The sequence below is a fragment of the Microbacterium sp. NPDC057741 genome (assembly GCF_042798735.1).
GTDB lineage: Bacteria > Actinomycetota > Actinomycetes > Actinomycetales > Microbacteriaceae > Microbacterium.
Map to the genome: position 1 here is coordinate 506,315 of NZ_JBHVJW010000002.1, position 110,490 is coordinate 616,804.

106 protein-coding genes and 1 riboswitch (2 of these 107 only partly in view) are annotated in these 110,490 nt (G+C 69.9%); of the genes, 51 read left to right on the forward strand and 55 right to left on the reverse strand.

The window, feature by feature from the left end; all coding sequences use genetic code 11:
* On the reverse strand, window positions 1-441 hold the 5' portion of the coding sequence (locus ACFVDO_RS09360) for a glycosyltransferase family 4 protein (protein WP_378858249.1). The gene continues 711 nt to the left of window position 1, outside the view; only the first 441 of its 1,152 coding nucleotides appear in the window; its start codon is at window positions 439-441; its stop codon lies beyond the left edge, outside the window.
* 208 nt (window positions 442-649) lie between these two features.
* Between ACFVDO_RS09360 and ACFVDO_RS09365 the strand changes: the two genes are divergently transcribed.
* Both ACFVDO_RS09365 and ACFVDO_RS09370 read left to right on the forward strand, forming a co-directional pair.
* The gene (locus tag ACFVDO_RS09365; protein WP_378858250.1) at window positions 650-2,377 is read left to right on the forward strand and encodes an ABC transporter ATP-binding protein; all 1,728 of its coding nucleotides are present in this window, start codon (window positions 650-652) and stop codon (window positions 2,375-2,377) included.
* Entirely contained in the window at window positions 2,374-4,626 is a 2,253-nt protein-coding gene (locus ACFVDO_RS09370; RefSeq protein WP_378858251.1) for an ABC transporter ATP-binding protein, read from the forward strand. The genes ACFVDO_RS09365 and ACFVDO_RS09370 overlap by 4 nt, the downstream gene beginning before the upstream one ends.
* 66 nt (window positions 4,627-4,692) lie before the next feature.
* Here the strand turns inward: ACFVDO_RS09370 and ACFVDO_RS09375 are convergent, their stop codons facing one another.
* Window positions 4,693-7,071 carry a D-alanyl-D-alanine carboxypeptidase gene (locus ACFVDO_RS09375; protein ID WP_378858640.1) on the reverse strand — a complete coding sequence of 793 codons (2,379 nt, stop codon included), beginning with the start codon at window positions 7,069-7,071 and terminating at the stop codon, window positions 4,693-4,695.
* Between the two features lie 62 nt (window positions 7,072-7,133).
* Window positions 7,134-7,243: riboswitch (TPP riboswitch) on the forward strand.
* Between ACFVDO_RS09375 and ACFVDO_RS09380 the strand changes: the two genes are divergently transcribed.
* The 11 genes from ACFVDO_RS09380 to ACFVDO_RS09430 all read left to right on the forward strand — a co-directional run bounded on the left by ACFVDO_RS09380 (window position 7,237) and on the right by ACFVDO_RS09430 (window position 16,412).
* Window positions 7,237-7,884 (forward strand): ECF transporter S component, encoded by a 648-nt coding sequence (locus tag ACFVDO_RS09380; protein ID WP_378858639.1) that lies wholly within the window; start codon window positions 7,237-7,239, stop codon window positions 7,882-7,884. (Overlaps the previous riboswitch by 7 nt.)
* Window positions 7,885-7,886: 2 nt before the next feature.
* Complete coding sequence (locus tag ACFVDO_RS09385) at window positions 7,887-9,341, forward strand: ABC transporter ATP-binding protein (RefSeq protein WP_378858638.1); 1,455 nt, start codon at window positions 7,887-7,889, stop codon at window positions 9,339-9,341.
* Complete coding sequence (locus ACFVDO_RS09390) at window positions 9,338-10,126, forward strand: energy-coupling factor transporter transmembrane component T family protein (protein ID WP_378858637.1); 789 nt, start codon at window positions 9,338-9,340, stop codon at window positions 10,124-10,126. Before ACFVDO_RS09385 ends, ACFVDO_RS09390 begins: the two co-directional genes overlap by 4 nt.
* A 34-nt stretch (window positions 10,127-10,160) precedes the next feature.
* A complete protein-coding gene (locus ACFVDO_RS09395; RefSeq protein WP_378858636.1) occupies window positions 10,161-10,751 on the forward strand; it encodes a hypothetical protein in 591 nt (196 codons plus the stop codon).
* 34 nt (window positions 10,752-10,785) lie between these two features.
* A complete protein-coding gene (locus tag ACFVDO_RS09400) occupies window positions 10,786-11,391 on the forward strand; it encodes a hypothetical protein (protein ID WP_378858635.1) in 606 nt (201 codons plus the stop codon).
* Between the two features lie 119 nt (window positions 11,392-11,510).
* Window positions 11,511-12,110, forward strand: a complete 600-nt coding sequence (locus ACFVDO_RS09405; RefSeq protein WP_378858634.1) for a copper resistance protein CopC — start codon at window positions 11,511-11,513, stop codon at window positions 12,108-12,110.
* An 11-nt stretch (window positions 12,111-12,121) separates the two neighbouring features.
* Window positions 12,122-12,637, forward strand: coding sequence for a copper chaperone PCu(A)C (locus ACFVDO_RS09410; RefSeq protein ID WP_378858633.1), 516 nt, complete (start codon window positions 12,122-12,124; stop codon window positions 12,635-12,637).
* Window positions 12,637-13,854, forward strand: a complete 1,218-nt coding sequence (locus ACFVDO_RS09415) for a Dyp-type peroxidase (protein WP_378858632.1) — start codon at window positions 12,637-12,639, stop codon at window positions 13,852-13,854. The genes ACFVDO_RS09410 and ACFVDO_RS09415 overlap by 1 nt, the downstream gene beginning before the upstream one ends.
* Window positions 13,855-13,964: 110 nt before the next feature.
* Window positions 13,965-14,702 (forward strand): phosphotransferase, encoded by a 738-nt coding sequence (locus tag ACFVDO_RS09420; RefSeq protein ID WP_378858631.1) that lies wholly within the window; start codon window positions 13,965-13,967, stop codon window positions 14,700-14,702.
* 103 nt (window positions 14,703-14,805) lie between these two features.
* Window positions 14,806-15,561, forward strand: coding sequence for an SDR family NAD(P)-dependent oxidoreductase (locus ACFVDO_RS09425; RefSeq protein ID WP_378858630.1), 756 nt, complete (start codon window positions 14,806-14,808; stop codon window positions 15,559-15,561).
* 20 nt (window positions 15,562-15,581) lie between these two features.
* Complete coding sequence (locus ACFVDO_RS09430; protein ID WP_378858629.1) at window positions 15,582-16,412, forward strand: SDR family oxidoreductase; 831 nt, start codon at window positions 15,582-15,584, stop codon at window positions 16,410-16,412.
* A 120-nt stretch (window positions 16,413-16,532) separates the two neighbouring features.
* Here the strand turns inward: ACFVDO_RS09430 and ACFVDO_RS09435 are convergent, their stop codons facing one another.
* The 5 genes from ACFVDO_RS09435 to ACFVDO_RS09455 all read right to left on the reverse strand — a co-directional run bounded on the left by ACFVDO_RS09435 (window position 16,533) and on the right by ACFVDO_RS09455 (window position 19,357).
* Window positions 16,533-17,264 (reverse strand): sulfite exporter TauE/SafE family protein, encoded by a 732-nt coding sequence (locus ACFVDO_RS09435; RefSeq protein ID WP_378858628.1) that lies wholly within the window; start codon window positions 17,262-17,264, stop codon window positions 16,533-16,535.
* A complete protein-coding gene (locus ACFVDO_RS09440; protein ID WP_378858627.1) occupies window positions 17,261-17,854 on the reverse strand; it encodes an ankyrin repeat domain-containing protein in 594 nt (197 codons plus the stop codon). Before ACFVDO_RS09440 ends, ACFVDO_RS09435 begins: the two co-directional genes overlap by 4 nt.
* 92 nt (window positions 17,855-17,946) lie before the next feature.
* Complete coding sequence (locus tag ACFVDO_RS09445) at window positions 17,947-18,309, reverse strand: hypothetical protein (RefSeq protein ID WP_378858626.1); 363 nt, start codon at window positions 18,307-18,309, stop codon at window positions 17,947-17,949.
* A 129-nt stretch (window positions 18,310-18,438) separates the two neighbouring features.
* A complete protein-coding gene (locus ACFVDO_RS09450; RefSeq protein WP_378858625.1) occupies window positions 18,439-19,077 on the reverse strand; it encodes a bifunctional 4-hydroxy-2-oxoglutarate aldolase/2-dehydro-3-deoxy-phosphogluconate aldolase in 639 nt (212 codons plus the stop codon).
* Window positions 19,078-19,099: 22 nt separating this feature from the next.
* Window positions 19,100-19,357 carry a hypothetical protein gene (locus ACFVDO_RS09455; RefSeq protein WP_378858624.1) on the reverse strand — a complete coding sequence of 86 codons (258 nt, stop codon included), beginning with the start codon at window positions 19,355-19,357 and terminating at the stop codon, window positions 19,100-19,102.
* Window positions 19,358-19,416: 59 nt separating this feature from the next.
* On the opposite strand from ACFVDO_RS09455, the gene rlmN reads away from it, so the two are divergent.
* Window positions 19,417-20,697 carry a 23S rRNA (adenine(2503)-C(2))-methyltransferase RlmN gene (rlmN, locus tag ACFVDO_RS09460; protein WP_378858623.1) on the forward strand — a complete coding sequence of 427 codons (1,281 nt, stop codon included), beginning with the start codon at window positions 19,417-19,419 and terminating at the stop codon, window positions 20,695-20,697.
* Window positions 20,698-20,920: 223 nt separating this feature from the next.
* Here rlmN and ACFVDO_RS09465 read toward each other — a convergent pair whose 3' ends face one another.
* Window positions 20,921-21,313 (reverse strand): hypothetical protein, encoded by a 393-nt coding sequence (locus tag ACFVDO_RS09465; protein WP_378858622.1) that lies wholly within the window; start codon window positions 21,311-21,313, stop codon window positions 20,921-20,923.
* A 19-nt stretch (window positions 21,314-21,332) separates the two neighbouring features.
* Here ACFVDO_RS09465 and ACFVDO_RS09470 point away from each other — a divergent pair, with 19 nt between their 5' ends.
* Window positions 21,333-22,781, forward strand: a complete 1,449-nt coding sequence (locus ACFVDO_RS09470) for a PLP-dependent aminotransferase family protein (protein ID WP_378886854.1) — start codon at window positions 21,333-21,335, stop codon at window positions 22,779-22,781.
* Window positions 22,782-22,790: 9 nt separating this feature from the next.
* On the opposite strand, the gene ACFVDO_RS09475 is transcribed toward ACFVDO_RS09470, so the two are convergent.
* Together ACFVDO_RS09475 and ACFVDO_RS09480 are read right to left on the reverse strand one after the other, a co-directional pair.
* On the reverse strand, window positions 22,791-23,309 hold the full coding sequence (locus ACFVDO_RS09475; RefSeq protein ID WP_378858620.1) for a DUF4279 domain-containing protein: 519 nt from the start codon (window positions 23,307-23,309) through the stop codon (window positions 22,791-22,793).
* Window positions 23,302-23,919, reverse strand: coding sequence for an NAD(P)H-dependent oxidoreductase (locus tag ACFVDO_RS09480; protein ID WP_378858619.1), 618 nt, complete (start codon window positions 23,917-23,919; stop codon window positions 23,302-23,304). Before ACFVDO_RS09480 ends, ACFVDO_RS09475 begins: the two co-directional genes overlap by 8 nt.
* Window positions 23,920-23,984: 65 nt before the next feature.
* On the opposite strand from ACFVDO_RS09480, the gene ACFVDO_RS09485 reads away from it, so the two are divergent.
* Window positions 23,985-24,551, forward strand: a complete 567-nt coding sequence (locus ACFVDO_RS09485; RefSeq protein ID WP_378886855.1) for a TetR/AcrR family transcriptional regulator — start codon at window positions 23,985-23,987, stop codon at window positions 24,549-24,551.
* Between the two features lie 3 nt (window positions 24,552-24,554).
* Here the strand turns inward: ACFVDO_RS09485 and ACFVDO_RS09490 are convergent, their stop codons facing one another.
* A complete protein-coding gene (locus ACFVDO_RS09490) occupies window positions 24,555-25,031 on the reverse strand; it encodes a SixA phosphatase family protein (RefSeq protein ID WP_378858617.1) in 477 nt (158 codons plus the stop codon).
* Window positions 25,032-25,134: 103 nt separating this feature from the next.
* Here ACFVDO_RS09490 and ACFVDO_RS09495 point away from each other — a divergent pair, with 103 nt between their 5' ends.
* The 3 genes from ACFVDO_RS09495 to ACFVDO_RS09505 are packed head-to-tail and all read left to right on the forward strand — an operon-like array spanning window position 25,135 to window position 27,940.
* Window positions 25,135-26,847 (forward strand): DUF4407 domain-containing protein, encoded by a 1,713-nt coding sequence (locus ACFVDO_RS09495; protein WP_378858616.1) that lies wholly within the window; start codon window positions 25,135-25,137, stop codon window positions 26,845-26,847.
* Window positions 26,848-26,859: 12 nt separating this feature from the next.
* A complete protein-coding gene (locus ACFVDO_RS09500; RefSeq protein ID WP_378858615.1) occupies window positions 26,860-27,369 on the forward strand; it encodes a hypothetical protein in 510 nt (169 codons plus the stop codon).
* Window positions 27,370-27,379: 10 nt separating this feature from the next.
* A complete protein-coding gene (locus tag ACFVDO_RS09505) occupies window positions 27,380-27,940 on the forward strand; it encodes a HEAT repeat domain-containing protein (protein ID WP_378858614.1) in 561 nt (186 codons plus the stop codon).
* Between the two features lie 40 nt (window positions 27,941-27,980).
* On the opposite strand, the gene ACFVDO_RS09510 is transcribed toward ACFVDO_RS09505, so the two are convergent.
* The 6 genes from ACFVDO_RS09510 to ACFVDO_RS09535 form a co-directional block, all read right to left on the reverse strand.
* Window positions 27,981-28,760, reverse strand: a complete 780-nt coding sequence (locus tag ACFVDO_RS09510) for an FAD:protein FMN transferase (RefSeq protein WP_378858613.1) — start codon at window positions 28,758-28,760, stop codon at window positions 27,981-27,983.
* On the reverse strand, window positions 28,757-29,311 hold the full coding sequence (locus tag ACFVDO_RS09515) for an FMN-binding protein (protein ID WP_378858641.1): 555 nt from the start codon (window positions 29,309-29,311) through the stop codon (window positions 28,757-28,759). The genes ACFVDO_RS09510 and ACFVDO_RS09515 overlap by 4 nt, the downstream gene beginning before the upstream one ends.
* 30 nt (window positions 29,312-29,341) lie before the next feature.
* Window positions 29,342-30,778 carry a ferric reductase-like transmembrane domain-containing protein gene (locus ACFVDO_RS09520; RefSeq protein WP_378858612.1) on the reverse strand — a complete coding sequence of 479 codons (1,437 nt, stop codon included), beginning with the start codon at window positions 30,776-30,778 and terminating at the stop codon, window positions 29,342-29,344.
* Between the two features lie 83 nt (window positions 30,779-30,861).
* The gene (locus ACFVDO_RS09525; protein WP_378858611.1) at window positions 30,862-31,458 is read right to left on the reverse strand and encodes a hypothetical protein; all 597 of its coding nucleotides are present in this window, start codon (window positions 31,456-31,458) and stop codon (window positions 30,862-30,864) included.
* A 99-nt stretch (window positions 31,459-31,557) separates the two neighbouring features.
* Complete coding sequence (locus tag ACFVDO_RS09530) at window positions 31,558-32,553, reverse strand: sensor histidine kinase (RefSeq protein ID WP_378858610.1); 996 nt, start codon at window positions 32,551-32,553, stop codon at window positions 31,558-31,560.
* Window positions 32,550-33,221, reverse strand: coding sequence for a response regulator transcription factor (locus ACFVDO_RS09535; RefSeq protein WP_378858609.1), 672 nt, complete (start codon window positions 33,219-33,221; stop codon window positions 32,550-32,552). The genes ACFVDO_RS09530 and ACFVDO_RS09535 overlap by 4 nt, the downstream gene beginning before the upstream one ends.
* Window positions 33,222-33,275: 54 nt before the next feature.
* On the opposite strand from ACFVDO_RS09535, the gene ACFVDO_RS09540 reads away from it, so the two are divergent.
* Entirely contained in the window at window positions 33,276-34,289 is a 1,014-nt protein-coding gene (locus ACFVDO_RS09540; protein WP_378858608.1) for an aldo/keto reductase family protein, read from the forward strand.
* 109 nt (window positions 34,290-34,398) lie between these two features.
* On the opposite strand, the gene ACFVDO_RS09545 is transcribed toward ACFVDO_RS09540, so the two are convergent.
* The 4 genes from ACFVDO_RS09545 to ACFVDO_RS09560 all read right to left on the reverse strand — a co-directional run bounded on the left by ACFVDO_RS09545 (window position 34,399) and on the right by ACFVDO_RS09560 (window position 38,715).
* Window positions 34,399-35,787, reverse strand: coding sequence for an FAD-binding oxidoreductase (locus tag ACFVDO_RS09545; protein WP_378858607.1), 1,389 nt, complete (start codon window positions 35,785-35,787; stop codon window positions 34,399-34,401).
* 61 nt (window positions 35,788-35,848) lie between these two features.
* Window positions 35,849-37,084 (reverse strand): aminotransferase class V-fold PLP-dependent enzyme, encoded by a 1,236-nt coding sequence (locus ACFVDO_RS09550; RefSeq protein WP_378858606.1) that lies wholly within the window; start codon window positions 37,082-37,084, stop codon window positions 35,849-35,851.
* A 55-nt stretch (window positions 37,085-37,139) separates the two neighbouring features.
* Window positions 37,140-37,649 (reverse strand): glycine cleavage system protein R, encoded by a 510-nt coding sequence (locus ACFVDO_RS09555; RefSeq protein WP_378858605.1) that lies wholly within the window; start codon window positions 37,647-37,649, stop codon window positions 37,140-37,142.
* Between the two features lie 16 nt (window positions 37,650-37,665).
* The gene (locus ACFVDO_RS09560) at window positions 37,666-38,715 is read right to left on the reverse strand and encodes a PLP-dependent cysteine synthase family protein (RefSeq protein WP_378858604.1); all 1,050 of its coding nucleotides are present in this window, start codon (window positions 38,713-38,715) and stop codon (window positions 37,666-37,668) included.
* A 78-nt stretch (window positions 38,716-38,793) separates the two neighbouring features.
* Here ACFVDO_RS09560 and ACFVDO_RS09565 point away from each other — a divergent pair, with 78 nt between their 5' ends.
* Window positions 38,794-39,156 (forward strand): VOC family protein, encoded by a 363-nt coding sequence (locus ACFVDO_RS09565; RefSeq protein ID WP_378858603.1) that lies wholly within the window; start codon window positions 38,794-38,796, stop codon window positions 39,154-39,156.
* A 1-nt stretch (window position 39,157) separates the two neighbouring features.
* On the opposite strand, the gene ACFVDO_RS09570 is transcribed toward ACFVDO_RS09565, so the two are convergent.
* Genes ACFVDO_RS09570 through ACFVDO_RS09580 form a run of 3 tightly spaced genes read right to left on the reverse strand, consistent with a single transcriptional unit; the run spans window position 39,158 to window position 41,298 of the window.
* Window positions 39,158-39,940, reverse strand: a complete 783-nt coding sequence (locus ACFVDO_RS09570) for a GntR family transcriptional regulator (RefSeq protein ID WP_378858602.1) — start codon at window positions 39,938-39,940, stop codon at window positions 39,158-39,160.
* Between the two features lie 2 nt (window positions 39,941-39,942).
* Window positions 39,943-40,341: a D-ribose pyranase gene (rbsD, locus tag ACFVDO_RS09575; protein ID WP_378858601.1), complete on the reverse strand. Its 399-nt coding sequence runs from the start codon at window positions 40,339-40,341 to the stop codon at window positions 39,943-39,945.
* A gap of 12 nt (window positions 40,342-40,353) precedes the next feature.
* Window positions 40,354-41,298 carry a ribokinase gene (locus tag ACFVDO_RS09580; protein WP_378858600.1) on the reverse strand — a complete coding sequence of 315 codons (945 nt, stop codon included), beginning with the start codon at window positions 41,296-41,298 and terminating at the stop codon, window positions 40,354-40,356.
* Window positions 41,299-41,410: 112 nt separating this feature from the next.
* On the opposite strand from ACFVDO_RS09580, the gene ACFVDO_RS09585 reads away from it, so the two are divergent.
* On the forward strand, window positions 41,411-42,067 hold the full coding sequence (locus tag ACFVDO_RS09585) for a transaldolase family protein (RefSeq protein ID WP_378858599.1): 657 nt from the start codon (window positions 41,411-41,413) through the stop codon (window positions 42,065-42,067).
* A 6-nt stretch (window positions 42,068-42,073) separates the two neighbouring features.
* On the opposite strand, the gene ACFVDO_RS09590 is transcribed toward ACFVDO_RS09585, so the two are convergent.
* The gene (locus ACFVDO_RS09590; protein WP_378858598.1) at window positions 42,074-42,754 is read right to left on the reverse strand and encodes a FadR/GntR family transcriptional regulator; all 681 of its coding nucleotides are present in this window, start codon (window positions 42,752-42,754) and stop codon (window positions 42,074-42,076) included.
* Between the two features lie 48 nt (window positions 42,755-42,802).
* On the opposite strand from ACFVDO_RS09590, the gene ACFVDO_RS09595 reads away from it, so the two are divergent.
* Together ACFVDO_RS09595 and ACFVDO_RS09600 are read left to right on the forward strand one after the other, a co-directional pair.
* On the forward strand, window positions 42,803-43,684 hold the full coding sequence (locus tag ACFVDO_RS09595) for an amidohydrolase family protein (protein ID WP_378858597.1): 882 nt from the start codon (window positions 42,803-42,805) through the stop codon (window positions 43,682-43,684).
* A 16-nt stretch (window positions 43,685-43,700) separates the two neighbouring features.
* Window positions 43,701-45,218 (forward strand): arylsulfatase, encoded by a 1,518-nt coding sequence (locus ACFVDO_RS09600; RefSeq protein ID WP_378858596.1) that lies wholly within the window; start codon window positions 43,701-43,703, stop codon window positions 45,216-45,218.
* 382 nt (window positions 45,219-45,600) lie between these two features.
* On the opposite strand, the gene ACFVDO_RS09605 is transcribed toward ACFVDO_RS09600, so the two are convergent.
* Complete coding sequence (locus ACFVDO_RS09605) at window positions 45,601-46,149, reverse strand: hypothetical protein (RefSeq protein WP_378858595.1); 549 nt, start codon at window positions 46,147-46,149, stop codon at window positions 45,601-45,603.
* A gap of 24 nt (window positions 46,150-46,173) precedes the next feature.
* On the opposite strand from ACFVDO_RS09605, the gene ACFVDO_RS09610 reads away from it, so the two are divergent.
* Complete coding sequence (locus tag ACFVDO_RS09610) at window positions 46,174-46,551, forward strand: hypothetical protein (RefSeq protein ID WP_378858594.1); 378 nt, start codon at window positions 46,174-46,176, stop codon at window positions 46,549-46,551.
* Between the two features lie 474 nt (window positions 46,552-47,025).
* Here ACFVDO_RS09610 and ACFVDO_RS09615 read toward each other — a convergent pair whose 3' ends face one another.
* Complete coding sequence (locus ACFVDO_RS09615; protein WP_378858593.1) at window positions 47,026-47,778, reverse strand: SDR family NAD(P)-dependent oxidoreductase; 753 nt, start codon at window positions 47,776-47,778, stop codon at window positions 47,026-47,028.
* A complete protein-coding gene (locus tag ACFVDO_RS09620) occupies window positions 47,775-48,635 on the reverse strand; it encodes a fumarylacetoacetate hydrolase family protein (RefSeq protein ID WP_378858592.1) in 861 nt (286 codons plus the stop codon). Before ACFVDO_RS09620 ends, ACFVDO_RS09615 begins: the two co-directional genes overlap by 4 nt.
* An 89-nt stretch (window positions 48,636-48,724) precedes the next feature.
* On the opposite strand from ACFVDO_RS09620, the gene ACFVDO_RS09625 reads away from it, so the two are divergent.
* Genes ACFVDO_RS09625 through ACFVDO_RS09635 form a run of 3 tightly spaced genes read left to right on the forward strand, consistent with a single transcriptional unit; the run spans window position 48,725 to window position 51,363 of the window.
* Window positions 48,725-50,011, forward strand: coding sequence for an L-fuconate dehydratase (locus tag ACFVDO_RS09625; protein WP_378858591.1), 1,287 nt, complete (start codon window positions 48,725-48,727; stop codon window positions 50,009-50,011).
* Window positions 50,001-50,951: an aldo/keto reductase gene (locus tag ACFVDO_RS09630; protein WP_378858590.1), complete on the forward strand. Its 951-nt coding sequence runs from the start codon at window positions 50,001-50,003 to the stop codon at window positions 50,949-50,951. The genes ACFVDO_RS09625 and ACFVDO_RS09630 overlap by 11 nt, the downstream gene beginning before the upstream one ends.
* A complete protein-coding gene (locus ACFVDO_RS09635) occupies window positions 50,944-51,363 on the forward strand; it encodes an RbsD/FucU family protein (protein WP_378858589.1) in 420 nt (139 codons plus the stop codon). The genes ACFVDO_RS09630 and ACFVDO_RS09635 overlap by 8 nt, the downstream gene beginning before the upstream one ends.
* Window positions 51,364-51,384: 21 nt before the next feature.
* Here the strand turns inward: ACFVDO_RS09635 and ACFVDO_RS09640 are convergent, their stop codons facing one another.
* The gene (locus ACFVDO_RS09640; RefSeq protein WP_378858588.1) at window positions 51,385-52,260 is read right to left on the reverse strand and encodes a sugar phosphate isomerase/epimerase family protein; all 876 of its coding nucleotides are present in this window, start codon (window positions 52,258-52,260) and stop codon (window positions 51,385-51,387) included.
* Between the two features lie 194 nt (window positions 52,261-52,454).
* Between ACFVDO_RS09640 and ACFVDO_RS09645 the strand changes: the two genes are divergently transcribed.
* Genes ACFVDO_RS09645 through ACFVDO_RS09655 form a run of 3 tightly spaced genes read left to right on the forward strand, consistent with a single transcriptional unit; the run spans window position 52,455 to window position 56,042 of the window.
* Window positions 52,455-53,957, forward strand: coding sequence for a sugar ABC transporter ATP-binding protein (locus ACFVDO_RS09645; RefSeq protein WP_378858587.1), 1,503 nt, complete (start codon window positions 52,455-52,457; stop codon window positions 53,955-53,957).
* Window positions 53,957-55,000: an ABC transporter permease gene (locus ACFVDO_RS09650; RefSeq protein ID WP_378858586.1), complete on the forward strand. Its 1,044-nt coding sequence runs from the start codon at window positions 53,957-53,959 to the stop codon at window positions 54,998-55,000. The genes ACFVDO_RS09645 and ACFVDO_RS09650 overlap by 1 nt, the downstream gene beginning before the upstream one ends.
* A gap of 46 nt (window positions 55,001-55,046) precedes the next feature.
* Window positions 55,047-56,042, forward strand: coding sequence for an ABC transporter substrate-binding protein (locus tag ACFVDO_RS09655; protein WP_378858585.1), 996 nt, complete (start codon window positions 55,047-55,049; stop codon window positions 56,040-56,042).
* A 200-nt stretch (window positions 56,043-56,242) separates the two neighbouring features.
* On the opposite strand, the gene ACFVDO_RS09660 is transcribed toward ACFVDO_RS09655, so the two are convergent.
* Genes ACFVDO_RS09660 through ACFVDO_RS09670 form a run of 3 tightly spaced genes read right to left on the reverse strand, consistent with a single transcriptional unit; the run spans window position 56,243 to window position 57,846 of the window.
* The gene (locus tag ACFVDO_RS09660) at window positions 56,243-56,896 is read right to left on the reverse strand and encodes a hypothetical protein (protein WP_378858584.1); all 654 of its coding nucleotides are present in this window, start codon (window positions 56,894-56,896) and stop codon (window positions 56,243-56,245) included.
* Window positions 56,897-56,944: 48 nt separating this feature from the next.
* Entirely contained in the window at window positions 56,945-57,241 is a 297-nt protein-coding gene (locus ACFVDO_RS09665) for a putative quinol monooxygenase (protein ID WP_378858583.1), read from the reverse strand.
* Window positions 57,241-57,846, reverse strand: a complete 606-nt coding sequence (locus ACFVDO_RS09670; protein WP_378858582.1) for a glucose-6-phosphate isomerase family protein — start codon at window positions 57,844-57,846, stop codon at window positions 57,241-57,243. Before ACFVDO_RS09670 ends, ACFVDO_RS09665 begins: the two co-directional genes overlap by 1 nt.
* Window positions 57,847-57,928: 82 nt before the next feature.
* Between ACFVDO_RS09670 and xylB (ACFVDO_RS09675) the strand changes: the two genes are divergently transcribed.
* From xylB (ACFVDO_RS09675) to ACFVDO_RS09690, 4 genes are all read left to right on the forward strand, one after another.
* Entirely contained in the window at window positions 57,929-59,419 is a 1,491-nt protein-coding gene (gene xylB / locus ACFVDO_RS09675) for a xylulokinase (RefSeq protein WP_378858581.1), read from the forward strand.
* Between the two features lie 115 nt (window positions 59,420-59,534).
* Window positions 59,535-60,491: an NAD(P)-dependent oxidoreductase gene (locus ACFVDO_RS09680; protein ID WP_378858580.1), complete on the forward strand. Its 957-nt coding sequence runs from the start codon at window positions 59,535-59,537 to the stop codon at window positions 60,489-60,491.
* A complete protein-coding gene (locus ACFVDO_RS09685; RefSeq protein ID WP_378858579.1) occupies window positions 60,488-61,411 on the forward strand; it encodes a shikimate dehydrogenase family protein in 924 nt (307 codons plus the stop codon). The genes ACFVDO_RS09680 and ACFVDO_RS09685 overlap by 4 nt, the downstream gene beginning before the upstream one ends.
* Window positions 61,411-62,367: a phosphotriesterase gene (locus ACFVDO_RS09690; RefSeq protein ID WP_378858578.1), complete on the forward strand. Its 957-nt coding sequence runs from the start codon at window positions 61,411-61,413 to the stop codon at window positions 62,365-62,367. The genes ACFVDO_RS09685 and ACFVDO_RS09690 overlap by 1 nt, the downstream gene beginning before the upstream one ends.
* Here ACFVDO_RS09690 and ACFVDO_RS09695 read toward each other — a convergent pair.
* Window positions 62,274-63,341 carry an acetylesterase gene (locus ACFVDO_RS09695; protein WP_378858577.1) on the reverse strand — a complete coding sequence of 356 codons (1,068 nt, stop codon included), beginning with the start codon at window positions 63,339-63,341 and terminating at the stop codon, window positions 62,274-62,276. The two genes, ACFVDO_RS09690 and ACFVDO_RS09695, sit on opposite strands and share 94 nt — an antisense overlap.
* Before the next feature lie 98 nt (window positions 63,342-63,439).
* Here ACFVDO_RS09695 and ACFVDO_RS09700 point away from each other — a divergent pair, with 98 nt between their 5' ends.
* Window positions 63,440-64,228 carry a DeoR/GlpR family DNA-binding transcription regulator gene (locus ACFVDO_RS09700; protein WP_378858576.1) on the forward strand — a complete coding sequence of 263 codons (789 nt, stop codon included), beginning with the start codon at window positions 63,440-63,442 and terminating at the stop codon, window positions 64,226-64,228.
* Between the two features lie 26 nt (window positions 64,229-64,254).
* On the opposite strand, the gene ACFVDO_RS09705 is transcribed toward ACFVDO_RS09700, so the two are convergent.
* From ACFVDO_RS09705 to ACFVDO_RS09730, 6 genes are all read right to left on the reverse strand, one after another.
* On the reverse strand, window positions 64,255-65,160 hold the full coding sequence (locus ACFVDO_RS09705) for a LacI family DNA-binding transcriptional regulator (protein ID WP_378858575.1): 906 nt from the start codon (window positions 65,158-65,160) through the stop codon (window positions 64,255-64,257).
* A 68-nt stretch (window positions 65,161-65,228) separates the two neighbouring features.
* Window positions 65,229-67,478 (reverse strand): FAD-dependent oxidoreductase, encoded by a 2,250-nt coding sequence (locus tag ACFVDO_RS09710; protein WP_378858574.1) that lies wholly within the window; start codon window positions 67,476-67,478, stop codon window positions 65,229-65,231.
* Window positions 67,479-67,546: 68 nt separating this feature from the next.
* Entirely contained in the window at window positions 67,547-68,947 is a 1,401-nt protein-coding gene (locus ACFVDO_RS09715; RefSeq protein ID WP_378859883.1) for a BNR-4 repeat-containing protein, read from the reverse strand.
* Window positions 68,947-70,272: an extracellular solute-binding protein gene (locus ACFVDO_RS09720; protein ID WP_378859882.1), complete on the reverse strand. Its 1,326-nt coding sequence runs from the start codon at window positions 70,270-70,272 to the stop codon at window positions 68,947-68,949. Before ACFVDO_RS09720 ends, ACFVDO_RS09715 begins: the two co-directional genes overlap by 1 nt.
* 51 nt (window positions 70,273-70,323) lie before the next feature.
* Window positions 70,324-71,238 carry a carbohydrate ABC transporter permease gene (locus tag ACFVDO_RS09725; RefSeq protein ID WP_378859881.1) on the reverse strand — a complete coding sequence of 305 codons (915 nt, stop codon included), beginning with the start codon at window positions 71,236-71,238 and terminating at the stop codon, window positions 70,324-70,326.
* Window positions 71,235-72,089: a carbohydrate ABC transporter permease gene (locus ACFVDO_RS09730; RefSeq protein ID WP_378859880.1), complete on the reverse strand. Its 855-nt coding sequence runs from the start codon at window positions 72,087-72,089 to the stop codon at window positions 71,235-71,237. The genes ACFVDO_RS09725 and ACFVDO_RS09730 overlap by 4 nt, the downstream gene beginning before the upstream one ends.
* Window positions 72,090-72,434: 345 nt before the next feature.
* Here ACFVDO_RS09730 and ACFVDO_RS09735 point away from each other — a divergent pair, with 345 nt between their 5' ends.
* The 3 genes from ACFVDO_RS09735 to ACFVDO_RS09745 are packed head-to-tail and all read left to right on the forward strand — an operon-like array spanning window position 72,435 to window position 77,767.
* Window positions 72,435-76,472, forward strand: a complete 4,038-nt coding sequence (locus ACFVDO_RS09735; protein ID WP_378859879.1) for an Ig-like domain-containing protein — start codon at window positions 72,435-72,437, stop codon at window positions 76,470-76,472.
* An 8-nt stretch (window positions 76,473-76,480) separates the two neighbouring features.
* On the forward strand, window positions 76,481-77,098 hold the full coding sequence (locus ACFVDO_RS09740) for an SGNH/GDSL hydrolase family protein (RefSeq protein ID WP_378859878.1): 618 nt from the start codon (window positions 76,481-76,483) through the stop codon (window positions 77,096-77,098).
* Between the two features lie 18 nt (window positions 77,099-77,116).
* Window positions 77,117-77,767, forward strand: coding sequence for a GntR family transcriptional regulator (locus ACFVDO_RS09745; protein WP_378859877.1), 651 nt, complete (start codon window positions 77,117-77,119; stop codon window positions 77,765-77,767).
* A 252-nt stretch (window positions 77,768-78,019) separates the two neighbouring features.
* Here the strand turns inward: ACFVDO_RS09745 and ACFVDO_RS09750 are convergent, their stop codons facing one another.
* The 8 genes from ACFVDO_RS09750 to ACFVDO_RS09785 form a co-directional block, all read right to left on the reverse strand.
* The gene (locus tag ACFVDO_RS09750) at window positions 78,020-78,325 is read right to left on the reverse strand and encodes a GIY-YIG nuclease family protein (RefSeq protein WP_378859876.1); all 306 of its coding nucleotides are present in this window, start codon (window positions 78,323-78,325) and stop codon (window positions 78,020-78,022) included.
* A gap of 178 nt (window positions 78,326-78,503) precedes the next feature.
* The gene (locus ACFVDO_RS09755) at window positions 78,504-79,325 is read right to left on the reverse strand and encodes an amidohydrolase family protein (RefSeq protein ID WP_378859875.1); all 822 of its coding nucleotides are present in this window, start codon (window positions 79,323-79,325) and stop codon (window positions 78,504-78,506) included.
* On the reverse strand, window positions 79,325-80,272 hold the full coding sequence (locus tag ACFVDO_RS09760; RefSeq protein ID WP_378859874.1) for an aldo/keto reductase: 948 nt from the start codon (window positions 80,270-80,272) through the stop codon (window positions 79,325-79,327). Before ACFVDO_RS09760 ends, ACFVDO_RS09755 begins: the two co-directional genes overlap by 1 nt.
* Entirely contained in the window at window positions 80,242-81,042 is an 801-nt protein-coding gene (locus tag ACFVDO_RS09765; RefSeq protein ID WP_378859873.1) for a ribonuclease activity regulator RraA, read from the reverse strand. The genes ACFVDO_RS09760 and ACFVDO_RS09765 overlap by 31 nt, the downstream gene beginning before the upstream one ends.
* Window positions 81,039-82,961 carry a hypothetical protein gene (locus ACFVDO_RS09770; protein ID WP_378859872.1) on the reverse strand — a complete coding sequence of 641 codons (1,923 nt, stop codon included), beginning with the start codon at window positions 82,959-82,961 and terminating at the stop codon, window positions 81,039-81,041. Before ACFVDO_RS09770 ends, ACFVDO_RS09765 begins: the two co-directional genes overlap by 4 nt.
* A 4-nt stretch (window positions 82,962-82,965) precedes the next feature.
* Window positions 82,966-83,820, reverse strand: coding sequence for a carbohydrate ABC transporter permease (locus tag ACFVDO_RS09775; protein WP_378859871.1), 855 nt, complete (start codon window positions 83,818-83,820; stop codon window positions 82,966-82,968).
* Window positions 83,820-84,734 (reverse strand): carbohydrate ABC transporter permease, encoded by a 915-nt coding sequence (locus ACFVDO_RS09780; RefSeq protein ID WP_378886856.1) that lies wholly within the window; start codon window positions 84,732-84,734, stop codon window positions 83,820-83,822. Before ACFVDO_RS09780 ends, ACFVDO_RS09775 begins: the two co-directional genes overlap by 1 nt.
* Window positions 84,735-84,840: 106 nt before the next feature.
* Window positions 84,841-86,112, reverse strand: coding sequence for an ABC transporter substrate-binding protein (locus tag ACFVDO_RS09785; RefSeq protein ID WP_378859966.1), 1,272 nt, complete (start codon window positions 86,110-86,112; stop codon window positions 84,841-84,843).
* 112 nt (window positions 86,113-86,224) lie between these two features.
* Between ACFVDO_RS09785 and ACFVDO_RS09790 the strand changes: the two genes are divergently transcribed.
* Window positions 86,225-87,193, forward strand: coding sequence for a DMT family transporter (locus tag ACFVDO_RS09790; RefSeq protein ID WP_378859965.1), 969 nt, complete (start codon window positions 86,225-86,227; stop codon window positions 87,191-87,193).
* A gap of 133 nt (window positions 87,194-87,326) precedes the next feature.
* Complete coding sequence (locus ACFVDO_RS09795; protein ID WP_378859964.1) at window positions 87,327-88,397, forward strand: hypothetical protein; 1,071 nt, start codon at window positions 87,327-87,329, stop codon at window positions 88,395-88,397.
* A 78-nt stretch (window positions 88,398-88,475) separates the two neighbouring features.
* On the opposite strand, the gene ACFVDO_RS09800 is transcribed toward ACFVDO_RS09795, so the two are convergent.
* Window positions 88,476-89,624 (reverse strand): epoxide hydrolase family protein, encoded by a 1,149-nt coding sequence (locus tag ACFVDO_RS09800; protein ID WP_378859963.1) that lies wholly within the window; start codon window positions 89,622-89,624, stop codon window positions 88,476-88,478.
* 61 nt (window positions 89,625-89,685) lie between these two features.
* On the opposite strand from ACFVDO_RS09800, the gene ACFVDO_RS09805 reads away from it, so the two are divergent.
* The 4 genes from ACFVDO_RS09805 (at window position 89,686) to prpB (ending at window position 93,895) form a co-directional block, all read left to right on the forward strand.
* Window positions 89,686-90,642: a helix-turn-helix transcriptional regulator gene (locus tag ACFVDO_RS09805; RefSeq protein ID WP_378859962.1), complete on the forward strand. Its 957-nt coding sequence runs from the start codon at window positions 89,686-89,688 to the stop codon at window positions 90,640-90,642.
* Between the two features lie 70 nt (window positions 90,643-90,712).
* Window positions 90,713-91,378, forward strand: a complete 666-nt coding sequence (locus tag ACFVDO_RS09810; protein WP_378859961.1) for a GntR family transcriptional regulator — start codon at window positions 90,713-90,715, stop codon at window positions 91,376-91,378.
* Window positions 91,375-92,901, forward strand: coding sequence for an MmgE/PrpD family protein (locus ACFVDO_RS09815; protein ID WP_378859960.1), 1,527 nt, complete (start codon window positions 91,375-91,377; stop codon window positions 92,899-92,901). Before ACFVDO_RS09810 ends, ACFVDO_RS09815 begins: the two co-directional genes overlap by 4 nt.
* A gap of 94 nt (window positions 92,902-92,995) precedes the next feature.
* On the forward strand, window positions 92,996-93,895 hold the full coding sequence (gene prpB / locus ACFVDO_RS09820; RefSeq protein WP_378859959.1) for a methylisocitrate lyase: 900 nt from the start codon (window positions 92,996-92,998) through the stop codon (window positions 93,893-93,895).
* 129 nt (window positions 93,896-94,024) lie between these two features.
* Here the strand turns inward: prpB and xylB (ACFVDO_RS09825) are convergent, their stop codons facing one another.
* The 3 genes from xylB (ACFVDO_RS09825) to ACFVDO_RS09835 form a co-directional block, all read right to left on the reverse strand.
* A complete protein-coding gene (gene xylB, locus ACFVDO_RS09825) occupies window positions 94,025-95,404 on the reverse strand; it encodes a xylulokinase (RefSeq protein WP_378859958.1) in 1,380 nt (459 codons plus the stop codon).
* A 136-nt stretch (window positions 95,405-95,540) separates the two neighbouring features.
* A complete protein-coding gene (gene xylA / locus ACFVDO_RS09830; protein ID WP_378859957.1) occupies window positions 95,541-96,731 on the reverse strand; it encodes a xylose isomerase in 1,191 nt (396 codons plus the stop codon).
* Window positions 96,732-96,806: 75 nt separating this feature from the next.
* Window positions 96,807-97,805 (reverse strand): LacI family DNA-binding transcriptional regulator, encoded by a 999-nt coding sequence (locus tag ACFVDO_RS09835; protein ID WP_378859956.1) that lies wholly within the window; start codon window positions 97,803-97,805, stop codon window positions 96,807-96,809.
* Between the two features lie 150 nt (window positions 97,806-97,955).
* Here ACFVDO_RS09835 and ACFVDO_RS09840 point away from each other — a divergent pair, with 150 nt between their 5' ends.
* From ACFVDO_RS09840 to ACFVDO_RS09865, 6 genes are read left to right on the forward strand one after another with little or no spacing between them, the layout of a single operon-like run.
* Window positions 97,956-99,248 (forward strand): extracellular solute-binding protein, encoded by a 1,293-nt coding sequence (locus tag ACFVDO_RS09840; protein WP_378859955.1) that lies wholly within the window; start codon window positions 97,956-97,958, stop codon window positions 99,246-99,248.
* Window positions 99,249-99,256: 8 nt separating this feature from the next.
* Complete coding sequence (locus tag ACFVDO_RS09845; RefSeq protein WP_378886857.1) at window positions 99,257-100,282, forward strand: carbohydrate ABC transporter permease; 1,026 nt, start codon at window positions 99,257-99,259, stop codon at window positions 100,280-100,282.
* On the forward strand, window positions 100,279-101,169 hold the full coding sequence (locus ACFVDO_RS09850) for a carbohydrate ABC transporter permease (RefSeq protein WP_378858859.1): 891 nt from the start codon (window positions 100,279-100,281) through the stop codon (window positions 101,167-101,169). Before ACFVDO_RS09845 ends, ACFVDO_RS09850 begins: the two co-directional genes overlap by 4 nt.
* 35 nt (window positions 101,170-101,204) lie before the next feature.
* The gene (locus ACFVDO_RS09855) at window positions 101,205-103,592 is read left to right on the forward strand and encodes a glycoside hydrolase family 3 N-terminal domain-containing protein (protein ID WP_378858860.1); all 2,388 of its coding nucleotides are present in this window, start codon (window positions 101,205-101,207) and stop codon (window positions 103,590-103,592) included.
* Window positions 103,593-103,644: 52 nt separating this feature from the next.
* Complete coding sequence (locus tag ACFVDO_RS09860; RefSeq protein WP_378858861.1) at window positions 103,645-104,799, forward strand: ROK family protein; 1,155 nt, start codon at window positions 103,645-103,647, stop codon at window positions 104,797-104,799.
* Between the two features lie 23 nt (window positions 104,800-104,822).
* Window positions 104,823-106,070, forward strand: coding sequence for a D-arabinono-1,4-lactone oxidase (locus ACFVDO_RS09865; protein WP_378858862.1), 1,248 nt, complete (start codon window positions 104,823-104,825; stop codon window positions 106,068-106,070).
* Window positions 106,071-106,094: 24 nt separating this feature from the next.
* On the opposite strand, the gene ACFVDO_RS09870 is transcribed toward ACFVDO_RS09865, so the two are convergent.
* The 4 genes in view from ACFVDO_RS09870 to ACFVDO_RS09885 are tightly spaced (at most 19 nt apart) and all read right to left on the reverse strand, a layout consistent with a single transcriptional unit that may run on beyond the window.
* Window positions 106,095-106,907, reverse strand: a complete 813-nt coding sequence (locus tag ACFVDO_RS09870) for an HpcH/HpaI aldolase/citrate lyase family protein (protein ID WP_378858863.1) — start codon at window positions 106,905-106,907, stop codon at window positions 106,095-106,097.
* Window positions 106,904-107,371 carry a MaoC family dehydratase gene (locus ACFVDO_RS09875; protein WP_378858864.1) on the reverse strand — a complete coding sequence of 156 codons (468 nt, stop codon included), beginning with the start codon at window positions 107,369-107,371 and terminating at the stop codon, window positions 106,904-106,906. Before ACFVDO_RS09875 ends, ACFVDO_RS09870 begins: the two co-directional genes overlap by 4 nt.
* Before the next feature lie 5 nt (window positions 107,372-107,376).
* The gene (locus tag ACFVDO_RS09880; protein WP_378858865.1) at window positions 107,377-108,525 is read right to left on the reverse strand and encodes an acyl-CoA dehydrogenase family protein; all 1,149 of its coding nucleotides are present in this window, start codon (window positions 108,523-108,525) and stop codon (window positions 107,377-107,379) included.
* Window positions 108,526-108,544: 19 nt separating this feature from the next.
* Window positions 108,545-110,490 carry the 3' portion of an acetyl/propionyl/methylcrotonyl-CoA carboxylase subunit alpha gene (locus ACFVDO_RS09885; RefSeq protein WP_378858866.1) on the reverse strand. 58 nt of this gene lie beyond the right edge of the window, so 1,946 of the gene's 2,004 nt are visible here — the last part of the coding sequence; its start codon lies off the right edge, out of view — the gene reads right to left on this strand; the stop codon is at window positions 108,545-108,547.

The window sequence follows — 110,490 nt, forward strand, 5'->3', positions numbered from 1 at the left end:
CAGCGAGCGGTGCACGCGCCCCACCACGGCTGCGAACGGGGCGAGCGCGGCGGGCGCGGTCCAGAAGAAGGTGTGCACCGTGTGCAGAACGGGGATGCCGAGGCGGCGGCCCACAGCGAGGGATGCCGCGGCCAGGGCGAACTCGGAGTGCACGACGATCGCTCCGACGCCGTGCCGGCGGACGGTCGCCGCGACCAGAGGCTCGAGGTCCTCGGCCTTGCCGAGCAGCGGCAGGTCGAGCACGGGGATCGTGCCGCGCCGCGGCGGCGCGACCAGAGTGATGCCGGGGACCTCGGCCACCTGATCGGCATCCGGGGCCAGCACGACCACCCGCACATCCTCCGAGGCGAGCGCCTCTGCCTGTCGGAGGAAGGCGGTCTGCGCCCCTCCGAGGTAGCGGAGCGAGTAGTCGCAGACCAGCAGCACGGCGTCGTCTCGCATGGCTTCCCTTCGGCGGTGGATCGTCTCTGAAAGTCTAGGAGGACGCATCCGGCCGATACTTCGATGGCGTTCAGAAACCCGGCCCCACCCGGCATTCGTTTCGCTCTCAGCGAAGGTTCCGTCACTCGCCTACCAAATGTCGGAGGCCCGTGGCACTCTGTCATGTGGCCGATTATCGATCGACCCCAACACCTTAAGGATTCCGCTCGTGCTGGGAAAGCTCCTCGTCCGATATCTCTCTCGCTACAAGTGGCTGCTGCTCGGCGTCCTGGTCTTCCAGTTCGCCAGCGCGATGGCCACTCTCTACCTGCCCACGCTGAACGCCGACATCATCAACTTCGGCGTCGCGAAGGCAGACACCGGCTACATCTGGACGCACGGTGCGTTCATGCTGCTCGTCTCGCTCGGGCAGATCATGTGCGCGATCGTCGCCACGTACTTCGCCGCCCGCGCTGCCATGGCGCTCGGACGTGACATTCGCGCCGACGTGTTCGCGCGCGTGAGCGGCTTCTCCGAGCGCGAGGTGTCGCAGTTCGGCGCCGGCTCGCTGATCACCCGCAACACCAACGACGTGCAGCAGGTGCAGATGCTGGCGATGATGGGCGCCACCATGTTCGTCACCGCCCCGCTGCTGGCGATCGGCGGCGTCATCATGGCCGTCCGCCAGGATGTCGGGCTCAGCTGGCTCATCGCCGTCGCCGTGCCCGTCCTGCTGGTGGTGGCAGTGCTCGTCATCGGCCGGATGGTGCCGCTGTTCCGCACCTACCAGGGCCGCCTCGACACGATCAACCGCGTCATGCGCGAGCAGCTCACCGGCGTGCGCGTCGTGCGCGCGTTCGTGCGCGAGCCGATCGAGGAGGAGCGCTTCCGCGCCGCGAACACCGACATCATGACCGTCGGCCGCAACGTCGGCTCGCTGTTCGTGCTGCTGTTCCCGCTGTTCATGCTCATCCTGAACGTGACCGTCGTCGGCGTGATCTGGTTCGGCGGCGTCGAGGTCAACGCCGGCAACGTCGAGATCGGCACGCTGTTCGCATTCATGCAGTACGTCGGCCAGATCATGGGCGGCGTGATCATGTCCAGCTTCATGGCGATGATGATCCCGCGCGCCGCGGTCTCGGCCGACCGCGTCGGCGAGGTGCTCGACGCCGAGTCGAGCATGGCCCGCCCCGAGAACGGCGTCAAGGAGTTCGCCGCTCCCGGCCAGGTCGTCTTCGACGACGTCGAGTTCACCTACCCCGGAGCGGATGCCCCGGTGCTGACCGGCATCGACTTCCGGGCGGAGCCCGGGGAGACCGTCGCGATCGTCGGATCGACCGGAGCCGGCAAGACCACTCTGGTCTCGCTCATCCCTCGCCTGTTCGACGTCACCGGCGGTTCCGTGCAGGTCGGCGGCGTCGACGTGCGCGAGGCCGACGTCGACGAGCTCTGGAAGGGCATCGGCCTGGTGCCGCAGCGTCCGTTCCTGTTCACGGGCACGGTCGCGTCCAACCTGCGCTACGGCCGGGAGGACGCGACGGACGAAGACCTGTGGAAGGCGCTCGAGATCGCCCAGGGCAAGGACTTCGTGTCTGAGATGCCCGACGGCCTCGAGTCGCACATCGCCCAGGGCGGCACCAACGTGTCAGGTGGGCAGAGGCAGCGTCTGGCGATCGCGCGCGCGATCGTGCACCAGCCGCGCATCCTCGTCTTCGACGACTCGTTCTCGGCTCTCGACCTCACGACGGATGCGAGGTTGAGGCAGGCCCTCTGGAGAGAGCTGCCGGACGTGACCAAGGTCGTGGTCGCGCAGCGCGTGTCCACGATCACCGACGCGGACCGCATCGTGGTGCTCGACGGCGGCACGATGGTCGGCGTCGGCACGCACGAGGAGCTGCTCGCGTCGAACGACACCTACCGCGAGATCGTCGAGTCGCAGCTGGGGGTGGACGCATGAGCGAGCAGAACGCACCCCAGGGACAGCCCCAGACCCGGCGCGAGCGCGCCATGGCCGCCCGCGCGGCGAAGGGCGGAGCCGCTGCTGTGGCCGAGCCAGAACTGACCGAGGCGCAGAAGGCCGAGGAGGAGGCAGCCGAGAAGGCGCGCCTCGCCGGCGGCGGCATGTTCGACGGCCCTGCCCCCGGCAAGGCCGACCACTTCGGCCCCAGCTTCAAGCGCATGATCGGACTGCTCAAGCCGTCCGCCCTGTGGTTCGTGCTGGTGTCGTTCTTCGGCGCCATCGGCGTCGTCCTCGCCGTGATCGCGCCGAAGGTGCTCGGTGAGGCGACCAACGTCGTCTACGAGGGCTTCATCTCGAAGATGCTCGGCGACAACGGGTTCCCGCAGGGGATGCCGCAGGACCAGGTGGTCGAGGCGCTTCGCGCGGCCGACCAGGGCACGTTCGCCGACATGGTCGCCGCGATGGACAACTTCACCGTCGGTGCCGGCGTCGACTTCGATCGCCTGCGGTACATCATCGTGGCCGTGCTGGCGATCTACGTGGCATCCGCGTTCCTGAGCTGGATCCAGGGCTACGTGATCAACGTCATCATGGTGCGCACGATGTGGCGCCTGCGTGAAGACGTCGAGGCGAAGATCAACCGTCTGCCGCTGTCGTACTTCGACAAGGTGCAGCGCGGTGAGCTGATCTCGCGCGTCACCAACGACATCGACAACATCACTCAGACGATGCAGCAGTCGCTCTCCGGCGCCCTCACCTCGGTGCTCACCGTGGTCGGCGTGCTGGTGATGATGTTCTCGATCTCGTGGCAGCTGGCGCTGGTCGCCCTCGTGGCGCTGCCGCTGATGGGCGTCATCTTCGGCGTCATCGGCCCGCGCTCGCAGAAGGCCTTCGGCATCCAGTGGCGCAAGGTCGGCCGGCTCAACGCCCGCGTCGAGGAGGCCTTCTCGGGTCACGCCCTGGTGAAGGTGTTCGGTCGCGAGAAGGATGCGCTGAACAGCTTCCAGGAGGAGAACGAAGAGCTCTACCAGGCCAGCTTCAAGGCGCAGTTCCTCTCGGGTGTGATCATGCCGGCCATGCAGTTCATCGGCAGCCTCACCTACGTCGGCATCGCGGTGCTCGGTGGCCTGATGGTCGCCAACGGCAGCCTGCGACTCGGCGACGTGCAGGCGTTCATCCAGTACTCGCAGCAGTTCACGCAGCCGCTCAGCGAGCTGGGCGGCATGGCCGCAGTCGTGCAGTCCGGCACGGCCTCGGCCGAGCGGGTGTTCGAGTTCCTCGACGCCGACGAGCAGGAGCCGGACGCCGAGGATGCACCGACCGTCACCGACGGCAAGGGCGTCATCGAGTTCGAGCACGTCGCGTTCTCGTACACGCCGGATCGTCCGCTGATCACCGACCTGTCGTTCCGGGTGGAGCCGGGGCAGACCGTCGCGATCGTCGGCCCGACCGGTGCGGGCAAGACCACGCTGGTGAACCTCATCATGCGGTTCTACGAGCTCAGTGGCGGCCGTATCCTGCTCGACGGTCAGGACATCGCGGAGATGACCCGTGAAGACCTGCGCTCGCGCACCGGCATGGTGCTGCAGGACCCGTGGCTGTTCGCCGGAAGCATCCTGGAGAACATCCGCTACGGTCAGGCATCCGCCACCGACGAGGAGGTGCTCGCCGCGGCCAAGGCGACGTACGTCGACCGCTTCGTGCACGCCCTCCCCGAGGGATATGAGACCAAGCTCGACGAGGATGCCTCGAACGTGTCGGCCGGTGAGCGCCAGCTGATCACGATCGCCCGTGCGTTCGTGTCGCAGCCGTCGATCCTCATCCTCGATGAGGCCACGTCGGCGGTCGACACCCGCACCGAGCTGCTGCTGCAGCACGCGATGGCGGCACTGCGCGAGGGACGCACGTCGTTCGTGATCGCGCATCGTCTGTCCACGATCCGCGACGCCGACCTCATCCTGGTGATGGAGCACGGTGACATCGTCGAGAAGGGCAACCACGAGGAGCTGATCGCGGCGCAGGGCGCCTACTGGCGTCTGTACCAGTCGCAGTTCGAGCAGGCCGCGTCCGACATCGACGCCGAGGACGCCCTCACCGCGTCGACCCCGGTGATCGTCACCGGCGAGGCGGAGGAGGTTCCGGTTCCCGGTACCGGCGCCGCACCGGTGCTGCCCGTGACGGAGTTCGTGCACGAGGTCGCCGAGGGCGAGGATCAGCGGGCTTCCGAGTCCGACGACCGGGCCTGACCCCAACGCGAGAGCGCCCGTCCCCGAGAGGGGGCGGGCGCTCTCGCGCAGCAGCGGCGGCGGTGATCAGTCGTTCAGACCGAACAGATCCAGCGGATGCGTCAGGCGCCACCACGCTGAGGGGTCCTCGACCGAGCTCTTCAGCGAGACGTTCGTCTTCGCGGTGTCGACCGCCCCGGTCACGGTGAGCGAGCCGACCTTGGTGCCGGCCTTCTGCGCATCGCCCAGCTTCAGCGCGGCCTTGGCCCCGGCCGGCGATCCGTTCCACATGACGACCTTGGCGTCGGAGTCGGTGATCACATCGCTGCGCTCGCCCCAGACCGTGTCGACCGTGCCCACCACCGTGCCCTTCGGCACGGTCACGGGCTGATCCGCGAGCGTCTTCTCGACCTGGGCGTACAGCGCCCGGTTTGCGGCGACGCGCTTGTTGTTGCTGCCCTGACCGAGGGTGACGGCGAACAGGCGCACGGTGGAGTCACCGATCTTCACGTCCTTCGCCGTGACCAGGTTCCAGTCGTCGCCGAGAGTGCCGGTCTTGATGCCGACCACTCCTGCGTCCTCCGCGAGCATCTTGTTCGTGTTCTTCACCTCGCCGGCACCGGGGAGGTTCACCGACTTGGTGGCGACGATCTCCGCGAACACCGGGTTGCGCATCGCGATCTGGCTCAGGTCGATCAGGTCGGCCGGCGTCGACCTGTTGCGGTCGTCGCGCCCGGAGGGCGAGATGATCGTGGTGTCGTCCAGGCCCTGGTCCGACAACCACTGGTGCGCAGCCGAGGCGAAGGCATCCTTCGAGCCCCAGATCTCGTCCGCCAGCCGGTCGATGTAATTGTTGGCGGAGCCGAGCAGGATGCCCTGGAGCATCTGGTACTCCGTGAGCGAGCCTCCCACCGGCACGTCGAGCGCCGACTGGTTCGACCGCAGGTACTGCCAGTACTCGCGCCCGTCGCTGCGGGTGAAGTCGAAGGACGGGCCCTGCTCGCCGGGCTTGAGCGGCATCTTCTCGAGCACCATCATGACCGAGGCGATCTTCGAGATGCTGGCGATCGGCGTCTTCTCACCGCTGGAGGCAGCGGTCGCGAAGCCCTGCACATCGATTCCCGAGTTGCCGCCCTTGGGCCAGGTGATCGCCGCGGCGGGAGCCGGATCGATCTTCACGGCCACCGGGTCGATCGTCGGTGCGATGTTGTCGAGCGGTGCGAGCAAGGTGGTCGCACAGTAACCGCCGACGAGGGCGCCGACCAGCCCGAGCGGGATGAGCACGCGCGGGCGCAGCCAACCCGACTTCGTGTGCAGGTCGCTGAGCAGATCGGGCTCGTCGTCTGCGGCCGTCCGCACCGCGAGCGTCGGCGGCCTGGTCCGTGCCTGTACCGCGGCGGTGTCGATCCAGGTCAGGGCGGAAGCGGTGTGCGATTCGTCTGCCCACGCGGCGGGCGTCAGAGTCGCAGGCTCTTCGTCCAGATCGGGGTCATCATCAGGGTCGAGGCCGAGGCCCGCCAGATCGAGGGGGGCTGTGGATGCGGGGGTCTCGGCGGATGACACGGCAGCCGCACCGACGAGGGCTGCGCCGGCAGCGGCAGATGCTGCGCCCAGATCTGCGGTTGCGTCGACGGTCCCCGCAGATGCTGCGGCGGCGACGTCTGCGGATCCGGCGAGGCCGGCGTCTGCGAGGCCGACGGTTGATGCGGCGGATGCGGCATCCGCGGCGGCGAAGTACGCCAGGCTGGCGGACAGGCGAGCGGCGTCATCGTCGGCCGTCTGCAGCGCGGGGTACGCGTCACCGGCACCACCGACGGCGGCCTGAGTGGCTTCGTCGTTCCATCCCGGAATCCCCGTGACGACCGGAGCGACCCGCGTCGCGTCGTCGGCAGGGTCGAACTGTTCAGCTGCGTAGGACACGGGGTCGGCCGGCGCCGAGCCGGGCATCGCAGCGACGGGGGGTGCCGGGACGGGCGTCGTAGAGACGGGCGTCGCAGCGACTGGCGTCGCAGAGACGGGCGTCGCAGCGCCGAACCGCGCGTCCAGTCCTGTGGCCGTGCGCGCATCGGCCGCAGATGTCGGCTGCACCGGCTGAGCCGGTGACGAGGGATCCGAGGTCGTCGGCATCCCGAACATGGCGCGGCTGAAGGCGTCGTCCCCGACAGGTCCGGTCTCCTCGGGCTCGCCGTCCTGGTCAGGCTCGCCGAACAGGGTGCGCAGCATGTCGGTGCTCGATGGGGGCTCTTCGTGGCCTTCCTGACCCTGGCCGGGAAGCACAGGGTCACCGCCACCGGGCAGCTCCGTATCGTTCCGGGTCGCCGATTCGCGGCCGGCGCCGTGGGGAGCGCCGCCGGCGCCCTGGAAGAACGCGTTCATGCCGGACGGTTCGACGCCCCGGTGGGAGCCGGTCTGCGCCCGCGCCTCGCGACGCGTGCGCGGCGGCGTAGAGGGATCGTCGATGGTCACCCGCTTACGCTACCCAATGAGTCTGAGACTCGCCCCTCCGTGTCAGGAGGTGGCTATGATCGAGGCACAACCACGGGAGTCCGGCGTGCCGGGCTGAGAGGAAGCGAACCGCGCTTCGACCGTCGAACCTGATCCGGATCATGCCGGCGCAGGGAGGAGTTCCATATGAGTGCGTCCACATCCGTCCCGAGCGAGAAGATCGTCGAGAAGGCCGCTCCGTCGCGCAACCTGCGCTGGCGCGTCGTCGACATCGTCGTCGCCGCAGTTCTCGGCGTCGCCGTCGGTCTGCTGTTCTGGGCCTGGAACATCGTCGGTGGCGCCTGGTTCGGCGCCGCCGACGCGCTGACCCCCGGCCTCGGCGGCATCGCCGTCGGGATCTGGCTGATCGGTGGCGTGATCGGCGGGCTCGTCATCCGCAAGCCCGGCGCCGCGCTGGTCGTCGAGGTCGTCGCCGCGATCATCTCGATGCTGATCGGCAACGTCTGGGGCGTCTCGACGGTGTTCTCCGGCATCGTGCAGGGCCTGGGTGCGGAGCTGATCTTCGCCCTGTTCGCATACCGACGGTTCGGCATCGGCGTCGCTGCACTCGCCGGCGTCGGCGCGGCCGCAGCGGCCTGGGTCTTCGAGCTGTTCTATGGCAGCTCACCGAACATCCTGAAGTCGTTCGAGTTCAACGCCATCTACCTCGGCACCCTGATCGTCTCGGGCGCGCTGCTGGCCGGTGTGGTGGGCTGGTTCCTGGTGCGGGCGCTCGCGTCCACCGGTGCGCTCAGCCGCTTCGCGGCCGGCCGAGAAGCGCGCCGCGAGGTCTGAGCATGAGCGCAGGTCCCGCCAGGGTCACCGCGCGCGACTGGGGCTGGCGATACGCCGGACGCCGCCTTCCCGCGGTCAGCGCCACGACCTTCACGATCGAACCGGGGGATCGCGTGCTGCTGCTCGGCGCCTCCGGCGCGGGCAAGTCCACGCTGCTCGCCGGTCTCGCCGGTCTTCTCGGCGACGCCGACGAGGGCGAGCGCACCGGCAGCCTGCTCGTCGACGGCGAGCTCCCGGAGCGCAGCCGCGGACGCATCGGCCTCGTGCTGCAGGATCCGGATGCCGGTGTCGTGCTCTCCAAGGTCGGCGACGACATCGCCTTCGGATGCGAGAACCTCGGCGTCCCGGCATCCGAGATCCCCGGCCGTGTGGCGGAGGCGTTGGACGCCGTCGGCCTGGATGTGCCGCTGCAGCGGCCGACGAAGGCTCTGTCCGGCGGGCAGAAGCAGCGGCTGGCGCTCGCCGGCGCGCTGGCGATGCGGCCGGGGCTGCTGCTGCTCGATGAGCCGACGGCGAACCTCGATCCGGCGGGCGTCGCCGAGGTGCGCGAGAGCGTCGCCCGCGTCGTCGCCGAGACCGGGGCGACGCTGGTCGTCGTCGAGCATCGCACCGAGGTGTGGTCCGACCTGATCACCCGCGTCATCGTGCTCGCCGCAGACGGCGGGCTGCTCGCCGACGGCCCGCCCGCCGACGTCTTCAGCCGGTACGCGCAGACGCTGGCGGATGCCGGCGTGTGGGTGCCGAACCTTCCCATCGATCTTCCTGCGCTGCCGCGCTCGGAGGGCGACCCGGTCCTGGAGGCGCATGGGCTCGCGATCGGGCGCGAGCGCCGCACGGTCGTGCAGGCCGGTCTCGAACTGGCTCTGCCGCAGGCATCCGCGACGGTGATCACCGGACCGAACGGTGCAGGCAAGTCCACGCTGGCGCTCACGCTGGCCGGTCTCCTGCCCGAGCTCGCGGGCTCGGTGACCGCGGCCGAGCAGCTGCGCGGCAGGAGCGGGCTCCGTCCGTTCCGCTGGACCTCGCGCGAACTCCTTACCCGTATCGGCACCGTCTTCCAGGAGCCGGAGCACCAGTTCCTCGCGCAGACGCTCCGCGAGGAGCTCGCGGTCGGACCCCGTGCCCTCGACTGGTCGGCGGATCGGACGAAGGCCGTCGTGGACGGACTGCTCGAGCGGCTGCATCTGGATCACCTCGCCGAGGCCAACCCGTTCACGCTCTCCGGCGGCCAGAAGCGCCGGCTGTCGGTCGCCACCGTGCTGGCCGCGACGCCCGAGGTGATCGTGCTCGACGAGCCGACGTTCGGACAGGATCGGCGTGGATGGATCGAGCTCGTCCTGCTCCTTCAGGAGGAGGTCGCGCGGGGGACGTCGATCGTCGCGGTCACGCACGACGAAGCCGTCGCAGGGCACCTGGGCGACCGGCGCATCGTGCTGGGTCAGGCGGTGTCGGTATGAGCGCCGTCATCGCCCCGACCGAGACCCGAGCCGCGTGGCTCGACGGAGTGAATCCGGTCACCCGGATCCTGCTCGCGCTGCTGCTGTCGATCCCGCTGTTCGCCTCGATCGACGTGGTCAGCGGCCTGGTCGCGATCGCGCTGCAGCTGCTCTGCATCCCGCTGACCGGGCTGCCGCTGCGCACCGTGCTGAGCCGGATGGGGCTGCTCGCGGCGATGTCTCCGATCGCGGGTCTGAGCATGCTGCTCTACGCGGAACCCGAGGGACAGGTCTACTGGAGCTTCGGCGTCGCCACGATCAGCGAGGAGTCGATCCGTCTGGCCCTCGCGGTGAGCCTGCGTGTGATCGCCCTGGGACTGCCGACGATCCTGCTGTTCGGTCGTGCCGATCCGACCGAAGTGGCCGATGCACTGGCACAGGTCGCCCACTTGCCCAGCAGGTTCGTGCTCGGTGTGCTGGCCGGCACCCGGATGCTCGGGCTGTTCCTCGACGACTGGCGCACGATGGGTCTCGCCCGCCGTGCGCGCGGCGTCGGCGATCACGGCGCGGTCAGGCGGTTCTTCTCGATGGCGTTCGTGCTGCTGGTGTTCGCGGTGCGCCGCGGCTCGAAGCTGGCGATGGCGATGGAGGCGCGCGGGTTCGGCTCCGACATCCCGCGCACGTGGTCTCGGCCGTCCCGGCTGCACCCGCGGGACGCGGTCGCGGTGCTCGGCGGCATCCTGATCATGGCGGCGGCACTCGCCGCCGCCGTCGCCGCGGGAACGTTCCGCTTCATCGGGTCGTGATGACGCTCGCGACGCGCCCGCTATGGTGGGCGGCATGACGCGACAGCTCGGCACCCGGATGCCACGGGCGGCGGCGCTGCTCACAGCGCTGCTGCTCGTGCTGTCCGTGACCGCGTGCAGCGCCGGAACGAGCGAGCGGTACGGCCCCGGCGATGAGTTCCCGCCCAGCGGTGTGCCCGTGGCGATCGCCTGGCCGTCGGACTGGCTCGAGGGGACCGCGGGGGAGGATATCCCCGGCATCGGCGGGGAGATCGTCGCAATCCGCCTGGAGTACCGCGAAGGCCACTGGATGTGGCGGGTCACGAGCGCCGATCCGGCATACGACGGACTGGATGACGGGCTCTCCGACCCCACGCGCGGCCGTGAGGCGCTGCTCGAAGCGGACACCAGGGAACTGGTGCAGGAGCACTACGTGACCCTCACCGAGGCCGAGCTGAAGGGCGCCGAACCCGGCATCCTCATGGCGGCGCGGAACTCGGGCGAGACCTGGCCGAATCCTCGCGTCATCGAACTGCGCGTCGTCGAGGCGGACGGCTCTCCGGTGTGGGAGGCGACGATGTACGACGCGAACACTCGCGAGATCTCGGTCATCCACATCGATCCCGCAGCGCCCGATCGGCTCTGATCGAGCCGGCCGCGGGCTCTGACAGAATGGAGCCGTGCGCCCATCCAGGAGACCCGCGGTCATCCGCGGGTTCGCCGCCGCCTCGACGGCGACGTTCGTCGCCCTCGCCGCGCACGTCACCGCCGGCGGCGCGATGCCGGGCCCGCTGGGCATCCTCGTGCCATGGCTGCTCTCGCTCATGGTCAGCGTGCTGCTCGCCGGACGCAGGCTGTCGGCGTTGCGCCTGTCGATCTCGGTGATCGTCAGCCAGCTTCTGTTCCACGGCCTGTTCGTGCTCGGCATGATCACCCCGACCGGAACGATCGGCGGGCACGTGCACGGCGCGGCCCTGCAGCTGCCCGAGACCACGGGCGTCGCCGCGCAACTGGTCGCCGACGGCAGCATGTGGTTCGGCCACGCGTGCGCCGCACTGCTCACGATCCTCGCGCTGCATCGCGGCGAGCGGATGCTGCTGGGGCTGCGCGATCTGGCCGTCCTGGCCGTGCGCTGGCTGCGCAGTCGCCTGGATGACGCGACTCCGGTGGCGCTGCCCCGGGTCTCGTCGCCGCGCTGCGCATCGTCGGCGCAGGAGACTCTCCCCGCCGCACCCTTCCTCTCTCTGCTCCGCGGCCGCGCGCCGCCGCTGCATCCGGCGATCTGATCCGCATCGGCGGCCGACCTCGGCCGACCGGTGATCTTCGCGCGGGTGCCGTTCCGGCATCCGGCGCTCTCCGCATGCTTATTCGGCGTCGTACGACGCCCGACGAGAGGTCTATCTCCATGTCTCCCATCCGAACCATCACGGCGGGGATCGCGGCGGTCGCGCTCGCGATCCTCGCGACCGCCGTTCCCGCATCCGCGCACGACGAACTCCTCTCCAGCGATCCGGCCGCAGGGGCCGTCCTCGCCTCCGCGCCGAAGGAGGTGACCATGACCTTCTCCGGCGAGCTGCTCGTGCTGGAGGGATCCGACGCAGGGGCGCGCGCCGCCGTCGTCGACCAGTCCGGCAAGGACTGGATCGACGGCGACATCGTCGTCCGCGGAGAGACCGTCACGATCCCGCTCGCCGACGGGATGCCCGACGCCGGCTACCAGGTGCGCTGGCAGGTCGTCTCCGAGGACGGGCACCCGATCGCCGGCGTCATCCCGTTCACCATCGGTGACGCGAAGCCCATGACGACCGAGCCCCAGGCATCCGCAAGCCCGTCGCCCGCGGCAGCCGACGTTCAGAAGAAGGAGGATGCCGCAGGCGGACCCCCGCGCGCGCTCCTCTTCGGCATCGGCGGAGCAGTGATCGCCGCAGCCGGATATCTGCTGTACCTCGTCCTGCGCCGCAAGAAGAAGAAGACGACAGCCGTCGACGCGGCAGAAGAACTGTGAAAGGCATCACGATGAGCACCACCATTCGCACGACCACCCGATTCGCCGCTCTGCTCGCCGCCTCCGCGCTGCTGATCACCGGCTGCTCGAATGCGACCCCCGACCAGGCGGAGACGAAGCCGGCCGGCCAGACGGTGACGATCGAGGATGCCTGGGCGAAGGCCGCCGACGAGGGCATGACCGCCGTGTTCGGCACCCTCGTCAACAAGGGCGGCGACGATGTCACCGTCGTCTCGGCGAAGACCGATGCGGCCGAGATGAGCGAGCTGCACGAGACCGTGCAGAACGACGCGGGCGAGATGACCATGCGCCCGATCGAAGGCGGGCTCGCGCTGTCGCACGACGCCAGGGTCGCGCTCGAGCCGGGAGGTGACCACATCATGCTGATGGGGCTCACCGCGCCGCTGAAGGCGGGCGACGAGGTGACCGTCACGCTCACCTTCTCTGACAAGTCGACCTACGAGTTCACGGCTCCGGTGAAGGACTACTCCGGTGCGAACGAGAACTACGACGAGGGCGGTGAGTGATGACCCGCTCCGGTGCGGGTGACCGCTCCGGCACCACCCGGCGACAGCTCCTGATCGGAGGGGCTGTCGCCGGGGTCGGCGCCGCCGCGGCGGTCGGTGCGGACCTCCTGCTGAATCGAGCGGATGCCGCGGACGAGGCGCCGTCCGCGACGATGAACGGCGAGCAGGTGGTGCCCTTCCACGGCGTGCATCAGGCCGGGATCGACACGCCTGCGCAGGCACACGGTGTGTTCCTCGGGCTCGACCTGCACGACGGCGTGGACCGCGCGGCGCTGGTCCGGCTGATGCGCATCCTCACGGATGACGCCGCACGGCTCACCCGGGGGACACCCGCCCTGGCCGACTCGGAGCCCGAGCTGGTCGGGGCGCCGGCCAGGCTCACCGTCACGTTCGGCTTCGGACCGCGGTTCGTCGCCGTGGCTGGTGGGGCCGGGCCGACGTGGCTCGCCCCTCTTCCGGCATTCGGCATCGACAGGCTGCGGCCGGAGCTGTCCGGCGGCGACCTGCTCATCCAGGTCGCCGGCGACGACCCGCTGACCGTCGCGCATGCCGTGCGGATGCTGCTGAAGGATGCCCGTGGCTTCGTCGCGCTGCGCTGGACGCAGCGCGGATTCCGCCGCGCCTACGGCACCGAGCGTCCTGGCACGACGATGCGCAACCTGTTCGGTCAGGTCGACGGCACCGTGAACCCCGAGCCGGGCACGAAGGACTTCGACCGCGTCGTCTGGTCGGAAGGCGGGTGGCTGGCCGGCGGCACAGGCGTCGTGATCCGCCGCATCCGGATGGACCTGGACAAGTGGGACCGTCTGGACCGCGGCGGGAGGGAGGCTTCGGTCGGGCGCAGACTCTCGAACGGTGCGCCGTTGACCGGGGAGCGCGAGCACGATGAGCCCGACTTCGAGGCGAACACGTCGCTCGGCTTCCCCGTCATCCCGTCGTACGCGCACATCCGCCGCGCCCGTGGCGAGGACGGGGAGCGCATCTTCCGGCGCGCGTACAACTACGACGAGCATCCGGAAGGCGCGGGCGTCTCGGAGTCCGGGCTGATCTTCGTGGCCTTCCAGGCCGACGTCGAGAAACAGTTCACGCCGATGCAGCGCCGGCTGGACGAGCTCGATCTGCTGAACGAGTGGACCGTGCCGATCGGCTCTGCCGTGTTCGCCGTGCCGCCGGGATGCCACGAGGGCGGGTTCATCGGCGAGACGCTGCTGGCCTGACGACGCGCCCTCAGCGAGGAGCGCCAGCGACCAGGGAGTCCCGCACCCTGAGCGAGGAGCGCCAGCGACGAGACGAAGGGGCGCATGCCCGGGTCGGCGAGGATGGACTTATGAGCATCCCTGCCGATCCGGTGCCCGTCCCCGAGCGCGTGCGCGACCTCGCCCGCGGCGCCGCGCTGGATTGCGTGTGGATCAACGGCGTCGGCGGGCTGACCTTCCGCGCGATTCCCGCCGGCGGCGACGTCTTCTACGTGAAATGGGGGCCGCGGGGCGACGAGACCACGATGCGCGCCGAGGCCGAGCGGATGACATGGGCCGGGCGCTGGATCCGCACGCCAAGGGTGCTCGACCAGGGCGAGGATGACACGCACGAGTGGCTCGTCACCGCCGCCGTCGGCGGTGAGAGCGCGGTCGCGCCGCGCTGGATCGGCGAGCCCGCCACCGCGGTGCGCGCCGTGGGTCAGGGGCTCCGGATGCTGCACGATGCGCTTCCGGTTGACGAATGCCCCTGGGACTGGGGCGTGCCGTCGCGGATCGCGAACGCCGCAGTCCGCGGCATCCGGGTGCCCGAGCATCTGCACGATGCGCCGCCGATGGACAGGCTGGTCGTCTGCCACGCCGACGCCTGCTGCCCGAACACGCTGCTCGATGACAACGGGAACGCGCTGGCGTTCGTCGATCTCGGCGCGCTCGGGACGGCGGATCGCTGGGCCGACATCGCGGTCGCGTCGATGAGCACCGAGTGGAACTACGGCCCCGGCTGGGAGGACGCGCTGATCGAGGCCTACGGCGTCGAGCCGGACCGCGAGCGTCTGGCGTACTACCGCGATCTGTGGAACGCGACGTGAGGATCGGCCTGCCGTAGGCTCGCATCGACAGGTTCCTCGCGGTAGTACTCAGAACCACATAAGCTGGAACTCAGTCGCACGCCGCCGTTCGAAGGAGAACAAGATGCAGATCAGCGGAGCCGGCGCCCTCGTCACGGGCGGCGCCAGCGGACTCGGGCTCGCCACCGCCCGTCGACTCGCCGCCGCGGGCGCCCAGGTCACGATCGTCGACCTGCCGAACTCGGCCGGTGCCGAGATCGCCGCCGAGCTCGGCGGATTCTTCGCGCCCGCCGACGTCACCGACGTCGACCAGGTGCGCGCAGCGGTCGCAGAGGCGCTCGACCCGCTGCGCATCGTGGTCAACTGCGCGGGCATCGCCCCGCCCGCGAAGGTGCTCGACCGCGACGGCAACCCCGCCGACCTCGCGGCGTTCGAGCGGATCATCCGCATCAACCTGGTCGGCACCTTCAACGTCATCTCGCAGGCGGCCGCAGTGATCTCGAAGACCGAGCCCACCGAGAGCGGCGACCGCGGCGTGATCATCAACACCGCCAGCGTCGCCGCGTTCGACGGCCAGATCGGGCAGCCCGCCTACTCCGCGTCGAAGGGCGGCGTGCACGCGATGACGCTGCCGATCGCCCGTGAACTGGCGCGCTACGGCATCCGCGTCTGCACGATCGCCCCGGGCATCATGGAGACCCCCATGCTCGCCGGCCTCCCCGAGGCCGCGCAGGAATCCCTCGGCCAGCAGGTGCCGTACCCGGCCCGCCTGGGCAGGCCCGACGAATACGCCGCCCTCGCGCAGAGCATCGTCGAGAACGGCTACCTGAACGGCGAGACCATCCGACTCGACGGCGCCATCCGCATGGCGCCGAAATGACCCACGACCAAGGAGCATCCATGAGCCTCGCAGGCAAGACCATCCTGATGTCCGGCGGCAGCCGCGGCATCGGCCTCGCGATCGCCCTGCGGGCGGCGGCCGACGGCGCGAACGTCGCGCTGATGGCGAAGACCGACACCCCGCATCCGAAGCTAGAGGGCACGGTGCACTCCGCCGCCGAGCAGATCCGCGCGGCGGGCGGCCAGGCGCTGCCGATCGTCGGCGACGTGCGCAACGACGACGACATCACCGAGGCCGTCCTGAAGACCGCAGGCGAGTTCGGCGGCATCGACATCGTGATCAACAACGCCAGCGTGATCGACCTGTCGGGATCGCTCGACCTCGCCGCGAAGAAGTACGACCTCATGCAGGACGTCAACGTGCGCGGCACGTTCATGCTCTCGCGCACGGCCGTGCCGGTGCTGCGGGAGTCGGCCAACCCGCACATCCTGTCGCTCTCGCCGCCGCTGAATCTGTCGCCGCGCTGGCTCGGCGCGCACACCGGCTACACGATGGCCAAGTACGGCATGACAATGGCGACGCTCGGTCTGGCGGCCGAATTCGCCGATGCCGGCATCGCGGCCAACACGCTCTGGCCGCGCACCACCATCGCGACCGCTGCCGTGCAGTTCGCCCTGGGCGGCGACCGCATGATGAAGGTCAGCCGCACGCCCGAGATCTACGCGGATGCCGCATACGCGGTCATCTCCGCGCCCGCCGCGCAGCGCACAGGCCAGACGCTGATCGTCGAAGACGTGCTCGAGGAGGCCGGCGTGACCGACTTCACCGGCTACGCCGCCGTGCCCGGCACGCCCGATGAGGCGCTGTTCCCGGACATCTTCCTGGACTGACGCGCCGTTCGGCGGCCGCGACCCCGCACACTTCGGGGGCCGACACGCCAGATGAAGGACCGATCCCCACGGGGTGTCCGACATCTGGCGTGTCGGCCCCCGTTCTGTGTCGGCCGCCGGTCAGAACAGCAGGTACACCGCGCCCAGCACCGTGAGCACGATCACGATGCGGTCGAACAGCTGCTGCGGCATCCGCTTCGCGAGTGCGATGCCGGCGAGCGCACCGGCGACCACCAGAGGCGCGAGCACGAGGTCCATCAGCAGCACCTGGGGCGTGAAGAGGCCGAGCCCGGCGAGGAACGGGACCTTCATGGCATTCACGATCGCGAAGAACCACGCCGAGGTGCCAAGGAACACCTGCACGGGCGTGCGGGTCGCGAGGAAGTACATCGACATCACCGGACCGCCGGAGTTCGCGACCATCGTCGTGAACCCGGCGAGCCCGCCGTAGGACAGGCCGAGCAGCGGGCCGGCGGGCTTGCCCGCAGCACGACGACGCCGCCACAGGGTGACGGCGATCATCAGCAGCAGGATGACCCCGATCGCGCGGCGTACCGTGGTGTCGCCCGCGACCATCAGGAACAGGAATCCCGCCAGCAGCCCGACGATCACCGCCGGCGCGAGCCGCAGCAGCGTCGGCCAGTGCGCGTGCCGCCGGTAGGCGATCAGCGCGAACACGTCGCCGACCATGAACAGCAGCAGCATCGCCGCCGTCGAGGTGCGCGCCGGCAGCACCGCCGCCAGCAGCACGACGGAGATGGTCGCGGCGCCGGGTACGGCAGTCTTGCCCAACCCGGCGATCAGGGCCGCGACCGCCAGCATCCCCCAGGCGAGCGGGGCGAGCTCCATCATCCGGCGGCGTCGATGACGGCGACGATGTTCACGTAGCCGCGCTGCGCCGCCATCTGACGGGGCAGGTCACCGTTGCCGTCGCGGATGCTCAGATCGGAACCGCCCTCGATGAGCACGCGCACGACCTCGGCGTAGTGATCGGAGCCGTCCCCGAGCTCGATCGCCTCATGCATGGCCGTCCAGTGCAGCTTGTTGATGTGGTTCGGGTCGACGCCCGCCTCGAGCAGGATCTCGATCGTGGGGATCAAGCCGCGCTCGGATGCCGGGATGAGGGCGGTGCCGCCGAAGCGGTTGACGCTCTTCAGGTCGGCACCGTGGCCGAGGGTGAGCCGCAGGATCTCGTCATGACCGCGGGCGCCGGCGTAGAGGTACGCCGAGTCCTGGATGTCGTCCTTCGCGTTCACGTCGGCACCGGCCTCGATCAGCACGCGCGCGGCCTCGACATGGTTCGCCTTGGTGGCGGCGATGAGCGCGGTCATGCCGCCGCGGCCGCGCACCTCGATGTCGGCGCCTGCGTCGAGGGCGGTGCGGACGGCGTCGGCGTCACCGGCGGATGCGGCGGTGAGAAGGTCGGCGGATGCTGCAGACATGAGGGCTCCTGGGGATGCGAGGGAGCCGGCGGTCGCCGGCATCCTTCTGGTATACCAAACTGCTCGATTGATTGTGGAGCTAAGCGTGCCTGTCAGGATTCTCTCGCGCGCTGATCGCGCCTTGGCAACCGAACTGATTCGGCCGGATGACCGGGAGCCCACGGCACGCCGGGAATCCAGGCCTCGATGATCGCCTCGGCCTCTTCCGCAGTGTGCGCACGCAATTCGCAGATTCGCTGCACGGCTCGATCCTCGTGGCCGGCCGCGAGGAGCGTGTCGATCTCCACGCAGTCCGTGGTATCAAGTGGGCGAAGCCAGATCGATGCCGCAGCCGGGTCGTCAATGCTTGCAGATCGCGCCGCGACGATGAAGACAGCGAGAAGTCCGAGGAACAGCAGTAACGGGACCAGCAGCATCGCCGGCAACAGGAACTCGATTCCTTGCAATCCGTCCATCGCGTCATCGTACGTCGGAGCGCGTCGCCGCTCCATGTGGCCCGCAGGCGCCACCAAATCGTCACGTCGATCGGCTCGCGTGCTCGGCCGGCCCGGTGTGGTGCGGGCTGCTCGCCTCGCTCCGCTCGCTCAGCCGCGCACCGCGGTCAGCGCCGCGGCGAAGCGCGCGGCCCGCGCCTCGAGGTCGGCCCAGTCCCCGGCCTTGATGGATGCGCCGTTCGCGAGATCCCCACCGGCGCCGACGGCGACGGCGCCCGCGGCGAACCAGTCGGCCAGGTTGCCGGGGTTCACGCCGCCGGTCGGCATGAGCGGGGCATCCGGGAACGGGCCGCGCAGCGCGCCGAGGTACGACGGCCCGCCCAGCGAGGCGGGGAAGATCTTCACCACGTCGACGCCGAGGTCGAGCGCCGACATCACCTCGGTCGGGGTGAGCGCGCCGGTCATCACGACGCGTCCGGTGCCGAGCATCGCGCGGGTCAGGTCGGGCAGCGTTCCCGGGCTGACCAGGAACTCGGCCCCAGCCTCGGCGGCGGCATCCGCCTGAGCGGGCGTGGTCACGGTGCCCGCACCGATGACTGCGGCATCCCCGTGCCGGGCGATCAGCTCGCGGATGACGGCAGGAGCATCCGGCGTCGAATAGGTCACCTCGATGCCGTTGACGCCGCCGCGGATGATCGCCTCCGAGGCGTCGATCGCGGCCTCTGGGGAGGGTGCGCGCAGCACGGCGAGGACTCCGGCAGAGCGGGTGCGGGCGAGGCGGTCGGTCATGAGAACTCCTTCGGGGTCGCTCTCATTCTGCCCGCTTCGCCCAGCTCGTGACGGTGTGGGCGGCACGGCGCGCGGACATCGGATGCGCCTGGCGCAGCAGCTCGGCGGCGAGCTGCTCATTGCCGAGGTCGATCTGCGCCCTGATCTCGTCGCGCGCCTCGGCGGGCACCTGTTCCTGCGGGAGCGGTGTTCCACCGGTGCGCAGAACGGGGAGTACCACGTTCCAGAAGAGGACCACGGCGAGGATCACGGCGATCAGAAGGAAGAGCCAGTCCGGCATCGCTCCAGAATAGGGTGCGGCCAGGTTCTTTCCATCCGGCACCCCGTACCCTTGGGGGTATGACCGAATCGCCCCGCACGCGCCAGACGCGACCCGTTTCCGCGTCCACCCCGGGGAAGGTCCGGGAGACGAAGGCTCCGCAGGTGCGCCCTGCGACCGAGGGCTGGACGCAGAAGAAGGATGCCGAGGGGCGGCCCCTGCTGCAGTTCGCGAGCCCGCGCCGCGGCAAGCCGCCCGTGCACTTCGCTGACTTCACGCCCGCTGAACGCATCGAGAAGGTCAAGGAGCTGGGGCTGCCCGGCTTCCGCGCCAAGCAGCTCGCGACGCACTACTTCACGCACTACACCTCAGACCCGGCCGAGATGACCGACCTGCCCGCCGCCCAGCGCGACGAGCTCGTGGCAGGTCTCATGCCGCCGCTGCTCACCGAGGTGCGGCGTCTCGAGACCGACCGCGGCGACACGATCAAGTTCCTCTGGCGCCTGCACGACGGCGCCCTCGTCGAGTCGGTGCTCATGCGTTACACCGGCCGCATCACGCTGTGCGTGTCGAGCCAGGCCGGATGCGGCATGAACTGCCCGTTCTGCGCCACTGGTCAGGCGGGGCTCACGCGCAACATGTCGACGGCCGAGATCCTCGACCAGATCGTGCGCGCCAACCGGCTGATCGCCGACGGCGGCCTCGGCGACCCGCGCAAGGTGGGCCACGAGGGCGAGCGCGTCACCAACATCGTCTTCATGGGCATGGGTGAGCCGCTGGCCAACTACAAGCGTGTCATGGACGCCGTGCGCACGATGGTCGCCCCGCAGCCCGAGGGCCTCGGCATGAGCGCGCGCGGCGTCACGGTGTCGACGGTCGGCCTGGTGCCGGCGATCCGCAAGCTCTCCGACGAGAACATCCCGGTGACCTTCGCGCTGTCGCTGCACGCTCCGGACGACCAGCTGCGTGACGAGCTCATTCCGGTGAACTCGCGCTGGAAGGTCGACGAGGCGCTGGACGCCGCGCGCGAGTACTTCGAGAAGACCGGACGCCGCGTCTCGATCGAGTACGCGCTGATCAAGGACATGAACGACCACGCCTGGCGCGCCGACCTTCTCGCCGAGAAGCTGAACGCCCGCGGGCGCGGCTGGGTGCACGTGAACCCGATCCCGCTGAACCCGACGCCCGGCTCGATCTGGACCTCGTCCGACAAGGACGTGCAGGACGAGTTCGTGCGCCGGCTCAACGACGCCGGCATCCCGACGACCCTGCGCGACACCCGCGGCAAGGAGATCGACGGTGCCTGCGGCCAGCTGGTCGCCACGACCGAGGACGAGGCCGCCGCGGCAGCGATGGCCTGAGCCTTCATCGGCCGGAACCGGGCTGAGCGACCACACGAAGCCTGGTTGTCGAGACCCGGTTTGACTGTCGAGCCCCTGCCTTCTTCGCCGAGACCGGGCCGGGTTGATGTCGCCCAGCCGGGGTCGCGGCAATTCTGACGCCGCCTTCGCGCGCGGCACAGCTGTTCCGCAAGGGGCGGAATGTGCGGCATCCGAGGTGCCGGACCCGACGTTCTCTGACCCCTCATGTGGTGACACCGCGTGTACCGGTGGTCTGCGGCGTCGAGGCGGGTGAGGTGTGCGACGTGCGCGAGGCGTGAGGTTCGTGCCACCGTGCGCGTTCCTGCCCGTTGCGCTTCGCGCGCGGGGCATCCAGCAGTCGGCTGATCCGGATGCCGCCCTTCGCGGGCTCCGCGTGCACCTGCATCACCAGCGACCGGATGAGCGCCTCGGCGCGGGCCTGGTGATGCCACTGCACGCCGGGGGTGAGCGCCTCGTCGATCCGGCGGAGCATCTCCGCCTCGAGTCCGGCGGGAAGAGCGTCGTGCACGGCGTAGTGGTCGAGCACGTCGGCGATGGTCCAATTCGGCGTGAAGCGCCCGGAAAGCGGACCGATGGTGGTGTTGTCGTGTCTCATTGGACCAGAATGTGACGGTATGAGCACCGTTGACAGGGCCAATCCACGGCTGGTGGACCAGAGAACGGCCACAGTGGACTCCGCCGCGCTGGCTGCACGGCTGGGGCGCTGGTCGCAGGGCGACGGAACACTGTCTGCGCAGCTGTCGTCGCGCATCCGCGCCCTGGTGGACACCGGCGAGCTGCGTCCTGGCGACCGGCTTCCTGCGGAGCGAGCGCTCGCCGCGGCGGTCGCGGTGTCGCGCGGCACCGTCGTCGCGGCCTATGCCGATCTCGCGGAGCGCGGGGCGGTCGAGCGCCGGCAGGGCAGCGGCACCCGCATCGCCGGGACGGCGGTGTCGCAGTCCGGGCGTGCAGCCCGCGGCGAGGCGCTGTTCTCGGCGCTCCCGAACTCGATCGACCTGCTGCGCACGGTGCCGCAGATCCCCGAGCTCGGGGTGCGTCTGATCCGCGAGCATCAGCCCGACCTCGCGCTCGCCCTGCTGCCCGAGACCGATCCCGCCGGGCTCCCGATGCTGCGCGACCTGATCGCCGGACTCTACACGGCGGAGGGCGCGCCGACGACGTCCGAGCAGATCCTCGTGACCCACGGCGCGCAGCAGGCGATCAGCCTGGTCATCCACGCGCTCATCGAGCCAGGAGATGTCGTTCTCGCCGAGGAGGTCACCTGGCCCGGCGTCACCGACACCGTCCGTCTGCGCGGCGGTGTGGTGCACGGCATCCCGATGGGCGAGGACGGGCTCGATGTCGTCGCTCTCGAGGTCGCCATGGCGCGGATGCGCCCGGCGCTGGTCGCGCTGAATCCGCACCACCAGAACCCCACCGGCACCCGGCTGCCGGCGGCCGCCCGCCGCCGTGTGGCCGAGCTCGCCGCGGAGTACGGCGTGCCGGTGATCGAGGATCGTGTGGTCGCGGGGATCGCCTTCGACGGAGTCGTGCCGCCACCGCTGGCCGCCGAGCGACCGGATGCCCCTGTGATCGTCGTCGAGTCGGTGTCGAAGTGGGTCTGGGCGGGACTGCGGATCGGCTGGCTGCGCGCCGACCCGGTGCTCGTGCGGCGGCTGCGCGGCGCCCGCCAGCTTGCGGATCAGTCCACGAGCGTCCCTGCACAGCTGCTGGCGATCGACCTGCTCGCGCACGCGAACGAGCTGCGGCGCGAGGTCGCCCGTACTCACCAGGCCCGGCTCGACCTGCTGCTGGCACTGCTGGCCGAGCACCTGCCGGACTGGACCTTCACGCCGCCACGCGGCGGGCTGTCGCTGTGGACGCGGATGCCGGCCGGCTCCGCCGATGCCCTCGCCCGTGTCGCCGCGGTGCACGGCGTATCGGTCGCCGGCAGCGGCGAGTTCGCGGCATCCCCGTCGCCGGACGACCACATCCGGATCCCGTTCACCGCTCCCGACGAGGTGCTGACCGAGGGCATCCGGCGTCTCGGTGCCGCCTGGGCGGAGTACCGCGCGACACTGTGAGGCTGCGGCTCAGGCGCCGTACTCGTCACAATCGATATCGGCTCCCAGATGGGCGAGGAATGACAGCGTCTCGGCGGAGAGGTGCCATCCGAGGAGTTGATGCTGTCCGGCGAGTGGGCGGAGCATATCGCCGTCGGAGACCCGGAGATTCTCCTCTTCGCCGTCTTCGGCATCGAAGTCGCGCACGATCTGCAGCACAGCCTCGATGGGCGCGTCCGCAATGAGCTCCCGGATCTGCTCCGCAAGCGGGCGCAGTCTACGGACGACGTGGTCGATCTGATCATCGACAGTCAAGCCCGCCGTGCTGCAGCACAGCTTCCAGGAATGCTGGACCGGGCGGGGCGGCACACTCTGTCGACTGCCCCGTACGGAGAATTCGTCAGGCTCGGTCCGTAGCGCGCCCGTGATGGTCGCCGTCGAGATCGGGTCGCTGGACAACGAAAAACATACCTTCTGTCGGATGCGCACGATCCCAGCATGACCTTGGGGACGCTCGTCGACAAAGTTGTTCTGCAGCGCCTCAGGCACCGACCGCCACGGTCGCGGCCGGCGCAGCGGCGCCATCCTGCTGATCCCGTGCGCCGTCGGAGGCACCCAGACGTGAGGCGCGCTCCAGCCAGCCCTCGATCTTCGCGGCGGACGCGGTCTTCACGCCCAGCATCCGGTGCGTCTTCACGGGTCGGATGCCGCAGAGCTTCATCGTGTTCCGCGCGACCTGTGTCTGCGCGGGCAGGCCGGTGATCGGCGCGAAGAACCACGGGGTGTCGGCGAGCAGCAGCAGGCGCCCGCGGTCGGCACCCACCATGCCGACCGGCAGGCCGGCGGGCGTGTAGCGGTACTCCTGTTGGGGGAGCAGGGCGCGGTCGAAGAAGCCCTTCAGCACGGCCGGAACCGAGCCCCACCACAGGGGAGTGGCGATGACGACGTTCGTCGCTTCGTGCAGGGCGGCCTTCGCGTCTTCGAGGTCGGGTTCGAGCAGCATCCGCTCGCGATAGCCGAACCGCAGGTGCGGGTCGAAGTCGAGGTCGCGCAGGGCGAGCAGTCGCGCGTCGCCGTGCGCGGCGGCGTAGCGCCGTGCGAGCTCTGCGGTGAGCGACTGGGAGTCGGGGTGGCCGTCGATGACGAGTGCAGTGGGCATCGGATGCTCCTATCTTGACAGTGTCTATTTGGTGGACACTGTCAAGATAGGGAACAATGTTGCTCGTGTCAAGTTCCCGTTCCGGCTATCACCACGGCGATCTGGCGCATGCGCTCGAGACGGCCGCGATGCAGCTGCTCGCCGAGAAGCCTGCGCAGGAGATCAGCCTGCGCGAGGTCGCGCGTGCGGCTGACGTGAGCCACAACGCGCCCTACCACCACTTCGCCGATCGCCGCGGACTGCTGAAGACGCTCGCCGAGCGCAGCATGGCCGACCTCGTCGCCGCGGTGCGCGCCGCGCTCGAGAGCGCCACCGACCCGGTCGCCGCGCTCATCGCCGGGGGACAGGCCTACATCCGCTTCGCCGTCGAGCGTCCGAACGCCTTCGATGTCGTCTACGACCCGGCCGTCTGCATCCCCGGCTCTCCGACCGAGACCATGGCGCCGCTCATCGACGAGCTCGAGTCGCTGCTCGGCGGCGGCGTCATCGCCGTGGGGCTCACCGAGGACGACGTGACCGCGACCTGGGGGCTCGTGCACGGACTCGGCACGCTCGCCGCGGCCGGGCACTTCCCGCTCGAGACGGCGCTCGCGTCCTGCGATTCCGCGGTCCGGCGGATGCTGCCCGCCTGACGGTCAGTCGCCGGGCGTCCGAACCCGGACCAGGCGCCCCGAGCCCTCGATCAGCTCCGCCCACGAGTCCACGTCGACAGTGCACTCGACGACCGCGCAGGTCGGCAGCTCGACGAACTCGCCGGTGAGCTCGCCCACGGCATCGCTCATCCCGGGATTGTGGCCCACCAGCATCCCGACTGCGCAGTCGTCCGGCAGGCCGGATGCGATCTGCAGGATCGAACGAGCGGATGCCGCATAGAGCAGCGGATCCTCGTGGACGGTCAGCCCGAAGGCCGCCGCGTACTCGGCCGCTGTCGTTCGCGCACGGGTCGCGGTGCTCGACACGATCCGGTCCAGCGCGATGCCCTCGGCGATGAGCCGGCGAGCCATCGCCGGGGCATCGCGGCGTCCGCGCGCGTTGAGCGGACGGTCGTGATCGGAGTAGCCCGGCATCCCCCAATCGGACTTCGCGTGGCGGGCGAGCAGCAGCGTCTTCATGCGTCCAGCGTGGCACCCGACGGGCCGGGGCGCACCCCGAACCTGGGAGCGCTTGCAGGTTTCGTCGGGCCGCTCCACAGGCGGCCTTCCCTACCGTGGAAGGATGTCCTACTCTGCTCACCGCCCTGGACGGATGGATTCCCAGGGCCGTATCGAGTTCGACGTCGACGACCCGAACAGCGACCCGAACGCTGCGGCCGACGTCCCCGAATACTTCACCCGCGAATACCGTCCCGCCGGCCCAGACGCCGAGGCCGGCATCGACGCGACCGCTCTGAACGACGTCGTCGAGACCACCACGCGTCCGAACCCCGTCGTGCACGACGAGCAGGAGACCGAGTCGTTCGACGTCGAGGACTTCCCGTTCCTCGACGAGCCGGCGCAGGCTCAGGCCCCGACACAGGTGATCATGGACGAGCCTCAGGTCGAGGCATCCGAGCCGGAGTCGGTGTCTGCCCCCGCACCGCGCGCGACCAAGCCGCCGCGCGAAAAGCGCGAGAAGCGTGAGCGGGTCCCCGGGTCGCGGCTGCGCACCCTCGCCATTCTCGGTGGCGCCGACGGCGAGATCCTCGACCGCGTGCCCGGCGAGACGCCCCGCTTCGTGCAGATGTTCTTCGTGCTGCTCGGCACCGCGCTGGTCTCGGCACTGTCGATGATGTTCGCCCTGATGACCGGTGTGCAGGTCGCCGTCTGGCTGGCCGTGCCGCTCGCGATCGTCTGGGCCGCGATCATCTTCAACCTCGACCGCTTCCTCACCTCGACGATGACGGCGACCCGCAGCGTCGGGAAGCTGATCGCCATCGCGATCCCGCGTGTGCTGATGGCCGCGCTGATCGGCTTCGTCGTCGCCGAGCCCGTCGTGCTGCAGGTGTTCCACAACGACATCGCCCGCGAGGTCGCATCGACCAACATCACGCAGGCGCAGTCCGACCAGAACGGCCTCGAGAAGGGTCCTGAGAAGAAGGCGCTGGACGCCGCGACCAAGCGCGTGGCCAACCTGGAGAACCAGGCCGCGACCGGCATCGTCGCGGGCACGTCGAACTCCTCGGCATCCGAGTCGGCCGCGCAGGGCACGGTCGACGACCTGACCAAGAAGATGGCCGACCAGCAGAAGACCATCGACAGCGCCCGCGCGCTGTACCAGTGCGAGCTGACCGGCGCGGGCGCGGGCACCGTGCCCGGCTGCACCGGCGTTCACGGCAAGGGCACCAGCTCGGATGCTGCGAAGGCCCAGCTGACCGAGGCTCAGCAGACCTACGACGCTCTGGCAGCTCAGCTGCGCACCGCGAACGCCGAGCTCGAGAGCGCGGGCACCGCCGCGAAGGGCGAGCTGTCGGCGTCCGAGTCGGCCAATCGCAAGCAGGCGAAGGCCGAGCTGCCCGCCGCGAAGAAGACCTACGACCAGGCACTCGCCGCGTACAACGCGCGGGCCGATTCGGTCGCGCAGGGCAATGCCGGCGCGATCGGTCTGCTCAGCCAGATCAGCGGTCTGAACCGCCTCGGCGAGAAGGAGCCCACGATCTTCTGGGCGCACTGGCTGATCGCCGCGCTGTTCTTCATGATCGAGCTGCTGCCGGTGCTGGTGAAGGTGCTGACCAGCTTCGGCGACCCGTCGCTCTACGAGAAGACCGCGGCGATCCGCAAGCAGGTCGAGGAGGATCGCGTCTCGGCCGAGGGGTTCCGCGACCGCGCGGCCATCATGGCGACGGGATCGCTGCCGCCGGCCGAGCCTCCTGCATCCGCGCCCGCTGACACCGGCGATGCGCCGACAGTGCCGATCACGCGCGCCGACCTCCGCGAGGGCGCCACGGTCTGACAGGATCGCGGCATGGGCTCGCTGCGGAAACACACGACGACGGTCGCGATCATCGGCGTGTGCGCCGTGGTCGCCTATGCCGCGTGGGCGGCGGTGCAGATCCTCGTGCTGAACCCGCTGGCCGCGGTTCCGGATGCCGGGCTGCGCGAGATCTACGCGCAGATGGCGGCCGCGGGCGAGACGATGCCGATCGCGATGCCGTCGAGCATCCTCGCGATCGGCGTCGGACTGGCAGTGACCGTGGCCGTGGTGAGCATCAGGCGGCGGCTGGAGCCCTCGCTCGTCGCGGTGCTGTTCCTGATCCTGCTGGCGCTCGGGTCACCTGCCTACTTCATGGCCTCGTTCGGACCCGGCATGAACCTCGCCGACGCCTTCGGCATCAGCGGCGGCGACCACTCGCCGGGAGCTGTGCCGCTGTACGTCGTGAGCCTGCTGGCTGCCGGTGCCGCCGTGGGGCTGACGGTGCGCGCCAGCCGCCGGAAGGATGTCGCGACCGCCGTGAGCGGGCGGGCTGCGGCGTAGCGTAAGCGCCATGGATCTCGGCGAGGCGGCTCATGCGCACCCCGGGCGCCGGGCGCTCGCTGCAGCGGAGCACCTCGGCGAGGGCGAGCTCGTCCAGTGGTGCGCCGAACTGATCAGCGGCCGTCGCGTCTACGGGGCGCCGGATGACCCGGATCCCGCCTGGCTCGGCGGTGCGGCGGCCTCCGGGTGGGGCGCACCCGATCGGCTCACTGCCGAGACGGAGTACTGGCCACGCGTCTGGGCCGCTCGCACGCTCCTGTACGTCTGGGAGGATGCCGCGATCCCGGCGGTGCTCGACGGACTGCACGACCGTGCGTGGCGGGTCCGCGAGATGAGTCTCAAGGTCGCGCTCCGGTGGGAAGTCGCAGAGGCGCTCGAGCCGTGTACGGGCCTCATCGACGACAGCACGCCGCGGGTGCGCCTCGCGGCGATCCGGCTCCTCGGCGAGCTGGGGGAGGCCGAGCATCTCGAGGTGCTCGGTTCAGCCGCATTCGACGAGCCGGGGGAGCGCGAGGCCGTGGATCGGGCGGTCCTCCGGGCGGAGCGACGCCTCGATCGACCCTTGCGATGACGACGGGGCTGGGTGTCTCGGCTCGCTCCGTCACCGTTCCTCATCGACCGGAGGGTGTGACCTCGAGGCCGACTCCGGCGAGCCATCGGTGGACCTGACCGGTGCTGTCGACCGTCATGCCGGTGCCGGGAAGACGGATGCTCGTGTCCGGGCCGGCGACGACTGCCGTGGTCGCCCAGACATCCGCCTGCGTGAGCGACGGCGCGATCACGGTCGCCGAGACGATCCCGGTCGCGGGCCGACCGGTACGCGGGTCGATGATGTGGGAGCCGCGCTCGGCGCTGCCCGACGTGGCCACGGCGCCGTTGCGGACCGGAACGGTCGCAAGCAGGCGACTGCGATCGGAGGGGTCGACGATGCCGACGTTCCACATCCATTCCGCGGCATCCGCCGTGAACAGCTGCATGTCGCCGCCCACGTCGAGCCCGGCCGCCACGACGCCGGGCATCCGCACCAGGTCGGCGAGTCGCTCCCGCGCGGCGAGCTCCGTCGCCCAGCCCTTCACATAGCCGGTGGGATCGAACCAGCCGCCCACATGTGCGCTGAACAGTCCGCCGGTGGAGGCTTCGGCTTCCCGGCATCCGTCCTCGACCTCCGCGACCCACGGGTCGGCATCCGCGCCGGCGAGTTCGCCGCGAGCGATCCGACGGATGTCGGAGCGCTCGTCGTAGGTCGAGAAGACGCGATCCGCGCGGTGCAGGACGTCGAAGGCGGCCTCGGCCGCAACCGTGAACTCGGCGTCCCGGATGCTGCCGATGACGTGCACACTCGCCACGGTGCCCATGACCTCGCGCACCGCGACGTGCCGGGCGGCGTTCATGACTGCGCCTGATCGAGCGCGCTCTGCAGCGACTGCGTGTAGCCCTGGCTGGTGTACGTGGCACCGGAGATCATCGAGATGCTCGCCGACTGCGCCGACGTCGTCTCGGAGACCAGCATCGGCACCGCCTGCGAATTGATCTGCTGATCACGGGGGCTCTCGCTCGGGTACTCCGGGACGTTCACCTGCGTGATCCGTCCGCCGCTGATCGTGATCTGCACCTGCACGGGGCCGTAGCGGGTGTCCACGGCGCTGCCGGTGAAAGTGCCGTCCTTGAGAGCCGATGACGAGGAACCGGACGACGAGGACGAACCATCGGATGCATCGGACGAGCCCGACGACGACGAACCACCGGATGTCGCATCCGATCCGCTCGATGAGTTCCCGGTGCTTCCCGACGCCCCGCTCCCACTCCCGCCGGACGACGTCGTGGTCCCCGTGCCCGTGGCCTGCGGCTGCGCCGCGATCATCTCGCCGTGCGAGGTGCGGTAGCCGAACAGCAGCACGAGTCCGCTGATCGTGGCGAGACCGGCGTAGACGATCCGCTTCATGGGGCTGCTCTTCATGATGTCTCCTCGCTCTCAGACGGTGAAGGATTCGCGATGCACCTGAGACGGCGGGAACCCTGCGGCGCGCAGGTCGCGCAGCACGGCATCCATCCACTCGGGTGGACCGCACACGTAGACGTCGTGATCGGCCGGGTCGGGGGCGAGCCGCCGAAGGGCGGCGACGCCGTTCCAGCCCGCGTGACTCTGCGGCAGCCAGACCGGTCCTGTGCTCGCGCGGCGACCGATCAGCGGGACGTGCTGCACACCGCGATCCCGCACGAGCGCGGCGATGGCGTCCGTCCGCAGCGCGACCTCCGCCACGGTGTCGCGGGTCACGAGCGTCGCCGAGCCGGGGGCGTAGTCCTCGCCCTCGAGCAGCGCCACGAGGGGCGCAACGCCGGCGCCGGCGCCGATGAGCAGCATCCGTCGCCCCTGCCGGCTCTCACCGGTCAGCTTGCCGTAGGGACCCTCGATGAGCACGCGCGTGCCTGGGCGCAGCGTCGTCAGCCGTGAGGTGCCGTCGCCGACCAGGCGCGCCGAGATCGCCAGCTCATCGCCTACCGGTGCGGCGGACAGCGAGAACGGATGCCCGCGGGTCCAGCCAGGACCGTCCAGGAAGCGCCAGACGAAGAACTGCCCGGGCTTCGCGCCGAGGTTGGAGACACCGACGCCCCGCATCCGCACGGTCACGCCGTCGGCGCCGTCGGGCGTCACGGACGACACCCGCAGCAGGTGCCGGCGGGAGTGCGCGAGCGGCACGATCACACGGTAGATGACGATGGCGACCGCGGCGGCGATCCAGAGTCCCCACCAGTACACGGTGGCGACGGGCGAGGCCGTGAAGTCCGACCCGGTCCACAGCTGATGCGGCAGCGCGAGACCCGCGCCGAGGTAGCCGTACAGGTGCAGAAGGTGCCAGGACTCGTAGCGCAGCCGGCGCCGTGCCCGCCGTGCCGACGTCACCGCGACCATGATCACCAGCAGGGTGCCCGCCGTCGCCAGCAGCATGCCGGGGTAATCGACCACGAACTGCACGAGCTGCGTGATCGGGTTGAGGTTCGCCTCGACCGCGTAGCCGAGGGTCTGCAGCACGATGTGCGCGAGCAGCAGCCACAGCGACCAGAAGCCGGTGAGGCGGTGCATCCGCGTCATCCCGTCGCGGCCGAAGCCGCGCTCGAAGAGCGGGATGCGCGCCATCAGAAGCACGAGCAGGAGCAGCAGATTCGACGACACCAGGCCGGTGAGCCGGCCGAGCGCGTTCAGAGCGGATGCTCCGCCGCCGAGCAGATCGTCGACGCCGCCGCCGTCCACCCACAGCGCCGCGACGAACAGGCACGTCGCCCACACCACGATCACCGCACCGAGGTTCCAGACGTCGGTGCGCCGCGTGCCTGTGGGCGCGGTCCCGGTTCCCGGGGCGTGCCGGATGCCGGTGGCGCCGCGCTGGACGGGGCTGTGGACCGTGGCCATGGTGTGCTCCTCTCGGCTCCGGTCTCACCCGATGGGGCTGTGCGGGGGGACCCGCATCAGGCGAGACCGGAGGTGTTGGGCGATCAGTCGGACGGGGTGGTGCTCTCGGGCGCGGGCGACTGGTCGGGTGAGTTCGGGCTGCCCGGCCGAGTGCCGTTCTGGCCGGTCCCGCTGTTCTGGCCGTCCTGACCGTCGGATGAGCCGCCGTTCTGCCGGCCGCCGTCACCGCGGAACCCGTCGCCACCGCGGAACTCGGAGCCGCCGTGGCCGCCGCGGTCACCGTGTCCGTCGCCAGGGCCCTGCGACCACTCCTCGCTCTGGGCCTCGGAGTGTCCGAAGCCGCGGAGCTCGCCGTGCGCGGCCCAGCCGCCGCCGAACCCGACACCGAGCAGGACCACGCCCGCCGCGACTCCGGCGACGACGCGTGTGCCGGTGCGCGACCAGAACGGCTTGGCGGGGGCCGCGGGGACGGGCTGCGCAGCCGCCGCCTCGGCGACGGGCTGCGAGGGAAGCGCGGTGGTGGCGGCCTCGGCGGCCGGGGGAACCGCCGCAGCTTCGGCAGGCGGAGCCGCCGGAGGATGAGTCGCCTGGGCCGCGGCATCAGTGGCGGGCGTCTGGGCGCCCTGCCCCGCGGCATCCGATGAATCGGGCGCGAGGGGAGTCTCGTTGTTCTCTGTCATGCCGGAACTGTCCCGCGCGCGCACCAAGAGTGCGCCAAGAATTCGCCCCTCACCGGCACTTCATAGCCGGCGGATCGTCGATTCTCAGCGGATGCCCGGTCAGCGGGCCGGCAGAGAGAGCAGGAACGTCGTGCCCGCGGGTGACGTGCTCTCGACCTCGACCGAACCGCCGAACCGGTTCGCGACGTCGCGAACCAGCGCGAGTCCCAGCCCGAAGCCGCGCCGCTCCGACGACGACGTCGAGCGCGCGAACCTCTCGAAGAGGCGGGACGGATCGATGCCCGAGAGGCCCGGTCCCTGGTCGGCCACGCGGATCTCCACGCGGCGGCCGTCCGCCCGCGCCGACAGCTGCACCGTTCCGCCGTCCGGGCTGAACCGCACGGCGTTGTCGAGCAGCGCGATCACCGCGCGCACCAGCGCCGTCGGCTCGGCCGCAGCGCGCAGCTCGGGTGCAGCATCCGCGACGATCCGCACGCCGCGCTCGGCACCCTTCGGCGCGAGCACCGTGGCCGCGTCGTCGAATGCCGCCCGCACGGATGCCTCGGCACCGGCATCGTCGGCGCGCACTCCGGCCGTCTCGGCGGCCAGGAGCAGATCGGTGAGCACGGCGTCCATCACCTCGGCATCCCGCCGCATGTCCTGCAGCACCGGCGCGACATTCTCGCCGCCGCGCAGGCGGTGCTCGGCGAGCTGGATGCGGCTGTTCAGCGTGGTCAGCGGCGTGCGCAGCTCATGGCTGGCGTCCGCGACGAAGGCGCGCTGCACGCCGAGCGCCTCGGCCAGAGGCTCCGACGCGCGACGCGAGGCGTACCAGGCGAGCACTCCGAGCAGCAGCACGCCGATCACGCCCACCGCGATGACGATCGGCAGCACGTCGTCGAGATCGACGACCCGGTCGTAGGGCGGCTCTCCGGGGCGGCCGTCGTGCGGCCCCCGCTCCGGCCTGCTCGCGGTGAACAGCGCCGTCACGATCACCACGATCACCACTGTCACGACGGCGGCCGAGGCGAGCCCGACCCACAGGCCGGTTCTCACTGCCGAGCGCTGAACGCGGGCGCGATCCGCGGCGACGGCGTGGTCGGTGCGGCGGCTCATCGTGGCATCCCGCTGCGGTAGCCGCGTGCGCGGACGGTGTCGATGATCTCCGGCGTCGACTTGCGGCGCACGTAGTGCACCAGAGCATCGACGCTGCCGGCGGAACCTCCGGGGAAGGCGCTGGCGACGATCTCCTCGCGCGAGAACACATGCTCGGGGCTCGAGCTGAGCAGCTCCAGCAGATCGCCCTCAGCCTGGGTGAGCGGGATGCGGGCGCCGTCCGGCGCGTACAGCGCCAGCGACTCCGACGAGAACAGCCAGTCCCCGATCTCGCGCCTGCTGCCGGGGCCGCGTCCGCGACGCAGGGCGCGCAGGCGGGCACGCAGCTCGTCGAAGTCGAACGGCTTCAGCAGATAGTCGTCGGCCCCCGCATCCAGCCCGCTGACGCGGTCCTCGACGGCGCCGAGCGCGGTGAGCATGATCGCCGGCGTCGTGATGTGCGCGGTGCGCACGGCCGAGAGCAGCTCGGTGCCGTCGAGGCCGGGGAGCCGGCGGTCCACGACCATCACGTCGTAGCGGCGGCCGAGGGCCAGCTCGATGCCGGCCTCACCGGTGCGCGCATGGTCGACCTGGTACTCGTCGGAGAGCATCTCTGTGACGATGGCGGCTGTCTCCGCCTCGTCCTCGACATACAGCAGGCGCGGCAGCGGGTCGTCAGCGGCGGACATGGGTCAAGTGTCGCACCGGCCCGACCGCCCTGGGAACGCGACTAGCGTTGGATCATGGTCAACTATCGCTATCTGGGCAACAGCGGGTTCAAGGTCTCCGAGATCACCCTCGGCAACTGGGTGACGCATGCGTCGCAGGTCGGGGACGACGCCGCGGTCGCCACGGTGCACGCCGCGCTGGATGCCGGCATCACCACCTTCGACACCGCTGACACCTACGCCAACACCGCTGCGGAGGTCGTGCTCGGCAAGGCCCTCGAGGGGCAGCGCCGCGAGAGCCTCGAGATCTTCACGAAGGTCTACTTCCCGACCGGCCCGAAGGGCCCGAACGACACAGGTCTCAGCCGCAAGCACATCCGCGACTCGATCGAGGGCTCGCTGCGCCGCCTCGGCGTCGAGTACGTCGACCTGTACCAGGCGCACCGCTACGACTACGAGACGCCGCTCGAGGAGACCATGCAGGCCTTCGCCGACGTCGTGCGGCAGGGCAAGGCGCTGTACATCGGCGTCTCGGAGTGGACCGCAGAGCAGCTGCGCGAGGGGCATGCACTGGCCCGAGAACTCGGTGTGCAGCTGGTCTCGAACCAGCCGCAGTACTCGATGCTGCACCGCGTGATCGAGGGCAGGGTGGTTCCGGCATCCGAGGAGCTGGGCATCTCGCAGATCGTCTGGTCGCCGATGGCGCAGGGCGTGCTGAGCGGCAAGTACCTGCCCGGTCAGCCGGTGCCGGAGGGGTCGCGCGCGACCGATCCGCACTCGGGCGCGCACTTCATCAAGGGCTTCCTGCAGGACGACATCCTCAGCGCAGTGCAGAACCTGAAGCCGATCGCCGAGCAGGCGGGCCTGACGATGCCGCAGCTCGCGATCGCGTGGGTGCTGCAGAACTCCAACATCGCCGCCGCGCTCGTCGGAGCTTCGCGCCCGGAGCAGCTCGCCGACACCGTGAAGGCGTCCGGAGTGGTGCTCGACGCCGACACGCTCGCCGCGATCGACACGGCCCTCGCCGGCGTCGTGAACGACGACCCCGAGGACACGTACACGGTCTCGCCGAAGGAGCGCCTGGTCTGAGGCATCCTGCCTCCGCACCTTGAGGGGTCGGAGAACGCGGCATCCGGGCATCCGGACCCGACGTTCTCTGGCCCCTCGTCCTGTATTCGCTTCGCCCCGGTCGCTGTGCTCAGAGCGCCCCGAACACCGCGCCGGGGTTGAGGATGTTCTGCGGATCGAGGGCCTTCTTGATGCGCAGGTTCAGGTCGAGCACGTCCTCGCCGAGGTAGTCCCCGAGCCAGGGCTGCTTCAGCCGGCCGACGCCGTGCTCGCCGGTGATCGTGCCGCCGAGCGCGATCGCCAGGTCCATGACCTCGCCGTAGGCGACGTCGGCGCGCTCCTTCTGACCGGGGTCGTTCGGGTCGAGCACCAGCAGCGGATGCGTGTTGCCGTCGCCCGCGTGCGCGACGATGGAGATCTCGGTGCGGTGCCGCGCGGCGATCTCGGCGACACCCAGCACCAGGTCGCCGAGGCGGGGGAGCGGCACGCCGACGTCCTCCAGAAGCAGCGCGCCGCGCTTCTCGACCGCGGGGATCGCCTGGCGGCGCGCCTCGATGAGCGCCTCGCTCTCGTCGGGGTCGTTCGTCGAATAGCACTCGGTGGCGCCGTTCGCGCCGCAGATGACCTCGACCGCGGCGATCTGCTCCTGAGCCAGCGCCTCCGGCTCGTCGGACTGCACGATCAGCATCGCGGCGGAACCGCGGTCCAGCTCCATGCGCATCATGTCCTCGACCGCGTTGATCGCGACCTGGTCCATGAACTCCAGCATCGACGGGCGCATCGCTCCCTTGATGTCCAGCACCGCCTGGATCGCGCCGGACAGCGTCGGGAACATCGCCACCAGCGTGGTGGGCGTGCGCTGCTCGGGCACCAGCCGCAGCACGATCTCGGTGATGATGCCGAGCGTGCCCTCGCTGCCGACGAAGAGCTTGGTCAGCGACAGGCCGGCGACGTCCTTCAGCCGCGGCCCGCCGAGCTTCACGACCTTGCCGTCTGCGAGGACCACCGTGAGGCCGAGCACGTAGTCGGTGGTCACGCCGTACTTCACGCAGCACAGGCCGCCGGCGTTCGTCGCGACGTTGCCGCCGATCGAGCAGAACTCCTGCGAGGACGGGTCCGGCGGATACCAGAGGCCGTGCTCGGATGCCGCGGCCTTGACCTCGACGTTGAACGCGCCGGGCTGCACGGTGGCCATCTGCACGAGCGGATCGATCGTGATCTGCCGCATCCGATCCAGCGAGACGACGATCGCGTCGTCCTGCGCCGAGCTGCCGCCGGAGAGCCCGGAGCCCGCGCCGCGCGGGATCACGGCGACGCCCTCGCGGGCGGCGATCTTCATCGCGGCCTGCACGTCCTGGGTCGACGTCGCACGCACGACGGCGAGCGGCACCCCGGCATCAGGGTCGTTGGCGCGGTCCCAGCGGTACGCATCGAGCGAGTCGCGGTTGGTGACGAGCACGCCCTCGGGCAGGTCGGCGTTCAGAGCGGCGAGCACGCGCTCGCGGCGGTCGGGTTCCATCACACGAGCGTATCGCCGTCGCCCGCTCCTGCACCGCCCGGAGGCGAGTTCGGCTGGTGCCTCAGATGACGTGCGCGGATGCCGAGGAGCGGATGCCGGCGCGCCGCAGGATCTCCGGCACGCAGCGCTCCACGAACGCCTCGAAGTCGGATGCCTCGGTGTACAGGTGCGCGGAGAGCCGGAAGTACCCGACGCCGTCGAAACTGGTGAAGGCCGTCTCGACGCCGACCGCGTCGAGCAGCTGCATCCGCAGTCCGTCCGCCGCCTCTCGATCGCGGCCGAGAGCATCCGGCAGCCGGATGAGCCGCATCGACGGCACAGGGGCCGGCGACGCGGTGAGCGCCTCCGCCTCGGTGTACGGCTGCAGGGCGTCGGCGATGACCCTGGCCCCGTGGTCGGCCATCGCGGAGATGGCTTCGCGGGCGGCATCCCACCCGATCTCCTCCTCGACGAAGGAGATGGACGCCGGGGTGCTCAGGTACGAGGTCGCGTCGATCGTGCCCTGACCGTCGAATCGCGTCGGATAGGGATCCCGCGCACCCCAGGAGTCGATCAGCGGCCACAACTCATCGCGGTCGGATGCCGTGGTCACGAGCAGCGCGGAACCGCGCGGCGCGCAGGGCCACTTGTGCATGTTGCCGAACCACCAGTCTCCACCGGCGACCGTGGCCGCATCGGGGACGAGGCCGGGGGCGTGCGCCCCGTCGACCAGAGTGCGGACACCCCGCCCGGCGGCGACGTCGGCGATGCGTCTGGTGGGCAGCATCCGGGCGGTCGGGGAGGTGATCTGGTCGACCACGATCAGGCGGGTGCGGTCGGTGATCGCGTCGGTGAAGCGCTGCACGGCCTCGTCGTCGTCGGCGAGCAGGGGGAGGTGCACCACGCGCACCGCGGCGCCGAAGCGCCGTGCCAGGCGTTCGGCACCCATGGTGATGGCGCCGTAGCCGTGGTCGGTGACGAGGATCTCGTCACCGTGGGAGAGCACGAGGGAGTTGTAGACGACTGTCGCGGCGGCCGACGCGTTCGGCACGAACACCGTGTCCTCAGGGCGGGCGCCGACGAAGGGCGCGGTGGTCTCCCGCGCCTCGCGCACGAGCTCGGAGACTCGGGGGAACCACCCCACCGGGCTGAGGTCGGCGCGACGGCGCAGGGCGTCCTGGTGGGCGACGACCGCTGTCGGGACGGCGCCGAACGAACCGTGGTTGAGGTGGATGACCGCCGGATCGAGCGGCCACGCGTCGCGGGCGCGCTCGAAGGACTTCAGCCTGATGGGAGGCGGCGTCGTGGCCGTGGTCATGCGTCCTCGCAGCGTGTCGGGGAAGGAGATCAAGGGCGAGCCTGCGGCCCAGGGGTCAGCCCAGCGAGATGTCGACCTGGATCTCGGTGGCGAGCTGCTCGAGGTCGGCGCGCAGCGCGTCGATGTCGGCCGAGGCGGGCACCGTCGCGGTGACCGTCGATTCGAACAGGCGCCCGCCGGCCATGGCGGCATCCTTCGTGACCGTCGTCATGTCCTCGATGCTCAGCGCGTGCTCGGCGAGCACCCGCGAGACCTCGCGCACGATGCCCGCGCGGTCGTTGCCCAGCACGGTCAGACTGATCCGCTGCACGTCGGCGGATGCCGCACCACCCGTTCCCGTGTGCACGGTGACCGCGAGAAGCCCGTCGAGCGCGCGGAGCGCCGACTGCAGGTCGGCGACGCGCTCCGGCGCGACCGACACCTCGATGACGCCGGCGAACGTGCCGGCGAGCTCGGCGAGTCGGCTGTTCTCCCAGTTGCCGCCGTGCGCGTCGACGGCGTCGGCCACGGCCGAGACGAGTCCGGGGCGATCCGCTCCCGCGACGGTGAGGATGAGCGTAGTCATGGGCTCAGCGTACTGATCACCACTGACCGGATGCCAGGAACCGCTCCAGCTGCGCGCGGTGCGGCGCGAGGTCCCAGCCCTGCGCGGCCACCCACTCGTCGTTGTAGTAGGTCTGCGCGTAGCGCACGCCGCCATCGCAGATCAGGGTCACGACGCTGCCGGTCTCACCGGCATCCCGCATTCGCGAGATCAACTGGAACGCACCGATCAGGTTCGTACCGGTCGACCCGCCTGCCCAGTACAGGGTGCGCTCGCGCAGCATGCGGATGGCGGCGACGGATGCGGCATCCGGCACCTGGATCATCTCGTCGATCACGCTCGGCACGAACGACGCCTCGACCCGCGGACGGCCGATGCCCTCGATCCTCGAGGGCTGCCCCGTGGCATCCGCGTCGCCCTTCCACCCCGCGTAGAACGCAGAGCCCTCCGGGTCGACGACGGCCACCTTCGTCTCGTGCCGCCGGTACCGCACATACCGGCCGAAGGTCGCGCTGGTGCCGCCGGTGCCGGCGCCGACGACGATCCAGGAGGGGATCGGATGCCGCTCCTGCGACAACTGGCTGAACACGCTCTCGGCGATGTTGTTGTTGCCGCGCCAGTCGGTGGCGCGCTCGGCGTAAGTGAACTGGTCGAGATAGTGGCCGCGGCAGGCGGATGCCAGGCGGCGGGCTTCCGGCGAGATGTCCTCGGCCCGGTCGACGAGGTGGCAGCGGCCGCCGTAGAACTCGATCAGGTCGATCTTCTCCTGCGTGGTCGAGCGGGGCACGACGGTGACGAACTCGAGCCCCAGCATCCGTGCGAAATACGCCTCGGAGACGGCCGTCGATCCGCTGGACGACTCGACCAGCACGGTGTTCTCGTCGATGAGCCCGTTGACCAGGCCGTACAGGATCAGTGAGCGCGCCAGCCGGTGCTTGAGCGAACCGGTCGGATGCACCGACTCATCCTTCAGATACAGATCGATGCCCCACTCGGCGGGCAGCGGGAAGAGATGCAGATGCGTGTCGGCCGACCGGTTGCCGTCGGCTTCGAGCACGCGGATGGCGGAACTGACCCATTCGCTCATGGTCTCGAGGGTATCTGCCCTTGTCCGTCGCTCGTGCAGGGCGCACACTTGCCGAAGGGGGCGCGAGAGGAGACGAGCATGGCGCACGGAGACATCACCCACATCGACATCCCGGTCGCGGATCTGGCGAAGGGAGCGGCGTTCTACTCGGGCCTGTTCGGCTGGAACATCGCCGAGATGCCCGGATACGAGGGCTACCCGATGTGGCAGGCCCCGAACGGGATCAGCGGCGGCGGCCTCGCCCTGCGCGAGGACGGCTTCACCCAACCGCGGTCCTACGTCGAGGTCGACTCGATCGACGACACGATCGCTGCGGCGAAGGCCGCCGGCGGCAGCGTCGCGAGAGAGAAGGGCCCGATCAGCGACACCAGCTGGTGGGCGGTCATCGTCGACCCGGACGGCAACCACATCGGACTGTTCGAGGGCGTCGTCGGCGGCTGATTCAGTTCCCGCCTGTGTGCAGCAGGGCTGCGCGGCCCTGCTCGTCGCTGAGCTGGAACTCGAACCGTGAGCGGTCCCCCCGGTGGTGGGCGATGAAGAACTCGATCGGGCGACCGGTCTCGTCCCTGCTGACGCTGCGCAGCCGCAGCAGGGCGGATCCGGCGCTCACACCGAGGCGCTGCGCCTGCTCATGGGTCGCGACCGTCGCCTCCGCCGAGCGTACGCCGTGCGTGGCGCGGATGCCGTGCTCGGCGAGCAGCCGGTAGAGGGAGGCCTCGCGCAGATCGGCGTCGAGCGTGACCGCGCCGACGTCCTCCGGCATCCACGTGGTGGACAGCGACCAGGCGTCGCCGTCGACGTGACGCAGGCGCTCCAGCACGACGACGGGCGCACCGACAGGAACCTCCAGGGCTCTGGCGACCGTCTCGTCCGCTGTGCTGCGCTCATGGCGCAGCACGTCGCTGTGCACGTGACCGCCACGCTGCTGAACTTCGTCGAACAGGCCGATCAGGGTGTGCACCAGCGATTCCGCCGTGCGCGGCCTCGCCACGAACGTGCCCTTGCCCTTCACTCGCTCGACGAGGCCCTCATGCTCGAGCTGGGCGAGCGCCTGCCGCACCACTGTGCGTGAGATGCCGTACTGCGCGCACAACCGGTGCTCGCCGGGAAGAGGATCACCGGGCTGAAGGCCGTCGCGTTCGATCCCGTCGATGATCAGCTGCCGCAGCTGGTCGTACATGGGCGCGGCAGAATGGCGGTCGATCGCCTCGAGTGACTCGGCCATGGTCAGTACGCCACCCCCGCCTGCAGGATCACGTTGGCATAGGGGGTGAATTCGCCGGAGCGCACGAACGCGCGCGCGGTGCGGGTGCGCTCCTTGAACTCGACGTGCGGCACGAGCTCGATCTCGATGCCGGGCAGGCGCTCGCGCAGGGCTTCCAGGACATGCGGGCTCTGCTCGGCGACCTCGGCCGACACCGTCGCCCCCTCGACCACCAGCTCCGCCAGCACGGTGTCCAGCACGTCGAGGAAGGCCGGGGCTCCGGGCCGGTAGGCCAGGTCGATCCGCTCGGAGCCCGGCGGGATCGGCAGGCCGGCGTCGGTGACGACGATGAGGTCGGTATGGCCGGTCTCGCTGATCACCCGGGATAGCGCGGGGTTGATCGTCGTGGATGTCTTGCGCATGCGGATGCTCCTTCAGACGCGGGATGCCGCGAGCAGATCGTCGACCTCGTGTCGGTGCGGCAGGCTGGGCGAGGCGCCCTGACGGGTGACGGCGATGGCCCCGGCTGCGCTGGCCAGCGCGGTGGCTTCGGCGAGCGTCCAGCCGTCGGCGAGGGCTGCGCCGAGGTATCCGGCGTAGGCATCGCCTGCGGCGGTGGTGTCGACCGGCTTGACCGGGATCGGGTCGATGAAGGTCGTCCCCTCCGGGGTCACGACGCAGGAGCCCTTCTCCGCCATGGTGATCACCGCCGCGCCCACGCCCTGATCGAGGAACCAGCGGCCGGCCCGTTCCGCCGAAGCGGCGTCGGTGACCTCGATGCCACTGAGCAGCGTCGCCTCGGTCTCGTTCGGGGTGACGATGTCGATGTTCGGCCAGACGTCGGGGTCGAGCGGAGCGGCGGGTGCGGGGTCGAGCACGACCGTCATGCCGAGCTGCTGTCCACGGGCGGTGATGTGACGGGTCAGGGCGGCGGGAGTCTCGAGCTGCGTGAGCAGCACGGAGGTGGTGGGGGCGAGCGACTCGAGCGCGGCGTCGATCTGCGCGGCGCTGAGGTGCGCGTTCGCCAGCGGCACCATGACGATGTCGTTCTGCGCGGAGGCGTCCACGCGGATGTGCGCGATGCCGGTCGGCCCCGGCACGGTGCGCAGATGGGTGAGATCGACGCCCGCGGCGCTCAGCCCGTCCACGACGAGGTCATGGAAGAGGTCGTCGCCGACGCATCCGACGAAGCTGGTGCGTGCGCCTGCCTGCCCGGCGGCGACCGCCTGATTCGCGCCCTTGCCGCCCAGCAGCAGAGTGAACTGGTCGCCGAGGATGGTCTCGCCACGGGCCGGGAGCCGCTGCGAGAAGGTGGTCACATCTGCGGTGACGCTTCCGACGATCACCACACCGGAACGGTCGGTCTGCTCGGCAGGCATGGGACTCCTCGATCGTCTTCGACGGGCGCGACCCTTTTTGACAGCGGGGAACGCTGTCATTACATTAGCGGCATCGGAACCTGTAACGACAGGTTGGAGGAGGAGCATCCGCATGACCGCACCCCGCCTGTACGTCGACAGCGCCGACGGCGCTCGCGTGAGCGCCCTGCTCGCGACGGGCGTCGTGCACGGGGTGACGACAAATCCGACCATCCTCGAGCGGGGAGGACGCACCGCATCCGAGATCCCCGCGCTGTACGCCGACTGGGTGAGCGGGGGTGCGCACGAGGTGTTCTTCCAGACCTGGGGAGCCGACCGCGACGCGTATCTGCGCAACGCCGAGCGCATCCTCGCTCTCGGCGACCGCGTGGCCGTGAAGGTCCCGGCTACGACGGAGGGGTTCGCGGCGGCGACCGCCCTGGTGCGCGGCGGCGCGACCGTACTGGTAACCGCGGTGTACTCGGTCGCCCAGGCGCTCGCCTGCGCGAGCATCGGCGCGCACTACGTCGCCCCGTACCTCGGCCGGATGCGGGATGCCGGAATGGATGGCGACGCCATGATCGCCCGCATGCAGTCGGTCTGCGAGGGCACCGGCACGAACGTGCTCGCGGCGAGCCTGCGATCGCCGGCCGACATCGTCGGTCTGCGTGAGGCGGGCGTGCCCTACTTCACCGCGGCCCCTGACGTGATCGAGGCGATGCTCACGGACCCGACCAGCGACGCGTCGGCGGCCGAGTTCGACGAGACGATGGTGCGGCTGGGCGGTTGACCCGGCTCAGGCTTCCGCGGCCTGGCGCAGCCAGCGCTCCACCCCGGCGATGTGCGCCGTGGCCAGCGAGGTCGCCAGAGCCGAGTCGTGCTGGGCGATCGCGTCGGCGATCGCGCGGTGCTCGGACAGCGTGCGGTCGAGGGCGTTCTGCTCGGTGAGACCGCGCCAGACCCGCGCCCGAACGGTCTGGCTGCTCAGGCTCTCGATCAGGCTCGCCAGGTAGTCGTTGCCGGTCAGTCGCACGATCTCACGGTGGAAGCGCATGTCGTGGGCGACCAGGTCATCGAGCGAGACGGTGTCCGAGTCGACGGAGGCGACCTCCTCCTGCAGGGCGGCCGCCTGCTCCGCAGTGGCGTTGCCGGCGGCGAGGCCGGTGGCCTGGGACTCCAGCATCCGCCGGACGGCGAACAGCTCGAGCAGCGAGTCGTCGTCGTGCAGGTCGACGACGAACGTGATCGCCTCGAGCAGCAGGTGCGGCTCCAGGCTGGTCACGTAGGTGCCGTCGCCGCGGCGCACGTCGAGAACGCGGATCACCTCGAGGGCCTTGACCGCCTCGCGCATGGAATTGCGGGACAGGCCCAGCCGCTCGGCGAGCTCCTTCTCCGGCGGCAGCCGGTCGCCCGGGCCGAGTTCGCCGGAGACGATCATCGCCTTGATCTTCTCGATCGCCTCATCAGTCACTGCCATGGCGACATCCTCGCACAGTGATCGGATGTCTGGGGCAGGATGGGAGACATGCGCGTCGTCGACTCACACCTGCACCTCTGGGACCCCGAGGTCCTGTCCTATCCGTGGCTGGAAGGAGAGCTGGACGAGGCGTACGCCGCCGAGCAGCTGCTCGACGACCAGATCGAGGACGTCGACGAGCAGGTCGCGATCTTCGTGCAGGCCGATCCCGTCGAGAAGCAGACCATCGACGAGGTGCGGTGGGTCGACTCGATCGCCCTCGAGAGCGGCGTCGTCGCGATCGTCGCCGGAGCACGGCTGGACCGCGGACGCAGGACCGAGGAGCACCTCGACGAACTGGCGGCCTACCAGCGTGTCATCGGGGTGCGGCACCTGCTGCAGGGCGAGAAGGACGGCTTCGCCCGTATGCCGGAGTTCATCGAGGGCGCCCGCGCCGTGGCATCCCGCGGCCTGACCTTCGACGCCTGCGTGCGCGACAGTCAGATCTCCGACGTCACCGCGCTCGCCGAGGCCGTTCCCGACCTGCGGATCGTGCTCGACCATCTCGGCAAGCCGGCGGTGGGGACCGACGCCGCGCCGCTGCGTCCCACTGCCGAATGGAAGCGCGACATCGCCGACCTCGCGCGGCACCCTCAGACGTACGTCAAGCTCTCCGGCCTGCCGGCTGAAGCAGGCGGGCACTGGGACGAGGAGCAGCTGGAGCCGTTCCTGGACGTCGTCGCCGAGGCCTTCGGCGAGGACCGGCTGATGTGGGGGAGCGATTGGCCGGTGTCGGCCATGCACACCTCCGACGACGGCGGCGAGGACTTCTTCATGGAGGGTGTGCGCGACGACTGGTGCCACACGATCGCCGACTGGACCGCGGATCGGGGCCTCGATCCCGACAAGGTGCTCTGGTCCAACGCACTGGCGTTCTACGGCATCCGCTGAGGGTAGCGTGCTGAACATGCCGGCATCTCCCAACGTCGTCCTCATCTGCGTCGATCAGTGGCGGGGCGACTGCCTCTCCGCAGACGGGCATCCGATCGTGCGCACGCCGTACCTCGACGCGCTCGCCGCGCGCGGTGTGCGGTTCTCGAACGCGTACTCCGCCACCCCGACGTGCGTGCCGGCGCGGATGGCGCTGCTGACCGGACTGTCGCAGGAGCATCACCGCCGCGTCGGCTACGCCGACGGCGTCGACTTCGACATCTCCGAGACGCTGCCGCGCTCGCTCGCGGGCGGCGGGTATCAGACGCAGGCGATCGGCAAGATGCACTACTCGCCGGAGCGGGTGCGGATCGGCTTCGACGACGTCATCCTGCACGACGGCTACCTGCACCACTCCCGCAGGCGGGAGCGGGATGCCCGGTTCTACGACGACTACCTCACCTGGCTGCGCGCGCAGGCCGGATCATCGGCCGTCGAGGACTACCTGGAGAACGGGATCAACTGCAACTCGGTGGTGGCCCGGCCGTGGGACAAGGCCGAGCGCCTGCATCCGACCAACTGGGTCGTGACCGAGGCCGAGAACTGGCTGTACCGCCGCGACCCCACGCGACCGTTCTTCCTGTACCTGTCGTTCCACCGGCCGCACGCGCCCTACGATCCGCCGGCGTGGGCGTTCGAGCAGTACCTGGATGCTCCTGATCTGGAGCCGCCGGTGGGGGACTGGGCCGGGGAGTTCGACCACCTGCGCAACGACGCCCTGCCGGATGCGAACGTCGCGCAGTACGACGCCCGCACCGCGCACCGGGCGCGCGCCGGCTACTACGGGCACATCAGCCACATCGACGCGCAGGTCAACCGGTTCCTCGAGATCCTCGCCGAGTTCGGGGTCGCCGACGACACCTACATCCTGTTCACGTCAGACCACGGCGACATGCTCGGAGACCACCGCCTGTGGCGCAAGGGATATCCGTACGAGGGCTCGGCGCGGGTGCCGATGATCCTCGCCGGGCCGACGATCGACGCGCAGCAGGTCAGCGACGAGATCGTCGAGCTGCGCGACGTGATGCCGACGCTGCTGGCCTGCGCCGGTGTGCCGGTACCGGACGAAGTCGACGGGCGGGACCTGCTCGGTGCGGTGTCGGTGCGGGATGCGGCGCCCTGGACCGGGCAGCCGGCGCCGGCCGGTGCACGGACGTCTACCGCGCCTTCTGCGACGCTGCAGGACGACGAGCCGCACCTGCACGGCGAGCACATCGCCCTCGGGCACTCGATGCAGTGGATCCGCACGGGCCGCTGGAAGTACGTCTGGCTGTCGGGCAACGGCGTCGAGCAGCTGTTCGACCTGGTCGAGGATCCCCGGGAGCTGCACGATCTGTCGGCGGATGCCGCCGCGGCATCCGCTCTTCAGGCGTGCCGTGCGCGCCTGATCGCCGACCTGCGCGGCCGCCCGGAGGGCTTCGTCGCGGATGGCGCCCTGGTGCCGGGCCGCCCGGTGCAGCCGGTGCTCGCGGAGCCGCACGAGCGCGTCGCCTGACAGGGCGGCGGAGACGACGAAGGCCGCCGGCCTGACGACTTGGAGCGCGGACGGGCGCGGCCGGTGTCGGCGCGCGGCGGCCAAATCGCAGTTCATCCCGTTGCCGGGCGTCAGTCTGCGCGCGGGTGGCAGTTCGTCCCGCTCCATGGCGTTCGGAGCGTGACGAAGTGCGACGAGGATGCCGGGGGTGTGTTGTTTCCGGGGCGAAGTGCGATCAGAGTTCGCGGCCGCGGCGGTCGTCCGGTCAGGGCGCGAGGGCGTGCCGCCCGTCGTCCCGGTGGTACTTCGCCCGCTTTCCGGTACGCGTTCGAACTCAGGTGGCAGTTCACCCCGCTAGCCGGCGGTCAGAGCGTGACGAAATGCGACCGGGATACCGCGGCGGTCAGCGCCGCAGTGCGTGACGGATACGGGCGAGGACATCATCGGTGCGGGACGCGCTCGTGACTTCGATGACGATCCAGCCTGCGGCGCGCAGTGCCGCGATCCGCTCGATGTCGGCGGCGTACTGCCTGCTGTGCAGTGCGCCCTGATACTCGATGGCGATCTTCCTGTCAGGGTAGGCGAGATCTACACATCCGAGGAACCGACCATGGTCGTCGTAGACGTCGTGGTTGAGCATCGGCTCGGGCAGCCCGGCGAAGACGATGTCAAGGCGGAGTCGCGATTCCCGAGGTGACCATGAGTCCTCCCGGACGAGGTCGACCGCTTCGCGGAGTCGACGCACATGCCCCCAGCGTCCGGCCGCGACAGTGGCGCGCAGCTCAGCGATCGTCGTGAACGGTGCGCGACCGACGTCCTTCCTCCCGTAGCCCGGTCGGCGGACGCGGCAGAGATAGTCGCCGAGCGCGACCAGGTCGAAGATGCTCCACGCTCCGAGCTGGGCCCACATCGTCGGTGATGAGGCGATTCGGATGCCGCTCGCCTCGATCACTCGGGCGAATCGAGGATCTGCACGGTGCCCGCGTACCCCGGTCGCACGCACGAGCGCGCCATCGCCGAAGGTGCTGACGTGCACGGGCAGCGTCAGCCCATCGGCTGGCGCATCTTCGCCCTTTTCCGTCACCGTCCAGACGAGTGGCAGCGGGCCGCCGCGCATCGCGACGGCGCTCTCATGACTGACGAACTGTCCCGTGTGGAGTCGCGGGGTGTACTGCCAAGCGCGAAGTCGTCGTTCCGCGGCCTGCCGTTCGTATCGATCGAGGTCGTCGAGATCAACCTTCGCGATTCTCGCGCGCACGCCCCGGAAGGGGATCTCGAGGTCGCGGCGGTGAAGACGACCGCGGTTCACTCCTGCGGCGGCTCCATCTTGCACGGAGAAGCGCTCCCCGAGTGACGAGGGGAGGGGGTATGGGGTTCGCATCGCCCCACGTTGGCATCGCCGAGCTGCAGGGGGCACGTTCTCCACAGGGCAATCTGCGGAAGGCGGCTGTGGAGGACGAGTCGAATTGGTCCCCGATCGATCTCGTCACCGGCATCCCTGGCGCGCTCGGGTAGCGGTTCGTCCCGCTTTCCGGCCATCAGAGCGTGGCGAAGTGCGACCTGGGGAATTGGGAGGTCGGCATTCCGTGACCAACTGAGACTGGAAAGCGGAGGCAGCGCCGCGCGATATGCGACAGCCACCGCAGCTTTCCGGTCGCAGTCGGTCACGTTGCGGATGCGCGACGCGCATCCAGGTCGCAGTTCATCCCGCTCTCCGGCGTTCAGAGCGTGGCGAAGTGCGACCTGGATGCTGAGGGCGCGGTCAGACCGGGACGAAGTGCGACCTGGGCTGCAAGGGGACGCGGCGAGGAGCGGGGCCTCGGCGGGACTATTCCGCGCGCAGGCGCAGCTGGGCCATACCGCCGTCGACCTCGATGAAGGTTCCGGTGGTCGAACCGGATGCCGGAGACACCAGGTACAGCACGGCACCGGCGACCTCGTCGGGGGAGACCAGGCGGCCGTGCGGCTGACGCGCGTTCAGCGCGGCGCGCTCCGCAGCGGGATCGGTGGCCGAATCGAGCAGGCGGCCCACCCACGGGGTGTCGGCGGTGCCGGGGTTGACCGCGTTGACGCGGATTCCCTCGCGCAGGTGATCGGCCGCCATCGCGCGGGTCAGCGCCGAGACGGCGCCCTTCGACGCCGAGTACAGCGCGCGCTGCGGCAGGCCGGTGGTCGACGCGATGGATGCCGTGTTGCACACCGCCGCCGACGGCGACTGCCGCAGCCACGGCAGCGCGGCCGAGGTCACGCGGGCGATGCCGGTGACGTTGATCGACAGCACCCGTGCCCACTCGTCGTCGTCGTTTGCGGTCACGTCACCCTGGGCGCCGATGCCCGCGTTGTTGATGACGATGTCGATGCGGCCGAACCGCTCCGCGACGGCCGCGACCGCGGCATCCACCGAGGCACGGTCCGAGACGTCCGCGGTGAATGCGGCGAAGCGCTCGTCGGCGCCCGACGGGTCGCGGTCGAGCACGGCGATCTGGGCGCCCTGCTCGTGCAGGGTCGCGGCAATGGCCGCGCCGATTCCGGATGCTCCGCCGGTGACGATCGCCACCAGCCCTTCGAGCTGTGCGCTCATTTCTCTGCCTTCCATGCGACGAATTCCTGGCGCTGGTGACCCAGGCCCTCGATCTCGATCTCGACGACGTCTCCAGCCTTCAGGTACGGGAACTTCCCGCCGAAAGCGACGCCCTGGGGCGTGCCGGTGAGGATGAGGTCTCCCGGCTCGAGGGTGACGTACTGCGAGAGGTGGTGCACGATCGTCGGGATGTCGAAGATCATGTCATTCGTGTTCGAGTCCTGACGCGGTTCGCCGTTCACCCAGCTGCGCAGGCGCAGGTTCTGCGCGTCGACCTCGTCGGGGGTGACCAGCCAGGGGCCCGTCGGGTTGAAGCCGTAGGCGATCTTGCCCTTCGACCACTGCCCGCCGGAGACCTCCATCTGGAAGGTGCGCTCCGAGACGTCGTTCGCCACGACGAAGCCGGCGATGTGCGCGGCGGCCTCGGCGGGGGAGTCGAGGTACGCGGCCCGCGCCCCGATGACGATGCCGAGCTCGACCTCCCAGTCGGTCTTCTCGCTGCCGCGGGGGATGGTCACGGCGTCATCCGGGCCGACGACGGTGTTCGGCGTCTTCAGGAACATGATCGGCACGGTGGGCGGCTCGGCCCCGGATTCGCGGGCGTGCGCGGCGTAGTTCTGTCCGATGCAGATCACGGCGCTCGGGCGCGCGATCGCCGACCCGAGGCGCTGCGTCGCGGCATCCGCGATCTCCGGCAGGGTGCCGGCGTCGAGCGCGGCCTGCGTGCGGCCGACCGGGTCGTCGGCGAGGAAGTCGCCGTTCACATCGGATGTCACGGGGCGCAGGTCGTAGGTGTGATCGCCGTCGATGACGACGGGCACTTCGCTCCCGGGCTCTCCCACTCGCGCGAACTTCATGGTTCTCCTCTTCATCGTCAGCGCATCGGCGCGCTCATTGACAGTATAGACATCGGATGTTTACACTCCAAGTGATCTGAAGGAGCCCCGTGAGCCGTATCGTCGCGCTGGACACCAGCGACATCCGCTTCCCCACATCCCTGAGCCTGGACGGCTCGGACGCGATGAACCCCGACCCCGATTACTCGGCGGCGTACGTGATCGTCCGGACGGATGCCGGAGATGCGGGCCATGCCTTCGTCTTCACCATCGGCCGCGGCAACGACGTGCAGGTCGCGGCCATCGACGCGCTCGCCGGCCACCTGGTCGGTCGCGAGATCGAGCCGCTGCTCGACGACATGGGCGGCACGTTCCGTGAGCTCATCGGCGACTCGCAGCTGCGCTGGCTCGGGCCCGAGAAGGGCGTCATGCACATGGCCATCGGCGCCGTGATCAACGCGCTCTGGGACATCAAGGCCAAGCGCGCCGGTCTGCCGCTGTGGCAGCTCCTGGCTCGGATGTCGCCGGAGCAGCTCGTCGACCTGGTCGACTTCCGCTACCTGACCAATGCGCTCACCCGCGAGGACGCGCTGGAGATCCTGCGTGCGGGCATCGCCGGCCGCGAGGAGCGCGAGCAGCAGCTGCTCGCCACCGGCTACCCGGGCTACACCACCAGCCCCGGCTGGCTGGGCTACTCGGACGAGAAGCTCGAGCGGCTGGCGCGCGAGGCGCTGGCCGACGGGTTCACCCAGATCAAGCTCAAGGTCGGCGCCGACCTGCAGGACGACATCCGCCGGTTCCGCAAGGCGCGCGAGGTGGTCGGACCCGACTTCCCGATCGCGATCGACGCGAACCAGCGCTGGGAGGTCTCCGAGGCGATCGAGTGGGTGAACGCGCTCGCCGAGTTCCACCCCGCCTGGATCGAGGAGCCCACCAGCCCCGACGACGTACTCGGGCACGCCGAGATCGCCCGTGGCGTCGCGCCGATCCGGGTCGCCACCGGCGAGCACGCGCAGAACCGGATGATCTTCAAGCAGCTGCTGCAGGCGAAGGCCATCGAGGTCATGCAGATCGACGCCGTGCGCGTCGCCGGCGTGAACGAGAACATCGCCAACCTGCTGCTGGCCGCGAAGTTCGGCGTCCCGGTCTGCCCGCACGCCGGCGGTGTCGGCCTCTGCGAGGCCGTGCAGCACCTCTCGATGTTCGACTTCGTCGCCGTCACGGGTACCCGCGAGGGGCGCATGATCGAGTTCGTGGACCACCTGCACGAGCACTTCGTCGTGCCCACCGACATCCAGGGTGGGTCGTACATGGCGCCGACCGCGCCGGGCAACGGCATGGAGATGAAGGCCGACAGCATCGCCGAGTACACCTGGAAGGGGCAGCATGCCGTCTGAGTTCCCGAAGCTCGGCTACGGGGCCGCGAACGTCGGCAACCTGTTCCGCGCGCTCACCGACGATGAGGCCTGGGCGATCCTCGAGGCGGCCTGGGATTCCGGCATCCGCTACTACGACACCGCGCCGCACTACGGTCTCGGGCTGTCGGAGCGCCGGCTCGGCGCCTTCCTGCAGACCAAGCCGCGCGACGAGTTCGTGCTGTCGACGAAGGCCGGCCGGCTGCTGCGGCCGAACCCGGCACCTGCGGGACTCGACACCGCGAACGACTTCCATGTGCCAGACGACCTGCAGCGGGTGTGGGACTTCACCGAGGCCGGCATCCGAGCCAGCCTCGACGAGTCCCGCGAGCGACTGGGCATCGAGAAGATCGATCTGCTCTACCTGCACGACCCCGAGCGCAACGACCTCGACCTGGCGATCGAGAGCGCGTTCCCCGCACTCGAGGCGCTGCGCGCCGAGGGACGGGTGGACGCCGTCGGCGTCGGCTCGATGGTCTCCGAGGCACTCGCACGCTCGGTGCGCGAGGCCGACCTCGACCTGATCATGGTGGCCGGACGCTACACGCTGCTCGAGCAGCCGGCAGCTGCGGAGGTGCTGCCGGCCTGCGCCGAGCGCGGGACCGGAATCGTCGCGGCATCCGTGTTCAACTCCGGCCTGCTCGCGCAGAGCGAGCCGCGTCGCGACGGCCGCTACGAGTACGGTCAGCTGCCCGACGAGCTCTGGGACAGGCTGGTGCGGATCGCGGCGATCTGCCGCGCCCACGACGTGCCGCTGCCGGCTGCCGCGGTGCAGTTCCCGCTGCAGGCGGGCGTTGTGCGCTCAGTCGTCGTCGGCGGAAGCCGCCCCGCCCAGCTCTCGCAGAACGCCGAGTACGCTGCCCTGGACATCCCTGCGGAGCTGTGGGCCGAGCTCGCCGAGGAAGGACTCACGGATGCTTGAAGGAATCAATCCGCTGCTCACCGGTGAGCTGCTGCTGCATCTCGACCGGATGGGGCACTCCGATTCGGTGGTCGTCGCCGATGCGCACTTCCCGGCCTGGGCGCTGGGGGAGCGGGTGATCGACCTGCCGGGAACCTCGACGCCGGAGGTCGTCGCGGCGATCCGCTCGGTGCTCCCGCTCGACGACGCACCCGGCATCGACCTCATGGAGTCGGCGGATGCCACGGTGCTCGACGTGCAGCGCGAGCTGATGGCCGCAGCCGGCACCGATGAGCCGACGACCCGGTTCGTGGAGCGCTTCGACTACTACGACGTCGCGAAGGGGGCGTACCTGATGGTGCGCACCGGCGAGACGCGCAAGTACGGCAATGCGCTGCTGCGCAAGGGAGTCGTCGGGCACCCGTCGGACTGACGGCGGGTCGACGGGCGGGGATCAGTGCTGATCGATCGTGCGCACGGCGTGGAGTCCGTCACGGATGAAGCGGTTCGCGTGCGCGGCGAGATCGTCGGAGTCCTGCCACAGATTGCGCCAGATTCCGAGGGTGTTGCTGAGCTCGGCGCTGACCACGGCCGACGAGAAGGACTCGAACACCACCGGGCCGTCGTAGCCGACATCGTGCAGGGCGCGGAAGAACGTGCCGAAGTCGACCGAGCCGGTGCCGAGGTAACCGCGATGGCTCTCGCCGATGTGCACGTAGCCCAGCTTCCCGGCCGCCGCCACGTCGTGCACGGGCTGGAACAGATCCGACTCCTCGATGTTCATGTGGTAGGTGTCCAGGTGCACCGACACATCGTCCCGGCCGATCCCGTCGATGAACGTCAGCGCTCCGCGGCCGGTGTTGAAGACATTCGACTCGTAGCGGTTCACGACCTCCAGCGAGAGGCGGATGCCGCGAGCGGCGGCCTTCTCCGCCAGCCGGCCGATCGCCGCACGGCTGTTCGCGACGCCGGACGCGGTCACGGGGGTCATGTACTTGCGCATCGCCGAGTAGATCACGCCGCACAGCACATCTCCGCCCATCGTCGCGACATGGTCGAGGCAGCGTTCCAGCATGTCCTCGCCCGCGGCGACGACTGCGGGGTCGTCGCAGGTGAGGTCTGTCTCGGCGGTCAGGCCGAGCGAGGCGGTGACGGCGAGCTCGTTGTCCTGCAGCATCCGCGCGGCGAGGCCGGAGTCGAACCCTGCGACGTCCATCAGCGGGATCTCGATCAGATCGAAGCCGGCGGCCTTCGTCCCCTGGATGGATCGACGCAGGCCGACCTCGTCGAAGGTACCGCTGAAGACCAGGGCGTGCGCGCCGATGAGCATGATCCGCCTTTCCGCACGCGACCGTCGCGAGCATCCGTGATCAAGATGTTATTACAGGCCTTCCGCATCGATCGATCGTTAGATACATTTAGATACAACTTGCGCAACCCGGTCGCGCAAAGCAGAATTGATCCGATGTTTGAATGAGGGCCCGCTTCGCGGGTCCGACCAGCCTTCAAGGGAGCAGGTGAGGTATGAGCGATCCCATTCTTCGGGTCGAGGGCATCAGCAAGGGCTTCCCCGGGGTCCAGGCGCTGAAAGACGTGCATCTCGAGGTGCGCGCCGGCGAGGTGCTCGTGCTCGTCGGGGAGAACGGCGCCGGCAAATCGACCCTGATGAAGATCCTCTCCGGGATCTACACGCGCGACGAGGGCGAGATCTTCTTCGAGGGGCAGCCCGTGGAGCTGACCGGGCCGCTGCAGGCGCAGCAGCTCGGCATCACGATCATCCACCAGGAGCTCAACATGATGCCCGACCTCACGGTCGCGCAGAACATCTACATCGGGCGGGAACCGCGCCGGGGCCCCTTCGTCTCCGAGCGCGAGCTGAACCGGCAGACGGCCGAACTGCTCAAGAATCTGGACATCAGCCTCGACCCGCGGCAGAAGGTCGGCGAGCTCACCGTCGCCGAGCAGCAGATGGTCGAGATCGCCAAGGCGCTCTCGTTCAACGCCAAGGTGCTCATCATGGACGAGCCCACCTCGGCGCTGACCGACACCGAGGTCGAGGTGCTGTTCACGCTGATCGATCAGCTGCGCGCCCGGGGGACCGGCATCGTCTACATCTCGCACCGGATGGACGAGCTGCGCCGACTCGCCGACCGCGTCAGCGTGCTCCGCGACGGCGCATACATCGGATCGCTGGAGAAGGACGAGATCAGCATCCCCACCGTCATCGAGATGATGGTGGGCCGGGCGATCGACGAGGGTGCACGACCCGAGCCGCGCGACTTCGCCGACTCTCCCGTCGTCCTCGACGTGCAGGGGCTGTCCACCAAGGCGCTGCTCAAGGACGTCTCCTTCCAGCTGCGCAAGGGTGAGATCCTCGGGTTCGCCGGGCTCATGGGGGCCGGGCGCACGGAGACCGCGCGCGCTGTGATCGGCGCCGACCCCCGCGACAGCGGCACCATCTCGGTGGCAGGCCGCGAGACCCGCATCCGCCAGCCGGAGGACGCCGTGAAGCGCGGCATCGGGTATCTGTCCGAGGACCGCAAGCTGCTCGGCCTCATGCTCGAGCAGGACGTCACGTTCAACACGGTGCTCGCGTCGCTCTCGTCCTACGCCAACGGCATCGGCTGGATGGGCGACCGCACGGCCAAGGACAAGACCAAGGAGTACGTGCAGCAGCTGCGCGTGAAGACGCCCTCGGTCAATCAGGTGGTCAAGCTGCTCTCGGGCGGTAACCAGCAGAAGGTCGTCATCGCCCGGTGGCTGATGCGCGACTGCGACATCCTCATCTTCGACGAGCCCACCCGAGGGATCGACATCGGAGCGAAGGACGAGATCTACCGCCTCATGCAGCAGCTCGCCGACGCGGGCAAGTCCATCATCGTCATCTCGTCGGAGCTGCCGGAGCTGCTCCGGATCGCGAACCGCATCACGGTCTTCGCGAACGGGGAAGTCACCGGAGAGCTCCGCAACGAGGAAGCAACGCAGGAGAAGATCATGCATCTCGCAGCACACGGAGAGGACAACTGATGAGCGACTCGACCACGACCGTCGTGCAGACCGCGGTGAACGAGAACACCCAGAAGGGTCGCATCACGGCCGCCCTGAAGAACTCGGTCCAGCAGGGGCTGGCGCTCGGCACCCTCGTCGTGCTGTTCGTGTTCTTCTCGATCTTCGGCTCGAACTTCACGTCGAGCTCGAACATCGAGAACATCCTGATGTCCACCGTGCTCGTCGGCGTCCTGGCGCTCGGCACCACGTTCGTCATCGTCACCGGAGGCATCGACCTGTCGCTGGGCTTCGGCATGACGCTGTGCTCGGTCATGATGGGCACGTTCATCACCGCGTGGGGCCTGCCGGTGTGGATCGGCGTCATCGGCGCCCTGGCCACCGGAGCGCTGATCGGGCTCATCAACGGCCTGAACATCACGTTCCTGCGGCTGCCCCCGTTCATCGCCACACTGGCGATGATGATGATCGCCCAGGGCCTGGCGCTTGTGATCTCACAGGTGAAGCCGATCACGTTCGCCCCCGACGTGCGCAAGCAGGTCACCGGGATCGTGCAGTTCGACCCGATCCTGATGTGGTCCGACGGCTACTTCGCCGGCCTGCCCTCGGGCGTGCTGATCTTCATCGTGCTCGCCGTGTTCGCCTACCTGGTGCTGAACAAGACCATCCTCGGCCGATACACCTTCGCGATCGGCTCGAACGAGGAGGCCACCCGCCTGTCGGGCGTGAACACCCGCCGCTGGACCATCATCGTGTACGTCTTCGCCGGCGTGTTCATCGGCATCGCCGGTGTGCTCCTCACCGCGCGACTCGGCTCGGCGCAGCCCACGGCCGGTGCCGGTTACGAGCTGCAGGCGATCGCCGCGGTGATCATCGGCGGCACGTCGCTGCTCGGCGGACGCGGGTCGATCGTCGGCACGGTGATCGGCGCGTTCATCATGAGCATCCTGATCAACGGCCTGCGCAGCATGTCGATCCAGACCGAGTGGCAGTACATCCTCACCGGCCTGGTCATCCTGATCGCCGTGTTCTTCGACTCGCTGCGCAACCGCGGCAAGTCCTGAGACCTTTCACCCGAACACCCACCAAGAGAGAACGATGGAGTTTCACATGAAGCACGGAAAGAAGTTCGCCGCAGCTGCGGTCGCCACGGTGGCACTGCTGGCTCTGGCCGGCTGCTCGACCGGCAAGGGCGACACGCCTGCCGCCGACGGAGACAAGGGCGACACCAAGGAGATGAGCATCGAGCTGGTCTCGAAGGGGTTCCAGCACCAGTTCTGGCAGGCCGTGAAGACCGGCGCCGAGGAGCAGGGCAAGGAGCTGGGCGTCAAGATCCACTTCGACGGTCCCGGTGCCGAGACCGAGATCGAGAAGCAGCTGCAGATGCTGCAGTCGGCGATCGATGCCAAGCCGGATGCGATCGCCTACGCGGCGCTCGACCCCGAGGCCTGCATCCCGCTGATGGATTCGGCGGACTCGGCCGGCATCCCGGTCGCCTATTTCGACGCACCCTGCAACAGCGACGTCGGCAAGACCCTCGCCGCGACCGACAGCAAGGTCGCCGGCGCACTTGCGGCCGAGCACATGGCCGAGCTGATCGGCGGCAAGGGCGACGTCGCCATCGTCGCGCACTCGCAGATCAACTCGACCGGTGTCGAGCGTCGCGACGGCTTCGTCGACAAGATCAAGGCCGACTACCCCGACATCAAGATCGTCGACATCCAGTACGGCGACGGCGATCACCTGAAGTCGGCCGACATCACCAAGTCGATGCTGAACGCGCACCCCGACCTGAAGGGCATCTACGCCACCAACGAGGGCTCCGCGGTCGGCGTCGCCAACGCGCTGTCCGAACTGGGCAAGACCAGCAAGGACATCACGGCGATCGGCTTCGACTCCGGTGCGGCCCAGGTCGATGCGATCAAGTCCGGCGTCCTCGCCGGCGCGATCACGCAGGACCCGATCGGCATCGGCAAGACCGTCGTGCAGGCCGCCTACGACCTGGCCAACGGCAAGTCGGTGGAGAAGTTCTACGACACCGGTTCCTACTGGTACGACTCGACCAACCTCGACGACCCGAAGATCGCCGCGGTGCTCTACGAGTGAGCTGACTGACGAGAAGAGGTCCCTCGCCTTCGGGCGGGGGACCTCTTGCCGTTCCGGGGGTTCGCGTGGCGGGCGCAGTTCGCGGCGCAACGCCTGCAGGCGGGAATCACGCCTGCAGGCCGGATGCGGCAGGATCTGCCTTCAGGCGTCGAACGTGCCTGCAGGCCTCCCCTCCGCTCGGCGGGCCTCATCAGGCACGGTCACTCGGCGCAGGTCGCCGGGTCGCCCTGGAAGAAGAAGATCTGCTCGCCGGGCTGAACGGCGGTGGTCGCTCCGAGGGCGGACACCGTGACGACGGGGATGTCCCAGCCCTGACTCGAGCACTCCACCATCGACGCACCCCCGGCGTAGGAGAGCACGACCTCGATGAGGGTCGTCTCGCCCGGGGCGATGCTCACCTCAGGCGAGAGCGCGAATGCGGCGGCGTCGTCGCTGCCGACGGCGGTGCCTCCGTTGGGGCTGACGGACTCCGCCCGCAGTCCGAGCGGGTTGTCGGTGCCGAATCCGTTCACGGTCACGGCATCGATCCTGGCATCCGCCCAGCCGTCATTGGAGACATGGATCCGCAGGGTGCAGGTCATGCCGTCCTGCAGGGGCACCGTGGGATGCAGGTATCCGTCGTGCAGCACGTCGACCGACGCGACCTCCGCCGTGTCGCACTCGACCGGCTCCGCGTCGTATCCGGCGTGCACTGCGGCGACGGCGGAGTGGGCGGCCCACAGGTACCCGCCCGCGACGATGGCTCCGGCGGCGACTGCGACTCCGAGCCCGGCCAGGAGACGGCGCCGTGAGCGGTGCAGGGCGGGAGGCGCCGATTCCACGGAATCGACGTCATCGTCGACGAATGCGGTCATGCCCAGAGTGTGGCAGTGCGCCGGTCAGGCGGGCAAGCGGCGGCGGTGTCAGATCCTCGTCAGGAACGTCAGCTGCGATCGCGGCTCGACGATCAGCTCCTGCAGGGCGGCGTTGAACGGGCCGCCGGCGGGGTTCGCGAGGTGCGCCTGGAAGGATGCCTCGTCGCGGTACTCCTCGTACACGAAGAAGCGGTCAGGGGCGTCGACCAGCCGGGTGGCGTCGAAGACGACGCATCCGGGCTCGGCGCGCACGGCTACGGCGAAGTCGCGCAGCAGGGCGGCGACGGGGTCGCCCGCTCCAGGGCGCGCGGTGAAGGTCGCGTGCAGAATGGTGGGCGCGGGCATCAGGCCTCGGCCGCGCGATATCCGGTGTGGTCGGGGTTCGGCACGAGCTTCCAGCCCGGGCCGTCGGCGACGACGAGGTTCTTCATGCCGCAGGCATCCGAGATCACGCCGTAGTCCTGCCCGGCGTCCGCGGCGTAGCAGAACAGCGTGACGAAGGGCTCGTCGCCGACGTTCACGCTGCGGTGGATCCAGTGGCCCGGCACGTTCACGGCCTTGCCCGGCGTGAGCTCGATGGCGGAGGACTGCCCGTCCAGCGTCTCGAGGAGCATGACACCGTGACCGCTCAGGCAGTAGTACAGCTCGGCGCGATCGGAGACGGCGTGGATGTGGCCGCGGGTGACCGCGAACTCGTCCCCGATCCGTCCTGGCAGCAGAGTGCTGGTGCCGACGATGAGCGCGCCGGGGCCCTCCTGGTAACGGTGGTCGTCGACCCAGTACACGAGCTCGTCGGAGCCACGCTCGGCGACCGCGGACTCCCAGGCGGTGTCATCGCGGTAGACGCCGGCCATGTCGCCCTGGAACTTCTCGTAGCGGCGGCTGCGCCCCTCGATCCCGCCCGTGGCGGAGATGTCGAGCAGTACGGGGATGTCCGGCTGAATGCTCACGAAGATGGCCCTCCTGGTAACTTGTAATTACAGGATATACTCCGAAGCACTTCTCTCCTACCTCCGACGACGGGCACGGACTGTGATCATCGCGCACGACCTGGGGACGACCGGCAACAAGGCGTCCTTGCACCACGACGACGGCCGCCTCGTGGCATCCGTCACCGTGCCCTACCCGGCGCGCTTCGCCGCCGGCGGAATCGCCGAGCAGGACCCGCACGACTGGTGGAACGCCGTCGTCGACGCCACCCGCGACCTCCTCACCCGCACCGGCACCGCGATCGGCGATGTGAGGGGCCTCGTGGTGAGCGGTCAGATGATGGGCGCGGTGCTGCTCGACGCCGACGGCGCACCCGCCCGCCCGGCGATCATCTGGGCGGACACCCGATCGGGCGCCCAGCAGCGCGAGCTCGAGAAGGCGCTCGGCGCCGAGCACGCCCACGAGGTGCTCGGTCACCGTCTCAACCCCACCTACTCGGTCGAGAAGATCATGTGGGTGCGCGACAACGAGCCGGAGGTCTGGGCGCGGGTGCGCCGCGTCTGCGTCGCAAAGGACTACATCGTGCTGCGCCTCACCGGCCGGCTCGCGACCGACCGCTCCGACGCATCCGGCACCAACGCCTTCGATCAGCGCACCGGCTCCTGGTCGGAGGAGGTCCTCGCCGCGGCCCGCCTCGACCCCGCGCTGTTCCCCGAGATCCTGGAATCCACCGCGATCGCCGGCACGCTGACGGATGCCGCGGCCGAAGCACTCGGGCTGCACTCCGGTGTCCGCGTCGTGATGGGTGGCGGCGACGGCCCGATGGCTGCCGTCGGATCCGGCGTGGTCGCCCCCGAGGACGGGGCGTACGTGTGCCTAGGCACCTCCTCGTGGATCTCGTTCGCGGCGGATGCTCCGCTGCACGACCCCGGCATGCGCACCTTCACGTTCGACAACGTGGTGCCGGGCTCGTTCGTGCCGACCGCCACCATGCAGGCGGGCGGGGCATCCGTGCAGTGGATCTCCGAGGTCCTCTCGCCCGACCCGTCCCGCCCCGACACGGCCGCCCTCACCGCCGAGGCCGCCGGCGGGCTGGACACCGAGGACCTCTACTTCCTGCCCTACCTGCTCGGCGAGCGCGCCCCGCTGTGGGACCCGGATGCCCGCGGCGCCTTCGTCGGCATCGGACGCCACCACACCCGCGCGCACCTGACCCGCGCCGTGCTCGAGGGCGTCGCATTCAACCTGCTCACCTGCATCCAGGCGTTCCGCGAGTCCGGTGCGGTGATCGACCGCATCGACGCCGTCGGCGGCGGCGCGCAGAGCGACGCGTGGCTCGGCATCCTCGCCGACGTCTGGGGCGTGCCCGTTCGCCGGCGCACCATCGTCGAGGAGGCGAACAGCCTCGGAGCGGCGGTCACCGCGGCCGTCGGGCTCGGCCTCGCCGACTTCTCCGCGGCGCGTGCGCTCAGCGAGGTCACGGCCGAATTCACTCCGGATGCCGCACGCCACGCCGTCTACGCGCAGCGTCATGACCGCTTCACCGCGGCATACGCGGCACTCGCCCCCTGGTTCGCCGGAGCACCGCGATGAAGGGGACCACCTGCACGAGCCGGGAACGGATGCACGACGAGTTCGCGCATTCCGCAGTGCGCCCGTGCCCCGGCCGTGCATCCGCGCCCGCCCGCTTCTCAGAAAGGCCCCTCTGATGGGAGTCATCCTCGTCACCAGCCGTTCGTTCTCGGACGGCGACCTCGACCTCGAGGGCCGCGCCGCGGTCGCCGGGCACAGGATCATGCGCGGACCCGCGCACCACGACCTCGAGCAGCTGCGCCCGCTGCTGCACGGCGCGGACGCCTGGATCGCCGGAACCGGTCCCGTCACCGATGCGCATCTCGCGGTCGCACGGAAGCTGAAGATCGTCGCCCGGTACGGCGTGGGCACCGAGGCCGTCGATCTCGCAGCCGCCGCGGCGCGGCGCATCCTGGTCACCAACACCCCGGGTGCCAACGCCGACGCGGTCGCCGACCACACGGTGGGGCTGATGCTCGCGGTGCTGCGGCACATCCCCGACGGTGACCGCCGCGTGCGCGACGGCGACTGGGCTGTGCGCCGCGGACGCGAGCTCGGCGCCGCCACGCTCGGCATCGTCGGCTTCGGCCGGATCGGACAGGGCGTCGCCAAGCGCGTGAGCGGCTTCGGCACAAGGGTCCTCGCCACCGACCCCTTCCTCCCCGACGACGCCGTCCGCGCCGCCGGTGCGGAGCCGATGGGTCTCGACGAGCTGTTCCGCACCGCCGACGTGATCACGCTGCATGCCCCCGGCGGGCAGCGCCTGGTCGACGCGGAGCGGATCACCGGCATCCGCCCCGGCACGGTGCTCGTGAACACCGCCCGCCCCGACCTGGTCGACGAGCTCGAGGTCGCCCGCGCGCTGCGCGACGGCGTGCTCTCCGGCTACGCCGCCGACACCCTCGACGGCGACACCGCAGCGAGCGCGAGCCCGCTGCTCGCCGACGACCTCGCCGACCGGGTGATCGTCACCCCGCACCTCGGCGCCCAGACCACGCAGGCCGTCGACAACATGGGCCGGATGTCGCTCGACGACGTGATCTCCGTGCTGCGCGGCGATGAGCCGGCCCACCCCGTGAGGAGCAACGCATGACCACCGCAGACAACTACATGGGCTTCGTCGGCGTCACGACCGGCTCGTCGTCGATCATGAAGGTGTTCCCGCTCTGGGCCGACATCCTCGGCCTGTCGACGCGCACCCTGATCGGCCACGATCTGCCGATGGACGCCGAGCCCGCGCAGTACCGCGCCATGGTCGAGCAGATCCGCGACGACCCACATCATCGCGGCGCGCTGGTCACCACGCACAAGATGAACGTCTATACCGCGGCATCCGACCTGTTCGACGAGCTCGACCCGTTCGCGGTCTCGTGCTCGGAGATCTCGTCGATCGCCAAGCAGGGCGACCGCCTCATCGGCCGCGCCAAGGACCCGATCACGGTCGACCTGGCGCTGAACGACTTCCTGCCCGCCGATCACTTCGCGCGCACCGGTGCGCAGGTCGTGATCCTCGGCGCCGGCGGCTCGGGCACTGCGCTCAGCTGGGCTCTGGCCGAGCGCGAGGACGCCCCCTCGAGGGTGATCGTCACCGCGCGCAGCCAGGACAAGCTGGACCACCTGCGCGAGGTGCACCGTCAGCACGGCACGCCGGAGGGCCTCATCGAATACGTGGTCACCCCGTCGCCGGAGACGGCGGATGCGATCGTCGCCGCGGCACCCGCCGGCTCCGTGATCGCCAACGCCACCGGCCTCGGCAAGGACCGCCCCGGCTCGCCGCTCACCGACGCGGTGGTGTTCCCCGAGGGCGCATACGTCTGGGAGTTCAACTACCGCGGATCGCTCGAGTTCCTGCACCAGGCTCGCGTCCAGGAGCAGGAGCGGGCCCTGCACGTGATCGACGGCTGGCGCTACTTCATCCACGGCTGGTCGCAGGTCGTCGCCGACGTGTTCCAGCTCGAGCTGACCCCCGAGATCGTCGAGCAGCTCGCGGGCGCCGCGGAGAGCGTGCGCTGATGGGCGTGGTCCGCACGGTCCTCGGTGACATCGACCCGGCGTCGCTGGGCCGCGTGAACTACCACGAGCACCTGTTCCAGGTCTCGCCGCTGCTGCCGGGTGACGAGCTCGACGACGAGGTCGCTTCGGGTGGCGAGGCCGTCCTGCTGAAGGACAGCGGCTTCGAATCGATGGTGGATGCCACGCCGTTCGGGCTCGGCCGCGACCCGGAGGCGCTCGCGCGGGTCAGCGCGGCGTCCGGCCTCGCCATCATTGCGACCACCGGGCGGCATCGGGAGGCGCACTACGCCGCCGACCACCCGATCCGCACCTGGGGCGCGGAGCGGCTCGCCGAACTGTTCGTCTCCGAGGTCAGGTCGGGGATGCCGGTGAGCGACGACGACCCGCTCGGCGCCAGGGCGCTCACACCCGTGGGGGAGCGGGTGCGCGCGGGCATGCTCAAGGGCGGCGCCGACTACTGGCGTATCAGCGACTTCGAGCACATCACACTGGTCGCGCTCGCGGCCGCGCACCGGATTACCGGCGCGCCGGTCATGGTGCACCTGGAGTTCTGCACCGCCGCGCACGAGGTGCTCGACCTGCTGGATGCCGAGGGCGTGGCATCCGACCGGGTCGTGCTCGCGCACGCCGACCGCGACCCGGATGCCGGGCTGCACTCCTCGCTGGCCGAGCGAGGTGCGTACCTGGGCTACGACGGCTTCGCGCGCCCCCTTACCCGCTCCGACGCAGAACTGCTCGCGCTCACCGTCGACGTCGTGCGGCGAGGGGCGGGCGACCGCATCCTGCTCGGTGGCGATGTCGCGCGCCGTACGCGCTACATCGCCTATGGCGGGATGCCAGGCCTCGGCTATCTCGGCGACCGCTACCTGCCCCGCCTGCGCGAGGAGATCGGCGCCGAGGCGGTCGAGGGGATGCTGGTCGCGAACCCGGCCCGGCTGCTGACGCTCTCGGTCTGACCCGCGAGCACCCGCTCCAGGTGCGCCAGTCCGCCGCGCACTGCTGCTGCCGTCGCCTCGGCGAGACCGGGGTACTCGGCGTGCCCGGCGGGCAGCACATGCAGGTCCAGGTCGGGCACGGCGTTCGCGACGGCGAACTGCCCCTGCGGCGGGACGTTCTGGTCCCACAGCGCCGCTTCGACCCGCACCGGTACGGAGAAGAACGCCGCGGTGCTCGACGCGTCGAACGGCCGCAGCTGCTCGCGCGCCTCGGGATGCCGCAGCACCCAGGTGCGCTGGAACTCGCCGCTGCCCAGGCACGGCACCGCCAGGCGCTCGTCGTACTGCCCGAAGGTCGGCACGACGAGCGTCGCGCCGATGAACCTGTCGTCCCACGGCACCGCCAGCGCACCCAGCCCGCCGCCGAAGCTCTCGCCCACGTAGTAGAGGGGCAGGTTGCCGGCCAGGGCGATCAGCGCGTCCGCGGCGAGCCACAGGTCTCGGGCGCACAGCCCGATCACGTAGTCGTCGGGCTTCTCCAGGCCGCCGAGCACATGCGCCTCGCGGTCCTTGGGCGCACCCACATCGGCGTTCAGCGCGCCGAGGCCGCGCGCCACCGGGAAGATCGCTGCTGCATCGTCGGGCACCCGACGCAGATCCACCTCGTCTCGTCCGCCGTAGCCGTGCCCGTGCACGACGCCGACCCGCGCCGTGAGCCCGTCGACCGGCGCGACCGACCAGGCCCGCAGCCGCACCCCGTCGACCCCGGAGAGCTCGATCAGCGACAGCTCACGTCCGCCGGCCACAGACGTCGAGAGCACCACGGGTTCCGCGGCGACGCCGCGCGCGGCCACCCGCCACGCGCGCCACTGCGCGGCGAGCTCGACAGGCGCACGCACCGGCTGCACCGCCTTCAGCGTGTCGAACGTGAAGCCGTAGCTGCCGTCGAAGGCGGCATCCGGGAACCAGGTGTCGAAGGGCGCGGGGTACGTCATGCGCAGAGCGGGATCCTGTCGGTGTCGAAGCGGTCGAGGTCGGGAAGGGGAGCGAAAGCCCGCATGGCAGACTGGTCACGGCACGAGAAGGAGAGCGGATGCTGGTCACCGAGCGACGCGAGCGCATCCTCGCCCTGGCGCGCGAGCGCGGCACTATCGCCCTGCCCGATCTCGCGGCCGAGCTCGGCGTCAGCGAGATGACGGTGCGCCGAGACATCGAGCTGCTCGCCGACGACGGCGTGGTGCAGAAGGTGCGCGGCGGCGTGCGAGCCGCCTCGGCTGGCATCCGTCCGGGGGCCGCGCAGGTCTCGACCGCCGAGCGCCGGGCGATCGCCAGGGCCGCCGCCGCCCTCGTCGAGCCGGGGATGGCCATCGGCCTGTCCGGCGGCGCGGCGGGTATCGCGCTCGCCCAGGAGCTCGTGCGGGTGCCCGACCTGACGATCGTGACGAACTCGCTGCCGGTCTCCGACCTGTTCTCTCCGCCGGACCGCGCGGATGCCCCCTACACGCAGACGGTCGTGCTGACCGGAGGCGTGCGCACGCCGTCGCAGTCGCTGGTCGGCCCCGTCGCCGTGCGCGCACTGGAGCGGCTGCACTGCGACCTGGTGCTGCTGGACGCGCACGGCCTTGACGAGCAGGCCGGCCTCACCACCATGAACCTGCTCGAGGCCGAGACGTACCGCGCCTTCATGGCGGCGGCCCGCGAGGTGGTCGTGCTCGCCGACCACACTCGCTGGCAGGTCGTCGGTCTGACGACCGTGGCCGACCTCAGCGACATCGACCGGCTCGTGATCGACGACGGTCTCGACGAGGATGCCAGGGAGCGGCTCTCCGAGCACATCGGGCGCATCGAGATCGCGGAGCGCGACCAGCCAGACGGCCGCTGACGCGCAGCGGCGGGTGCGGATGTCCATCAGCGGGCGGTGCTCGCCCGCTTCACCAGGCGGCTGGGGATGGTCACGTGCCGTACCGGCAGGTCGGCGCCCAGAGGAGTGCTGAGCTGCCGCTCGAGCTCGGTGAACGTGGCATCCACCAGCTGTTCGTGATCGGGCGCGACCGAGCTCAGCGCCGGCACCGAGAACCGCGCGGCACGGATGTCGTCGATGCCGATCACCGCGACGTCCTGCGGGACGCGCCGCCCGCGGGCGGCCAGCGCCGCCAGTGCGCCGAGCGCGACCGAGTCGTTCGAGCAGACGACGCCGTCGAGATCCTCGACCTGCACGGCGAGCTCTGCGACCACGCGCTCGCCCTCATCGGCCGTGAACGACGCGACCTGCGTGGTCAGCGCGGGATCGTCGGCGATGCCTGCGGCCTCCAGGGCCTCCAGATAACCGGCGTGGCGGCGATCTGCGGCATCCGAGGGGCGCGCGTCGCGACGCCCGACGAACGCGATCCGGCGGCAGCCGGCCGCGATCAGATGCTCGGTCGCCGTGCGCGCGGCGGCCCGGTTGTCGATGGTGATGTGCGTGAACGGGCTCACCTGGATGTGCTCGCCCAGCAGCACCAGCGGGCCGGGGGAGGTGCGGCGGGTGAGGTCGGCGACGGTCAGCGACCGCGGGATGTGGATGAGGCCGTCGATGTCGGGCAGCCCGTTCCCGTTGGCGACGTCGACCTCGCGGGCGTGATCGCCCTCGGTCTGCACGATCAGCACGGCGAGCCCCCTGGCCTCGGCTCCGCGCACCAGGCGCGAGCTGAGCTCTGCGAAGTACGGCTCCTCCAGGTGCGGCACGGCCAGGGCGATCAGGCCGGTGCGTGTCGCGCGGGCACCGGGGATCGAGCGCGTGGACGAGTCCTCGCGCTCGCCGAAGGACGTGCTCACCCGTGGTCTCCTCATCGTGCGGCGGTCGCCCGCGGAGTTGCGGGTGCGCTTCACGTTAGCGCCATCCGTCACGCCTGCACCCGGAACGCGATCACACGGGCCTCTGCGGCGCCGTTGGTGGCCTCGACGACGAGTCGCGCGGAGCGGAACGCGCCGAGGTCGGCGGGCAGCGGGTGCACGCGGTGCCGGTGCCGGTTGCCCCTCACCTGCACCGCCGTCGTCCACTCGTCCGACCCCTCGGGCAGCACCTCCACGCGGTAGTCGCGCACGAGCTGCGGCATGATCTCATCCGGTGTGCGGTGATGGTGCAGCGTGATCAGCGAGACATCAACGTCGTCGTCGAACACCAGGCGCACCTCGCGGGCCTCGACCGGGGCATCCCAGTCCAGACGCAGCCAGGCCGCCTCGTCCGCCAGGGGCTCGGAGGCCCACATGTTCGGGCCGCCGAACGGACGGTTGTAGCCCGACACCGCGCGCTCCGGCGCGAGCGCCTCGGTCTCCGGGGCGGTGCGGAACGCCGGCGCCCGGCCGCGCAGCGGCTTGGTCGGCCACTTCACCAGCAGCCCCTCGTCGCTGATCTCGACGTTCTCGTCGTCGTTGTCGGCGTGGTGCACGAGCGTGAGCACTCCCGCGGGCAGGGGCGAGGTGAGGTGCACGCTGACGCCCGCATTCGCGCGCAGCACGACGATCGCGTTCTGTGGGCTGGCCGGGGCGAAGGGCGTCGGCGCGGTCACCCAGCCCGACCCCGCCGGCACCTCGATGACGGCGGTGTGCTCGAGGCGCTCGGGCACCACGTTCTGCCGCTTGCTGCTGGACCACACCTCCACCGTGAGCGCGGTCGCCTCGTCGGCGCTGAGCAGCAGATCGGTGCTCTCCAGGGCCGGATGCACCGGGATGACGATGCCGAGGTCGTCGGCGAGCACGTGCGGGGCCGCGTCACCGGCATCCGCCGCGATCGTGCGCTGCCGGCTCGAGGCCGTGACGACCGCCTGCCTGGCGAGGTCGTCGGGGTCCTCGTTGGCGACGCCGATCAGCGACGAGTCCGAGCGCAGCAGAGCCTGGCGCAGCTCGCGGCGGTGGTTCGCATACAGCTCGCGCGGGCTCTCTCCGTAGGCGAGGCAGAGGGATGCCGCGGTGCCGGCGGCCTCGCCCATCACGGCGCAGGTGGCCATGACCCTGGCGGCCCCGAAGGCGATGTGCGTGGCGGACACGTTCCGGCCGGCCATCAGCAGGTTCGACACGTTGGCCGAGTACAGCGAGCGGAACGGGATCTCGAAGACGCCGTCCGAGAATCGCTGCACCGCACCGGCGCCGGTGGCGTACATCCCCTCCGCCGGATGCAGGTCGATCGACCAGCCGCCGAAGCCGATGCCGTCGTCGAACTCCACCTGATCGAGCACGTCCTGCTGGCGCAGCGTGTGGTCGCCCACGAAGCGGCGGTACTCGCGCTTGCCCGGCAGGTTGCCGATCCACTCCAGAGTGAGGTTGTCGGCGTCGAACTCGCCGGAGTTCTTGATGTGGTCCCAGATGCCCAGGATCACCGAGCGCAGCTCGTCGCGGATGCGCTCGTTGTCGTCGACGATGTCGAGCTGACCGCCCCACTCGATCCACCAGTAGTGCGCACCGCTGTCGCCACTGCGGATGATGCGGGTCGTCGGGATCGGGGTGGTGCTGATGTCCTTCGCGGATTCGGGGGCGACGAACTTGACCGGGTGGCCGAGGTCCTTCGTGTAGAACAGCAGCGTCGATCCGAGGAACTCGCGGATCGGCTCCTCGGGCGCCCACTCCTCATCGAACTCGGCGCGGCCCTCCTTGCCCAGGCGGTGCCGCGCGCCGACCAGACGTCCCACCAGGCCGTCGCCGGTGCAGTCCAGGAAGATCGGCGCATGGAAGACCGTGCGGATCTCGGAGCCCATGGTCCAGCCGGTCACCGATGTGACCCGGCGGTCGTCGTCGGGTCCGGTCGCGCCCGCCTCGATCACCTCGGTGTTCAGGAACAGCTGCAGGTTCGGCTCCCGGCGCACGGTGTCGAGCACGACGTCGTCCCAGTACACCGGGTTGCCCTCGGGGTTGCGGAACTGGTTCTCCAGGAACATCTCGCCCATGATCCCGGTCTCGCGCGCCCAGCGCTGGTTGCCGTGCGCGGTCGCGCCGCAGACCCATACCCGCACCTCGGAGGACGAGTTGCCGCCGAGCACGGGCCGGTTGTTGATGAGGACGGTGCGCCGGCCGAGCCGCGCTGCGGCGACGGCGGCGCTCACACCGGCAAGGCCTCCGCCGACGACGATGACGTCGGCTTCGATGGTCTGCGTGCGCATGAGGGATACTCCTGGGATTTCTTTCAGAGGGCGGATGCCGCGCGCTGGGCGCGGCATCCGCCGGGGTTTCACTGCGCGTCGCGCAGTGCGGTGACGATGTCGGCGAGCGAACCGCCCGCGCGCTTCTCACCGGAGCGGGGGACCTCCGCGTAACGGAGGGCTCCGCCGCCGGGGGTGGCCGGAGCGCTGAGATACAGCACATCCGTGCCTGCCCGGCCGGTCGCCGCCCGCAGCCGCTGCTGCCCGATCATCGGGTCGCCGATCGCCTCGACCGCCCATCCGGTCCGGCCCTTAGCCTGCTCGAACAGCACGACCTGGCTGCGCAGTCCGGTGCCGACCTTGACCGAGATCACGCCGTAGGCGCGGTTCTTCGAGCCGAAGGCCGTGGCATCCATCGCGGCGACGGTGTCGACGCCCGTGCCCAGCGACGCCGAGTCGATGAGCGTCTCGCGGTTCCACGCCGAGCCGTCCCAGGTCGCCCACTTCAGATCGAAGAGGGACGAGCCGCCCGAGGCGTAGCGGTAGGTGACGCCCTGCAGCACGCCGTCCTGCAGCGCCATCTTCGCCGTCTGCACCGCCGGGGTCGCCTCGGCCATGGACTCGCCGTCCGTGAACGGCTGGAAGACCACCGGGCCGGGGGTGGTGGGGCGGATCGGCGTGGGAAGCGCATCGCCGGCGACGTCGCTGAACGTCTTCGACTCCGGGTTCCACACGGCGTACGAGCCGAGGTGGCGGAAGGCGCCCGCCGCCCAGGAGTGCCACTCCCAGAGCAGGTGCACCTGGCCGGACTCGTCGACAGTGAGGTCATCGGGATACACGGAGTAGTTGGTCGCCGAGGCGACGACCGTCTCCCGCGCCCAGGCTCCGGCATCGAGGTCGTAGCGGTACAGCACGCCGTCGCGGCGCGCGAGCGCGTCCGGTCCGGTGCGCACCATCAGCCAGACGTCGCCGTCCGGGCCGACCGACGTGATCGGGTATGAGATCGTCGAGCCCTGATCGGGCATCTCCTCGCTGACCTCGACCAGCGACGTGACGTCGCCGGGCACCGTGGAGCGGAAGTAGTTCCAGTCCTCGTGGTGCATCGACGCGAACACGTGGATGTCCCCGGCGCCGTCGACCGCGATCGAGGGCTGGTTGTGACCGTTGTCGTTCAGATAGTCGGCGCAGGCGCCGGTCGCGAGCCGCAGGCATCCTGATGTCCACTCGCCATCGGCGGAGCGGGCGGCCAGGTGCACCTGGTGTCGGTTCGTCCCCGCCGGGACGTTGTACGCGAAGTAGGTCGTGTCGCCGACCACGGCCAGCGGATTCCACCAGCCGGACTGGTTGGAGCCGTCGACCGTCACCGGGACGGTCTCGACCGTGGTGGGGTGCACGGCGGCGCTCGCCGCCGGTGCCAGCGCGGCGACCATCACGGCGGCGACACCCGCTGTCGCGATGCCCAGGGCCTTTCGCCCGATCGAGGCGGCCATCAGCCGATCAGCTTCTGCGCGGCCTCGCCGGCGGCGGCCATGGCGTCCTTCGGGCTCTGGCTGCCCACCAGCACCGCCTGCACGCGCTCGGCCACGATGGTCTCGACCTGGGCGTACTCGGGGTACTGCCAGAACGGGTTCACCGTCGCGGTCGCGGTGATCTTCTCCGCGAAGCGCGCGCCGAAGGCGTCGGACGTGACGGCGTCAGAGGCCTGCGCCTCCTCCGTGACGGGCGGCAGGCCGCGCACCGCGTAGTCGCCGAGCACGGCATCCAGATCGCTGGTGGCCCACTGGCCGAAGTCCGCGGCCGTGCCGGTGGCGTCGTCACCGGCGCCGCCCACCACGACGATCGCGCCGCCCCAGACCAGGGCGCGCGGGGTGTCGCCCTTCTTCAGCACCGGGCGCGACTCCGACAGGATCTTGTCGCCGAGCTTCTTGTCGGGGGAGTCCTTGACGACGGTGTTGCGGCCGACGGGTGCGTCGTCGTAGATCGCGGCGCGGCCCTGCGAGAACAGCGAGCGGGCGTCGAAGCGGTCGACGTCGGCGGCGATGAGGCCCTGATCGTAGAGCGACTTGTACCAGGTGACCGCGTCGACGCTGGCGTCGTCGCCGATGGTGACCTTGCCGTCCTTGACCAGCGGGCTGCCGAAGGTCTCCATCCAGATCAGGATGTCCTTCAGCTGCGCCGCCTTGGTCGAGGCGGCGTAGGGGATGACGCCGTTGCCGAGGCCCTTCAGCTTCTTCAGCGCGCCCTCGTACTCGTCGATGGTCACGGGGAACTCGTCGATCCCGGCCTTCTGGATGAGCTCGGAGTTGGTGACGAGGCCGATCGCGCCGATCGTCCACGGGAAGCCGTACTGCTTGCCGTCGAACTGCGCGGCCTCGAGGGACGACGCCGTGTAGCCGCGGTCCTTCGTGAACGCGGAGACGTCCTGCAGCTTGCCGAGCGCGGCGAGGGAGGCGAGCCAGGCGACGTCGACGTGCGCGGCGCCGGAGAACTGGCCGCCGCGGACCTGCAGCATCAGCTGCTTGAAGTACTCGTTGTAGGGGAACGAGACCTCGGTGATGCCGACCGATTCCTTCTTCTTGTAGCCGTCTAGCAGCGCCTTGATCGCGGGGGCGGCGGCCTCCTCGGTCAGCGACCAGCTGGAGAACGAGAAGTCCGCAGGGGTGAACTTTCCGGGCGCCAGTGCCGTGCCCGAGGTCGGTGCGGCTGCACCGGAGCCACCGGTGGGCATGCAGCCCGCGAGTGCGAGGCCGGCGGCACCGAGACCGGCGAACTGCAGCAGCTGTCGGCGGGAGACGGTGGGGGAGGTCTGAGACATGGTTCTCTCTCTTCTTCGAGGGGTTCTGAGTGGGTATCGGATGGTGAGGGATCAGCCCTTGACCGCACCGGCGGTCATACCGCCGACGAGGTAGCGCTGCAGGGCGATGAAGGCGATGGCGACGGGCAGCGACACCACGAGGGATGCCGCCATCAGCTCGGGCCAGGCGGTCGAGGCTTCGCCGATGAACGTGTTCACCAGGCCGGGCGGCAGCGTCTGCTTGTCGGGTCCGGCCAGGGTGAGGGCGAAGATGAAGTCGTTCCAGCCGCGCACGAAGGCGAACAGGCCGGCGGCCACCAGACCGGGCGCTGCCAGCGGCAGCACGACGGAGTGGATGATGCGCAGCCGCGAGGCGCCGTCGACGAGCGCGGCCTCGATGAGGTCGTCGGGGATCGTGTCGAAGAATCCCTTCAGCATCCACACGCACAGCGGGAGGGTGAAGGTGGTGAACGACAGCACCAGAGCCGCGTAGGTGTTGAGCAGTCCGTAGGCCGAGAACACGGTGTACAGCGTGATCAGCAGCAGCGCTTGCGGGAACATCTGCGAGGCGAGCACGAAGTACATCAGGCTGCGGCGGCCGCGGTAGCGGAACTTCGAGAACGCGTAGCCCATGTAGGCCGAGACGATCACCGAGAGGACGGCCGTGATGACCGAGACGATGATGCTGTTGCGCAGGTAGCCGAACAGCGCCGGGTTGTTCGCCAGCGCGGCGTAGGCGTCGAAGCTGATCTCCGAGGGGAACAGCCGCGGCGGATAGGCGAACACCTCGGTGCGCGGGGTGAGTGAGGTGGCCAGTAGCCAGTAGACGGGCAGCAGGGCGAAGCCGCCGAACACGGCGACGACGATCCACGCGCTGATGGTGACGGCACGGCGGTCGGCGCGCACGCGCGGCTTGCGCATCACCTGCGCTGCAGGCTCGGATGCTGCCGTCTCGACGGCGGTGGAATCGGTGAGCAGCGCGGTCATCGCTTCTCTCCCTTCTCGGAGAACCGGACGTACACGACGACGAGGCCCATCAGCAGCACCATCCAGAGCAAGCCGAGCGCGCCCGCCTTGCCCAGGTCGAACCCGGTGAAGGCGGTCTCGTACACCGCGGTGGCGAAGGTCTGCGTGGAACCGGCGGGGCCGCCGCCGGTGAGCACGTAGATGATGTCGAAGTGCTGGAAGTTCCAGATGAACTCGAGCAGCAGCACCAGCCCGATGATGCCGCTCAGCTGCGGGACGGTGATCGAGAAGAAACGGCGGATGGTGCCTGCCCCGTCGATCTCGGCCGCCTCGTGCAGCTCGGGCGGCACGGTCTGCAGACCGGCGAGCAGCATCACCATCATCCAGGGGAAGGACTGCCAGGTCTTGGCGACGATGACCGCGATCATCGCGGTGGTCGGGTTCGCGAGCCAGGCCTGCGGCTCGTCGATCAGGCCGATCGACTGCAGCACCGCGTTCATCACGCCGTAGTTGGCGTTGAAGATCCACATCCACAGGAACGAGACCACGACGCCGGGGATCAGCCAGGGGATCAGCATGACGCCGCGCAGCACCTTGGCACCGCGGATGCGGGTGTTCAGCGCGAGTGCGAGGCCGAAGCCGATGACGAACGGCGCGAGGGTGGTGCCGAGCGTGAAGACGATGGTCTGCCAGAGCAGGCGGAAGAAGTCGCCGGTGAGCACGTCGACGATGTTGTCGAAGCCCACGAACTCGCGGCCCGGTTCGACCAGGCTCTGCTTGAAGAAGGCGGTGACGAGCGCGGTGATCAGCGGGTAGACGACGACGGCGGCGAGCAGGGCGAGGCCCGGCGCGGTCAGCAGCAGAGCGAACATCCCGTTCGAGAGTCGTCGGGGGCGACGAGCTGACAGTTTATGTGAACTATCGAGAACTTCTGTCATTACTTGGGCATCCTTGACCTTCGGGCTGACCGGGGAGCGAGATGCGCTGCCGCGGAGATTCCCATGTTTCCTGGTCATCCCGCTCTTCGTCAACCTGGAGTCGTCACGATCAAGTAACGGGAGATTATGTGAAGGGATGAGAAAACATGAGAACGAAGCTCAGAACATCGTCAGATCGATGCTTGATTAGCGATTATCGATTAGTTAGGCTTTCGACTGGTCGCCCCAGCGACCGTGCGGGTCCACACCCGTGCCCCTCGATGAGCAATCGGAGACGCGATGAAGCGTGCACTGGCAACTCTGGCCCTGGCGGCGTTGATCGGCTCGGCGTTCGCGGCCACCGCCCCGGCATCCGCCGCGGACGGCCCGGCCCTCTACGTGGCGCCAGGAGGCGATGACGCCGCGTCCGGCACCATCGACGCCCCACTCGCCACCCTCGAGGGCGCGCGCGACCGCATCCGCCAGCTCAAGGCGGGGGCAGGGCTGCCCGACGGGATGACCGTGTTCCTGCGCGAGGGGGAGTACCGGCGCAGTGCGTCGTTCACCCTCGGTGCCCAGGACTCGGGCACGGCGGAGCATCCGATCGAGTACCGCTCCTACCCTGGCGAGAAGGCGACGCTCACCGGCGGCAGCACGCTGCCGCGCGACGACTTCGCCAAGGTCGCGGATGCCGCGGTCACGGACCGCATCGTCGAGGCGTCCGCCAGGGACAAGGTGCTCGAGATCGACCTGAAGGCGCACGGCCTCACCGACTTCGGCGAGCTCAGCCGGCACGGCTACTGGAAGGCCAACGATGTCAGCACGACCCCGCCGATGGAGCTCTACATCGCCGGGCAGGGCATGACCCTCGCGCGCTGGCCCAACGCCGACGCGGCGACGCCGACGGTGCAGATGGGCGACATCGTCGATCCCGGCCCGAGCCGCAAGGACGCGGACCTGCAGGACCGCGGCGGCACATTCACCTACGGCTACGACCGCCCGAAGTTCTGGACGCAGGCGAAGGACGTCTGGCTCGACGGCATCTTCGGCTACAGCTGGGAGTGGTCGTACAACAAGATCGAGAAGATCGACACGGCGGCCAAGACCATCACGCTGCGCTACGGCGAGATGTCCGGGATCATGAAGAGCTGGTTCCCCGACTTCCACTTCGCGCAGAACCTGCTGGAAGAGCTCGACGCACCCGGCGAGTACTACATCGACCGGGATGCCGGGAAGCTGTACCTGATCCCGAACGCCGCATTCACCTCGGGCGAGGGCGACGTCACGGTCACCACGCTGGACGAGCCGATGCTGCGCACCGACGACACCTCGTACGTCACCTTCGACGACCTCGTCATGGAGTACGGGCGTGCCACGGCCGCCGTCATCCTCGGCGGTTCGAACGTGAAGATCTCGCACTCCGACATCCGCAACTTCACCGACGGCGGCGTGCTGATCAACTCGCCGGGACGCTACACCTACGACGGCATCCCGGTGAACCGCGGTGGCCGTGATCACGCGGTCACCGACTCGAAGATCACCCACGTCGGCGGCATCGGCGTGGTGCTGCAGGGCGGCGACAAGAAGACCCTCGAACCAGGACGCAACCGGGTCGAGAACTCCGAGATCGCCGACTTCGCGTACTACCACAAGGCCTACAACCCGGGCGTGATGTTCGACGGCGTCGGCAACGTCGCCAGGAACAACAAGATCCACGACGCCCCGCACCCGGGCATCATCGTCTACGGCAACGACCACCTGTTCGAGCGCAACGAGGTCTACGACGTCTGCAAGCAGTTCAACGACCTCGGCGCCATCTACATGAACTCCGGCAAGACGCCGCAGCAGCGCGGGCACGTGTTCCGCGAGAACTACTTCCACGACATCGGCGTGGGCATCGCCGGCGTCGAGGGCATCTACGCGGACAACTTCACGTGGGACCTCACGATCGAGAAGAACGTGTTCGTGAACATGGGCAACTCGGCGATCAAGAGCGGCTCGGCGGACTACATCAACGCCAGCAACAACGTCTTCGTCGACGCCTACGTGCCCTACGACAACTACGAGCAGTGGATGGGCGACCAGGAGGGCAACGTCGTCGACCGCGACTACATGCCGGCCTGGAAGCAGGTCTTCTCAGACAACAACGACTTCGTCGGCACGCCGTACCTCGAGAAATACCCGGAGCTGGCGCACTTCTTCGAGGATGACCACTACTTCCCGAACCACAGCGCCTACGCGAAGAACGTGGTCTGGAACCCGAACCGCAAGCCGATCGCCGGCCTGAACGACCAGGGCGCGAAGGACGGCAAGAACCTGCTGAACTACGGCGCGAACATGGTCGCCGCTGCGGACCCCGGCTTCGTGGATGCCGCGAAGGGCGACTACACGCTGAAGGCCGACTCCGAGGTGTTCTCGAAGATCCCCGGGTTCGAGCCGATCGCCTTCGACAAGATCGGCGTGCTGGGGCACATCGGGCAGTCCCAGTCTCCCGAGAAGGTGGCGTTGAAGGGCATCGCCTTCGACAGCGACCGACTGACCATCGACGCGGGCGACCAGGTCAGGGTGCGCGCCGTGCCGCTGCCGTGGAACGCGGCGGATACTGACGTCACTTACGCCTCCGCAGATGCCGCGGTCGCGACCGTCGACGCCAAGGGCATCGTGCTCGGCATGGGCCCGGGCACGACCACCGTCACCGCGACGGCGAAGTCCGATCCGACCAAGAAGGCGACCATCGAGGTCGTCGTCGCCGAGGGCGACGGGGTGCTGCACTTCACCGACTTCGAGTCGGGTGCGAACAGCTGGCCGACCGATCCGAACCGCAGCATCCAGGTCGATGCGACGGGGAACAAGGTCTACCGCATCGTGACCGGCGCGAACTCACTGCTGCCGCGCGATTTCACGAAGTTCGTGCTGGACTTCGACGTCACCCCGCCGGCCGGCGACATCGCCACTTCTGGTCTGGTCATCTACAACCGCAACCAGAACGGCGGCGGCTACGTCCGCTATCGCAACGCGGCGGCCGGCCCGACCTGGGCCATCTTCGACAGCAACTGGCAGGTCGTCGCCGAGAAGGTGCTCCCGGCCGACCAGGCGCTGCCGAACGGCAAGACCTCGCACGTGCGGATCGCCGTGCAGGACGGCAAGGTCAGGATCGTCGTGAACGGCGCGGTGGTGCTGGAGGGCAAGGACCCGGCACCGGGTGCTGCAGGCAAGGTCGGGTTCTACGTCGAGGGCTACAAGTCGCTCGACCTCGACAACATCGGGTTCTCGCTCTCGGGAGTTCCGGTGACCGGCATCAGCCTTGATGCCGAGAAGCTCGCGCTGAACGTCGGCGAGCGCCACAGCGCCAAGGTCACGGCGGCACCGGAGGATGCCAGCGACACCCGCGTCAGCTGGGCGAGCGCCGATCCGAAGGTCGCGACGGTCGTCGACGGACGCATCGCGGCGGTCGGCGCCGGCAGCACGACGATCACCGCCACATCCGTCGCCGACCCGTCGCTCACCGACTCCCTGACGGTGACGGTGGCCGACGCCGAGTATCCCGCGCTGCGCCTGGACGCCCAGCTGAAGGATGCCGCGAACTGGAGCGTCGCCGACGGCATCGCCGTCGACAAGGACGGCGTGCGCCTGAACGCGCAGGGCGTCTACGGGTACAAGGCAGAGCGCTACGGTGACGAGCTGCTGCAGTTCGACGCCGACTTCGGCGCCTTCGACGGCGGCTGGTACGGCTTCCAGGCGCGCTCCGACCAGACCGGGCTGCCGGCATGGCAGAACTCCAACACCGGCTACCTGGTCGTGGTGAAGGAGGACACGCTCGAGTTCCAGAGCTGGTCGCCCGGCCAGACGATGCTCGACGTCATCCCGAACACCGTCATCGACCCGAACAGCACGCACCGCATCGAGTTCGGCGCGATCGCCGAGGACGGCGGGACGAGGGTCGCGCTGCGGGTGGACGGCAAGACCGTGTGGAATGTGCTCGACGCACGGGAGAACCTGCGGATCGGCGCGGACGGGTACCTGAACCTGTACCACTACGCGAAGGAGAACACCCTCGTCGTGCGACCGACGCCGCCGCCTGCCACCGTCACCGGCATCCGCTGGTCCGGCGACGCGAAGCCGAAGACCGCCTACCTGGTCGGCGAAGAGCTCGACACGACGGGGATGCTGCTCGACGTGCAGTGGAGCGACGGCACCGTGACGCAGCAGCAGGTGACCGCCGACATGGTGACCGGCTTCGACAGCCGCAAGGTGCGTCCGCACCAGACCCTGACCGTCACACTGGACACGGCCACCGTCACCCTCAAGACGTCGGTGCGCAAGAAGCTGAAGAACTAGGAGAGAAGATGTCCGACCCCCGCAGGATCGTCTTCATCGGCGATTCGATCACCGACGCCGGCCGCGATCGTGAGAATGCCGCCTCGCTCGGCGACGGTTACGTGTCGCTGCTGGCCGACGAGCTGATCGCGGGCGGCGCCGCGGTGCGCAACCTCGGCATCGCCGGGAACCGCGTCGCCGACCTCGAGGCCCGCTGGGGCGCCGAGCTGATGCCGACCGCGCCCGAGCTGCTCACCGTCTACGTCGGCGTGAACGAGATGCTCCGCCGCCACGACAGCGACGACCCGACGGACACCGCGGAGTACGAGGCCGCGTACCGCCGCATCCTCGATGCCGTCGTGGCTGCGCACGCGCCGCGCCTGATCCTGATGGAGCCGTTCTTCCTGCCGCTGGACGACGAGCAGCAGGGCTGGCTCGTCGACCTGGAGGAGAAGCGGCAGGTCGTGGTGCGCCTCGCGGGCGAGTACGGAGCGGCCCTCGTGCCGCTGACCGCGCTGTTCGACGCGGCGGCGGAGGGGCGTGACGTCGCCGAACTCGCGCCGGACGGCGTGCATCCGACCCCGGAGGGATCCCGCCTGATCGCGCAGGCGTGGCGGGACGCCGCAGGCATTAGCGATAGTCGATAACGAAAGTACACTGTGAACATGACGGATGCGCTCGGGGCGATGGGGCTGCAGCGGGGGCTGCTCTCCGATCAGATCTACTCGATGATCAAGGAGATGATCAAGGACTCGACGCTGGCGCCCGGCGAACAGCTCGTGGAGTCGCAGCTGGCCCGCCAGCTGCAGGTCAGTCAGGCGCCGGTGCGGGATGCACTGAAGCTGTTGGCGCACGAGGGCCTGGTCTCGCATGTGCGGCATCAGGGCAACTTCGTCGCCAGCTACTCGCAGGAGGAGGCGAGCCAGGCCAAGGTCGCGCGCGTCGAGCTCGAGGGCCTGGCCGGGCGCCTCGCCTGCGGCACGCTCGACGACGAGCGCCGTACCGCTCTCGTCGCGCTCATCGACGAGATGCACCAGGCCGCGGATGCCGGCGATCTGGCGCGCTTCCGCGAGCTCGACTTCACCTTCCATCGAACGGTGATCGAGGCGAGCGGCAACGTCTACCTGCCGAAGATGTGGGATCTGCTCGAGCCGAGCCTGCGCGTGATGCACGTGCTCGGCGACCCGAAGTTCACCGGCGACTGGCACGAGGTCGCCGACTGGCACCGCGGGCTGCTCGACGTGCTCGACGCCGGCGGTGCGGATGCCGCCGCCGACCTGTTCCGCAGCCACGCCGCCGGCACCCTCCTCGAGTAGCCCGCTTCGGCTCCTGAGATTCACGCCCGGCTCCTGAGCGAGCGAAGCGAGACGAAGGACGTCACGCCTCGGTGGTCTGACCTTTCGGGCGCCTGGGGCTCAACCTCCCCGGCTCCGGAGCGAGCGGAGCGAGACGAAGGACGTCACGCCCTTCGTCTCGCTCGTTCCTCGCTCGCTCAGGACCCGGGACCCTCCGGTCCCTGAGGCGCCAAGTTCTCCGGCTCCTGAGCGAGCGAAGCGAGACGAAGGACGTCAGTCACTCCCCGCGGCCCGCTTCGCGTCACGCTGCCTCCTGCTCCATCCGGGCAGGGCCTCGTACTTCCCGTCGATGAGGAGCTGCTTTTTGGCCCGCGACCAACCGTGGATTCGACGCTCCCACCCGTATGCCTCGTCGACGCGTGCGAACTCGGCGCACCAGACGAGCTCGACCGGACGACGTCGTCTCGTATAGTCGCCGCCCTCACCGAACTCGTGCTGGGCGAGACGGTACTCGAGGTTCCAAGTGCTCCCGGTGTAGAGGCTGCCGTCCGAGCACTTCAGGATGTAGACGTGAGGCATGCGGTGAAGCTACGCCGTTCCGGAGCCGGGTGTCCGGAGTTCTCCACAGGCACGCCCTTCGTCTCGCTTCGCTCGCTCAGGGTGCGGGTCAGGGGGGTGTGGACGCCCTTCGTCTCGCTTCGCTCGCTCAGGGTGCGGGGCAGGGGAGTGGGGACGCCCTTCGTCTCGCTTCGCTCGCTCAGGACCCGGGACCCGGGAGCCGGGACCCGGGGCAGGGCAGGGGATACAGGCGGGTGGCGGTGCCGGACCAGAAGGCCGGGGCATCGGGCATGGCACGGGAGACGGCGTCGACGATCTGGGCGTAGGTGTGCGTGCGGGCCGACATCGGCCAGTCGCTGCCGAACATCAGGCGGTCGGCGCCGAACAGGGCCGTCGCCGTGCGGGCGAGCGCCGAGAGCTCGGCATCCGTCCGGGCCGGAGAGAGCAGCCCGGAGAACTTCGCGTGCGCGTTGGGCTCAGCGGCGAACGCCGCCAGCCCCGACCGCCACGTCTCCGTGGCGGCGCCGTGGCCGAGCCCGAGATGGCACAGCACGATCGACGTCGCCGGATGCCGGCGGGCGAGCGCTGCCGCGCCCTCCAGCTGCTCCGGGCGCACGAGTATCTCCAGCACCCGCCCGGTGGCCCCCAGCGCGTCGGTCAGAGCGTCCAGCCCGGGCACATCCGAGAGGTCGGCGGCGAATTGCGGGATCGCCGCGCGGATGCCGCGGAACGCGGCTCCGTCGAATGCGGTGGCGCCCAGAGGCCGGCCCGGCGCGGGCTCGTACTGCAGGACCGCGCGGGTGAGCACCTGGTCCGTCGCGGTCACCGCCGTCAGCCACCGGGCCTCCTCGACGGAGTCCGCGACCTGCACGGCGACGCCCGCCGAGACTCCTAACGGCACGGCCGCGTCGCGAAAGGCGTCCGGCGCGGAGACACGGGGCAGCCCGAGATCGTCGCGGAACCAGGGGATCGGGAACGCGTCGGCGTCCCAGACGTGCACGTGCGCGTCGACGATGCCCATCAGGCGACGACCACCTCGTCGAGCGCGCTCCACAGCTCGGAGGGGATCGCGGCATCCCGTCCTCGCACGAATGCGCGAACCTCATCCGGCGTCCGTGCGCCGACCACGACACCGTCGGCGCCGTGCCGAAGCGGGAACTGCACCGCCGCATCGGCGAGCGTCACGCCGTGGGCTACACACACGTCCCGCATGCGCAGGGCCCGCTCGATGAGCGCGTCGTCGGCGCGGCGGTAGTCGAAGAACGGCGACCCCTCCGGGTCGACGAGAATCCCGGAGTTGAACACCCCGGCCGCGACGATCGACACACCCCGCTCGGCGGCGAGCGGCATCAGCCGCTCCTGGGCGCCGCGGTCGATCAGAGTGAGCCGGCCGGCCTCCATGAGCACGTCGACCGGCGCCTCCGCCGCGTACCGCTCCAGAACGGGAAGGACCCCGTTGCCGACGCCGATCGCGCGCACGACGCCCTGCTCCCGCAGCTCCGTCATCGCCGTCAAGGCACCCGCCATCGCGGCATCCACGTCGAGAGGGTCGTGCAGATAGAGCACGTCGATGCGGTCGGTGCCGAGCAGCGCCAGGCTGCTCTCCAGGCTGCGCCATACCGCGTCGCGGCTGAGATCCGCGATCGAGTCGTCGCCGACCTCGCCCGGGGCCACGGGCGACCCCGCGGCATCCACCAGCAGACGCCCGACCTTCGTGCCGAGCGCGTAGGAGTCGCGTGGCACGCCCCGGAGGGCGAGGCCGAGACGGCGCTCGCTCTCGCCCGAGCCATACAGAGGCGCGGTGTCGAAGAACCGCACACCGGCATCCAGCGCGGCGTGCGCGGTGGCGACGGCGTCGTCGTCGGCGACCGGTGTGAAGAGGTTGCCGATGGGTGCGCAGCCGAGCCCGAGATCGTCGCGCAGCGACGGGACGGTCGTCAGCGGGCGGAAGGCTGCAGGGAGCGCCATGCCTCGTACTCCTCGCGGGTGTCGGGGGTGAGCGGGTAGTAGTCGCTCAGCCGGGCGCCCTCGTCGAGGCGGGTGCGGCTGAACACCTCCCATTCTTCGTGGTCGCGCGCGGACTCGACGACCTGCGGGGCCATCGCCTTCGGCACGATCACCGGGCCGTCGTCGTCGGCGATCACCAGGTCGCCGGGCATGCAGAGCGCGCCGCCGACGGCCACGGGCACGTCGTACGCCCATGGCGCGAGCTCGGACTGCGAGGCGTAGTGCGGGGTCGTCCCCGTGCACCACACCGGGATGCCCATCGCGCGGATGCGGCCGGCGTCGCGGATGCGGCCGTCGACGACGATGCCCGCGCCGCCCTTGCGCATGAAATAGCGCACCAGGATGTCGCCGAGGCATCCCGAGAAGCGGCTGCCGTACGCCTGCACGACCAGCACATCGCCGGGCTGCACCGCCTCGAGCACGTGCCAGAGCGCGGTGTGCCGCTCGGCGTACTCCTGCTCGACGCCGGCGGATGCGTCCTGCGGCAGGGCCATGTCCTCGCGCTGCGGCATGAACTGCAGGGTGAGCGCCGATCCGACGACACGGCTGCCGGGGGTCAGCGGCGTCGGGCCGTCGACGAACGTGCGGCGGATGCCGAACTGGTGCAGCTTCGCGCAGGCCGTGGCCGACGACAGCGTCGAGAAGTCCTCGATGACGGCGGCGTCGGGGCGGGTGTACGCCGGACCCCGCACCGGGAGGGCGAAGTCGGGGCGGATCAGTTCGGCGGTCATGCGTGTCCTTCGATGGTGAGATGCCGTGGCGAGCCGGTCGCCCTGGCGAGGGTGAGGTCGAGGTCGGCCCCGTGCGCGGGCGGGAGCGTGACGACGAGGTCGTCGTCGCAGTCCGTCGTGCGCGTCACGATCGCGCCGACGGGGGAGGCGTAGGAGCCGGATGCTCCGGGGTAGCCGCCCTGCTCCTCGACGTGTGCGGTGACGGCGACGATACGGTCCAGACCGAACCGGCCGCCGCGGATGCGGAGGGTGCGGGTGTGCACGACCGAGGTGTTCACCAGTCGCAGTCCGATGCCGTCCGCGTCGAGGCGGTGCACCAGCGCGGCGACATCCTCGGGGAGGCCAGGGCGGCCGCGGTCGACGTCTTCGTAGCGCAGCGCCGTGAACCCGAGCCCGCCGTTGTAGAGCACCTGGGGTGCGCCGCCGACGAGTTGGGTGAGCACCTCGGTCGCGACGGGATTCACCCGCTGCCAGAAGTGCAGGTGCGCGGCATCCGGGTCGCTGCCGTCGGCGAGCATCATCGCGGTGCGCCGCGCGACCTGCCCGAGCGCCATCTCGAGCGCGCGCTCCGGGTAGTCCGGCAGATCGCCGGACAGATAGGCGAACCAGCCGGCCTCGTGGCCGGCCTCCTCCTTGTCGCGGAACGGGGCGACGAGATCGGCGGATGCCGGGATGCCGTCGACCACGCGCTGCAGGCGCGCGCGGTCGGCCTCGTCACGGCTCCACCACCACAGCCAGACGGGGAGGTCGAGCTGCAGCGGACCGAAGTCGAACCAGCCGTCGACGCCGTGCCGGTAGGGCACCAGCATCCCCGGTTCGTGTGCGGAGGCGCCGTAGCGCGCCATCCATCCGCCGCGCAGGCTGTACGTGCTGTCTGCAACCGCACCCATGCGGGACTGGTCGAGAACCGTGTCGAGCATGGCGCGCACCAGATCGAGAGCGTTGTCGTCGCCGGTCATCAGCGCATGGTTGAGCGCGCCGATGAGGGCGCTCATGCCGACCGAGTGCAGACCGTGCGGCCAGGCCCAGCCGTAGTGCCCGCCCCACCAGCGGCCGTCCTGCAGCGAGCCGACCTCGCCGTCGGGGCCGACGTTGTCGGGCATCAGACCGCCGGCGGCGCGCTCGCGCCAGCCGTCCACGTAGCGGCGAACCCAGCGCGCGGCCGCGTCGTCGCCGTCGTACATCCAGAGGTTCGCGGCGAGCGACGTCGCGGCGAGGTTCACGGCGACGTCGCCCGCGGCGCGCCGCTGCATCTCGGCGGTCATCCTGGCCGCGTTCTCCGGATCGGCGAGATCATCCCACGCTCGGATGCCGTCGAGACCCTGCACGGGGAGCCCGTAGGGGCGCATCTCCGCGCGATCCGCCGAGTAGGGCGCCAGGCGGCCGTCCTCGTCCGGATCGTCCAGGCCGACGCGGGCGCCGAGGGCGCCGTTGTGCGGGGCGCGGATGATGTTGCGCTCGGCGTCGTAGTTGCCGTGCGCGGGGTCGAGGAACAGCTCGGCGAAGCGCCGCGCCCGCTCGGCGTACGCGGGGTCGGACGGATCGGCCGCGCAGATTCCGGCGAACAGCAGCAGCGACTCGCCCTGGTGGAACCAGTCGTAGCCGTTCTCGTACTCGTCTGTGAGCATGCCCGCCTCGGCGAGCTGGCGGGTCACGCCCTCCCAGTGTCGCTTCGCGTCGTCGAGCACCTCGTCGGGGCCGCCGAGCAGGTAGAACGCGGGCCAGTTGAAGAACGGCTCGTACAGGTCGTCGACGCCGTCCCGGTCCTCGAACTCGGCGACGCCGCGCAGCCGGCCGTCCGGCAGCGTGTAGCGCTCGGAGAACACGCGCCGTGCGCTCTCGATCTCGTCGAACAGCCGGCGCTGCAGCACGGCCCACGCGGGGATCGTGCGCAGCGGGGAGGCGAACTGGTCGGTCACGTGCTCAACCCTTCGTCGCACCGGCGGCCAGGCCGCCGATGATGTGCCGCTGCATGATGACGAAGAACACCAGGGCGGGCAGCACCGCCAGCAGCAGCGTCGGGAAGACCTGCGTGTAGTCCGTGGAGAACTGGCCGACCGCGGCGTACACACCGGTGGTCACCGTGTAGATGCCGGAGCTCGGTCCCAGGATGATCTGCGGGCTGACGAAGTCGTTCCACACGCCGATCGAGTTCAGCACGACGATGGTCGCGACGACGGGCTTCATGATCGGGAAGATGCACGCCCAGAACGCCCGGATCTTGCCGGCGCCGTCGAGCGCGGCGGCCTCGTCGATCTCGCGGGGGACCGAGCGCAGGTAGGCGGTGAACAGGAAGATCGTCACCGGCAGTGTCGCGGCCGTCTCGAACAGGATGAACCCGGGGATGGTGTTGATCAGGCCGAGGATGCGCAGCACGAACACCACCGGGATCAGCGTCACCTGCCCGGGGATGAACAGGCCGGAGACGAACAGCAGCAGCAGTCCGAGATGCCACTTCGACGCCCCGCGCGCGATCACGTAGGCCACAGGGGCGGACAGGATGATGCAGAAGATGTTCACCAGCACCACGAACAGCAGGGTCACGCCGTAGGCGGCGATCACGTTGAACTTGCTGCTGGTGATCGCGGCCCAGAGGTACTCGAAGGTGAAGCTCTGCGGCGTGATCAGCAGTGGGTTCTCGATGATGTCGGCCTGCGGTTTGAAGGCGTTGATCACCATCGTGTACATCGGGATCAGCATGCCGATCGCGATGATGCCGAGGACGATCCAGCGGATGCCCGAGACGACGGCGGCCGGGCGGTTTCGTGTCTGCTTCATCAGTCGGTGACCTTCTGCTCTGCGCGGCGGCGCACCAGGGTGACGGCCAGGCCGATCACGGCGGTGACGATGAGGAGGACCATCGATTGCGCGGCGCCGAAGCCGAGCTCGGAGTTCGCGAAGGAGTTCTTCAGGATCTGGTAGACGATGGTCTGGGTCGAGCCGGCGGGTCCGCCGTCGGTGAGCGAGAGCACCACGTCGTAGACCTTGAGCAGCCCGACCAGGGTGAGCACGATGTTCACGGTGAACACCGGCGCGATCAGGGGCAGCGTAATCGAGCGGAACTGCTGCCAGCGCGATGCCCCGTCGACGGTGGCGGCCTCGTAGTACTCGGAGGGCACCGACTTGATACCGGCGAGGAACAGGATCATGTTGAACCCGAAGTGCGCCCACGCGATGGTGAAGATGACGCTGGCCTTGGCGAAGGTCGGGTCGGTGAGGAACGGCATCGACGGCAGGCCGATGGTGTTCAGCACCCCGTTGACCGCCCCCTGCGGCGAGAGCATGGCCGACCAGATGAAGCCGATGATCAGCGAGCTGATCACGTAGGGGTAGAAGAAGACGGTGCGCAGCAGCGTGTTCGACTTGCCGGGGCCCGAGATCAGTGCGGCCACGGCGAGGCCGATGCCGTTGCACAGCACGGTGCCGACGACGGCGACGATGCCGGTGAAGATCGCGGCATCGACCGAGCGCGGGTTGCGGAAGGCCTTGGCGTAGTTGTCCCAGCCGATGAAGTCGAAGTTCAGGCTGTAGCCGTTCCAGTTCGTGAAGCTCAGCACGGCGGCGAGGATCATCGGGATCACGAACATCGCGATGAAGACGGCCACAGCAGGTGCGGCCATGAGGAATCCGGGCAGCCGCAGCTGCCAGGTCTGCAGCGCCGAGCGGCGCCGTGGGGCGAGGGTCGTGCTCATGGGGATGAGCTCCGATTCGGGTCGGGTGCGGAACATGTCGTCGCTGTTCTGAGCGGATGCTGCAGATGCTGTGGCCGGGGCGGAGGACCGCCCCGGCCACAGGTCATCAGCCGGCGTTCGCCGCGAACCAGTCGTCCATGGACTTCAGCATGTCGGCGGCCTTCGTGCCGCCGATCAGCGACTGCGTCTGCGTGTTCAGCTCCTCGGAGTAGCCCGTGGGCATGGTGCGCTCGCCGTAGCCGCCGCCGGTCGGCGTGTACGCCTCTGCGGGGGTCTCGGCGCTGATCTTCTGCAGCTCCTCGCCGAGCGGGGTCATCTCGTACTCGTAGCCGTCACGGAAGTTGCCGTCGACAGCGAGCTGCGCGGTGACCGCCTTCTTGTCGGTCACGAGGAACTCGATCAGCTGCGCCGCGGCATCCTGACTCTTCGTCGCCTTCAGGATCGAGTACGGGCTGGCGATGTTCGCGCCCATGGCGGGCTGGTCGACGCCGTCGAAGGCGGGGGCGCGGAACACGCCGATGTCGGCGGAGTCGGCGGCCTTGGCCTGCGTGCCCGCGAACCAGCTTCCCATCGGGTAGACCGCGCTCTTGCCGGAGAGGAAGGCCTGCTCGGCGTCGGGGTACTTGATGCCGAGGGCGTCCTTCGGGATGTAGCCCTTCGCGACCCAGTCGGCGTAGGTGTCGACGGCGTCGCCGTAGGTGTCGCTGAAGGTGACCTTGCCCGAGGAGACCTGCTGGAACCACTTCGGGTTCTCGGCGATGATCGTGGGCAGGCCGAGCGCCTGCAGGGCGTGGCTGGACATCCAGTCGCCGCCGGTCTGCACCGGGGTCTTCCAGCCGGCCGCCTGCAGCTTGCCGAGGTCCTCGGTGAGCTCGTCGACGGTGGCGGGAAGCTCGGTGATTCCGGCCTCTTCGAACGCCGTCTTGTTGTAGAAGAACAGGCTCTGCAGCTGGTAGCCGATGCCGGCCATGTAGTTCTTGCCGTCGATCGAGTACTGCTCGGCGAGCGGGCCCTTCTTCGCCCAGTCGTACTTCGAGAGGTCGACCATCTCGGGGGCGAGCTTCGGAGTCGGCGCGATCGACTGCACGATGTCGGGGGCGTCGCCGGCTGCCAGCAGGCGGGGGACCGCCGCCGCGACGCCTTCGGCGCCGGGGTTCTGGATGACGACGTCGATGTCCTTGTGCTCCTTCTCGAAGGGCGCGACCAGGTCGTTCCAGAACTCCTCGGTGAGGTTGGGGGTGACGTTCACGAGCACGCGGAGCGTGGTCTTGCCGTCGGCGGAGGCGGAGTCGCCGCCGGTCGAGCCGCTGCAGCCGCTGAGGGCGAGTGCGGCGATGGCGGTGATGCCGACGAGGGGGAGAAGACGGCGCTTGATCATCGTTGATCCTTTCCAGGTGGGTGGGACACTGGGGACATTACACTAATCGATAATCGTTTGTGAAGAGTTCTCGCTCGATCCGTACGGCTCCTCGAGCCGGTAGCGTCGAGCCGTGGCATCCGCTTCTTCCTCTGCCGTGGCCGGCCGGCACACCGCGCTCGGCCTGATCATCGCCGTAGGCGCCGCATTCTCATTCGGCATGTCCGGAGCCTGGGCTCGCGGCCTCATCGACGCGGGGTGGACGCCGGGCGCAGCCGTCACGGTGCGCGTGTGGGTCGGCGCGCTCGCGCTGCTGATCCCCACGCTCCTCGCGCTGCGCGGGCGCTGGGGAGCGGTGCGCCGCAACGCCGGCATGATCCTCGCCTACGGCCTGCTCGCCGTCATGGCCACGCAACTGTTCTACTTCCAGGCGGTGGCCGTGATGGATGTCGGCATCGCGCTGCTCATCGAGTACACGGCGCCGGTCGCGGTGGTGCTCTGGCTGTGGATGCGACGCGGAGAGCGTCCCTCAGGGCGCAGCATCATCGGCGCGGTGGTCGCGTTCGTCGGTCTGGTGCTCATGCTCGACATCCTCACCGGTGCGCGGCTCGACCTCGGCGGCATCCTCTGGGCGCTCGGCGCGATGGTGGGTGCGGCCGCGTACTTCCTGCTCTCGGCGCGCAGCGACACCGGCGTGCCGCCGATCGCCCTCGCCGGCCTCGGCCTGCTGATCGGTGCCGTCGGGCTCACGCTCGCAGGCCTGGTCGGTGTGCTGCCGATGGCATGGACCACCGACGACATCGCCTACCGGTTCGGCACAGTCGCCTGGTTCGTCCCGGTGCTCGCGATCGGTCTCGTCGCCGCGGCGCTCGCCTACGTGCTCGGCATCGTCTCGACCAGGATGCTGGGCTCACGACTGGCCTCGTTCGTCGCGCTCGCCGAAGTGGTGGCGGCGATGCTCTTCGGCTGGCTGCTGCTGGGTCAACTGCCCGACCTGCTGCAGGCGATCGGCGCAGCGCTGGTGCTCGGCGGCGTCGTCCTGGTCAAGCTCGGCGAGCCGCAGCCGCCGGAATTCGTGGAGCCGCTGCCGGAGCAGACCTGAGTGCGTTTCGGATGAGATCCCCCCGTCCGGTGGCAGAGCCTTGCGGGTGGCGTCCGCGCGGTCCATCAGACCCGCGATGCGCGGCGATCTCTGATTCACTGTGATGGCGGATCATCGAGGGGACGGAGCAGGCATGCGCGAGACGGTGACGATCCTGAGCGGCGACGGAATCCTCGGGCTCCTCGACCTCGCGGCCTATGAGGCGGAGGTCGACTGGGACCGGTTCGATCCCGACCTCATCGATCACTTCGACCGGGAGCTCGCCGCGGGGCACGGCGTCGTCTGGCAGGCGAGTCCGCTCGGCGGCGACGAGTACCAGGTGGTGTTCACCGACGAGCCCTCCGGGGCGAAGAGCCACAGGGAGCTGACCGCCGGGATCACCGCCATAGGCGGGAGGCTGCAGCTCGCCTCGTACGAGGCGATCACAGCCGCCGCAGACGGTGCCGCGCTGCCGGTGTCGTGGGAGGCGGACGCCGTCGTCGACGTGCCGGCAGGTCCGCTTGCCGTGACCATCAGGCAGCTGTTCGACCCGCTCGCTGCGACGGCGGCGGGCGATGGGCCGAGCTTCGAGATCGTCCTGACGCCGGGCACCCGCACGGCGACCGGCGAGAGGTACTGGCGCGATGACGACGCAGCTGATGCGGGGACCGACGGACCGGACATCGTCGAGGAGCGCCCGTCGAGAGGTATGGCCGCCCTGTTCGAGGCGGTCGCGGCGGTCGACGGCGCGCCGCTGTTCGAGTCCGCCGAAGGCGAGGTCGGCGTGTATGCCGCAGCGATCGGCGCCGACATCCGCAATGCTGCGGTCGCCCGCGCCGTCGCGCTTCTCGGAGAACCGACCGATTGGGCTGCGCAGTACTTCGACCTCGATCAGCCGGGCTGGCAACAGGTCATCGTCGAACGGTCCGGCGCCGTCGTCGGATTCGCCTCCGACGGACGTGTGAATGAGATCAGTGTTCGGATGCGCCCGCTCGGGGATCTCCCGGATCGGCAGGCGCATCACCCGGACCCCGCCGCCGTGCTGCGGAACGGCGCGCTGACTCGCGCGGCCTTCCGGGCCGCGTACCCGGAGTGGACGGAAGCACCGCGTGGTGCGGACTGCGCGATTGTCGGTTCCGCGACGATCCTGGCGCTCTATCGGAGCGAACGGGACGCCGCGGGTGATGAACTGATCGGCACGGTGATCCTGCGCCCGTCGGCGTGATCGGCAGACGCCAGGAGACTGGCGCGGTTCGCTGCGCAGAGCGACCCGCCGGCACTGCCGGAACAGGCGGACTGGCCGTCAGCCGCGCAGCGGCCCGAAGAACGCGCGCATGTCGTCGAGCAGCATCTGCGGCTCCTCGAGTGCGGCGAAGTGCCCGCCGCCATCCTCGACGTCGGTCCATCGCTCGATGCGGTGATGCGGCTCCTCGGCGAAGCGGAGGCCCACGTCGTGCGCGAACACGATCACGGCGGTGGGAACACCGGAGCTCGGCTTGGGAGCGTCCCACGCCGTGGTGAGCCCGTAGGTCACCAGTGCCGCTGATCCGGCACTCGCCGTGAACCAGTACAGCGAGGCGTTGTCGAACACGAAGCGTTCGCCGAGCACATCGATCGCGTCCGCCTCGGCCGGATGCGTCCACGCCTGCAGCTTGTCGTGGATCCAGGCGAACTGCGCCACCGGGCTGTCGGCAGCCATGGCTCCGATCAGGCCGGGTCGGGTGGACTGGATGGAGATGTAGCCGAACTCGCGCTGCATGAACTCGCCCACTCTGCGCAGCCGGTCGCGCTCCACCGGCGTGAGTGCGGCGGCGGTGTCTTCGTCGAGGTCGCCGACGAAGCTGCCCAGCGAGCCGTTCACGTGCACGCCGATCACCCGCTCGGGGGCCAGCCGGCCGAGCTCGGGGGCGACCGCCGCACCGTGGTCGCCGCCCTGGACGGCGAAGCGGTCGTATCCGAGGCGCGTCATGAGTTCGAGATAGGCGGCGGCAGTCCGCTCCGCGGTCCAGCTGTCGTCTGCGAGCGGGGTCGAGAATCCGAATCCCGGATGCGAGGGGATGATCACGTCGAAGGGCATCTCGGCATCCTCCGTGAGCGGCGCGATGAGGCCCTCGAACTCGAGGAACGAGCCGGGCCAGCCGTGCAGCAGCAGGATGGGCACCGCGCCCGGGTGCGGCGACCGCACGTGCACGGCATGGATGGTCTGGCCGTCGACGTTCGTCACGATCTGAGGCAGCGCGGCGAGGCGGTTCTCGGTGGCCCGCCAGTCGTGTTCCGCCCAGCGTGCGACGAGCTCGGCGAGCACCGACACGGGCACGCCGCGGTCCCAGCCGTCGCCGGGCAGGGGGTGGGGGAGGCGTGCCGCGCGCAGCCGCGCGCGCAGGTCGTCGAGCGCCTCGTCGGAGATCTCGATGCGGAAGGGGAGGACGGCGTCCGTCTGCTGTGCGTTCATGTCTCCATGCTCCAGCGCTTTCCGGTCGCAATATGACCGGAAAAGTGAGAATGATGGAGTCATGACGCGCACGACCGGCCGCACTCTCGCCCTCCTCTCGCTGTTGCAGGTCAGACGAGACTGGACCGGCGCAGAGCTCCGCGAGCGACTGGAGGTGAGCGACCGAACCCTGCGCCGCGACATCGACGATCTACGCGAACTCGGATACGGCATCGAGGCCACCCGCGGTCGCCACGGTGGCTACCGACTCGGCCCCGGCGCCAGCGTTCCGCCGCTCACGCTGCTCGACGACGAGTCCGTCGCCATCGCCGTCGGGCTCCGCGCTGCGGCGGCGAGCGTGGTGACGGGGATGGAGGAGGCCGCCGGACGCGCCCTCGCCAAGCTCGAGCAGTCGCTCTCGGCGGCGGCCCGCACCCGGATCGCCGAGGTGGAGCGGGCGATGGTGCGTCTCGATCCGGCCGAGGGCGGCGGTGTCGACCTCGAAGTGGTCACCGCGCTCGCCGCGGCGATCTCCGCCCGCCGCAGGCTGCGCATCGACTACACCCGGCACGACGGCGCCGAGGTGCGCCGCATCGTCGAGCCGTATCGGATCGTGCACACGGACGCTCGCTGGTATCTCGTCGCGCGCGACGCGGAGCGCGAGGAATGGCGCACGCTGCGCGTCGATCGCATCCGCCGCCCGTTCGCCCTGCCGGAGGAGTTCACCGAGCGGGAGGTCCCGGATGACGCGGTGCGTCGCTTCACCGCGCGCAGCATCACGATCGCGCCCTACCCGTTCCGCGCGCGGGTGCGGATGCAGGCGCCGGCCGCGGAGGTGCGGCAGCGGTTCGACGTGACGACCGCGACGGTGACTGCGGACGGCGAAGAGAGCTGCATCCTCGAGGCGGGGTCGCGCGATCCGGAGGAGTTCGCGCTCTACCTCGGGATGTCGGGCTTCGGTTTCGAGATCCTGGAGGGGGAGGAGGTGCGGCAGGCGGTTGCGGCCGTGGGGGAGCGGTTGCGGAACGCGGTGTTGTGAACTGTATACGCTGAGTGCGCAAAATGATGATCTTTATCCATCGGGCGGCACTTATGTATACAATGAGGCCATGCGTGCAAGCGACCGGGCCTATGCCGAGCTGCTGGAGGACATCCAGTCCGGCGCCCTGCCGTCCGGTTCCGTGCTCGGCGAGGTGGAGCAGGCCGAACGCCTCGGCGTGAGCCGCACCCCGCTGCGCGAGGCGCTGCGCAGGCTCGTCGCCGACGGGCTCGTGGTGCAGCAGTCGCCGCGCGTCACCGTCGTCGCCGACCTCGACGCCGACGACATCCGGTCGCTGTTCGAGATCCGCCGCGCACTCGAGGAGACCACTGCGCGACTCGCGGCCGAGCGCGGCGACGCCGAGGCCTTCCGCGCCCTGGCATCCGAGTTCGCCGACGTCGATCTCTCGCTGGCCGTCGGCCGCGACGCGTACTACGCGCTGATAGCCCGGCTGGATGCCGCGCTCGACGCGGCTGTCGCCAACGACTACCTCAGCTCGGCGCTGCGCACCGTGCGCACCCACCTCGTACGGGTGCGCCGGATGGCGCGCGACAAGCCCGAGCGGCTCGCGGCATCCGCCGCCGAGCACCTCACGATCGCCCGCGCGCTCGCCGCGCGCGACGGCGATCTCGCCGCCCACGCCACGCACGTGCACCTGCACAACGCGCTCACCAGCATCCTGGAGTCTTTGGACCAGCAGAGCTCCCTGTCCTCTGAAAGTGAAGGAACCCAATGACCGTCTCCCACCACGTCCGCGTGTACCGCTCCGAAGAGGATCTGCCCCGCGAGGAGCAGCTGGCCTGGAAGATCGCCCAGGTCGCCACCGACCCCGTCGAGGTCGACGCCGACGTCGTCGACATGATCATCAACCGCATCATCGACAACGCCTCAGTCGCCGCGGCGTCGCTCACCCGCGGGCCGATCAACGCCGCCCGTGCACAGGCGTTCAACCACCCGGTGTCCACCGGCGGCGCCGGCTCGACCGTGTTCGGCGCCGCGCTCGACCACCGCACCAGCCCGGAGTGGGCGGCATGGGCGAACGGCGTCGCCGTACGCGAGCTCGACTACCACGACACCTTCCTCGCGGCGGAGTACTCGCACCCCGGCGACAACATCCCGCCGATCCTCGCGGTCGCGCAGCATGCGGGGCGCGACGGCCGCGACCTCGTGCGCGGCATCGCCACCGGCTACGAGATCCAGGTCGATCTGGTGAAGGCGATCTCGCTGCACGCGCACAAGATCGACCACGTCGCCCACCTGGGGCCGTCGGCCGCCGCCGGCATCGGCACCCTACTCGGCCTCGACGCCGAGACCATCTACCAGGCCATCGGCCAGGCGCTGCACACCACCACCGCCACCCGCCAGAGCCGCAAGGGAGAGATCTCCACCTGGAAGGCGCACGCGCCGGCGTTCGCCGGCAAGATGGCCGTCGAAGCCGTCGACCGGGCCATGCGCGGCCAGACCTCGCCGTCGCCGATCTACGAGGGCGAGGACGGCGTGATCGCCTGGATGCTCGACGGCAAGGACGCCTCCTACGACGTGCCGCTCCCGGCCGCCGGCGAGGCCAAGCGGGCGATCCTCGACACCTACACGAAGGAGCACTCCGCCGAGTACCAGGCGCAGGCGCTCATCGACCTGGCGCGCAAGCTGCACGGCGAGCACCCGGAGCTCATCGACCCGGCGAACGTCGCGTCGATCGTGATCCACACCAGCCACCACACGCACAACGTGATCGGCTCGGGCGCGAACGACCCGCAGAAGTACGACCCGACGGCCTCACGCGAGACTCTCGACCACTCGATCCCGTACATCTTCGCGGTGGCGCTGCAGGACGGCGCCTGGCACCACGTCGACTCGTACCTGCCTTCGCGCGCGGGGCGGGCGGACACGGTCGAGCTGTGGCACAAGATCACCACGGCGGAGGACGCTGAGTGGACGCGTCGGTACCACTCGATCGATCCGGCCGAGAAGGCGTTCGGCGGCCGCGTGGAGATCACGCTCGCCGACGGCACGACGCTGACCGACGAGATCGCCGTCGCCGACGCGCACCCGCTCGGCGCCCGGCCGTTCGCCCGCGCGAACTACATCGCCAAATTCCGGATGCTGGCCGAGCCGGTGCTCGAGCCGGCCGAGATCGAGCGCTTCCTGGAGCTCGTCCAGCGTCTGCCCGAGCTCACCGCGGCCGAGGTCGCCGAGCTCAGCATCATCGCCAAGCCCGGCCTGCTCGAGGCCGCCCCGGCCCCGGCCGGACTGTTCTGACCCGCCAGAATCGCGGAGAAATGCAGAATCTCGGAGGACTCTCTCCGGAACTCTCCGGGATTCTGCAGATCTCCGAAGTTGTGAGGAGCTGAGAATGCTGTACTCGAACACCACCCCCGCCGAGAAGCGCCGCCTGTTCCGCGAGCGGCTCGCCTCGGGTGAGCTGCTGCGCTTCCCCGGCGCGTTCAACCCGCTGTCGGCCCGGCTCATCGAGCGCAAGGGCTTCGAGGGCGTCTACATCTCGGGTGCCGTGCTGTCGGCCGACCTCGGTCTGCCCGACATCGGCCTGACCACGCTCACCGAGGTCGCCGGTCGCGCGAAGCAGATCGCCCGGATGACGGACCTCCCCGCCATCGTCGACGCCGACACCGGCTTCGGCGAGCCGATGAACGTGGCCCGCACGATCCAGGAGCTCGAGGACGCAGGCCTGGCCGGCACGCACATCGAGGACCAGGTCAACCCGAAGCGCTGCGGCCACCTCGACGGCAAGTCCGTCGTCGACCAGGACACCGCCATCAAGCGGATCCGTGCAGCGGCGGATGCCCGGCGCGACCCGAACTTCCTGATCATGGCTCGCACCGACATCCGTGCCGTCGAGGGATTGGACGCGGCGATCGACCGCGCCAAGGCGCTGGTGGATGCCGGCGCCGATGCGATCTTCCCCGAGGCGATGCGCGACCTGAGCGAGTTCGAGGCGATGGCGAAGGCCCTCGATGTGCCGATCCTCGCCAACATGACGGAGTTCGGGAAATCGGAGCTCTTCTCGGTCGACCGGCTGCGCGACGCGGGCGTCAACCTCGTGATCTGGCCGGTGTCGCTGCTGCGCATCGCGATGGGCGCGGCGGATCGCGCGCTCGACACCCTGCTCGATGAGGGGCATCTCACGTCGAAGCTCGGCGAGATGCAGCACCGCGCCGACCTGTACGACCTGATCGACTACGAGCAGTACAACCACTTCGACCAGGGAGTGTTCAACTTCACCGTCGAGCGCTGACCGCGGTCGGCCCGACGAGGCCTCGAGTCCGCCGCCCGCCGCTCAGCTCCGGTCGCATTCGTTGTGGGTGTGCGTGGGCTGGGACCCGCATCCGTTGGGACCGGAGCTGCAGGAGCAGGAGCCGGGCGGCTACGGCAGGCGGGCGGCGTACTGCGATCGGATGCCGGGGACGGGCGCGCCGGGCACGGCATACGATCCGTCCTCGTCCCAGGACGGACGCGTACCGGTGAGCGCCCAGGCCGCCTGGGTGGCGGCGCCGAGCGCGACGTACTCCTGCGGCTCCGGCACGACGACCGGCAGATCGAAGACCTGCGCGGCGACGGTCTGCACGGCCTGACTCTGTGCCGCACCGCCGATGAGCAGGATGCGGGTGGGGGCGACTCCGTGCGCGCGGATGGCCTCGAGCCCCTCGGACAGGCCGCAGAGCACGCCCTCGATCGCAGCCCGGGCGAGGTTCTCGCGGGTGGTGCTCGAGAGGGTCATGCCGAACAGGGTCGCCGTGGCATCGGGCAGGTTCGGGGTGCGCTCGCCCTCGAACCACGGCTGCAGCACCAGCCCGGCGGAGCCCGGTTCCGCAGCCAGCGCCAGTTCGCTGAGTTCGGCGTGGTCGACGCCGAGCAGTACGGAGGTGGCATCCAGCACCCGCGCGGCGTTGAGTGTCGCGATCAGTGGAAGCCAGCCGCCCGCGGCATCCGCGAATCCGGCGACCGTGCCGGCGGCGTCGTGCACCGGGGCACCCGTCACAGCGAACACCGTTCCTGAGGTGCCGATCGAGACCACCGCATCGCCGCTGCGCGCGCCCAGACCGAGCGCCGCGCCGGCGTTGTCGCCGGCGCCCGCGCCGACGACGAGATCCGGCCCGGCGACCGACTCGGCAGGCCCGAGCACGCGCGGCAGCACGACATCCGCCGCGTCCCGGCGCAGCGCGAGGGAGAGGATGTCGCGGTCGTAGCCGCCCGCGCCCCAGTAGCCGGTGCCGCTGGCATCCGAGCGGTCCGTGACCAGCTCGTCCAGCCGCGGGTTCTCCGGACCGAAGCCGCGCAGTCGCCAGGTCAGCCAGTCGTGCGGCAGCGCGACGGCGGCGACGCGGGCGGCGTTCTCGGGTTCGTTGTCGGCGAGCCAGCGCAGCTTCGTCACGGTGAACGATGCCACGGGCACGATGCCGGTGCGCCGGCTGAACTCGTCGGCGCCGAGCTCGGTGACCAGGTCGGCCGCGGCCCCGGCCGAGCGGGTGTCGTTCCAGAGCAGAGCGGGGCGGATCACCCGGCCCTCGGCATCGAGGGCCACCAGGCCGTGCTGCTGTCCGGCGATCGAGACGGCCGAGACGCCGTCCAGCCCGCCGGCCTCAGTGAGCGCGTGCTGCAGCGCGACCCACCACGCCTCGGGATCGACCTCGGTCCCTTCAGGATGCGAAGCGCGGCCGCTGCGCACCACGGCGCCCGTGGATGCATCCCGCACCACGACCTTGCACGACTGCGTCGACGAGTCGACTCCGATCACCAGCGCCATGCGCGGCATCCTTTCATGTCTGGCCCAGGCGTTCCCGCGTGAGACCCCGAGGTCTGAGCGAGACCCCACTCAGGAAGCGGGGTCTCGTGCAGAACTCGGGGTCTCGGCGCGGTCTCGCGGAGAACTCGGGGTCTGGTCAGCGCGCGCCGAGCAGGTGCTCGGTGGCGAGCTGCTGCAGGCGCACGAAGCCGAAGCCCTTGCCGCCCAGGTACGCATCGGCGTCGAAGTCCTCGTAGGCGCTGCGGTCGGCGAGGAAGTCGTCGTAGCTCTCGCCCGGGTTCAGGGTGGGCTGCGACAGCTCGGCGACCTTCGCGGCCTCGAGCGCCTCCTGCACCTCGGGGTCGGCGCGGAAGGCGGCCGCGCGCTCCTTCAGCAGCAGGTAGGTGCGCATGTTGGCCGCGGCCGAATCCCACACGCCGTTCTCGTCCTCGGTGCGGCTGGGCTTGTAGTCGAAGTGGCGCGGGCCGTCGTAGGCGGGGACGCCGCCGGGGCCGCCGTTCTCGAGCAGGTCGACCAGGGCGAACGCGTTGTGCAGGTCGCCGTGGCCGAACACCAGGTCCTGGTCGTACTTGATGCCGCGCTGGCCGTTCAGGTCGATGTGGAAGAGCTTGCCGTGGTACAGCGCCTGGGCGATGCCTGCGGCGAAGTTCAGGCCCGCCATCTGCTCGTGCCCGACCTCGGGGTTCAGGCCCACGAGCTCGGGGCGCTCCAGCGAGTCGATGAAGGCGATCGCGTGACCCAGCGTGGGCAGCAGGATGTCACCGCGCGGCTCGTTCGGCTTCGGCTCGATCGCGAAGCGGATGTCGTATCCCTTGTCGGTGACGTAGTCCCCGAGCAGGTTCACGGCCTCGCGGTAGCGCTCCAGCGCCGCGCGGATGTCCTTGGCGGAGTCGTACTCGGCGCCCTCGCGGCCGCCCCACATCACGAAGGTCTTGGCGCCCAGCTCGGCGCCGAGGTCGAGCTGGCGGAACACCTTGCGCAGCGCGAAGCGGCGCACCTGGCGGTCGTTCGACGTGAAGCCGCCGTCCTTGAACACCGGCGCGCTGAACAGGTTGGTGGTGACCATCGGCACGATCAGGCCGGTGTCGGCCAGGGCACCCTTCAGTCGGTCGATCTGGGTCTGCCGTTCGGCATCCGTCGAGCCGAACGCGAACAGGTCGTCGTCGTGGAAGGTCAGGCCGTAGGCGCCGAGCTCCGCGAGCCTCTCCACGGCGTGCACGACGTCGAGCGCAGGTCGGGTGGGGCCGCCGAAGGGGTCGGTGCCGTTGTAACCGATGGTCCAGAGGCCGAACGAGAACCTGTCCGCCTTGGTGGGGGTGAGTGCCATGATGATCCGCCTGAAGCTCGTCGATGAAATGTTGTAGGGCAGAACATATCAGGACGATCGAGCGGATGCAACGTCTCAGCCCTGTGCGGGAGCCGTGGACTCCCGAGGCACCAGCACCGCCGTCATCCGGACGTGCTCGCGCTCGCCGCCGTCCAGCAGTCGCAGCAGCAGCTGTACCGCGGCCGCGCCCATCTCGGCGAGGGGCTGGCGCACAGTGGTCAGCTGCGGCACGTGTGCCGCAGCCTCCGGGATGTCGTCGAAGCCGATCACCGAGAGGTCGTCGGGTACTCGCAGCCCGCGCTCGCGCGCCACGCGGATCAGTTCGATCGCGGAGAGATCGTTGGCGGCGAACACGGCCGTCGGGCGGTTCTCGCGATCGAGCAGCTCGTGCGCGCCGGCGGTGGAATCCATCGCGCGGTACCCGCCGTCGGCGACGAGTGCCGGATCGAAGGGGATGTCAGCGGCTTCGAGTGCCTCGCGGTAGCCCTGCTCGCGCTGCTGCGCCGAGACGAGGTCGGTGCGGCCGCGAAGGTGGCCGATGCGACGATGCCCGAGTGAGATCAGGTGCTCGGTCGCGGCGCGCGCCCCGTCGACGTTGATCACGCTCACGGTCGCCGGGCCGTCGTCTCCGGCGTGCGGATCGATCGCGACGATCGGCACGGGGCCGTCTGAGGGGGTGGTGGTCGGCGTCACGATGATGGCGCCGTCGATGAGGGTGCCGCCAAGGCGCGACAGTGATCGACGCTCCCATCCCTGGTGCTCGCCGGCCGAGACGCTGCCGGCGTAGGCGAGCACGTCGAACCGGGTGTCCTCCAGTGCGGACGAGACACCGCGCAGCAGCTGCAGGGCGAAGGGCTCGAACTCGGCGACGAGCACGCCGATGACGTTGGTCTGCCGCCGGCGCATCGAGGTGGCGACAAGGGAGCTCTCGTAGCCGAGGTCGTCGACGACGCTCAGCACGTGGCTGAGGGTCGTCGCGGAGACGCCGTCGCGGCCGTTGATGGCCTTGGAGACCGTGGCGACCGAGACGCCGGCGGCCTGTGCCACGTCATGGATGGTGATCCGCGCGTTCATGTCGCCTATCCTAGGTTTCGAAAACGTTATCGATAACGATTGACACGATCGCGTCGGGGTGGCAGAGTTGCCGACGTTCCCATTCGGTGCAGTTGGCAACAAATACCCCCTGTTCATCTGCACCCACTCGATGATGAGGAGAGACACAGCATGAAGGTACGCAAGGCCTGGGCGGCAGCCGCAGCTGTCGCCGCGCTCGGAACGCTCGGGCTGACCGCCTGCTCCGGCGGATCCGGCGATGCGGATGCCGGTGGCAAGGTCACGATGACGATGTGGCACAACTCCACCACGGGCGACGGCAAGCAGTACTGGGACGACGCCGCGGCAGCGTTCCACAAGGAGAACCCGGACGTGACGATCAAGGTCACCTCCATCCAGAACGAGGACATGGACGGCAAGCTGCAGACCGCCGTCAACTCCGGCGACATGCCCGACATCTTCATGGCGCGAGGCGGCGCAAAGCTGGCCGACATCGTCAGCGCCGGCAAGGTGAAGGACCTGACCGACAAGATCGATCCCGACGTGAAGAAGGCATTCGGCGATGCGCCGTTCAGCGCGTTCACCGTCGACGGCAAGCAGTACGGCATGCCCAGCGCCGTGTTGCCGGGCGGCATGTTCTACAGCCAGGATCTCTTCGAGAAGGCCGGTATCACCGCGGAGCCGACCACGGTCGAGGAGCTCGGTGACGCCGTCGCCAAGCTCAAGGCCCAGGGAATCTCGCCGATCGCGCTCGGCGCGAAGGACGCCTGGCCCGCCGCGCACTGGTACTACTTCTTCGCACTGCGCTCCTGCAGCCAGGACGTGATCGAGAACCTCGCCACCAAGGCCGACTTCAGCGACAAGTGCTGGCTCACGGCCGCGCAGAACCTGGATGACTTCGCCCAGATCGAGCCGTTCAACAAGGGCTTCCTGACCACGTCGGCACAGCAGGGCGCGAACTCCTCCGCAGGCCTGGTCGCCAACCACAAGGCGGCCATGGAGCTCATGGGCGCATGGGACGTCGGCGTGATCGCCAGCCTGACCCCCGACAAGAAGCCGCTGCCCGACCTGGGCTGGTTCCCCTTCCCGGAGGTCACCGGCGGTGACGGCGAGGCCGGCGCGATGATGGGCGGCGTCGACGGCTACTCCTGCTCGAACGACTCCCCGGCTGCCTGCGAGGAGTTCCTCAACTTCGTCTCGTCGAAGGAATGGCAGGAGAAGTACGCGGTCGCGTTCCAGACCATCCCGGCCAACCAGGATGCCGTGGGCGCAGTGACCGACCCGTCGCTGAAGCCGCTGATGGCGGCCTACCAGAAGGCACCGTACGTCTCGCTGTGGCTCGACACCGCGCTCGGCCAGAACGTCGGCAACGCGCTGAACACCAGCGTCGTCGAGATGCTCGCCGGGCAGGGCTCGCCCAAGAAGCTGATCGAGACGGTCAGCGCCGCCGCGGCGAGGGGCTGATCCGCACCATGTCGCATGCTCAGGCCGTCGCGGCTCCCACCGTGCCTGAGGGGAACGACAGCACCGGGGCCGGCATCATGCCGGCCCCGGTGCGCCGGACCCCGCGCGCCGACTGGCGCAAGCGCGGCGAGATCGCGCTGCTCTCCGGCCCCGCCCTGCTGCTGTTCCTCGGATTCGTCATCTTCCCGGTGCTCATGGCCGGGTTCTACGGATTCTTCAAGTGGAACGGCTACGGCTGGCCGACCGAGTTCGTCGGTCTGAACAACTATGTGCTGATGTGGCAGGACGAGACGTTCCGCGCCGCCGTCTCGCACAACTTCATCATCGTCGTGCTGTCGCTGGTGATGCAGGGGCCGATCGCCATCCTCTTCGCTCTGCTGCTGAACCAGAAGATCCGCGGGCAGTCGCTGATCCGCGTGCTGATCTTCACCCCGTACGTCATCGCCGAGGTCGTCGTCGGCATCGGCTGGAGCCTGATGCTGCAGGATGCCGGGGCGCTGAACTCCCTGCTCGAGAAGATGGGCCTGGGGGCCTGGCAGCAGTCCTGGATCGCCGATCCTGCGATCGCGATCTGGTCGCTGATGATCATCCTCACCTGGAAGTACCTCGGATTCGCGGTGATCCTCATGCTCGCGGGCATGCAGTCCATCCCCGAGGAGCTCTACGAGGCCGCCGCGATCGACGGCGCCGGGTTCTGGAAGATGCAGTGGAGCATCACGCTGCCGCTGCTCGGGCCGACCATCCGCATCTGGGCGTTCCTGTCGATCATCGGCGCGCTGCAGCTGTTCGACCTGGTGAACATCATCTGGGGGCAGTACATCGCCTCAACGGCCGGCACCTCGACCATGGCCACCTACATGTATCAGAACGGCCACCTGGCCGGGAACTACGGCTTCGGCAATGCCGTCGCGGTGATGCTGTTCCTCATCTCGCTCGTCGTCGCCCTGGTCTACCAGCGGCTCGTGCTGCGTCGCGACACCGAGGGCGCGCTGACCGGACCGGCACGCGGGAAGCGCAGGAAGGGCCGCAAATGAGCACCGACACCCTGAAGACGTCCGTCGCGATCCGCGCCGTGGGCGGCCGCGGGCGCCGCGAGAGGCCGCGCCTGCGCTGGGGCAGCCCCGGCGTGTATCTGCTCGCGGTCGTGCTGATCGCCATCTGCATCACCCCGGTGCTCTACGTGATCATCGGCGGGTTCCGCAGCAACTCCCAGATCACCATCGATCCCTCCGGATGGCCGGCTCCGTGGGAGCTGGACAACTACGGCACCGTGCTGTCCTCGAGCGAGTTCTGGACGGCCATGCTGAACTCCACCATCTCGGCGCTCGGCACCACCCTCGGGGCGGTCGTGCTCGGCGTGATGGCGAGCTACGTCATCGCGCGGTACGACTTCGGCGGCAAGGGACTGATGTACTCGCTGTTCGCGGCGGGTCTGATGTTCCCGATCACGGTGGCGATCACGCCGCTGTACCTGCTGATCCGCAACCTCGGCCTGGTGAACAGCCTGGCCGGCATCATCCTGCCGCAGATCGCTTTCGCCCTGCCGGTGACCATCATCATCCTGGTGCCGTTCCTGAAGGCGATCCCCGACGAGCTCGAGGAGGCCGCGGCCATCGACGGCGCCTCGCGGCTGGGCTTCTTCTGGCGCATGGTGATCCCGCTGAGCCTGCCCGGAGTGATCACCGTCGGAATCCTGGCGTTCGTCGGTGCCTGGAACGGATACATGCTGCCGCTGTTCATCCTCAACGACCAGAACCTGTTCACCCTGCCGCTCGGCGTGCAGAACTTCGCTTCGCAGTACTCGGTCGACACCGCCAAGGTGCTCGCCTACACCTCGCTGTCGATGCTTCCCGCGCTGGTGTTCTTCAGCCTGTTCGAGCGCCGCATCGTCGGCGGCCTGACCGGTGCGGTGAAGGGATGACGACCTTGCCTGAGACGACCACGGAGACCTCTTCCATGACTTCCCCTCTTCCCGCCCTCCCACTGGCGACGCCGCGTGTGAACGCGCTGCTCGCCGAGATGACGCTGGAGGAGAAGGCCGCCCAGCTGGTGGGCTACTGGCTCGACCAGGGCGGCGAGGTCGTCGCCCCGATGCAGAACGAGATGGCGCGTTCCGACGGCGCGCTCGCCGAGATCACGCGGCACGGAATCGGGCACTACACCCGGGTGTACGGCACCCGGCCCGTCGACCCTGCTGAACGTGCGGCGTGGCTGTGGCAGGAACAGCGCCGGCTGCGCGCCGAGACCCGTCTCGGCATCCCTGCGCTCGTGCACGAGGAGTGCCTGACCGGTCTCGCGGCCTGGAAGGCGGCGACGTTCCCGACACCGCTGGCCTGGGGCGCGTCCTTCGACCCCGGGCTGGTGGCGGATATGGGTGCCCTGATCGGCGAGTCGATGCGCGACCTCGGCGTCCATCAGGGTCTGGCGCCCGTGCTCGACGTCGTGCGCGATCCGCGCTGGGGACGCGTCGACGAGTGCATCGGCGAGGACCCGTACCTGGTCGGCACCGTGGGAACCGCCTACGTGCAGGGCCTGCAGTCGGCCGGCGTGCACGCCACGCTGAAGCACTTCCTGGGCTATTCGGGCTCGCGCGCCGGCCGCAACCACGCGCCCGTCTCGGCCGGTCCTCGCGAGGTCGCCGACGTCTTCCTGCCGCCGTTCGAGATGGCGATCCGCGACGGCGGTGTGCGCAGCGTGATGAACAGCTACGCCGAGATCGACGGCGTGCCCGTGGCATCCGATCCTGCGCTGCTGACCGGCCTGCTGCGCGAGCGGCTCGGGTTCGACGGCGTCGTGGTGGCCGACTACTTCGCGGTCGCGTTCCTCGAGGTGATGCACGCCGTCGCCGCCGATCGCGGCGAGGCTGCGGCGCTCGCGCTGACCGCGGGAATCGACGTGGAGCTTCCCTCCGGCGACGCCTATCTCGCGCCGCTGGTGGAGCGCGTGCGTGCCGGGCTGTTCGACGAGGCCTATCTCGATCGGGCGGTGACCCGTGTGCTGCTGCAGAAGGAGCAGCTGGGGCTGCTCGAGCCGGACGCCTTCGCCGACGAGCCTCCCGCTGCCATCGACCTGGACACGCCGCGGCACCGCGCAGTGGCTCGGCGGCTGGCCGCCGAGTCGCTGGTGCTGCTGTCGAACGACGGTGCCCTGCCGCTCGCGACGGGTGCACGACGAATCGCCCTGATCGGCCCGAACGCGGACCGGACCGCGGCGCTGCAGGGCTGCTACTCGTTCGCGAACCACGTGCTGGCGCACCACCCCGGCCATGAGCTCGGGTTCCGCATCCCCACCGTCGGTGAGGCGCTGGCCGCGGCGGTTCCGGATGCAGGCATCGTGCACGCACCCGGCTGCGAGGTCGAGGGCGACGACCGCTCCGGCTTCGCACAGGCCGTCTCCGCGGCGGCGCAGGCCGAGGTCGCCGTGGTCGTCGTCGGCGATCAGGCCGGCCTGTTCGGCCGCGGCACGGTCGGCGAGGGCAACGATGTGGAGTCGCTCGAGCTGCCCGGCGTGCAGCGCGAGCTGGTGCAGGCACTGGTCGCCACCGGCACCCCCGTCGTGATGGTGCTGATCGCCGGTCGCCCCTACGCGATCGACTGGGCGCTGGACGGCGACGGCCCGCGTCCCGCAGCCGTGCTGCAGGCGTTCTTCCCCGGGGAGGCCGGCGGCGAGGCGATCGCCGACGTGCTGACCGGCGCCGTCGCGCCGAGCGGACGGATGCCGGTGAGCCTGCCCCGCTCGTCGGGTGCGCAGCCGTACAGCTACCTGCATCCGCGGCTCGGTGGGCCATCGGACGTGACCTCGACCGATCCGACGCCGCTGCGGCCGTTCGGCTTCGGGCTGAGCTACACGACCTTCGCGTACGACGACCTCGATGTGTCGCCCGAGGCGTCGACGGACGGCTGGTTCACGGCATCCGTCACGGTGCGCAACACCGGCGGCACGGCCGCCGACGACGTCGTGCAGCTCTACGGCCACGACCCGGTCGCGAGCGTCACCCGGCCCGTCGCGCAGCTGCTCGGATACGCCCGGGTGCAGCTGGCGCCGGGAGAGAGCCGCCGTGTGCGCTTCGATGTGCCGGCCGCGCGCTTCGCGTTCACCGACCGCGGTCTCACGCGCATCGTCGAGCCGGGCGCCGTGCGGGTGTGGGTCGGGGCGCATGCAGAGGCCACGCCGCCGGCATCCGATCCGAAGGACGTCACCGGAGGCGCCATCTCGAACGAGCGGCCGCGTGCGGAGCGTGCGCTGCCGGGCGGGGCGACGGTGCCGGCGACGGTGCTGCTCACCGGTGGCGTGCACGAGGTGACCGGCGCGGACGCTCGGCTGGTGGAGGTGTCGATCGCGTGATGGCACGCGCCACCCGCCGGTCGCCCGACGACCGGATCGGTAGCCTGGGACGATGAGCGAACGCGCGACGACGGTCGAGGGGGTGCGCCGCACCAACCTCGCCGAGGTGCTGCGGCTGGTGCATCATGGCGGACCGCGCTCGCGCGCCGTCATCACTGCCGAGACCGGGCTGAACAGGTCGACGGTGTCGGATCTGGTGGCGCGGCTCGCCGCAGCCGGCCTGGTGCGTGAGCACGACCCCGATCCGACCCGCCGCGTCGGCCGGCCCTCGCCGATCGTCGCGCCCAGCCCCGACGTCGTCGCCATCGGCGTGAACCCCGAGATCGACGCGATCGAGATCGGCGCGGTGTCGCTCGGCGGCACGGTGCGGCTGCGCGAGCGCATCGCGGTCAGCGATCCGGATGTCGCCGAGGTGGTCGAGATCGTCGCGCGCGCCGTCGGCGCCTGGCGGTCTGCCGAACTCGCCGGCTGCCGCATCGTCGGCGCCGGCGTCGCGGTGCCCGGCCTGGTGCGCGCCGAGGACGGACTGGTGCGCTTCGCCCCGCACCTGCGGTGGCATGACGCCGACATCGCCGGCCCGCTCGGCGCGGCCATCGATCTTCCCGTCGTCGTCGGCAACGACGCCACCTACGGCACCCGTGCGGAGCGGCTGTTCGGCGCCGCGCGTGAGCACGGCGACGTGGTCTACCTCAACGGCGGCGCCAGCGGCATCGGTGGCGGGCTGGTCCTGCATGGGCAGCTCATCGGCGGCTCCGGCGGTTACGCCGGCGAATGGGGCCAGACGGCCGCAAGCCTGACGGATGCCGCGGATCGCCGCGCCCCGGGCGGCGTGCTCGAGGACGAGGTGAACCGGGCGCGGCTGGTCCGCGCGACGGGACTCAGCGCCCCCGATGACGCCGAGCTGGAGCAGGCGCTGTCCGCCTCGGACGAGGCTCGGAGCGAAGCTGAGCGGCAGCGCCGCATCCTCGCCGCGACACTGAGCAACTCCGTGAATGTGCTCAACCCGTCGATGATCGTTCTGGCCGGCTTTCTCGCCAGCCTGCGCGAGATCGACCCGGACGGCTTCGACGAAGAAGTGCGGGCACGGGCTCTGGCGGCATCCGCCGAGCGTCTGGAACTGGCATCCGCGGCGCTGGGCGCCGACCGCCTGCTTATCGGGGCGGCGGACGCCGCCCTGGAGCGGCTGCTGTCCGACCCGCTCGGCTGAGCGCAGATTCAGGAGGAGGCCCGATGGGCGAGGAACGCAACTGGGCCGGAAACGTCCGCTACCGCGGCACGGTCGCGCACCCGGGAACGATCGATGAAGCGCGTGCGCTCGTCACCTCCGGCGGGCCGGTGCGGATGCTGGGCACGCGGCACTGCTTCAACGACATCGCCGACACCGCCGGCACTCTCATCGCCCTCGACCGCATGCCTGCGGTGTGCGAGATCAGCCCCGAGCGCGATGCCGTGCGGGTCTCGGGCGGACTGCGGTACGGCGACATCGCGCCTCGGCTCGAGGCCCAGGGGCTGGCGCTCGCGACCCTGGCATCGCTGCCGCACATCTCGGTGGCCGGAGCCGTGGCGACCGGTACGCACGGATCGGGTGACGCGATCGGCTCGCTCGCGACCGCGGTGCGCGAACTGACCCTGCTCACTGCATCAGGCGAAGTCCTGAACCTGCGCCGCGGCGACCCGCGGTTCGACGGCGCCGTGGTCGGGATCGGCGCCCTCGGCGCCGTGCTCGAGCTGGTGCTCGACGTCGAGCCGACCTACGCCGTCGCACAGCGCGTGTATGAGCATCCGCGCTGGGACGCGATCCTCGACGACCTCGACGCGGTGACCGGCGCGGGCACCAGCGTCAGCATCTTCACGACCTGGCAGCGCACCGACTGCGCCGACCAGCTCTGGATCAAGCAGCGCGGCTCCGACGACCTCGCCGGCGACCTGCCCGGGCGGCTGAGTGCGGTGCCGGCCACCGTGAAGCGACATCCGATCCTCGGCGTCGACGCCGAGGCGTGCACGGATCAGGGCGGCGTGCCGGGGCCGTGGTTCCAGCGCCTGCCGCACTTCCGGCTGGAGTTCACGCCCTCGGCCGGTGCCGAGCTGCAGAGCGAATATCTGGTGCCGCGACGCGACGCCGTCGCGGCGATCGAGGCCGTCCGCGTACTCGCCGACCGGATCGCCCCGCTGCTGCTGGTCAACGAGGTGCGCACGGTCGCGGCCGACGAGCTGTGGCTGAGCAGCGCGCAGGGCGCCGATGCGGTTGGCCTGCACTTCACGTGGCGCCCCGACGAGCCCGCGGTGCGGGAGCTGCTGCCCGACCTCGAGGCCGCGCTGCCGGTGACGGCAAGGCCGCACTGGGGCAAGGTCTTCACGCTGGACGGTGCCGAGGTGCGTCGCCGCTACGCCCGCTGGGACGATTTCGCGGCGCTGCGCGCCGAGCTCGACCCCGACCGCCGCTTCGTGAACGAGTACCTGGGGCGCCTCGGCCTCTGATCCCCTGTAGGCAGAAGGGCAGGCTCAGGCGCGCCCGAGCACCGCCCGTGCGTGCCGCAGCACCGGCTCATCGACCATGCGGCCCTCGAAAGCGAACACGCCGCGCTCGCCTTCCGCCGCGTCGATGACGCGGTGCGCCCACGCGAGCTCCTCGTCCGCCGGGCGGTACGCGTCGCGGACGATCTCGACCTGCGAGGGGTGGATGCACGCGGTCGCCGCGAACCCGGAAGCCACGGCGTCGGACGCCTCGGCGCGCAGACCGTCCGCGTCGGCGATGTCGAGGTGCACGGCGTCGATCGCGGCCTTGCCGTGGGCGCCGCAGGCGAGCAGCACGCGGGAGCGGGCAGCGCGCGCGACATCCCGGTACCGCCCGTCCGGGAATCGCGAGGAGGAGCCGCCCAGGCTCGCCACCAGATCCTCTGCACCCCACATCAGCGCGACGACGCGGTCGACCGCAGCGATGCGCTCGGCCTCGACGACGCCGCGCGCCGTCTCGCAGAGCGCGACGATGTTGTACCCGGGGCGCAGGTCGGCGATCTCGTCGGCGCTCTCCGCCTTCGCGATCATCAGAGTGCGGAAATGGGTCTGCGCAACGGCATCCAGATCCTTCTCGTGGTCGGCCGTCCCGATCGGGTTGACACGCACGATCACCCGCGCAGGGTCGAGGGAGTCCGCACCGGCGATCAGCGCCGTGCGTGCGGCATCCTTCGCATCGGACGCGACGGCATCCTCGAGGTCGATGATCACGGCATCCGATCGCTCGGCCGCCTTCGCATACCGCTCCGGCCGATCCGCCGGGCAGAACAGCAGCGCGGGCCCGAGTCCGAAGGCGCTCATGCCGGGCTCATCTTCATCAGCGCGGTGCGCGTCGCACGCGCGACCACGGTGCCGTCCTGGTTCACGCCGGTGTGCGCGAGCACCACGATGCCCTGGCCGGGTCGCGACTTCGACGCGCGCTTCGAGACGACGATCGTCGACACCGACAGGGTGTCGCCGGCGAACAGCGGATGCGGGAACTCGATGTCCGACAGACCCAGCTGCGCGATGAGCGTGCCCTGTGTGAGGTGCCCGACGGAGAGGCCGACCATGGTCGACAGGGTCCACATCGAGTTCACCAGCGGCCGCCCGAACTCGGTGCCGGCCGCGTACGCGGCATCCACGTGCAGCGCCTGGGGGTTCATCGTCAGCGCGCTGAACAGGGTGTTGTCGGCGTCCGAGACCGTGCGTCCCGGCGTGTGCCGGTAGGTGACGCCCTCCTCGAGTTCGTCGTAGTACAGGCCGCGCTGGGTGACGGTGCTCATACCCGTCACGCTAGCCCGAGCGACCGCGCGATCACCAGCAGCTGCACCTCGGTCGTGCCCTCGCCGATCTCGAGGATCTTCGAGTCGCGGTAGTGGCGTGCGACCGGGTACTCGTTCATGAACCCGTTTCCGCCGAAGATCTGGGTGGCGTCGCGGGCGTTGTCCATCGCCGCGTCGCTCGCGGTCAGCTTGGCGATCGCCGCCTCGACCTTGAACGGCTTCCCCGCAGCGCACAGCCGGGCCGCGTGCTGCCAGGCGAGGCGGGCGTTGTGCACGCGGGCCTGCATCCGGGCGATCGTGAACTGCGCGTTCTGGCGGGTCGAGAGCGCCTCGCCGAACACGGTGCGCTTCTGCGCGTAGTCGATGGCCGCCTCGAGGCATCCCTGGGCAGCGCCGGTCGACAGGGCGGCGATCGCGATGCGGCCCTCGTCGAGGATCTTCAGGAAGCCGGCGAAGCCGCGGCCGCGCTCGCCGAGCAGGTTGCCCTCGGGCACACGCGCATCGGCGAAGGTGAGCGGATGCGTGTCGGAGGCGTGCCAGCCGACCTTGTCGTAGGCGGGCTCGACGGTGAACCCCGGGGTGCCGTTCGGCACGATGATGGTGGAGATCTCCTTGCGGCCGTCCTTCTCGTCGGTGACGGCGGTGACGGTGACGAACCGGGTGATGTCGGTGCCCGAGTTGGTGATGAACTGCTTGCTGCCGTTGATCACCCACTCGCCGCCTTCGAGGCGCGCGGTGGTGCGGGTGGCGCCGGCGTCGGATCCTGCCTCGGGCTCGGTCAGGCCGAAGCCGGCGAGCGCCTGCCCGGCGAGCAGGTCGGGCAGCAGCTCCGCCTTCTGCTGTTCGGTGCCGAAGTGGAACACCGGCATTGCTCCCAGGCTCACACCGGCCTCGAGCGTGATCGCGATCGACTGGTCGACGCGGCCGAGCTCCTCCAGTGCGATGCCGAGGGCGAAGTAGTCGCCGCCCTGGCCGCCGACCTCCTCGGGGAACGGCAGGCCGAACAGCCCCATCTCACCCATCTGCCGAACGACGTCGAGGTTCAGGGTGTGGGTGCGATCGGCCTCGTAGGCCTGCGGGGCGACGACCTCGTCGGCGAAGTCGCGCACCATCGCGCGGAGCTCGCGCTCCTCTTCGGTCAGCTCAAGGGACATGGGCTCTCTCCTCGTGGGATCAGGATTCGGGTGCGACGACGGCGAGCAGCTGATCGCGGCTCACCTGGTTGCCGACGGCTGTGTGCAGGGCGAGCACGCCGTCGTGCGGGGCGAGGAGCGGATGCTCCATCTTCATCGCCTCGATGGTGATGATGCGCTGCCCGGCGGTGACGGCTTCGCCGTCGGACGCGTGCACGACAGTGACGGCGCCGGGCATCGGCGCGCGCAGGTTCGGGTCGGTCGCGCCCTCCGCGCGCTCGCGGTTCGCGAGCCGGTGCGCCGCCGCCTCACGCCGGCTGAGCGGGCGAAGAGCGGATGCCGCGCCGTCTGAGTGCACCCAGATCGTGCCGTCAGGGGACACCTGCACGACCGGGGTACGGATGCCGGGCGCATCTGCCGAATCGGTCGTGCGAGTGTTCCCGGGTCGTGCATCCGTACCGGAGAGCGTCCCATCGGATGCCTCGAACCACTGCACCCGGGGCGCGGTGGCGTCGCCGAGGCGCCAGCCGTCGCCGGCGCGCCACAGCGGGGAGGCGTGCGGACGTGCCTTGTCCACGACCGGAGGCACAGCGGATGCCGCGGCGCGCAGCGCCGCATCCGTCGGGGTGGGGTCCTCGAAGGGAGGCATCCGGTCGATGAGTCCGGTGTCCATGTCGCCCGCGACGACCACCGGGTCGGCGAGCAGCGCGCGCAGGAAGGCGATGTTGCTCTCGACGCCCAGCAGCACGGTGTCGGCGAGCGCGTCGTCCAGCCGAGCGAGTGCCTCGGCGCGATCCGCGCCGTGCGCGATGACCTTGGCGATCATCGGGTCGTAGTCGGCGGTGACGACGCTGCCGGTCTCGACCGCAGCGTCCGAACGCGCGTCGGGCGACGGCGTCCACTGCAGCACGTCGCCGGTCGCAGGCAGAAAGCCGCGCGCCGGAGACTCGGCGTACACGCGCGCCTCGATCGCGTGGCCGGACAGCGTCACGTCCTCCTGCACGATCGCCAGCGGCAGGCCCGCGGCGATGCGCAGCTGCTGCTCGACCAGGTCGATGCCGGTGACCAGCTCGGTGACCGGATGCTCCACCTGCAGGCGCGTGTTCATCTCGATGAAGAAGAACTCGCTGGTGTCGGCGCCCGCGACGAGGAACTCGACGGTGCCGGCGCCCCGATAGCCGATGGATGCCGCGGCCGCGCAGGCCGCCGCACCGATCCGTGCCCTGGTCTCCTGGTCGATCACGGGGGAGGGCGACTCCTCGACCACCTTCTGGTGCCGGCGCTGCAGGGTGCACTCGCGCTCGCCGAGGTGGATCACGGTTCCGGCCGCATCGCCGAGCACCTGCACCTCGATGTGCCGGGGGCGCTCGATCAGCCGCTCCAGCAGCAGGGTGTCGTCGCCGAACGACGACCGGGCCACTCTGCGTGCGGTCGCCAGCGCGTCGTCCAGCTCGGCGGCCTCGCGCACGATCTGCATGCCCTTGCCGCCGCCGCCGGCGGAGGGCTTGATCAGCAGCGGGAAGCCGGCGGCGACCGCGGCATCCGCGATCTCGGTATCCGACATGCCGGCCGCGCTGAAGCCGGGCACGGTCGGCACGTCGTGCGCGGCGACGTGCGCCTTCGCGCGGATCTTGTCGCCCATCACGTCGAGCGCGCGCTCGTCGGGGCCGATGAACACGATGCCGGCCTCGGCGCAGGCGTGCCCGAACGCGGCGTTCTCGGAGAGGAAGCCGTAGCCGGGGTGGATCGCCTGCGCGCCCGTGGCCTTCGCCGCGTCGATGACGGCGTCGATGGACAGGTACGACTCGGATGCCGCGGCCGGACCGATCCGCACCGCCTCATCCGCCTCTGCGACGTGCGGCGCGGTGACGTCGGCGTCGCTGTACACGGCGACGGAGCGGATGCCGAGGCGCCGCAGCGTGCGGATCACGCGGCGCGCGATCTCGCCGCGGTTCGCGACGAGGACGGTGTCGAACAGTTCGGCAT

What these genes read in the sequence shown, in the direction of transcription:
- ACFVDO_RS09395 (WP_378858636.1), top strand. Translation starts at nt 10,161, where the DNA reads ATGACGCGACAGCTCGGCACCCGGATGCCACGGGCGGCGGCGCTGCTC.
- ACFVDO_RS09540 (WP_378858608.1), top strand. Translation starts at nt 33,276, where the DNA reads ATGGTCAACTATCGCTATCTGGGCAACAGCGGGTTCAAGGTCTCCGAG.
- ACFVDO_RS09805 (WP_378859962.1), top strand. Translation starts at nt 89,686, where the DNA reads ATGACGCGCACGACCGGCCGCACTCTCGCCCTCCTCTCGCTGTTGCAG.
- ACFVDO_RS09630 (WP_378858590.1), top strand. Translation starts at nt 50,001, where the DNA reads ATGCCGTCTGAGTTCCCGAAGCTCGGCTACGGGGCCGCGAACGTCGGC.
- ACFVDO_RS09495 (WP_378858616.1), top strand. Translation starts at nt 25,135, where the DNA reads ATGTCCTACTCTGCTCACCGCCCTGGACGGATGGATTCCCAGGGCCGT.
- ACFVDO_RS09490 (WP_378858617.1), bottom strand. Translation starts at nt 25,031, where the DNA reads ATGAAGACGCTGCTGCTCGCCCGCCACGCGAAGTCCGATTGGGGGATG.
- ACFVDO_RS09440 (WP_378858627.1), bottom strand. Translation starts at nt 17,854, where the DNA reads ATGTCTGCAGCATCCGCCGACCTTCTCACCGCCGCATCCGCCGGTGAC.
- ACFVDO_RS09465 (WP_378858622.1), bottom strand. Translation starts at nt 21,313, where the DNA reads ATGAGACACGACAACACCACCATCGGTCCGCTTTCCGGGCGCTTCACG.
- ACFVDO_RS09550 (WP_378858606.1), bottom strand. Translation starts at nt 37,084, where the DNA reads ATGACCACGGCCACGACGCCGCCTCCCATCAGGCTGAAGTCCTTCGAG.
- ACFVDO_RS09535 (WP_378858609.1), bottom strand. Translation starts at nt 33,221, where the DNA reads ATGTCCGCCGCTGACGACCCGCTGCCGCGCCTGCTGTATGTCGAGGAC.
- ACFVDO_RS09620 (WP_378858592.1), bottom strand. Translation starts at nt 48,635, where the DNA reads ATGAAGTTCGCGCGAGTGGGAGAGCCCGGGAGCGAAGTGCCCGTCGTC.
- ACFVDO_RS09410 (WP_378858633.1), top strand. Translation starts at nt 12,122, where the DNA reads ATGAGCACCACCATTCGCACGACCACCCGATTCGCCGCTCTGCTCGCC.
- ACFVDO_RS09780 (WP_378886856.1), bottom strand. Translation starts at nt 84,734, where the DNA reads ATGAGCACGACCCTCGCCCCACGGCGCCGCTCGGCGCTGCAGACCTGG.
- ACFVDO_RS09835 (WP_378859956.1), bottom strand. Translation starts at nt 97,805, where the DNA reads ATGAACGCGCGGATCACCATCCATGACGTGGCACAGGCCGCCGGCGTC.
- ACFVDO_RS09480 (WP_378858619.1), bottom strand. Translation starts at nt 23,919, where the DNA reads ATGCCCACTGCACTCGTCATCGACGGCCACCCCGACTCCCAGTCGCTC.
- xylB (WP_378859958.1), bottom strand. Translation starts at nt 95,404, where the DNA reads ATGGCGCTGGTGATCGGAGTCGACTCGTCGACGCAGTCGTGCAAGGTC.
- ACFVDO_RS09660 (WP_378858584.1), bottom strand. Translation starts at nt 56,896, where the DNA reads ATGACCGCATTCGTCGACGATGACGTCGATTCCGTGGAATCGGCGCCT.
- ACFVDO_RS09750 (WP_378859876.1), bottom strand. Translation starts at nt 78,325, where the DNA reads ATGCCTCACGTCTACATCCTGAAGTGCTCGGACGGCAGCCTCTACACC.
- ACFVDO_RS09695 (WP_378858577.1), bottom strand. Translation starts at nt 63,341, where the DNA reads ATGACGTACCCCGCGCCCTTCGACACCTGGTTCCCGGATGCCGCCTTC.
- ACFVDO_RS09815 (WP_378859960.1), top strand. Translation starts at nt 91,375, where the DNA reads ATGACCGTCTCCCACCACGTCCGCGTGTACCGCTCCGAAGAGGATCTG.
- ACFVDO_RS09380 (WP_378858639.1), top strand. Translation starts at nt 7,237, where the DNA reads ATGAGTGCGTCCACATCCGTCCCGAGCGAGAAGATCGTCGAGAAGGCC.
- ACFVDO_RS09775 (WP_378859871.1), bottom strand. Translation starts at nt 83,820, where the DNA reads ATGAAGCAGACACGAAACCGCCCGGCCGCCGTCGTCTCGGGCATCCGC.
- ACFVDO_RS09875 (WP_378858864.1), bottom strand. Translation starts at nt 107,371, where the DNA reads ATGAGCACCGTCACCCAGCGCGGCCTGTACTACGACGAACTCGAGGAG.
- ACFVDO_RS09740 (WP_378859878.1), top strand. Translation starts at nt 76,481, where the DNA reads ATGTCCGACCCCCGCAGGATCGTCTTCATCGGCGATTCGATCACCGAC.
- ACFVDO_RS09470 (WP_378886854.1), top strand. Translation starts at nt 21,333, where the DNA reads ATGAGCACCGTTGACAGGGCCAATCCACGGCTGGTGGACCAGAGAACG.
- ACFVDO_RS09795 (WP_378859964.1), top strand. Translation starts at nt 87,327, where the DNA reads ATGCGCGAGACGGTGACGATCCTGAGCGGCGACGGAATCCTCGGGCTC.
- ACFVDO_RS09680 (WP_378858580.1), top strand. Translation starts at nt 59,535, where the DNA reads ATGGGAGTCATCCTCGTCACCAGCCGTTCGTTCTCGGACGGCGACCTC.
- ACFVDO_RS09840 (WP_378859955.1), top strand. Translation starts at nt 97,956, where the DNA reads ATGAAGGTACGCAAGGCCTGGGCGGCAGCCGCAGCTGTCGCCGCGCTC.
- ACFVDO_RS09545 (WP_378858607.1), bottom strand. Translation starts at nt 35,787, where the DNA reads ATGGAACCCGACCGCCGCGAGCGCGTGCTCGCCGCTCTGAACGCCGAC.
- ACFVDO_RS09700 (WP_378858576.1), top strand. Translation starts at nt 63,440, where the DNA reads ATGCTGGTCACCGAGCGACGCGAGCGCATCCTCGCCCTGGCGCGCGAG.
- ACFVDO_RS09755 (WP_378859875.1), bottom strand. Translation starts at nt 79,325, where the DNA reads ATGGGCATCGTCGACGCGCACGTGCACGTCTGGGACGCCGACGCGTTC.
- ACFVDO_RS09515 (WP_378858641.1), bottom strand. Translation starts at nt 29,311, where the DNA reads ATGAAGCGGATCGTCTACGCCGGTCTCGCCACGATCAGCGGACTCGTG.
- ACFVDO_RS09645 (WP_378858587.1), top strand. Translation starts at nt 52,455, where the DNA reads ATGAGCGATCCCATTCTTCGGGTCGAGGGCATCAGCAAGGGCTTCCCC.
- ACFVDO_RS09520 (WP_378858612.1), bottom strand. Translation starts at nt 30,778, where the DNA reads ATGGCCACGGTCCACAGCCCCGTCCAGCGCGGCGCCACCGGCATCCGG.
- ACFVDO_RS09430 (WP_378858629.1), top strand. Translation starts at nt 15,582, where the DNA reads ATGAGCCTCGCAGGCAAGACCATCCTGATGTCCGGCGGCAGCCGCGGC.
- ACFVDO_RS09690 (WP_378858578.1), top strand. Translation starts at nt 61,411, where the DNA reads ATGGGCGTGGTCCGCACGGTCCTCGGTGACATCGACCCGGCGTCGCTG.
- ACFVDO_RS09370 (WP_378858251.1), top strand. Translation starts at nt 2,374, where the DNA reads ATGAGCGAGCAGAACGCACCCCAGGGACAGCCCCAGACCCGGCGCGAG.
- ACFVDO_RS09810 (WP_378859961.1), top strand. Translation starts at nt 90,713, where the DNA reads ATGCGTGCAAGCGACCGGGCCTATGCCGAGCTGCTGGAGGACATCCAG.
- ACFVDO_RS09530 (WP_378858610.1), bottom strand. Translation starts at nt 32,553, where the DNA reads ATGAGCCGCCGCACCGACCACGCCGTCGCCGCGGATCGCGCCCGCGTT.
- ACFVDO_RS09710 (WP_378858574.1), bottom strand. Translation starts at nt 67,478, where the DNA reads ATGCGCACGCAGACCATCGAAGCCGACGTCATCGTCGTCGGCGGAGGC.
- ACFVDO_RS09555 (WP_378858605.1), bottom strand. Translation starts at nt 37,649, where the DNA reads ATGACTACGCTCATCCTCACCGTCGCGGGAGCGGATCGCCCCGGACTC.
- ACFVDO_RS09450 (WP_378858625.1), bottom strand. Translation starts at nt 19,077, where the DNA reads ATGACCGACCGCCTCGCCCGCACCCGCTCTGCCGGAGTCCTCGCCGTG.
- ACFVDO_RS09525 (WP_378858611.1), bottom strand. Translation starts at nt 31,458, where the DNA reads ATGACAGAGAACAACGAGACTCCCCTCGCGCCCGATTCATCGGATGCC.
- ACFVDO_RS09420 (WP_378858631.1), top strand. Translation starts at nt 13,965, where the DNA reads ATGAGCATCCCTGCCGATCCGGTGCCCGTCCCCGAGCGCGTGCGCGAC.
- ACFVDO_RS09435 (WP_378858628.1), bottom strand. Translation starts at nt 17,264, where the DNA reads ATGATGGAGCTCGCCCCGCTCGCCTGGGGGATGCTGGCGGTCGCGGCC.
- ACFVDO_RS09725 (WP_378859881.1), bottom strand. Translation starts at nt 71,238, where the DNA reads ATGACCGCGCTGCTCACCGATTCCACCGCCGTCGAGACGGCAGCATCC.
- ACFVDO_RS09800 (WP_378859963.1), bottom strand. Translation starts at nt 89,624, where the DNA reads ATGAACGCACAGCAGACGGACGCCGTCCTCCCCTTCCGCATCGAGATC.
- ACFVDO_RS09455 (WP_378858624.1), bottom strand. Translation starts at nt 19,357, where the DNA reads ATGCCGGACTGGCTCTTCCTTCTGATCGCCGTGATCCTCGCCGTGGTC.
- ACFVDO_RS09735 (WP_378859879.1), top strand. Translation starts at nt 72,435, where the DNA reads ATGAAGCGTGCACTGGCAACTCTGGCCCTGGCGGCGTTGATCGGCTCG.
- ACFVDO_RS09665 (WP_378858583.1), bottom strand. Translation starts at nt 57,241, where the DNA reads ATGCCCGCGCCCACCATTCTGCACGCGACCTTCACCGCGCGCCCTGGA.
- ACFVDO_RS09500 (WP_378858615.1), top strand. Translation starts at nt 26,860, where the DNA reads ATGGGCTCGCTGCGGAAACACACGACGACGGTCGCGATCATCGGCGTG.
- xylA (WP_378859957.1), bottom strand. Translation starts at nt 96,731, where the DNA reads ATGGCACTCACCCCCACCAAGGCGGACAGGTTCTCGTTCGGCCTCTGG.
- ACFVDO_RS09720 (WP_378859882.1), bottom strand. Translation starts at nt 70,272, where the DNA reads ATGTCTCAGACCTCCCCCACCGTCTCCCGCCGACAGCTGCTGCAGTTC.
- rlmN (WP_378858623.1), top strand. Translation starts at nt 19,417, where the DNA reads ATGACCGAATCGCCCCGCACGCGCCAGACGCGACCCGTTTCCGCGTCC.
- ACFVDO_RS09385 (WP_378858638.1), top strand. Translation starts at nt 7,887, where the DNA reads ATGAGCGCAGGTCCCGCCAGGGTCACCGCGCGCGACTGGGGCTGGCGA.
- ACFVDO_RS09615 (WP_378858593.1), bottom strand. Translation starts at nt 47,778, where the DNA reads ATGAGCGCACAGCTCGAAGGGCTGGTGGCGATCGTCACCGGCGGAGCA.
- ACFVDO_RS09600 (WP_378858596.1), top strand. Translation starts at nt 43,701, where the DNA reads ATGCCGGCATCTCCCAACGTCGTCCTCATCTGCGTCGATCAGTGGCGG.
- ACFVDO_RS09655 (WP_378858585.1), top strand. Translation starts at nt 55,047, where the DNA reads ATGAAGCACGGAAAGAAGTTCGCCGCAGCTGCGGTCGCCACGGTGGCA.
- prpB (WP_378859959.1), top strand. Translation starts at nt 92,996, where the DNA reads ATGCTGTACTCGAACACCACCCCCGCCGAGAAGCGCCGCCTGTTCCGC.
- ACFVDO_RS09565 (WP_378858603.1), top strand. Translation starts at nt 38,794, where the DNA reads ATGGCGCACGGAGACATCACCCACATCGACATCCCGGTCGCGGATCTG.
- ACFVDO_RS09760 (WP_378859874.1), bottom strand. Translation starts at nt 80,272, where the DNA reads ATGGCGCTCCCTGCAGCCTTCCGCCCGCTGACGACCGTCCCGTCGCTG.
- ACFVDO_RS09390 (WP_378858637.1), top strand. Translation starts at nt 9,338, where the DNA reads ATGAGCGCCGTCATCGCCCCGACCGAGACCCGAGCCGCGTGGCTCGAC.
- ACFVDO_RS09685 (WP_378858579.1), top strand. Translation starts at nt 60,488, where the DNA reads ATGACCACCGCAGACAACTACATGGGCTTCGTCGGCGTCACGACCGGC.
- ACFVDO_RS09590 (WP_378858598.1), bottom strand. Translation starts at nt 42,754, where the DNA reads ATGGCAGTGACTGATGAGGCGATCGAGAAGATCAAGGCGATGATCGTC.
- ACFVDO_RS09580 (WP_378858600.1), bottom strand. Translation starts at nt 41,298, where the DNA reads ATGCCTGCCGAGCAGACCGACCGTTCCGGTGTGGTGATCGTCGGAAGC.
- ACFVDO_RS09785 (WP_378859966.1), bottom strand. Translation starts at nt 86,112, where the DNA reads ATGATCAAGCGCCGTCTTCTCCCCCTCGTCGGCATCACCGCCATCGCC.
- ACFVDO_RS09745 (WP_378859877.1), top strand. Translation starts at nt 77,117, where the DNA reads ATGACGGATGCGCTCGGGGCGATGGGGCTGCAGCGGGGGCTGCTCTCC.
- ACFVDO_RS09865 (WP_378858862.1), top strand. Translation starts at nt 104,823, where the DNA reads ATGGGCGAGGAACGCAACTGGGCCGGAAACGTCCGCTACCGCGGCACG.
- ACFVDO_RS09405 (WP_378858634.1), top strand. Translation starts at nt 11,511, where the DNA reads ATGTCTCCCATCCGAACCATCACGGCGGGGATCGCGGCGGTCGCGCTC.
- ACFVDO_RS09595 (WP_378858597.1), top strand. Translation starts at nt 42,803, where the DNA reads ATGCGCGTCGTCGACTCACACCTGCACCTCTGGGACCCCGAGGTCCTG.
- ACFVDO_RS09445 (WP_378858626.1), bottom strand. Translation starts at nt 18,309, where the DNA reads ATGGACGGATTGCAAGGAATCGAGTTCCTGTTGCCGGCGATGCTGCTG.
- ACFVDO_RS09730 (WP_378859880.1), bottom strand. Translation starts at nt 72,089, where the DNA reads ATGTTCGCTCTGCTGCTGACCGCGCCGGGCCTCGCCCTGCTCGCCGCC.
- ACFVDO_RS09855 (WP_378858860.1), top strand. Translation starts at nt 101,205, where the DNA reads ATGACTTCCCCTCTTCCCGCCCTCCCACTGGCGACGCCGCGTGTGAAC.
- ACFVDO_RS09635 (WP_378858589.1), top strand. Translation starts at nt 50,944, where the DNA reads ATGCTTGAAGGAATCAATCCGCTGCTCACCGGTGAGCTGCTGCTGCAT.
- ACFVDO_RS09560 (WP_378858604.1), bottom strand. Translation starts at nt 38,715, where the DNA reads ATGAGCGAATGGGTCAGTTCCGCCATCCGCGTGCTCGAAGCCGACGGC.
- ACFVDO_RS09570 (WP_378858602.1), bottom strand. Translation starts at nt 39,940, where the DNA reads ATGGCCGAGTCACTCGAGGCGATCGACCGCCATTCTGCCGCGCCCATG.
- ACFVDO_RS09870 (WP_378858863.1), bottom strand. Translation starts at nt 106,907, where the DNA reads ATGAGCGCCTTCGGACTCGGGCCCGCGCTGCTGTTCTGCCCGGCGGAT.
- ACFVDO_RS09585 (WP_378858599.1), top strand. Translation starts at nt 41,411, where the DNA reads ATGACCGCACCCCGCCTGTACGTCGACAGCGCCGACGGCGCTCGCGTG.
- ACFVDO_RS09850 (WP_378858859.1), top strand. Translation starts at nt 100,279, where the DNA reads ATGAGCACCGACACCCTGAAGACGTCCGTCGCGATCCGCGCCGTGGGC.
- rbsD (WP_378858601.1), bottom strand. Translation starts at nt 40,341, where the DNA reads ATGCGCAAGACATCCACGACGATCAACCCCGCGCTATCCCGGGTGATC.
- ACFVDO_RS09415 (WP_378858632.1), top strand. Translation starts at nt 12,637, where the DNA reads ATGACCCGCTCCGGTGCGGGTGACCGCTCCGGCACCACCCGGCGACAG.
- ACFVDO_RS09425 (WP_378858630.1), top strand. Translation starts at nt 14,806, where the DNA reads ATGCAGATCAGCGGAGCCGGCGCCCTCGTCACGGGCGGCGCCAGCGGA.
- ACFVDO_RS09505 (WP_378858614.1), top strand. Translation starts at nt 27,380, where the DNA reads ATGGATCTCGGCGAGGCGGCTCATGCGCACCCCGGGCGCCGGGCGCTC.
- ACFVDO_RS09765 (WP_378859873.1), bottom strand. Translation starts at nt 81,042, where the DNA reads ATGACCGCCGAACTGATCCGCCCCGACTTCGCCCTCCCGGTGCGGGGT.
- ACFVDO_RS09845 (WP_378886857.1), top strand. Translation starts at nt 99,257, where the DNA reads ATGTCGCATGCTCAGGCCGTCGCGGCTCCCACCGTGCCTGAGGGGAAC.
- ACFVDO_RS09650 (WP_378858586.1), top strand. Translation starts at nt 53,957, where the DNA reads ATGAGCGACTCGACCACGACCGTCGTGCAGACCGCGGTGAACGAGAAC.
- ACFVDO_RS09510 (WP_378858613.1), bottom strand. Translation starts at nt 28,760, where the DNA reads ATGAACGCCGCCCGGCACGTCGCGGTGCGCGAGGTCATGGGCACCGTG.
- ACFVDO_RS09640 (WP_378858588.1), bottom strand. Translation starts at nt 52,260, where the DNA reads ATGCTCATCGGCGCGCACGCCCTGGTCTTCAGCGGTACCTTCGACGAG.
- ACFVDO_RS09880 (WP_378858865.1), bottom strand. Translation starts at nt 108,525, where the DNA reads ATGTCCCTTGAGCTGACCGAAGAGGAGCGCGAGCTCCGCGCGATGGTG.
- ACFVDO_RS09860 (WP_378858861.1), top strand. Translation starts at nt 103,645, where the DNA reads ATGAGCGAACGCGCGACGACGGTCGAGGGGGTGCGCCGCACCAACCTC.
- ACFVDO_RS09715 (WP_378859883.1), bottom strand. Translation starts at nt 68,947, where the DNA reads ATGGCCGCCTCGATCGGGCGAAAGGCCCTGGGCATCGCGACAGCGGGT.